The 113,477-nt window shown below is 71.3% G+C and carries 102 protein-coding genes (1 of these 102 cut by a window edge); 45 read left to right on the top strand and 57 right to left on the bottom strand.

From position 1 onward, the window contains the following. The 3 genes from FNV62_RS27215 to FNV62_RS27205 all read left to right on the top strand — a co-directional run. A protein-coding gene (locus tag FNV62_RS27215) for a cupin domain-containing protein (protein WP_260691472.1) crosses the window boundary here: on the top strand, nt 1-13 show its 3' end. The gene continues 449 nt to the left of window position 1, outside the view; only the last 13 of its 462 coding nucleotides appear in the window; the start codon falls outside the window, past its left edge; the stop codon is at nt 11-13. A 199-nt stretch (nt 14-212) separates the two neighbouring features. Next, entirely contained in the window at nt 213-635 is a 423-nt protein-coding gene (locus FNV62_RS27210) for an ATP-binding protein (protein ID WP_225900388.1), read from the top strand. Nucleotides 636-760: 125 nt separating this feature from the next. Next, a complete protein-coding gene (locus FNV62_RS27205) occupies nt 761-1,633 on the top strand; it encodes a hypothetical protein (RefSeq protein WP_144315679.1) in 873 nt (290 codons plus the stop codon). Between the two features lie 72 nt (nt 1,634-1,705). On the opposite strand, the gene FNV62_RS27200 is transcribed toward FNV62_RS27205, so the two are convergent. Next, nucleotides 1,706-1,984, bottom strand: coding sequence for an SCO5918 family protein (locus tag FNV62_RS27200; RefSeq protein WP_060898878.1), 279 nt, complete (start codon nt 1,982-1,984; stop codon nt 1,706-1,708). Between the two features lie 245 nt (nt 1,985-2,229). After that, nucleotides 2,230-2,433: a cold-shock protein gene (locus FNV62_RS27195; protein ID WP_010986199.1), complete on the bottom strand. Its 204-nt coding sequence runs from the start codon at nt 2,431-2,433 to the stop codon at nt 2,230-2,232. A gap of 434 nt (nt 2,434-2,867) precedes the next feature. Here FNV62_RS27195 and FNV62_RS27190 point away from each other — a divergent pair, with 434 nt between their 5' ends. Beyond that, nucleotides 2,868-3,920 carry a hypothetical protein gene (locus tag FNV62_RS27190; RefSeq protein ID WP_313905029.1) on the top strand — a complete coding sequence of 351 codons (1,053 nt, stop codon included), beginning with the start codon at nt 2,868-2,870 and terminating at the stop codon, nt 3,918-3,920. 70 nt (nt 3,921-3,990) lie between these two features. On the opposite strand, the gene FNV62_RS27185 is transcribed toward FNV62_RS27190, so the two are convergent. Together FNV62_RS27185 and FNV62_RS27180 are read right to left on the bottom strand one after the other, a co-directional pair. After that, nucleotides 3,991-4,782: a L,D-transpeptidase gene (locus tag FNV62_RS27185; RefSeq protein ID WP_186003107.1), complete on the bottom strand. Its 792-nt coding sequence runs from the start codon at nt 4,780-4,782 to the stop codon at nt 3,991-3,993. Then, nucleotides 4,772-5,383 (bottom strand): SigE family RNA polymerase sigma factor, encoded by a 612-nt coding sequence (locus FNV62_RS27180; protein ID WP_373559498.1) that lies wholly within the window; start codon nt 5,381-5,383, stop codon nt 4,772-4,774. Before FNV62_RS27180 ends, FNV62_RS27185 begins: the two co-directional genes overlap by 11 nt. Before the next feature lie 134 nt (nt 5,384-5,517). Here FNV62_RS27180 and FNV62_RS27175 point away from each other — a divergent pair, with 134 nt between their 5' ends. The 7 genes from FNV62_RS27175 to FNV62_RS27145 all read left to right on the top strand — a co-directional run bounded on the left by FNV62_RS27175 (nt 5,518) and on the right by FNV62_RS27145 (nt 12,610). Beyond that, entirely contained in the window at nt 5,518-6,456 is a 939-nt protein-coding gene (locus tag FNV62_RS27175; RefSeq protein ID WP_143627367.1) for a L,D-transpeptidase, read from the top strand. A gap of 89 nt (nt 6,457-6,545) precedes the next feature. Beyond that, a complete protein-coding gene (locus tag FNV62_RS27170) occupies nt 6,546-7,205 on the top strand; it encodes a SigE family RNA polymerase sigma factor (RefSeq protein ID WP_143602355.1) in 660 nt (219 codons plus the stop codon). Then, nucleotides 7,202-7,903 (top strand): hypothetical protein, encoded by a 702-nt coding sequence (locus FNV62_RS27165; protein WP_143602354.1) that lies wholly within the window; start codon nt 7,202-7,204, stop codon nt 7,901-7,903. Before FNV62_RS27170 ends, FNV62_RS27165 begins: the two co-directional genes overlap by 4 nt. Next, entirely contained in the window at nt 7,900-9,807 is a 1,908-nt protein-coding gene (locus FNV62_RS27160) for a transglycosylase domain-containing protein (protein ID WP_225900387.1), read from the top strand. The genes FNV62_RS27165 and FNV62_RS27160 overlap by 4 nt, the downstream gene beginning before the upstream one ends. Then, complete coding sequence (locus tag FNV62_RS27155; RefSeq protein WP_054234148.1) at nt 9,804-10,025, top strand: hypothetical protein; 222 nt, start codon at nt 9,804-9,806, stop codon at nt 10,023-10,025. The genes FNV62_RS27160 and FNV62_RS27155 overlap by 4 nt, the downstream gene beginning before the upstream one ends. Before the next feature lie 91 nt (nt 10,026-10,116). Continuing rightward, entirely contained in the window at nt 10,117-11,955 is a 1,839-nt protein-coding gene (locus tag FNV62_RS27150; RefSeq protein ID WP_060897843.1) for an alkyl/aryl-sulfatase, read from the top strand. 70 nt (nt 11,956-12,025) lie between these two features. Next, nucleotides 12,026-12,610 (top strand): GNAT family N-acetyltransferase, encoded by a 585-nt coding sequence (locus FNV62_RS27145; RefSeq protein ID WP_306459575.1) that lies wholly within the window; start codon nt 12,026-12,028, stop codon nt 12,608-12,610. A gap of 183 nt (nt 12,611-12,793) precedes the next feature. On the opposite strand, the gene FNV62_RS27140 is transcribed toward FNV62_RS27145, so the two are convergent. After that, a complete protein-coding gene (locus tag FNV62_RS27140; protein WP_054234150.1) occupies nt 12,794-14,137 on the bottom strand; it encodes a helix-turn-helix domain-containing protein in 1,344 nt (447 codons plus the stop codon). A 152-nt stretch (nt 14,138-14,289) separates the two neighbouring features. Here FNV62_RS27140 and FNV62_RS27135 point away from each other — a divergent pair, with 152 nt between their 5' ends. Next, nucleotides 14,290-14,451 (top strand): hypothetical protein, encoded by a 162-nt coding sequence (locus tag FNV62_RS27135; RefSeq protein WP_164331390.1) that lies wholly within the window; start codon nt 14,290-14,292, stop codon nt 14,449-14,451. A 54-nt stretch (nt 14,452-14,505) separates the two neighbouring features. Beyond that, a complete protein-coding gene (locus tag FNV62_RS27130; protein ID WP_143608754.1) occupies nt 14,506-15,759 on the top strand; it encodes an amidohydrolase in 1,254 nt (417 codons plus the stop codon). On the opposite strand, the gene FNV62_RS27125 is transcribed toward FNV62_RS27130, so the two are convergent. Genes FNV62_RS27125 through FNV62_RS27115 form a run of 3 tightly spaced genes read right to left on the bottom strand, consistent with a single transcriptional unit; the run spans nt 15,737 to nt 20,320 of the window. After that, nucleotides 15,737-17,200 carry an extracellular solute-binding protein gene (locus tag FNV62_RS27125; protein WP_143627365.1) on the bottom strand — a complete coding sequence of 488 codons (1,464 nt, stop codon included), beginning with the start codon at nt 17,198-17,200 and terminating at the stop codon, nt 15,737-15,739. The two genes, FNV62_RS27130 and FNV62_RS27125, sit on opposite strands and share 23 nt — an antisense overlap. Beyond that, the gene (locus tag FNV62_RS27120; RefSeq protein WP_144315678.1) at nt 17,200-19,950 is read right to left on the bottom strand and encodes a caspase family protein; all 2,751 of its coding nucleotides are present in this window, start codon (nt 19,948-19,950) and stop codon (nt 17,200-17,202) included. Before FNV62_RS27120 ends, FNV62_RS27125 begins: the two co-directional genes overlap by 1 nt. Nucleotides 19,951-19,954: 4 nt before the next feature. Beyond that, complete coding sequence (locus tag FNV62_RS27115; protein WP_211179035.1) at nt 19,955-20,320, bottom strand: hypothetical protein; 366 nt, start codon at nt 20,318-20,320, stop codon at nt 19,955-19,957. A 325-nt stretch (nt 20,321-20,645) separates the two neighbouring features. On the opposite strand from FNV62_RS27115, the gene FNV62_RS27110 reads away from it, so the two are divergent. After that, nucleotides 20,646-21,347, top strand: a complete 702-nt coding sequence (locus FNV62_RS27110) for a response regulator transcription factor (protein WP_097285509.1) — start codon at nt 20,646-20,648, stop codon at nt 21,345-21,347. Then, nucleotides 21,335-22,630, top strand: a complete 1,296-nt coding sequence (locus FNV62_RS27105) for a sensor histidine kinase (protein WP_097285508.1) — start codon at nt 21,335-21,337, stop codon at nt 22,628-22,630. Before FNV62_RS27110 ends, FNV62_RS27105 begins: the two co-directional genes overlap by 13 nt. A 9-nt stretch (nt 22,631-22,639) precedes the next feature. On the opposite strand, the gene FNV62_RS27100 is transcribed toward FNV62_RS27105, so the two are convergent. The 3 genes from FNV62_RS27100 to FNV62_RS27090 all read right to left on the bottom strand — a co-directional run bounded on the left by FNV62_RS27100 (nt 22,640) and on the right by FNV62_RS27090 (nt 25,698). Continuing rightward, entirely contained in the window at nt 22,640-23,707 is a 1,068-nt protein-coding gene (locus FNV62_RS27100; protein WP_097285507.1) for a hypothetical protein, read from the bottom strand. Between the two features lie 87 nt (nt 23,708-23,794). Further along, nucleotides 23,795-24,949: a PP2C family protein-serine/threonine phosphatase gene (locus FNV62_RS27095; protein ID WP_143605496.1), complete on the bottom strand. Its 1,155-nt coding sequence runs from the start codon at nt 24,947-24,949 to the stop codon at nt 23,795-23,797. Nucleotides 24,950-25,062: 113 nt separating this feature from the next. Beyond that, nucleotides 25,063-25,698, bottom strand: a complete 636-nt coding sequence (locus tag FNV62_RS27090) for an NAD(P)-dependent oxidoreductase (protein ID WP_060899974.1) — start codon at nt 25,696-25,698, stop codon at nt 25,063-25,065. 103 nt (nt 25,699-25,801) lie between these two features. On the opposite strand from FNV62_RS27090, the gene FNV62_RS27085 reads away from it, so the two are divergent. Then, the gene (locus tag FNV62_RS27085) at nt 25,802-26,311 is read left to right on the top strand and encodes a hypothetical protein (protein WP_399222685.1); all 510 of its coding nucleotides are present in this window, start codon (nt 25,802-25,804) and stop codon (nt 26,309-26,311) included. 241 nt (nt 26,312-26,552) lie between these two features. Next, the gene (locus tag FNV62_RS27080; protein ID WP_054234157.1) at nt 26,553-27,452 is read left to right on the top strand and encodes a hypothetical protein; all 900 of its coding nucleotides are present in this window, start codon (nt 26,553-26,555) and stop codon (nt 27,450-27,452) included. Here FNV62_RS27080 and FNV62_RS27075 read toward each other — a convergent pair. Beyond that, the gene (locus FNV62_RS27075; protein ID WP_143652109.1) at nt 27,367-28,707 is read right to left on the bottom strand and encodes a PLP-dependent aminotransferase family protein; all 1,341 of its coding nucleotides are present in this window, start codon (nt 28,705-28,707) and stop codon (nt 27,367-27,369) included. The two genes, FNV62_RS27080 and FNV62_RS27075, sit on opposite strands and share 86 nt — an antisense overlap. A 131-nt stretch (nt 28,708-28,838) precedes the next feature. On the opposite strand from FNV62_RS27075, the gene FNV62_RS27070 reads away from it, so the two are divergent. The 3 genes from FNV62_RS27070 (at nt 28,839) to FNV62_RS27060 (ending at nt 32,743) form a co-directional block, all read left to right on the top strand. Beyond that, complete coding sequence (locus tag FNV62_RS27070) at nt 28,839-29,642, top strand: alpha/beta fold hydrolase (RefSeq protein WP_143627360.1); 804 nt, start codon at nt 28,839-28,841, stop codon at nt 29,640-29,642. A 71-nt stretch (nt 29,643-29,713) separates the two neighbouring features. Continuing rightward, nucleotides 29,714-30,721 carry an endonuclease/exonuclease/phosphatase family protein gene (locus tag FNV62_RS27065; protein ID WP_143627358.1) on the top strand — a complete coding sequence of 336 codons (1,008 nt, stop codon included), beginning with the start codon at nt 29,714-29,716 and terminating at the stop codon, nt 30,719-30,721. Nucleotides 30,722-30,760: 39 nt separating this feature from the next. Next, nucleotides 30,761-32,743, top strand: a complete 1,983-nt coding sequence (locus tag FNV62_RS27060; protein WP_143602344.1) for an FUSC family protein — start codon at nt 30,761-30,763, stop codon at nt 32,741-32,743. A 277-nt stretch (nt 32,744-33,020) separates the two neighbouring features. On the opposite strand, the gene FNV62_RS27055 is transcribed toward FNV62_RS27060, so the two are convergent. Beyond that, nucleotides 33,021-35,105: a PhoX family protein gene (locus FNV62_RS27055; protein ID WP_143627357.1), complete on the bottom strand. Its 2,085-nt coding sequence runs from the start codon at nt 35,103-35,105 to the stop codon at nt 33,021-33,023. 242 nt (nt 35,106-35,347) lie between these two features. On the opposite strand from FNV62_RS27055, the gene FNV62_RS27050 reads away from it, so the two are divergent. The 3 genes from FNV62_RS27050 to FNV62_RS27040 all read left to right on the top strand — a co-directional run bounded on the left by FNV62_RS27050 (nt 35,348) and on the right by FNV62_RS27040 (nt 39,608). Continuing rightward, nucleotides 35,348-37,084, top strand: a complete 1,737-nt coding sequence (locus tag FNV62_RS27050) for a VWA domain-containing protein (protein ID WP_143627354.1) — start codon at nt 35,348-35,350, stop codon at nt 37,082-37,084. A 180-nt stretch (nt 37,085-37,264) separates the two neighbouring features. Further along, nucleotides 37,265-39,001, top strand: a complete 1,737-nt coding sequence (metG, locus tag FNV62_RS27045) for a methionine--tRNA ligase (protein WP_054234162.1) — start codon at nt 37,265-37,267, stop codon at nt 38,999-39,001. Nucleotides 39,002-39,131: 130 nt separating this feature from the next. Further along, nucleotides 39,132-39,608 (top strand): hypothetical protein, encoded by a 477-nt coding sequence (locus FNV62_RS27040; protein ID WP_143602341.1) that lies wholly within the window; start codon nt 39,132-39,134, stop codon nt 39,606-39,608. Nucleotides 39,609-39,650: 42 nt separating this feature from the next. On the opposite strand, the gene FNV62_RS27035 is transcribed toward FNV62_RS27040, so the two are convergent. Together FNV62_RS27035 and FNV62_RS27030 are read right to left on the bottom strand one after the other, a co-directional pair. Next, nucleotides 39,651-41,042 carry a polysaccharide lyase family 1 protein gene (locus tag FNV62_RS27035; RefSeq protein WP_143627352.1) on the bottom strand — a complete coding sequence of 464 codons (1,392 nt, stop codon included), beginning with the start codon at nt 41,040-41,042 and terminating at the stop codon, nt 39,651-39,653. 62 nt (nt 41,043-41,104) lie between these two features. Further along, nucleotides 41,105-41,731, bottom strand: a complete 627-nt coding sequence (locus FNV62_RS27030) for a hypothetical protein (RefSeq protein WP_143627350.1) — start codon at nt 41,729-41,731, stop codon at nt 41,105-41,107. Here FNV62_RS27030 and FNV62_RS27025 point away from each other — a divergent pair. After that, on the top strand, nt 41,730-42,356 hold the full coding sequence (locus tag FNV62_RS27025) for a DUF7003 family protein (protein WP_143627348.1): 627 nt from the start codon (nt 41,730-41,732) through the stop codon (nt 42,354-42,356). The two genes, FNV62_RS27030 and FNV62_RS27025, sit on opposite strands and share 2 nt — an antisense overlap. Before the next feature lie 22 nt (nt 42,357-42,378). On the opposite strand, the gene FNV62_RS27020 is transcribed toward FNV62_RS27025, so the two are convergent. After that, complete coding sequence (locus FNV62_RS27020) at nt 42,379-43,212, bottom strand: helix-turn-helix domain-containing protein (RefSeq protein ID WP_143627346.1); 834 nt, start codon at nt 43,210-43,212, stop codon at nt 42,379-42,381. A 169-nt stretch (nt 43,213-43,381) separates the two neighbouring features. On the opposite strand from FNV62_RS27020, the gene FNV62_RS27015 reads away from it, so the two are divergent. Continuing rightward, nucleotides 43,382-44,107, top strand: a complete 726-nt coding sequence (locus tag FNV62_RS27015) for an alpha/beta fold hydrolase (RefSeq protein ID WP_054234169.1) — start codon at nt 43,382-43,384, stop codon at nt 44,105-44,107. Between the two features lie 77 nt (nt 44,108-44,184). Here FNV62_RS27015 and FNV62_RS27010 read toward each other — a convergent pair whose 3' ends face one another. Together FNV62_RS27010 and aspS are read right to left on the bottom strand one after the other, a co-directional pair. Then, a complete protein-coding gene (locus FNV62_RS27010) occupies nt 44,185-45,117 on the bottom strand; it encodes an intradiol ring-cleavage dioxygenase (RefSeq protein ID WP_225900384.1) in 933 nt (310 codons plus the stop codon). A gap of 178 nt (nt 45,118-45,295) precedes the next feature. Beyond that, nucleotides 45,296-47,059, bottom strand: coding sequence for an aspartate--tRNA ligase (gene aspS, locus FNV62_RS27005; protein ID WP_054234171.1), 1,764 nt, complete (start codon nt 47,057-47,059; stop codon nt 45,296-45,298). Nucleotides 47,060-47,232: 173 nt separating this feature from the next. Between aspS and FNV62_RS27000 the strand changes: the two genes are divergently transcribed. Continuing rightward, nucleotides 47,233-49,446 carry a SpoIIE family protein phosphatase gene (locus tag FNV62_RS27000; protein ID WP_143627344.1) on the top strand — a complete coding sequence of 738 codons (2,214 nt, stop codon included), beginning with the start codon at nt 47,233-47,235 and terminating at the stop codon, nt 49,444-49,446. Here the strand turns inward: FNV62_RS27000 and FNV62_RS26995 are convergent. The 3 genes from FNV62_RS26995 to FNV62_RS26985 all read right to left on the bottom strand — a co-directional run bounded on the left by FNV62_RS26995 (nt 49,353) and on the right by FNV62_RS26985 (nt 52,216). After that, on the bottom strand, nt 49,353-50,462 hold the full coding sequence (locus tag FNV62_RS26995) for an AI-2E family transporter (RefSeq protein ID WP_054234173.1): 1,110 nt from the start codon (nt 50,460-50,462) through the stop codon (nt 49,353-49,355). The genes FNV62_RS27000 and FNV62_RS26995 overlap by 94 nt on opposite strands. A gap of 169 nt (nt 50,463-50,631) precedes the next feature. Further along, nucleotides 50,632-51,603 carry a pirin family protein gene (locus FNV62_RS26990; protein WP_054234174.1) on the bottom strand — a complete coding sequence of 324 codons (972 nt, stop codon included), beginning with the start codon at nt 51,601-51,603 and terminating at the stop codon, nt 50,632-50,634. A gap of 148 nt (nt 51,604-51,751) precedes the next feature. Continuing rightward, on the bottom strand, nt 51,752-52,216 hold the full coding sequence (locus tag FNV62_RS26985) for an SseB family protein (protein WP_054234175.1): 465 nt from the start codon (nt 52,214-52,216) through the stop codon (nt 51,752-51,754). A 143-nt stretch (nt 52,217-52,359) separates the two neighbouring features. On the opposite strand from FNV62_RS26985, the gene FNV62_RS26980 reads away from it, so the two are divergent. The 3 genes from FNV62_RS26980 (at nt 52,360) to FNV62_RS26970 (ending at nt 56,212) form a co-directional block, all read left to right on the top strand. After that, nucleotides 52,360-54,186, top strand: a complete 1,827-nt coding sequence (locus FNV62_RS26980) for an acyl-CoA dehydrogenase (RefSeq protein ID WP_054234176.1) — start codon at nt 52,360-52,362, stop codon at nt 54,184-54,186. Between the two features lie 349 nt (nt 54,187-54,535). After that, nucleotides 54,536-55,900, top strand: a complete 1,365-nt coding sequence (locus tag FNV62_RS26975; protein ID WP_054234177.1) for a M18 family aminopeptidase — start codon at nt 54,536-54,538, stop codon at nt 55,898-55,900. 78 nt (nt 55,901-55,978) lie between these two features. Beyond that, nucleotides 55,979-56,212 (top strand): hypothetical protein, encoded by a 234-nt coding sequence (locus FNV62_RS26970; RefSeq protein WP_054234178.1) that lies wholly within the window; start codon nt 55,979-55,981, stop codon nt 56,210-56,212. Nucleotides 56,213-56,236: 24 nt separating this feature from the next. Here the strand turns inward: FNV62_RS26970 and FNV62_RS26965 are convergent, their stop codons facing one another. Together FNV62_RS26965 and FNV62_RS26960 are read right to left on the bottom strand one after the other, a co-directional pair. After that, entirely contained in the window at nt 56,237-58,078 is a 1,842-nt protein-coding gene (locus FNV62_RS26965; RefSeq protein ID WP_143627342.1) for a thioredoxin-like domain-containing protein, read from the bottom strand. 30 nt (nt 58,079-58,108) lie between these two features. Next, a complete protein-coding gene (locus tag FNV62_RS26960) occupies nt 58,109-58,540 on the bottom strand; it encodes a cupin domain-containing protein (protein ID WP_143602332.1) in 432 nt (143 codons plus the stop codon). A 52-nt stretch (nt 58,541-58,592) separates the two neighbouring features. On the opposite strand from FNV62_RS26960, the gene FNV62_RS26955 reads away from it, so the two are divergent. Both FNV62_RS26955 and FNV62_RS26950 read left to right on the top strand, forming a co-directional pair. Next, on the top strand, nt 58,593-59,645 hold the full coding sequence (locus FNV62_RS26955) for a GlxA family transcriptional regulator (protein ID WP_225900383.1): 1,053 nt from the start codon (nt 58,593-58,595) through the stop codon (nt 59,643-59,645). Nucleotides 59,646-59,744: 99 nt separating this feature from the next. Next, nucleotides 59,745-60,239 (top strand): LURP-one-related/scramblase family protein, encoded by a 495-nt coding sequence (locus tag FNV62_RS26950; RefSeq protein ID WP_054234221.1) that lies wholly within the window; start codon nt 59,745-59,747, stop codon nt 60,237-60,239. Between the two features lie 67 nt (nt 60,240-60,306). On the opposite strand, the gene FNV62_RS26945 is transcribed toward FNV62_RS26950, so the two are convergent. Next, on the bottom strand, nt 60,307-61,101 hold the full coding sequence (locus FNV62_RS26945) for a carbon-nitrogen family hydrolase (RefSeq protein ID WP_060895327.1): 795 nt from the start codon (nt 61,099-61,101) through the stop codon (nt 60,307-60,309). Between the two features lie 154 nt (nt 61,102-61,255). Between FNV62_RS26945 and FNV62_RS26940 the strand changes: the two genes are divergently transcribed. Further along, nucleotides 61,256-62,080, top strand: a complete 825-nt coding sequence (locus FNV62_RS26940) for a maleylpyruvate isomerase family mycothiol-dependent enzyme (RefSeq protein ID WP_054234183.1) — start codon at nt 61,256-61,258, stop codon at nt 62,078-62,080. Between the two features lie 67 nt (nt 62,081-62,147). Here FNV62_RS26940 and FNV62_RS26935 read toward each other — a convergent pair whose 3' ends face one another. Together FNV62_RS26935 and FNV62_RS26930 are read right to left on the bottom strand one after the other, a co-directional pair. Next, a complete protein-coding gene (locus FNV62_RS26935) occupies nt 62,148-63,452 on the bottom strand; it encodes an MFS transporter (RefSeq protein WP_054234184.1) in 1,305 nt (434 codons plus the stop codon). Then, nucleotides 63,449-64,123: a GntR family transcriptional regulator gene (locus tag FNV62_RS26930; RefSeq protein ID WP_054234185.1), complete on the bottom strand. Its 675-nt coding sequence runs from the start codon at nt 64,121-64,123 to the stop codon at nt 63,449-63,451. The genes FNV62_RS26935 and FNV62_RS26930 overlap by 4 nt, the downstream gene beginning before the upstream one ends. Nucleotides 64,124-64,345: 222 nt before the next feature. Between FNV62_RS26930 and FNV62_RS26925 the strand changes: the two genes are divergently transcribed. Beyond that, on the top strand, nt 64,346-65,242 hold the full coding sequence (locus FNV62_RS26925) for a D-alanyl-D-alanine carboxypeptidase family protein (protein WP_097285491.1): 897 nt from the start codon (nt 64,346-64,348) through the stop codon (nt 65,240-65,242). A 102-nt stretch (nt 65,243-65,344) separates the two neighbouring features. Here the strand turns inward: FNV62_RS26925 and FNV62_RS26920 are convergent, their stop codons facing one another. Genes FNV62_RS26920 through pdhA (FNV62_RS26910) form a run of 3 tightly spaced genes read right to left on the bottom strand, consistent with a single transcriptional unit; the run spans nt 65,345 to nt 69,046 of the window. Beyond that, nucleotides 65,345-66,802, bottom strand: coding sequence for a dihydrolipoamide acetyltransferase family protein (locus FNV62_RS26920; protein WP_143602330.1), 1,458 nt, complete (start codon nt 66,800-66,802; stop codon nt 65,345-65,347). Nucleotides 66,803-66,812: 10 nt separating this feature from the next. Continuing rightward, nucleotides 66,813-67,793 carry an alpha-ketoacid dehydrogenase subunit beta gene (locus FNV62_RS26915; protein ID WP_060895331.1) on the bottom strand — a complete coding sequence of 327 codons (981 nt, stop codon included), beginning with the start codon at nt 67,791-67,793 and terminating at the stop codon, nt 66,813-66,815. 2 nt (nt 67,794-67,795) lie between these two features. Next, the gene (gene pdhA, locus FNV62_RS26910) at nt 67,796-69,046 is read right to left on the bottom strand and encodes a pyruvate dehydrogenase (acetyl-transferring) E1 component subunit alpha (RefSeq protein ID WP_054234189.1); all 1,251 of its coding nucleotides are present in this window, start codon (nt 69,044-69,046) and stop codon (nt 67,796-67,798) included. A 380-nt stretch (nt 69,047-69,426) separates the two neighbouring features. On the opposite strand from pdhA (FNV62_RS26910), the gene FNV62_RS26905 reads away from it, so the two are divergent. The 3 genes from FNV62_RS26905 to FNV62_RS26895 all read left to right on the top strand — a co-directional run bounded on the left by FNV62_RS26905 (nt 69,427) and on the right by FNV62_RS26895 (nt 71,821). Then, nucleotides 69,427-70,092: a response regulator gene (locus FNV62_RS26905; RefSeq protein ID WP_143627341.1), complete on the top strand. Its 666-nt coding sequence runs from the start codon at nt 69,427-69,429 to the stop codon at nt 70,090-70,092. 120 nt (nt 70,093-70,212) lie between these two features. Beyond that, complete coding sequence (locus FNV62_RS26900; protein WP_097285489.1) at nt 70,213-70,635, top strand: pyridoxamine 5'-phosphate oxidase family protein; 423 nt, start codon at nt 70,213-70,215, stop codon at nt 70,633-70,635. A 103-nt stretch (nt 70,636-70,738) separates the two neighbouring features. Beyond that, complete coding sequence (locus FNV62_RS26895) at nt 70,739-71,821, top strand: phosphotransferase (protein ID WP_186003219.1); 1,083 nt, start codon at nt 70,739-70,741, stop codon at nt 71,819-71,821. 133 nt (nt 71,822-71,954) lie between these two features. On the opposite strand, the gene FNV62_RS26890 is transcribed toward FNV62_RS26895, so the two are convergent. Next, nucleotides 71,955-73,523 carry a protein kinase domain-containing protein gene (locus FNV62_RS26890; protein ID WP_097285488.1) on the bottom strand — a complete coding sequence of 523 codons (1,569 nt, stop codon included), beginning with the start codon at nt 73,521-73,523 and terminating at the stop codon, nt 71,955-71,957. Nucleotides 73,524-73,958: 435 nt separating this feature from the next. Here FNV62_RS26890 and FNV62_RS26885 point away from each other — a divergent pair, with 435 nt between their 5' ends. After that, a complete protein-coding gene (locus FNV62_RS26885) occupies nt 73,959-75,599 on the top strand; it encodes a protein kinase domain-containing protein (protein WP_097285487.1) in 1,641 nt (546 codons plus the stop codon). A 118-nt stretch (nt 75,600-75,717) separates the two neighbouring features. Here FNV62_RS26885 and FNV62_RS26880 read toward each other — a convergent pair whose 3' ends face one another. Further along, nucleotides 75,718-76,260: a bacterial proteasome activator family protein gene (locus FNV62_RS26880; RefSeq protein WP_054234194.1), complete on the bottom strand. Its 543-nt coding sequence runs from the start codon at nt 76,258-76,260 to the stop codon at nt 75,718-75,720. A gap of 156 nt (nt 76,261-76,416) precedes the next feature. Here FNV62_RS26880 and FNV62_RS26875 point away from each other — a divergent pair, with 156 nt between their 5' ends. Next, on the top strand, nt 76,417-76,896 hold the full coding sequence (locus tag FNV62_RS26875) for a hypothetical protein (protein ID WP_097285486.1): 480 nt from the start codon (nt 76,417-76,419) through the stop codon (nt 76,894-76,896). A 69-nt stretch (nt 76,897-76,965) separates the two neighbouring features. On the opposite strand, the gene FNV62_RS26870 is transcribed toward FNV62_RS26875, so the two are convergent. The 7 genes from FNV62_RS26870 to pdhA (FNV62_RS26840) all read right to left on the bottom strand — a co-directional run bounded on the left by FNV62_RS26870 (nt 76,966) and on the right by pdhA (FNV62_RS26840) (nt 85,157). Further along, nucleotides 76,966-77,955: an NAD(P)H-quinone oxidoreductase gene (locus tag FNV62_RS26870; protein ID WP_143627338.1), complete on the bottom strand. Its 990-nt coding sequence runs from the start codon at nt 77,953-77,955 to the stop codon at nt 76,966-76,968. 172 nt (nt 77,956-78,127) lie between these two features. Then, nucleotides 78,128-79,234: a potassium channel family protein gene (locus FNV62_RS26865; protein WP_082417477.1), complete on the bottom strand. Its 1,107-nt coding sequence runs from the start codon at nt 79,232-79,234 to the stop codon at nt 78,128-78,130. Between the two features lie 42 nt (nt 79,235-79,276). Beyond that, complete coding sequence (locus FNV62_RS26860; RefSeq protein WP_143627336.1) at nt 79,277-80,671, bottom strand: molybdopterin molybdotransferase MoeA; 1,395 nt, start codon at nt 80,669-80,671, stop codon at nt 79,277-79,279. Next, on the bottom strand, nt 80,668-81,603 hold the full coding sequence (locus FNV62_RS26855; protein ID WP_143627333.1) for an NTP transferase domain-containing protein: 936 nt from the start codon (nt 81,601-81,603) through the stop codon (nt 80,668-80,670). The genes FNV62_RS26860 and FNV62_RS26855 overlap by 4 nt, the downstream gene beginning before the upstream one ends. A gap of 25 nt (nt 81,604-81,628) precedes the next feature. After that, nucleotides 81,629-83,014, bottom strand: coding sequence for a dihydrolipoamide acetyltransferase family protein (locus FNV62_RS26850; protein WP_143627332.1), 1,386 nt, complete (start codon nt 83,012-83,014; stop codon nt 81,629-81,631). Then, nucleotides 83,014-84,018, bottom strand: coding sequence for an alpha-ketoacid dehydrogenase subunit beta (locus tag FNV62_RS26845; RefSeq protein WP_143627330.1), 1,005 nt, complete (start codon nt 84,016-84,018; stop codon nt 83,014-83,016). Before FNV62_RS26845 ends, FNV62_RS26850 begins: the two co-directional genes overlap by 1 nt. Then, nucleotides 84,015-85,157: a pyruvate dehydrogenase (acetyl-transferring) E1 component subunit alpha gene (gene pdhA, locus FNV62_RS26840; protein ID WP_143602322.1), complete on the bottom strand. Its 1,143-nt coding sequence runs from the start codon at nt 85,155-85,157 to the stop codon at nt 84,015-84,017. The genes FNV62_RS26845 and pdhA (FNV62_RS26840) overlap by 4 nt, the downstream gene beginning before the upstream one ends. A 173-nt stretch (nt 85,158-85,330) precedes the next feature. Here pdhA (FNV62_RS26840) and FNV62_RS26835 point away from each other — a divergent pair, with 173 nt between their 5' ends. Next, nucleotides 85,331-85,831, top strand: a complete 501-nt coding sequence (locus FNV62_RS26835) for an Lrp/AsnC family transcriptional regulator (protein WP_373558965.1) — start codon at nt 85,331-85,333, stop codon at nt 85,829-85,831. Nucleotides 85,832-85,993: 162 nt separating this feature from the next. Here FNV62_RS26835 and FNV62_RS26830 read toward each other — a convergent pair whose 3' ends face one another. Then, nucleotides 85,994-86,584, bottom strand: coding sequence for a TetR/AcrR family transcriptional regulator (locus tag FNV62_RS26830; RefSeq protein ID WP_054234203.1), 591 nt, complete (start codon nt 86,582-86,584; stop codon nt 85,994-85,996). Continuing rightward, nucleotides 86,581-88,095 carry a 3-hydroxyacyl-CoA dehydrogenase gene (locus FNV62_RS26825; RefSeq protein WP_143627328.1) on the bottom strand — a complete coding sequence of 505 codons (1,515 nt, stop codon included), beginning with the start codon at nt 88,093-88,095 and terminating at the stop codon, nt 86,581-86,583. The genes FNV62_RS26830 and FNV62_RS26825 overlap by 4 nt, the downstream gene beginning before the upstream one ends. 148 nt (nt 88,096-88,243) lie before the next feature. On the opposite strand from FNV62_RS26825, the gene paaN reads away from it, so the two are divergent. Further along, nucleotides 88,244-89,944, top strand: a complete 1,701-nt coding sequence (paaN, locus tag FNV62_RS26820) for a phenylacetic acid degradation protein PaaN (RefSeq protein WP_143627326.1) — start codon at nt 88,244-88,246, stop codon at nt 89,942-89,944. A 40-nt stretch (nt 89,945-89,984) separates the two neighbouring features. Here the strand turns inward: paaN and FNV62_RS26815 are convergent, their stop codons facing one another. Genes FNV62_RS26815 through FNV62_RS26805 form a run of 3 tightly spaced genes read right to left on the bottom strand, consistent with a single transcriptional unit; the run spans nt 89,985 to nt 92,967 of the window. Continuing rightward, nucleotides 89,985-90,791 (bottom strand): TrmH family RNA methyltransferase, encoded by an 807-nt coding sequence (locus FNV62_RS26815; RefSeq protein ID WP_143627324.1) that lies wholly within the window; start codon nt 90,789-90,791, stop codon nt 89,985-89,987. Then, the gene (locus FNV62_RS26810) at nt 90,788-92,017 is read right to left on the bottom strand and encodes an HTTM domain-containing protein (RefSeq protein WP_143627321.1); all 1,230 of its coding nucleotides are present in this window, start codon (nt 92,015-92,017) and stop codon (nt 90,788-90,790) included. The genes FNV62_RS26815 and FNV62_RS26810 overlap by 4 nt, the downstream gene beginning before the upstream one ends. Continuing rightward, the gene (locus FNV62_RS26805; protein ID WP_143627320.1) at nt 92,014-92,967 is read right to left on the bottom strand and encodes a DUF5819 family protein; all 954 of its coding nucleotides are present in this window, start codon (nt 92,965-92,967) and stop codon (nt 92,014-92,016) included. Before FNV62_RS26805 ends, FNV62_RS26810 begins: the two co-directional genes overlap by 4 nt. A 364-nt stretch (nt 92,968-93,331) precedes the next feature. On the opposite strand from FNV62_RS26805, the gene FNV62_RS26800 reads away from it, so the two are divergent. Next, nucleotides 93,332-94,465 carry an acyl-CoA dehydrogenase family protein gene (locus FNV62_RS26800; protein ID WP_097285476.1) on the top strand — a complete coding sequence of 378 codons (1,134 nt, stop codon included), beginning with the start codon at nt 93,332-93,334 and terminating at the stop codon, nt 94,463-94,465. Between the two features lie 191 nt (nt 94,466-94,656). Here FNV62_RS26800 and FNV62_RS26795 read toward each other — a convergent pair whose 3' ends face one another. From FNV62_RS26795 to FNV62_RS26780, 4 genes are all read right to left on the bottom strand, one after another. Continuing rightward, the gene (locus tag FNV62_RS26795) at nt 94,657-94,986 is read right to left on the bottom strand and encodes a rhodanese-like domain-containing protein (RefSeq protein ID WP_054237233.1); all 330 of its coding nucleotides are present in this window, start codon (nt 94,984-94,986) and stop codon (nt 94,657-94,659) included. Nucleotides 94,987-95,070: 84 nt separating this feature from the next. Continuing rightward, on the bottom strand, nt 95,071-95,970 hold the full coding sequence (locus FNV62_RS26790; protein WP_060900224.1) for a hypothetical protein: 900 nt from the start codon (nt 95,968-95,970) through the stop codon (nt 95,071-95,073). Nucleotides 95,971-96,166: 196 nt separating this feature from the next. Beyond that, entirely contained in the window at nt 96,167-97,696 is a 1,530-nt protein-coding gene (locus tag FNV62_RS26785) for a DUF2252 domain-containing protein (protein WP_143627318.1), read from the bottom strand. 136 nt (nt 97,697-97,832) lie between these two features. Beyond that, the gene (locus FNV62_RS26780; protein ID WP_060900223.1) at nt 97,833-98,204 is read right to left on the bottom strand and encodes a winged helix-turn-helix transcriptional regulator; all 372 of its coding nucleotides are present in this window, start codon (nt 98,202-98,204) and stop codon (nt 97,833-97,835) included. 103 nt (nt 98,205-98,307) lie between these two features. Between FNV62_RS26780 and FNV62_RS26775 the strand changes: the two genes are divergently transcribed. After that, entirely contained in the window at nt 98,308-98,961 is a 654-nt protein-coding gene (locus FNV62_RS26775; RefSeq protein ID WP_054237230.1) for an FMN-dependent NADH-azoreductase, read from the top strand. Nucleotides 98,962-99,257: 296 nt separating this feature from the next. On the opposite strand, the gene FNV62_RS26770 is transcribed toward FNV62_RS26775, so the two are convergent. Next, nucleotides 99,258-100,100 (bottom strand): NAD(P)H-binding protein, encoded by an 843-nt coding sequence (locus tag FNV62_RS26770; RefSeq protein ID WP_143627316.1) that lies wholly within the window; start codon nt 100,098-100,100, stop codon nt 99,258-99,260. A 127-nt stretch (nt 100,101-100,227) separates the two neighbouring features. Next, nucleotides 100,228-101,262: a helix-turn-helix transcriptional regulator gene (locus FNV62_RS26765; protein ID WP_144315677.1), complete on the bottom strand. Its 1,035-nt coding sequence runs from the start codon at nt 101,260-101,262 to the stop codon at nt 100,228-100,230. Nucleotides 101,263-101,383: 121 nt separating this feature from the next. Between FNV62_RS26765 and FNV62_RS26760 the strand changes: the two genes are divergently transcribed. Continuing rightward, nucleotides 101,384-101,998, top strand: a complete 615-nt coding sequence (locus FNV62_RS26760) for a TIGR03086 family metal-binding protein (protein WP_225900381.1) — start codon at nt 101,384-101,386, stop codon at nt 101,996-101,998. Between the two features lie 84 nt (nt 101,999-102,082). Here the strand turns inward: FNV62_RS26760 and FNV62_RS26755 are convergent, their stop codons facing one another. From FNV62_RS26755 to FNV62_RS26735, 5 genes are all read right to left on the bottom strand, one after another. Next, nucleotides 102,083-103,594: an FAD-binding oxidoreductase gene (locus FNV62_RS26755; RefSeq protein WP_143627312.1), complete on the bottom strand. Its 1,512-nt coding sequence runs from the start codon at nt 103,592-103,594 to the stop codon at nt 102,083-102,085. A 238-nt stretch (nt 103,595-103,832) separates the two neighbouring features. After that, nucleotides 103,833-105,533 carry an NAD(P)/FAD-dependent oxidoreductase gene (locus tag FNV62_RS26750; RefSeq protein WP_060900219.1) on the bottom strand — a complete coding sequence of 567 codons (1,701 nt, stop codon included), beginning with the start codon at nt 105,531-105,533 and terminating at the stop codon, nt 103,833-103,835. A 123-nt stretch (nt 105,534-105,656) separates the two neighbouring features. Next, on the bottom strand, nt 105,657-107,132 hold the full coding sequence (locus tag FNV62_RS26745) for an FAD-dependent monooxygenase (RefSeq protein WP_143627308.1): 1,476 nt from the start codon (nt 107,130-107,132) through the stop codon (nt 105,657-105,659). Nucleotides 107,133-107,367: 235 nt separating this feature from the next. Further along, nucleotides 107,368-107,763, bottom strand: a complete 396-nt coding sequence (locus FNV62_RS26740) for a pyridoxamine 5'-phosphate oxidase family protein (protein WP_054237224.1) — start codon at nt 107,761-107,763, stop codon at nt 107,368-107,370. Nucleotides 107,764-107,810: 47 nt separating this feature from the next. Further along, a complete protein-coding gene (locus FNV62_RS26735) occupies nt 107,811-109,304 on the bottom strand; it encodes an MFS transporter (RefSeq protein WP_097285471.1) in 1,494 nt (497 codons plus the stop codon). Between the two features lie 188 nt (nt 109,305-109,492). Here FNV62_RS26735 and FNV62_RS26730 point away from each other — a divergent pair, with 188 nt between their 5' ends. Next, nucleotides 109,493-109,918 carry a winged helix-turn-helix transcriptional regulator gene (locus FNV62_RS26730; protein WP_060900229.1) on the top strand — a complete coding sequence of 142 codons (426 nt, stop codon included), beginning with the start codon at nt 109,493-109,495 and terminating at the stop codon, nt 109,916-109,918. A 14-nt stretch (nt 109,919-109,932) separates the two neighbouring features. Here the strand turns inward: FNV62_RS26730 and FNV62_RS26725 are convergent, their stop codons facing one another. The 3 genes from FNV62_RS26725 to FNV62_RS26715 form a co-directional block, all read right to left on the bottom strand. Then, nucleotides 109,933-110,457 carry a flavin reductase family protein gene (locus tag FNV62_RS26725; RefSeq protein ID WP_225900379.1) on the bottom strand — a complete coding sequence of 175 codons (525 nt, stop codon included), beginning with the start codon at nt 110,455-110,457 and terminating at the stop codon, nt 109,933-109,935. Between the two features lie 78 nt (nt 110,458-110,535). Then, nucleotides 110,536-111,837: a cation:proton antiporter gene (locus tag FNV62_RS26720; protein ID WP_143627306.1), complete on the bottom strand. Its 1,302-nt coding sequence runs from the start codon at nt 111,835-111,837 to the stop codon at nt 110,536-110,538. Continuing rightward, nucleotides 111,834-112,280, bottom strand: coding sequence for a nuclear transport factor 2 family protein (locus FNV62_RS26715; RefSeq protein WP_143602308.1), 447 nt, complete (start codon nt 112,278-112,280; stop codon nt 111,834-111,836). Before FNV62_RS26715 ends, FNV62_RS26720 begins: the two co-directional genes overlap by 4 nt. Before the next feature lie 248 nt (nt 112,281-112,528). On the opposite strand from FNV62_RS26715, the gene FNV62_RS26710 reads away from it, so the two are divergent. Continuing rightward, on the top strand, nt 112,529-113,224 hold the full coding sequence (locus FNV62_RS26710) for an antibiotic biosynthesis monooxygenase family protein (protein ID WP_054237220.1): 696 nt from the start codon (nt 112,529-112,531) through the stop codon (nt 113,222-113,224). Nucleotides 113,225-113,477 lie beyond the last annotated feature (253 nt).

Raw genomic sequence — 113,477 nt, 5'->3', positions numbered from 1 at the left:
CAACGGGCCGTGAACCCCCGGCAACTCTGCCGTGAACCACCAGCAACTCTGTACATCCTTGGCGGCTTTGTGACCTCCGCCCCTGGTTGCCGATCGCCAGGGGCGGGCATCACCCGAGGGCAGGACCGGCCGCGCACCAGGTGCGCGGGTCCCGGCCGGCGGGGGTCCGGTCGCCGGGTACCGGTTGTCCTGGGAGGGGAAGTGAGGTTGTCATGCGTGCGCAGCAGCGCGCCGTCCGACTGACCGCCCGCGTGGAGTACACACTGCCGCGCACGGCCGTTTCGGCAGGCAGGGCCCGCAGGTTGACCTCGGCGTTCCTGACCCGTCCGCGTCCGCGGACGGCGGCGCCGACCGCCGACCAGGTCGACGACGCCACGCTCATCGCTTCGGAGCTCGTCGCCAACGCCGTCCGGCACGGCCGTACGGGCTGCCGCCTGCGGTTGCAGCTGGGACAGGGCGGCGAGGTGACCGTCGAGGTCCATGACGACAGCCCCGGCCGCCCCCGGGTCGGCCTGGTGGACACCGACGCCGAAAGCGGCCGCGGTCTCGCGATGGTCCAGCACCTCGCCCACCGCTTCGAGGTCGTCAACACCGGCGTCGGCGGCAAGACGGTCCGGGCGATCCTGGCGGTGTAGCCCCGCCCGCCTCACCCGGGAGAGTGACCCGGAGCGGCCCGTCCAGCGGAGTCGACCGGTGGAGAGCCCGCCCGCAGGTAGAGACAAGCATGCGCTTCTCTCCTCACGAGCCTCACGAGCTCCCCGTGCCGCAACCGCCGCGCAAGCCAGGCGAGCCACGCGAGCCGGGCAAGCCGCGCGAGCCGCGCAAGAAGATCTGGGTGGCTGCGATCGCGGCCACGACGGCGCTGGCGGGCGCCCTGACCGCCCTCCTGCTGCTCCCCGGCAACGGAGACACGTCCCCGCACCCGGTCTCGGCGGACGAGGCCCAGCGCCTGGCACTGGCCCGCTTCCGCGCGTACGAGGCGAGTCCTGCGGAGGTGACGGTGCGGCTGCCCGCGGCGGAGACGGGGGACGGGACGATCACGGTGCGTGCGGTGGTCGACCACCATGCGCACCGGGCCGTGGGCGCGTACGAGATCGTCGACGACACCCGGACCGTGCAGGGCCTGCTCGCCTGGGACCAGGAGGGCATCGCCGTGGCCCGCCCACCGGCTGCGGCGCCCGGCGCCGAGCCCGGCCGAACGACGACCAGGACTCCCGCTCCGGACATCGTGACGACCGCCGCGCAGGCCGTCCGCAGGGCCGGCACCCTCAAGCGCGAGGAGTGGACCCGCCGCCCCTACTCCACGGCGCCCCTGGACCGAGCGCTGCGCCTGGTGGTGTCCGTGGCCGCGGACCGGCCCGACGACGCGGCGCTCCTCGCCCGTTCGGGTCCGTTGTGGCTGCGCGACGAGCGTCTGGACGGCCACGGTTACGGCGTCTTCTCCGGCCCGCGCCCCACCCCGAGCGTCTCCGCGAGCCCCGCCGACGACTCCACTCTCACCTACTGGATCGACGCCGACGGCAATCTCCGCCGTGTCACGGCCCGGATGTCGCCGGGCCACTACGCGACGGTGGACTTCGTGGCGACGAGGGTGCGGACGGTCGTCCCCGGCGCCCCGTGGACGAAGGGCTGAGGAGACCTTCTTCGGCCGCGCCGGTCCGGCCGGTCCGGAAAAGGGCCCGGGGCCGCTGGGCCGAACGGGGTGTTACGCGGTCTCGGCCCAGCTGGGGACGGCTGAGCGGGCCGGGGTGACGACCGGGTGGCAGACGAAGCCCAGACGGGTGAGGGCGCGGGCGACCTCGAGCTCGGTGAAGTCACGGCGGTCCTGCTTGGTGATGACCTCCCCGACCTGCTTGACGGGGTAGGAGTGCGGGCCGATGACCACGGACGCGCTGGTGACGGGTTCGGGCTCGCGGCCCGCCATCGAGTGCTCGACCTCACTCTTGATGAGGTCGAAGGGGAAACGGGCGATCACACAACGCATGGTGTCTCCGCGGGATGAAGTTTCACGGCGCCGGAAGGTGGGCACGGCGGAGCGGAAAGTGGGCACAGCGGCCAGAAAATTCGCCGGAAATTCAATCCGGAACGACCGGGAACGGCGGGGCTGAACCGGGGCCGACCCGGACGGAAGAAAAAAAGCAGGTGGCCGGGGCCCGCACCTCATGGTGCAGGTCCCGGCCACCTGTAAGCGTCGGCCGACTCAGAAGTCAGGCGTCAGCAGGTCCCGGACTAGGCGGGGACGATGTTCTCCGCCTGCGGGCCCTTCTGGCCCTGCGTGACGTCGAAGGTCACCTTCTGGCCTTCCTGGAGCTCACGGAAGCCCTGGGTGGCGATGTTCGAGTAGTGGGCGAAGACGTCGGCGCCGCCGCCGTCCTGCTCGATGAAGCCGAAGCCCTTTTCCGCGTTGAACCACTTCACGGTGCCAGTAGCCATGTCAAATCTCCTTCGGGGCAAAGCTCGAGGACCCACACTGTGCGGGTCCGCGTCGCCGCAATGATTGCCCCATCCGGAAAAACTTCCGGATAATTCAGAAGCGACGAACCGGTACGGACCGGAAAGTACGCTCCAAGACTTTGGGAACCACAACTGCAACTGATATCGACACTAGCACGTGCGGCTCCCGAGGGGCGGCGCACTATCTCACCCCACCTCGGGGAATAAAAAAACCGCCCGGACGGCGGCCCATTTTCTACCACGGTCATGACAGATATGTGCCCGCAGAGCCTCGCCGGGGCGGTCCCGCGGGCAGTGGCGGGGTGATCGGCCGGGCCGCTCACCCGGACGGCCCGGTGCCACTGGTGGGCCGCCGGGCCCGGTGGTGGCGTGGGAGGGACACTCGCGCGTCCGCCCCCCTGGAGGCCCCCGCCATGAAGGTTCCGACCGGTCCGAGCGGTCCGTACCGTCTCCTCGCCCGCGCCCTGACCGCGGGCGTCCTGGTGTCGGCGTCCGCGTGCTCGTTGCACGGCGTCCTGAGGCCCGCGGACGCGCCGTCCGTCGAGCGGCCCGCCACCTCCGCCACCCCCTCCCTCACCGACGCCCAGGCCTCGGCCGCGCTGATCACCCAGGGCGAGCTGGGCGGTCACTGGTCCGCGACACAGGGCGGGGCGACCTGGCGGGACGGGCTCCTCAAGACCAGGACGGACGCGCCGGACTGTCAGCGGCTGCTCGACGGTCTGTACGCCGAGGATCTGCTGGGCGAGCCGACGGGTGCCCGGGCCGTCGTGGGCCTCGACGAGAGCGGCAACGCGGCGCAACTGCGCTACCAGGTCGCCGCGTACGCCGCTCCTTCGGAGGTGGACGCCAAGCTGGCCTGGTTGCGGACGCTGCCCTCGAAGTGCGCGCAGTTCACGTCCACGGACGTGCGGGGCGGGCGGCTCAACGTGACGGTCGTGCCGTCGGTGTTGCCCGGGGTGGGCGACGCGCGGGAGGGGCTGCGGCTGACGATGAGCGATGCGTCGGCCGCCAACGCCGGTGACGGTTCCGGCGCGGCGCCGATGCTGACGCTGGACTTCGCCGCCGTGCGGGTCGGGGACCGGGCGGTCTCCCTCACCAACGGCGGGCTCGGCGGGGCGGCACAGGACTCCACCCAGCAGGCCGTCCAGATCGGCACGCAACGACTCCAGGACGTCCTGGCGGGCCGACCCCCCACCACCGCGCCGGTCGAACCCACCACCATGCCGGTCGAACCCACCACCAGGCCGGTCAACCCCACCACCGCGCCGGTCAAGCCCACCACCAGGCCGGTCAACCCCACCACCGCGCCGGTCAACCCACTCACCGGCAGGCCCACCGAACCCCTCACCGAAAGCCCCGCCGACACCGACAACACCACGGCCGACACGGCCGATACAGCGGACACCGCCGATACGGCCGACACGGCCGACACCGCCGACACCGCCGACACCGCCCAGGAGGGCTGACCCCGGCGCCCGACACCAGGACGGGGCTCCGCCCCGAACCCCCGTACTCGGTTCGGCGCAACGGCGGCACCTACCCGGCCGGTACCGCCACCACGGACGGTTCTGTGGGCACTGACGGCGTGGGCGTGTCGGCGGTCCGACCGGGATAGGTCGCGGCGCCGCCGGTGCCGCCGGTGCCGCCCGGCAGGACCGTGCCCTCGGTCGCCGACGGCGACAGGTCCGTCGCCGGGGTCGGGGTGGCCGCGCCCCTGATCTCGATCACCGCGCCCGGCTCCAACTGCTTGTACAGCCATACCGCGTCCGCGCGGCGCAGGCCGATCCATCCGGTCGTGACGTCGTAGTTCCCGGGGGCCTTCTCGTCGCTCGTGAGGGTTCCGACGAAGTTCGTCGTCCCGTCGGCGGCACGCAGGCCGATCACCCAGGCCACTTTCTGCAAGTCCTTGCCCGCGAACAAGGACAGCGTCCTGACGCTGTCCTTCGTGACGACCATCATCCGTCCCGTGGCCGTTGGGTAGCGGACGGAACCGGAGGAGATCGGCAGGTCGCGGCCCGCGACCGTCAGCATGCGCCGCGAGAGGTCGACGGTGGCGTCGGGCGCGGCCGGGGAGGGGGTGCTGGGCGGGGCGGTGGGGCTCGCGGCCGGGGAGGGGCGGTCCTCGCGGTCGCCGCCGGTCAGGTCCGCCGCCACGACCAGGGCCAGGCTCGCGGCGGCGCAGGCACCGGCGACGGTCACGGCGGTCCATCGAAAACGCCGGCGCCTGCGGCGTACGGCCCGCAGCCGGATCTCGGCGCCGGACACCGACGGGGGAGTCTCGGCGTCCTGGGCCAACTCTCGCAGGCCGGAGGCGAGTTCATCGGACACGGTCGTCCTCCCTCTTCCCCTCGTCCGTCGGATTCAGCGAGCGCGCGGAGCGCGGCGAGTCCGGGGAGCCCGCGGACGGCTTCGCCCTGTCCGCGCTCTTCCTGCCCCCGTCGACGGTCTCCCACTCGTCCGCCGTCGCCAGCGTCTGCGCCAGCGCCGCCCGGCCGCGGGACAGCCGGGCCTTGACCGTGCCCACGGGGGCACCGGTTTCGGAGGCTACCTGCTCGACACTGAGGTCGCACAGATGGTGCAGGACCAGCGCCATCCGCTGCGCCTCGGGCAGCGTGCGCAACGCGGCGACCAGCGCGGTGCGCTCGGGGTCGGGGCCCGGCGTGTGCTCGGGCGGCGGGGTGCGGCGGACGAGTTCCAGCCAGCGGCGCGCGCGACGCCAGCGGCTCACCGCGAGCCGCATCGCCACGGTCCGTATCCACGCCTCCGGCGCCCCTTCGGCGAGGAACTCCCGCCGCCGGTCCCAGGCGCGGACGAACGCCTCCTGGACGACGTCCTGCGCCTCGCCGTGGTCCCCGGTGAACGCGTACAGCTGACCGGTCAGCCGGGGGAACGCGGCGGCGTAGAACGCGTCGAACTCTTCCTCGGTCATGCCCCCCGTCTCTTCCTCGGTCGTGCCCCCGCCGAAGACTTCGAAATTTCAACCGCCCCGTGCAACCCGGCGGTCCGTGCCGTGCGTACAGGTCCCGTACGCCGCACATCGAAACACACCGCAGGGGGATCAGGATGACCAGGAGAGCCAGGAGCCGTCGTATCGCGGCCGGTTGGACGACGGCCGCCCTGTGCGCGCTCGCACTCGCCGGCTGCTCGAAGGGAGCGGTGACGGGGAGCGCGGGCACCGAGGTGGACACGGCGGCGAAGCCGGACACGACGGCCGGTCGGACGCCGACCACCCGGCCCGTCAAAACGACACCCCTCGCGAAGCTGACCGGCGCGCACATCAACATCGCCGACGGGCAGACCGTGGGCGTCGGCATGCCGATATCCGTGACCTTCGACCATGCGATACCGGCCGGTGAACGCGCCGCGGTGGAGCGGCAGTTGAAGGTCGACGCCGATGTCGAGGGCTCCTGGAGCTGGGTGAAGGACCGCGATCTGCTGGAAGGGCAGCGGGTGGACTTCCGGCCGCGCGCGTACTGGACCCCGGGCACCGCGGTCACCGTCCGGGCGGGCTCGGGCATCACCCGGCGCTTCACCGTGGGCCGTTCGCTCGTCGCCACCGTGGACGTGCGCACGCACATGATGAGAGTCGTCAAGGACGGGCAGACCCGGAACGTGCCCATCACCGCGGGCGCCCCGGGCATGGACACCTGGAACGGCACGATGGTCGTCTCCGACAAGGCGACCAAGGTCTTCATGAACTCGCAGACCGTCGGCTACGGCGACGCCTACGCGGACTATTACTACTACGCCGTCCACCTCACCACCTCCGGGACCTACCTCCACCAGAACCCGAAGGCCAATACGTACGCCGGGCACCAGAACGTCACCCACGGGTGCGTCGGACTCGCGACGGACGGCACCGCCAGAAAGTTCTACGACGAGGTCATCCCCGGCGACGTCATCACCGTCGTCGGCTCCAAGGACACGGTGGCCGTGGGCAACGGCTACGGCGACTGGAACGCGGACTGGGCCCAGTGGCGGGCCGGCAGCGCGCTGAAGTGAGCGTGCGGGCGGGAGAGCCGGGTGTTCAGGTCCCGGCTCCCCCGCCCGCCCACACCCCCCACGTACCCGACTCCGAGGAACCGCAGGCCGTGCCCCACACCTCCTCCCCCGCCTCCTCCGACGCCGCGTCCCACGACGTTCCCCCTGCCGCCTCGCACGCCACCTCGCATGCGGCCACCAAAACCGCCGACGCGCCTGCCGGGAACGGCGAGTTCGCCCCGTACGCCACCGCGGCCTGGCCCCGTCTGGTCCGCACCGCGCACCTGCTCACCGGCGACCGCCACCAGGCCGAGGACCTCGCGCGGACCACGCTGGCCCGGGTCCGCGCCCGCTGGCGGCGCATCCCGCGCAACGACGTCGACTTCTACGTACGTCGCTCCCTGGTCAGAACCCACCTCGGCCGGACGCGGAGGAGACGCGCCGCCCGGCTGCTGACGCCGCTCCTGCCCGAGCGGGCGCGCCGGGCCCTACCGGATCCCGCGGGGGCCGTCGGCCGGCGGGACGCGCTCGGCCGGGCGCTGGCCGCGCTGCCCGCGCGGCGGCGGGCCGTGGTGGTGCTGCGCCACTGGGAGGGACTGGGCGAGGCCGAGATCGCGCAGCTGCTCGGCTGCTCGGCCGGCACGGTCAGGGCACATGCCCGGCGCGGCCTCGCGGCCCTGCGCGCCCATCCCTCCCTGGGCCCTGTCGTCACCCCCTCCGTCGTCCCGTCCCCCGCTCGCCGACACCCCGTCTCCGGAGCCCGCTCATGAAACGTCACCGCAAGTTCCCGCGTCCGTCGGCCGAGTCCGAGCGGCTGCGCGAGGTGTTCGCCGAAGCCGCCTACGACGTCACCCCCTCGGCCGTGCCGCTGGCCGCCATCGAGCGCGCGGGCCGGCAGCGCGGGCGGCGCCGTACGGCCGCGGTGGCGGGGTCCGCGTGCGCGCTGCTCGTGGTCCCGCTGGCCGTGGTCGCCCTGCGCGCGGCCGTGTCCCCGGGGTCGGGCGACGAGCGGGGGACGTCCCCCTCCGGTACGCCCATGGCCACGGTGCGGGTCGTGACCGCCGGCGAACGGGTCGAGGTCGCGCACGGCATCAGGATCTGGCTCACCGAGGACGGCGCGCACTGGTCCACGGCCGCCGGCTCCGGCCCGCTGTTCAGCAGTGTGAAGGACGGCGCCGACAAGCCCGGCGTCACCGTCCAGCAGGAGGGCGCGGGGGACTGGGGGTACTTCCTCTCCGGTGTCTACCGCGGCAAGCGCGAGGCGGCGCGGGTCGTGATCGAGACCACCGCGGGCCAGGTCCCGGGCACGGCGCTCACCCTCGCGGGCGGACCGCACTGGGGAGTCTGGTACGCGATGGTGAGCACACCGAAGTCGGTCGCCCCCGGCAGGCCCGTCGATGTGACCAGGAGAGTCACGGTGTACGACTCGGCGGGCGGGGTGACAGCGAGCACGGGGGCCGGCCGGTGAACGGCGCGGACGTGGACACGGGCGGACGCGCCGGCGGCACCGGCGTCGCTGTGATCGCCGATGACCACGACAGGGGCGGCGGCCCCGGTCATGGGCCCGGTCGCGGACCCGGTCGCGGGCCCGGTGGCGGACGCCACGGCGCCGGTGGGCGCGGCCGGCTCATGGCGGGCCTGCGACGCAGGCTCGTCAAGCGGCGGATCCGTATCCGTCGCACCCGCGGGCGCCGGCTGCGCCGCGCGCTCGTCGTCCTGCTCGCGCTCCTCGCGAACCTCGTCGGCGCGGCCGTGGTGGCGTACCACCTGACGAAGATCCCCGAGCCGCACCCGGAGACGGCCATGCAGAGCACGGTCTTCGTCGACGACCACGGGGACTACCTGGGCCGGCGCGGCCCCGTGGACCGGCAGGAGATCCCGCTCTCGCAGGTCCCCCGCTATGTGCAGGAGGCGGTGATCGCGGCGGAGAACCGCTCCTTCCGCTCGGACACGGGCATCTCACCGAGGGCGATCGCCCGGGCGGCCTGGGCGACGGTGAGCGGGGGCGACCGGCAGGGCGGTTCCACGATCACCCAGCAGTACGTGAAGAACGCCCTGCTCAGCCCGGAACAGACGCTGTCCCGCAAGGCGCGCGAGGCGCTGATCTCGATCAAGCTGGACCGCACGCGTTCGAAGGACGAGATCCTGCAGGGCTACCTCAACACGGTGTACTTCGGCCGGGGCGCGGCCGGCATCCAGTCCGCCGCCAGGAACTACTTCGGCGTCGACGCCAAGGACCTCACGGTGAGCCAGGGCGCGGCGCTCGCGTCCGTCATCAACATTCCCTCGTACTACGAGAAGGCCGGCTCCGATCCGAAGGTGACGGCCAAGCTGGTGGACCGCTGGGAGTGGGTGCTGGACGCGATGGCGCACAGCGGCGCGATCACGTCCGCGCAGCGGGCCGGGGCCCGTTTCCCGGCCTTCCGTTTCTATCCGCCGGGCGACACGGACGGCCAGCGCCAGTACCTCATCGACGCGGCCGCCTCGGAGGCCGCCGACCGGCTCGGCATCACCGAGGACCAGCTCGCCCGCGGTGGTTACACGGTCCGTACGACCTTCGACCTGACGGCGCAGGACGCGACGGCGGAGCTGGCGGCCGACGGCACCGAAAAGAAGACCGGGGAGAAGACGGCCGAGGAGAAGGCGGCCGATGCGAAGGCGGGTGGGAAGAAGCGGGCCGAGGTGAAAACGAGCGGGGACGTGCGGGTCCACACGGCCGTGGTCGCGCTGGTCCCGGGCGACGGCGCGGTCCGCGTGCTGTACGGCGGCGCGGACTACGCCAGTCAGCCCTTCAACGACGCGCGGGACGGAGCGGTGGAGGCGGGCACCGCGCTCCAGCCGTTCTCCGGCATGAAGCTGCTCGCCCCCCTCACGGACCTCACCCGCACCGCGGCCCCGACCCCGCTCCGGCTCGCCTCCGCGTACGCCACGGCGGCGGCGCACGGCGTCTACGCCACGCCGTACACGGTCGCGAAGATCACCCGCGCGGGCCGCACCCTCTACGAGGCCCACCCCCGCACCCGTACGGCCATGACACGCGCCGACGCGGGGATGGTCGCCAAGCTCCTGTACGGCCGGTTGGACGCTGCTCCGGCCACCCGGACCGGCGCCGCGGGCCTGCGCACGCTCTGGCAGACGACCTACGACGAACATCTCACCCTCACCGTCGCCCTCTTCGCGGAACACCCGGCCAAGGGCAAGAAGGCGGCCCTGCCCGCACCCCTCCCGTACACGGCGGGGAGCCGTTCGCTGTCCGTCTCCGAGGGCGTCTGGTCCAAGATCGTCGGCACCGCCGAAGGCCACGATCCGGCTGCGGAACCAAATCCGGGGCTTCCAACCGGCCAAACAAAGCCCATACTGGCTACACGATGACGAAACCCTCCGCGCCCCGGCGCCACCTGCCCACCAGCCCCTTCGCCGCCCCGGTCGTCCCCGTGGCCAAGGAATTCAGCCTCGGAGACCGGGTCACCCACGACCAGTTCGGCCTGGGCACGATCATCGGTGTCGAAGAGGGCATCGCCATGCTCGTCGACTTCGGCTCCCGCCAGGCCCGCATCCTCAGCCCCTACACCCGGATGGACCGGCTCTGACGCACGTCACGAGCCCACACCTCGCGACCGCGCAGCTCACGAACGGCCCACTCCACTAGCCGCTCGCCGTTCGTCGGCAGAGGCTGGACGTATGACCGTCCCGGCGCGTGATGACCTTCCCTTCGACGATCTCACGGACTTCGAGAACGCCGATCGGGGGTTCATCGCGGCGTTGGACCCGCCCGTGATCACCGACGCCGAGGCACAGATCGTCTACGACGGGAACGCGTACGCCTTCCTGGACGAGGAGTGCCCCGACACCGCGCACCCAAGCCTGTGGCGGCAGTCACAGCTGTGCGCGCGCCACGGCCTGTACGAGGTCACCGAGGGCGTGTACCAGGTGCGCGGCCTCGATCTCTCGAACATGACCCTCGTCGAGGGCAAGCACGGTGTGATCGTGATCGACCCGCTGATCTCGGCGGAGTGCGCGGCTGCCGCGCTCGGGCTCTACCACGAGCACCGGGGCGCACGGCCCGTGACAGGCCTCCTCTACACCCATTCCCACGTCGACCACTTCGGCGGCGCCCGCGGAGTGGTGGCGCACGGCAGCGAGAGCGGACTGCCCGTCCTCGCGCCCGGGGGATTCCTTGAGCACGCGGTCAGCGAGAGCGTCTTCGCGGGCAACGCGATGCTGCGACGGTCGGCGTTCATGTACGGCTCCCGGCTGCCGAGGGCCCCGCGCGGCCAGATCGGTACCGGGCTCGGCACCATCACCTCCACCGGCACCGTGACGCTCATCGCCCCGAACGTGGACATCACCCGGACGGGGCAGGAGGAGACCGTCGACGGTGTGCGGTTCGTCTTCCAGCTCACGCCCGGGACCGAGGCGCCCGCCGAGATGAACTTCCTGCTCCCCGAGCAGCGCGCCCTGTGCGTGGCCGAGAACGCCAGCCACACCCTGCACAACGTGCTCACCCTGCGCGGGGCCCCGGTCCGCGACGCGCACGTGTGGGCCCGCTACCTCGACGAGACGATCGACGTGTTCGGTGACACCTACGACGTGGCGTTCGCCTCCCACCACTGGCCGATCTGGGGCCGGGCGAACGTCGTCAGGTTCCTCGGCGAACAACGGGACCTGTACGCCTACCTGCACGACCAGACCCTCCGGATGCTCAACCGGGGCCTGACCGGCACCGAGATCGCCGAGGAACTCCTGCTGCCGCCCGCGCTGGAGAGGGCCTGGCACGCCCGCGGCTACTACGGCTCGGTCAGCCACAACGTCAAGGCCGTCTACCAGCGGTACATGGGCTGGTACGACGGCAACCCCGCCCACCTCTGGGAGCATCCGCCGGTCGAACTCGGGCGGCGGTACGTGGAGTTGGCGGGCGGCCAGACGGAGACCCTGGTCAAGGCGCGGGCGTACATCGACGCCGGTGACCTGCGGTTCGCCGCCACCCTCCTCAACCACCTGGTGTTCTCCGACCCGTCGAACAACGCGGCCAAGGACACCCTCGCGGGCGTCTACGAACGGCTCGGGTACGGCGCGGAGAACGGGACCTGGCGCAACGCCTACCTCACGGCCGCCCTGGAACTGCGCGCGGGCACCGCCGACATCCCCGTCGACACCACGAGTCCCGAACTGACGTCCGCGCTGACCGTGAGCATGCTCCTCGACTCGCTCGCCGTCCGTATCGAGGGCCCCCGCGCCTGGAACGAACACCTCACCCTCGACCTCGTCGTCATCGACGAGCAGCGCCGCCACCGCGTCAACCTCCACAACGGCGCCCTCACCCACCGCGCCATGCCGGTCCATCACACCCCGAAGCCGCACGCGGACCTGACCCTGACCCTCACCCGCCCGGAACTGCTCGGGGTCGTGTCGGGCCGGGGTCTCGCGGGCATCGAGTCGGACGGCGACACCACCGTGCTGGCCCGGCTGCTGTCGTACGTCTCCGAGCCGGACAAGGCGTTCCCGATCGTGACGCCGTGAAGCACCCAGGGAGGGCGTGCCGGGGAAAACCGTTCGACAGGTCCGGCTCCCTCCGATGAGGATCCGCGCTGTGACAGACAACGCTGCAAGAGACAACGTCGAGCGGGTCGCCCGCGTCCTCCCCGCCGGCCCGAAGGCGGTGCGATTCGTCGAGATGACGAGCGCGGCCATGACCGCCCTGCTGGAATCCGACCTCGACCGGGCCGGTGCCGAGGTGGGGGCCGAGCTCACGGAGTACTTCCTCAGCGACAGCGCGCGCTGGCTCTGGCGCTACCGGCTGAACCAGCTGACCGCGCGGCCCGAGTGCGCGGGATGGCTGTCCAAGGTCGTGATCGCCGAACCGGAGGGTACGGTCGTCGGCTTCGCCGGGTTCCACGGGCCGCCGGACGAGACGGGCATGGTGGAGATCGGCTACTCCGTGGATCCCGCCCACCGCCGCCGGGGCTACGCACGGGCGATCCTGGCCGCGTTGATGCGCCGGGCCGCCGCCGACGCCCGGGTTCGGACCCTGCGCCTGACGATCAGTCCCGACAACGCCGCGTCCCTGGCGACGATCGCCGGGTTCGGCTTCACGGAGGTCGGCGAGCAGTGGGACGAGGAGGACGGCCTCGAAACCATCTTCGAGATCCCCGCCTCCGAGATATCCGCCTCCTAGACACCACTCTGGGTGCGCGCTAACGCCGCTCACACCCCCGCTTCGACCTGAACGGCCTCGCCCTCAAGCGCCGGACGGGCCGAAAACGAGGGCGCGCTGGGGCTTTTAGGGGCGCGGGGAACTGCGCGACCGGCCCCCACCGGCCCGCGGCCAAGGGACCGCCCGCAGTCGCGGGACCGGCCGTTACAGCGGGGGCTGGGCCGGGGCCGGCCCCAGGGTGGTGGTGCCGGGGGCCGTACGGTGGCCGAGGCCCGTGCGGTAGGCGTCGAGGGCCGCTTCCACCCGTCCCGTGCGGCGCAACAGGTCCCCGAGGAGCCGGCACAGGTCGGCGAGATCCCCCGCCGCCCCCGCCCGCTCGAGAAGGCTCAGCGCCCGCACGTAGTGCTCCTCGGCGGACTCCGTGTCGCGGGCGTCCTCGGCGATGATGCCGAGCAGGCGGTGCGCGCCGGCCGAGTGCACGGCGCCGCGCTCGGGACTGAGGTCACCGAGCACCTCGTGGAGGAGGATGGCGGCCTCGGCCGACTTCCCACGCCGGTGCAGTACGTCCGCCAGCTCCACGTTGACCTGGCTCGTGTACAGGGCGGCGCGCTTCGCCGAGAGCATCGCCTGCGCCTCCCGCAACTCGCTCTCCGCCCGCTCCAGTTCACCGTTCTGCGCGTACAAGTAGCCGCGCATCCAGTGACAGTTGGCGAGCTCGGTACGGATCTGGAGCTGCCGGTACAGCTCGGAGGCCTTGGCGAGGGAGGCGTCGGCCTCGGCGACCCGGCCCTCGGCGATCATCGTGCGGGCCACGGAGCGGTGCATCCGGGCGACGAGGGCCGGATCACCCACCTGGGGCGCCAGGGCGAGCGCGAACTCCGCCGCCTGCGCGGCCCGCGCATGGGCGCCCATGTCCATGTACGGGGCGATGACGCCCGTGTAGAGGAGCAGCAGCGCGTCCGGGTCGTGCATCCCCGTGCGGTTGAGCTCGTCGAGGGTGGACTCGAACAGATAACAGGCGTAGCGGAGTTCACCGGCGAGGTAGTGGGACACGGCCCGGCCGCGCAGGGCGGGCACCCGGTTCGGCAGGGGCGCGTCGCCGAGGCGCTGTTCCGAGGCCTCGAAACGTTCCCGCGCGGTCTCCAGGTTCCCGGTCTCCAGGGCGCATTCGCCGAGGCCGAGCAGCGCCGCGGCCTGCTCGGCGACGAGCCCGTGCGCGTCCGCCTCCGCGAGGAGCGCGTCGTACTGCTCCGCCGCGACCTCCGCCTCGCCGGTGGCGAGCGTGCGCTGGGCGTCGGTGAGCCGCAGCCGCAGATCGGTGGCGAGGTGGGCGGGGCGCCCGGTCGCGATCTCCTCGTACGCCACCCCGAGCCGCTCGGCGATGTGCCGCAGCGCGGGCTCGGAGGCCCGCACCCGCCCGGCCTCCAGGGTGGAGATGTACGCGGGCGTGTACGCCGGTTCCGCCAACTGCTTCTGCGTCAGTCCGCGTTCCGTACGCAACTGCTGAACCCTGCGCCCGATGACCTCCGGGCCGTCACGCTCCGCCATGGATTAAGCATGCCATTAACCCGAGTTACACTCGGCCAACTTTTGACTATTGTCCAACTCCCCTTGCGCCCCTTGCCCTTTGATGCTTCGAACCCCTACGTTAAGCGGCGGATTAAGCCTGCTTAATACGCCGCTGTTGTTGCGAGGTCGCCATGCTCCGACGTATTTCCGCGCGCTACTTCAGAGGATTCGGCGCGGCCGTCGTCGCCGTCGCCGCCCTGGTCCTGGCAGCGAACGCCGGCCCCGCCCGGGCGGCCGAAGCCACCGTCCCGCACCTCCAGCACCTCACGGGCCACGCGCAGGCCCTTCGATAGACCGGCCGCCGACGGGAACTCCCCCGTCCCGTCGGCGGCCCCTACGCTGGCCCCGTGATCTCGCCCCCCGCACGCATCGCACTGGACCTCACCGCCGACCTCCCGGTTCCCGACCTGGAGGACTTCTACCGCGACCTGCACCGGCACCCGGAGCTGTCGATGCGGGAACACCGGACGGCCGCCGCGCTCGCCGACCGGCTGCGCACGTCCGGGTTCGACACGGTCACCGGAGTCGGCGGCACCGGAGTCGTCGGAGTCCTGCACAACGGGCCCGGGCCGACCGTGCTGCTGCGCGCCGACATGGACGCGCTGCCGGTGCAGGAGGAGACCGGACTGCCGTACGCCTCCCGGACGCCCGGCGTGATGCACGCCTGCGGGCACGATCTGCACGTCACCTGGCTGGCGGGCGCGGCCCGGGCGCTCGCCGCCGGACGCGACGCCTGGTCCGGCACGCTCCTCGTGCTCGGGCAGCCCGCCGAGGAGACCGGCGAGGGCGCGTCGGGAATGGTCGCGGACGGACTGTACGAGAGGTTCCCGCGGCCGGACGTCCTGCTCGCCCAGCACGCGGCCCCCGGTCCCGCCGGGCTCTACGCCCACTCGCCCGGCCTGATCATGTCCGCCTCCACCGACGTGGACATCGTCGTGCACGGGCGGGGCGGGCACGGCTCGCGTCCGGAGTCGACCGTCGATCCGGTCGTCACCGCCGCGTACCTGGTGACCCGGCTGCAGACCGTCGTCAGCCGGGAGCTCGCGGCGCGCGAGTCGGCCGTGCTGAGCGTGGGACGGATCGAGGCGGGCACCCGGCACAACATCATCCCCGCCGAGGCCCGGATCGCCCTCAACATCCGTACGCAGTCGGACGAGGTCCGTGAGCGGATGATCGCGGCGATCCGGCGGATCGCGGCGGGCGAGTGCCTGGCCGCCGGCTGCCCGCGCGAGCCCGACGTCGTCGTCGGCAACAACTTCCCGGTCACCGTCAACGACCCGGAGACCGACCGCCGGGTCGCGGCCGTGCACGGCGAGGTCTTCGGCGCCGGGACGATCCTCGACCCGGGCCCGGCGATGGGCAGCGAGGACTTCCCCCGGCTCGCGGAGGGGAAGATCCCGTACTCCTACTGGTTCGTGACCAGCACCCCGGCCGAGGTGTGGGACGCGGCCCCGGGCGACGACCTCATGGAGAAGTTCGCGGCCGTGCCCAGCAATCACAGCCCGCAGTTCGCGCCCGACCTGGCGACGCTCGCGCCGGGCGTGCGGACGCTGGTCTCGGGGGCACTCGCGTATCTCGTCAGCCCGGAAGAACCTTCCTGAGTTCCTTGTCCAGTTCGGCGGCCAACTCCGCGTCGCCCGGCGGGTCGTCGGTGAACAGCGTGCCCAGCTCGGTGGCGAACGTCTGGGTGAACGCGCCGTACAGGGGGGTGCGGGGGCGCTGGACGGCGCGCCGGAGCGCGGGGAGCAGGATCGTCCGGGCGTACGCGGGGCGCCCGTGGTCGTCGCGCGGCATGCGGTCGGCGCTCTCGCCGGAGGGCGAGGGCGAGGCCGCTCCGGGGGTCCTCGCCACGCCGCAGGTCACGTCGTCGGCCGTGTACGCGGACTCCCGGGTGGCCGCGAACCCCGCGTCGAGCAGACAGCGTTCGCTCTCCCTGCTGGTGAGGAACCGTATCAACTCCCTTGCCTTGTCGGCCTGTTGGGACGATCCGGCGAGCGCCAGGTTCTGGCCGCCGAGCACCGCCCGGCCGGGCAGCGGAGCGACGCCGAGCTGCGCGTCGGTCAGGGACTGGTGCAGGGTGCGGTAGGCGTAGGGCCAGTGACGCAGGAACGCCGTACGCCCGTCCGCGAAGTCGGTGAGCGACTCGCCCTCGTCCGAGCGGACCGCGTCCCCGAGCGTGTACGCGCCCTGGGTGCGGGCGCGCAGCTCCGCGATCCCGTCCGTCAACTGCTGGACGGTGGCGGTGTAACGGCCGTTCTCGTCGGTGAGGCCCGCGCCGTCCGTGGCGGACAGGAACGCCTCGATCCCGTTGACCGTGCGGCCCTCGTACGGGCCGAGCTGGGTGGTCCAGCCCTTCTCGTACCCCTTCGGCCGCGAGCGGCCCGGCGCCTCGACGGCGTCGATGAGGTCCCGCAGCTGCCGCCAGGTGATCCCCTTGCTCAGGTCGGTGTCCTGGACGTGCGCCTGCTTGAGGTGGTCCCGGCGGTAGTAGAGCAGGCCGACGTCGCTGTTGAAGGGGACGGCGTAGAGCTTTCCGCCCCAACGGGCCGTGCTGGCGACCGACTTGATGACGTCCGCGCCGACCAGGGCGTCCGGCAGCGGGCGGATGAGGTGCGCGGCGGCGAACTCCGGCACCCAGGTGACGTCCAGGTTGACGACGTCGTACTGGGCGCTGCCGGACTGGAGCGCGCCGAGCAGTTGGCTGCGCTGCTGGTCGGCGGAGCCCGGCAGTTCGACCAGGCGGGCGTGGACGTCGCTGTGTTCCCTGTCCTGCTGGGCGTTCCACGCGTCGATGAGTTGCTGGCGGATGCCGCCCTTGCCGGTCACGTCCCGCCCGCTGGCCACGACGATGTCCCCGGAGGCGCCGGGGGTGGCCGTGGCACCGGGTCCGGCCTGCCCGCCGCCGCTGCAGGCGGTCAGCAGCAGAGCGAGGGCCAGCCCGTACCCGTAGACCCTCCCGGAGAGCCGTCCTTGGACTCGTCCGTGGACTCGACCTTGGACCCGCCCGTGGCCCCGCCCGGATGTCCGCAGCCGTCGCCGCATCACTCGTCCCCCGTTCCGGTGCGCGCGACCTCGTCCCGCAGGCCCGCCACGAGGTCGCCCTTGGTGTCCAGGCAGCGCCCGCCGCTCGCGTCGGAGATCCGCTGGTCGGGCCTGCCCTTGGCGCAGCCGCCGCTGTCGAGGGCCGCCATGACCACCGGGACGCCCTTGGTCCGAGCCGAGGTGAGCAGTTCGTCCAAGTGGCCCTTCGCCGTGAGGTGGTTGTCGTCCTCGTCGTCGGTGAGGAAGACGATCAGCTCGGGGCGGTCGTCGTCCCTGCCCTTCTGGGCCATGGTGTCCAGCGCCGCCTTCAGCGCGCCGTACGGGTCGGCCTCCGCGTCCTTGACCGCGGCCCCGTCCAGGGCCCGCTCGGCGTCGCCGCGCTTGTGGGGTCCGAAGGGCAGCAGTTCGGCGTACGGGCTGCGGCCGAGGGAGGCCACGGACCAGACGCCGTACTCGTCCTGTGTGCCGAGTCCGCCGAGGGACTGCTTGAGGATGCCGGGGGCGCCGCCCGGCCCCTGCCACAGACCGGCCATCGAGCCGGAGCTGTCCAGCAGGAAGAGCACCCGGCCGGGGCCCTTGGCGTTGCGGTACTGGTTCAGGGCCGTGTCCATCGCCTCGGCGCCCGCGGCCCCGGCGGGCCGGCCGGGGTCGGAGATCAGACCGGTGGCCGAGTCGTGGGCCGCGAGGAAGGCGTGGGAGCCGGAAGGGGCGCGGAAGCCGTCCTGCCCGAAGACCGCGAGACCGTTGTCGACCTCCTTGCCGCTGTTCTTCTCGCCCGTGTCGCCGGTGCCCGTGAGCCAGTCGTGGAAGCGCCGTACCGCGTCGTCCCGGGCCGCCTCGTCCTTGTCGCCGCCCGTCCAGCGGACGCGGACGAAGGTGGGGGTCAGGCCCGGCACGTCGTCGGGGTACTCGGCCATCCGCGGGGTGCGTGTCGTCCGGTCGCAGCCGACCCCGCTCACCATCAGGAACTCCGGTACGAGGGCCGCGGTGCTCCGGTCGGTGTCCGCGTTGTCGGGCAGGGTGCACAGCAGGTCACCGGCGGTGGGCGCGGGCGGTCCCGTCTGGGCCACGCTCCCCTCCGCCCGGCCCACGTCGGCCCTGCCCGGGCCGTAGAGGCCGACCGTGGCCAGCAGCGCGGAGTCGGTGTACTCGGGGTCCGGGCGCCGTACGGAGGCGCTCTTGTCCCGGCGCGCCAGCTTCGCCCGCAGGCCCGCGAGCGAGTCGCCGGTCCGGTCGCGCTGCGAGTCCTCGGCGATGCCCTGCGGCAGCGACAGCACCATCGGGGAGTACGCGAACGGCGCCGCGTCCGGCTCCAGCGTCACGTAGGTCCGCGCCACCCCGGAGGAGCGCGCCCTCACCGCGGTCGCGCGCGTGCCCGGGATCCAGATGTCCGGCTGGGGCCCGATGTCGCGCTGCGGGTCGGTGTCGTCGCTCACCGGCCGTCGCCAGGGGTCCGACTGGTCGCGCAGGCCCGCCACCACGGCCGCCGAGCCCGCGCCGTACACCGTGATCCCACTGCGCCGGCAGCTGCCGCCCGTGGTGTTCGCCGCCGACGTGAGATAGGTGTCGGCCGCCTTGCGGACGGTGGATTCGAGATCGGGGTCCGTGAGCAGCCGCAGTTCCACGGGCGGGCCGCAGGCGGACCGGTCGGAGGCCGCGTTGTCGACGACGAAGTAGCCGACGAGACCGAGGGCGGCGGCGAGGACGAGGAGGACGACGGCGGCACGGCGGGTCGACCGCCCGCCGGGGGCGTGGCCTGGAGGCCGGTGCGGGGCGGCAGCCGAGAGCCGGAGCGCGCCCGGGCCCACGCCCCCGGACCATAACCGGGCCACCGCCCCACGCATCCGGGCCGCCGCCGCACGCACCCGAGCCACGAAGGCGCGGTGCCGACGGCGGCCGGACGTGGGGCGGCTCGCCGCGCCCGTTCCGACGGCCTCCGCCCTGGAGCCGACGGGTCTCCCGGCCCCCGCCCGGATCCCCAGCACCACGTCCACCGGAGGGTTCTCCGTGCGGCTCTGCGGTTCCCAGGCCTCGCCGCGTTCGGTCCGGTGGTGGGTGGACATGTAGGCCCTGAGCGCCTCCGCGAGGGCCAGGAAGTGAACCTCGTCGCCCCGCCCCTCGCCCTCCCGATCCTCGACGCCCGACGTCAGCAGTTCCACCATCCGGGCGGTGAACGGCGTGGGGGTGTCGGCATCTCCCGCGTCGATGCGGTGGTTGGCCTGCACGCTCATCAGCACCGAGACGCGCCGTCGGACGTCGGGGCGCTCCACGGCCTCCCACACCCGGGCGGCGTTGCCCGCGTTGCAGCAGTCGAGGACGACCACGATCCGCTCCGCGTGGCTGTTGGCGAGGATGCGCAGCACGTTGGTGAACCGGGCCGCGCCCTCGAACCCTGCCGTCTCGCCCCGGACGACCTCGGCGTCGCGCATCTGCAGCCACAGTTCGTCGCCCGCGCTGGGCACGGCGCCGTGTCCGGCGAAGTAGAGCAGGAGCAGCCCCTCGGCGGAGTCGGCGGCCGCGCGCAGGGAGTGGCGGAAGTCGGCCAGCCGCGGTGAGCGCGCGACGGTGATCTCCAGGGGCCGGAGGACTCCGCCCCGCTCCAGGGCCCGTACGAGCACGGCGAGGTTGTGGGCGACGGCGGGCAGCTGGCCCGGGACGCCGTCGCGGTGCTTCGGCCGCGTGAACTCGTACTCGGACACACCGACCAGCAGCGCCCGGTTCACCTTTCCCCGCGGGTCGAAGCGGTCCACCCGGCTACCTCTCGTCGGGACCCAGGGGATCGACACGGGCCTCCGGCGGATCGCCGTTCTCCACGGAGCCGCGGTTGTCGCTCCAGGCCCGTACCGCGCTCTTGACCTGTGCGAGCAGTTCCTTGAAGAGCGTCTCGGCGCCCGCGCCGATCAGCACCAGCACGATGTCCATGCCGACGCCCATGGGCGTGCCCTGCTCATCGGTCCCGGCGCGCTCCTCGATCCTGAGATCGCCCCGCTTGACCAGCTGCTCCAGCGGCCTCTCCCGCTCCAGCCACTTCTTCAGGGCGCCGACATCGCTGTCGCTCGCCGTCCCGTCCAGACGCACGCGGATGGCCCGGGCTGCCACACCCTCCCCCTCAGCAGTCATGACTCACCATCATGGCACCGGAGTTGACGCCGGGGGAGGCTCTCGACAGGGGCGGAACGGCATGCCCACACATTCCTGGGACCCCTGCGCCTCCTGTTGTGAGTGGCATGTCTTCACCGGCTGATTCATCGGCCGAGCCGACGCGTCGGCGCCGTGGCCCGGAAGCCCGCCTTCCCCGGGGAAGGCGGGCTTCCGCATGTCTCGGACAGTTGTTCCCGACCTGGCCTCACTACCTGCCGGTACGTGTCACCATACGAGCCGCTCTGTTTGAAATTGACATTTCAATCGACGTCTTCAACAAAATGTGCCAGTAAAGGAACAGGACATGACCACCCCTGTCCCCTTCGACTCCCCCGCCCGGCTCCTCGTCGTCGACGACGAGGAGCATCTGCGCGCCATGCTCACCATGGCCATGGAGTTCCTGGGATTCGAGGTGACCGGCGCGGCCACCGGGCGCGAGGCGCTCCACGCCGTCGCGCGCGGCCGCCCCGACCTCGTGCTGCTCGACATCAACCTGCCCGACCTCGACGGCTTCGACATCTGCCGGACCCTGCGGACGCGGGGGCACACCATGCCGGTGCTGTTCCTCACCGCGCGCAGTGACGTCGACGACCGGGTGCGCGGACTGGACCTGGGCGGCGACGACTTCGTCACCAAGCCCTTCGAACTCAAGGAGATCGCGGCCCGCGTACGGGCCCTGCTGCGACGCACCGCCGAGCGCCCCGCCGAGCGGCACACCCTGCAGGCCGGTGCCGTGCGCCTGGACGTCCACACCCACGAGGTGTGGGCCGCGGGCGAACCCGTCGGCCTCACCACCACCGAGTTCGCCCTGCTGCGCTATCTGATGGAGAACCCGGGCCGGGTACTGTCCCGCGCCCAGATCCAGGAGCGGGTCTGGAACCACCGCGCCGACGGCTCCGGCATCGTCGACACCTACGTCTACTACCTGCGCCGCAAGCTCGGCGACCCCGGAGTGCCGCTCATCCGGACCGTACGCGGGGCGGGTTATCTGCTGTGCTCGGACTGAGGACCGGGGATCCGCGCGACCCGCACCGCGCACCCCCGCGACCACCCGTCGCCGCCGGTTCACGGGCCGTCGCCCTGTGGCTCGCCGCCACGCTGGTGACCCTGGGCACGGTCGCCGCGCTCTCCGCACAGGCACTCGGCCACCACCTCGTGCTGCGCACCGACGAGGAGATCGAGAAGTACCGCGGCGTCCAGCTGAGCGAGGCGGCCGGCGTGCCGGGCTCGAACGGGCGCCCCGCCCTGGACCGGTCGTGCCTGATCCTCGTCCTGGACAGCACCGGCCGGGTGACCGGGCGGTACGCGGGCGCGCCGGGTATGCCGTCCTTCCCCTCGCTCGCCCCGGCCCGGCTGGCCGCCCTCGCCGCGCGGGGGCACCCGGTGGGCATCGGCGGCACCTACCGGGCGCTCGTGGTGCGCCCCCGGGGCCCGGCCCCGGACCGCGACCGCACCTATGTCGTCATCGCCCGCTCGATGGCCGACGCGCACCAGGCCGTCACCCGGCTGCTGCGGGCCGAGGCCGCCGCCTCGCTGGTGCTGCTCGCCGCGGTCGCGTGCGGCGCCCGCTGGCTGGGCGGCCGGGCGGCCCGGCAACGGCTCGACGCGGAACGGCGGTTGCGGGAGTTCCTCGCCGCCGCCGGACACGAACTGCGCAATCCGCTGACCACCATCTCGGGGTACGCCCAGCTGGCCCGCGTCGGGCATCCGTCCTCCGAGCGGATGCGGGAGGAGGCGTTCGGACGGATGTCGACCGAGGTGGAGCGGATGACCTCGCTCATCGACGAACTGGTGCTGCTGTCCGAACTGGACCTCGGCCGGTCCCTGCGGGTGCGGTACGTGGACCTGGCGGAGCTGTGCCGTGCCGCCGTCACCGCCGCCCGCGACTGCCATCCCGAGCATCCCGTACGGCTGCTGGTGGCGCCCGGTGAGCACACCGTCGCCGGGGATCCGCTCCGGCTCCACCAGGTGGTCGCCAACCTGCTGGCCAACGCCCGCACCCACACCCCGCCCGGCACCACGACCACGCTGGGGCTCGGCACGGAGGACGACCACCGGGTCATCGAGGTGACGGACGACGGGCCGGGGGTGCCGGACGCGCTGCGGGCCAGGATCTTCGACCGGTTCGTACGGGGCGAGGGCGCGAGCGCGGGCGGTGGCGGGAGTACGGGCAGCGGGCTCGGGCTCAGCATCGTCGCGGCGATCGCGGCGGCGCACGGCGGCACGGTGACGCTCGAACCCTCCGACCGCGGCGCCTGGTTCAGGGTCAGACTGCCCGCCGGGCCCTGAACCCGACCGTCACACCCGTGCCTGGAGCCTGCTGAGGTGCCGCTGTATGTGGTCGAGGGCGCCCCGTCGGCGTCCGGGCACGCGCAGCCTCAACTCGGCCAGTGCGGAGCCGAGTTCGACGGCCCGCGCGGAGTCGCCGATCCGCCCCCACTGATGGTGGGCCCGGTCCGCGGCCGACTCGACGGCCGGGGCGTCGGCGGGCTGGCCCGCGTCCAGCCGGTGTCCGGCGATCGCCAGCCAGGTGCGGCAGCTGCCGACCGGGTCGCCCGCGAGCATCGCCAGGTCCGCGCGGACCTCCGCCCAGTGCAGGGCCTGTTCGGAGGCGACGCCCCAGGTGCGGGCCGCCTCCTGCTCCCAGCGCGCGGCCAGTGCCGCGGCCTCGTCGTGCCGGCCGGCCTGCGCGGCGGCGGTGATCGCGGCGTGCGGATCCGGGACCACGGGTATCCGCGCGGGAGCCGTCAGCACGATCCCCGACGGCCCGCTCTCGGCCTCGATCCGGGCCAGCGACTGCTGGTGCAGCAGCGGGAGTTCGGGGCGCCGGCCGCTGCGCAGGATCGTCGCGAGCGCCTTCATGTACGCCGGTGACGCCACCGTGCGCCGGGGCGGCGGCGGGGCGACGCGCCCGTACAGGCCGACCCCCGTGCCCGCGGTGAGCGGGCTCGTCGCGAGGTACTCCCAGGTCTCCGCGTCGGCGTGCAGGTCGACCAGGAGCTCGGTGGTGCCCGGAGCGCGCAGCCGGAGCTCCTCGGTGATCCAGTGCCAGGGGAAGGCCGTGTAGCGGACGGTCGAGGGGGTGGTGCGGGCCAGCGCGAGGTGCGGCAGGCGCTGGCGGCGGTCCAGTTGGAGCTGGCCCGTCACGAACATCGTCAGCGGGCCGGGAGCCGTGGCGGCCGCGCGCAGCCTGGTCAGCACGGCCTGCGGCTCCAACGGGTCGGCCAGTTCCACCACGTTCGCGGTGTCCGTGCCCGACAGCACCGCGGGGGACACCGCCGCGAGCACGGGGAGCACGGACGCCGCGTCCACCAGACACCCCTTGCCCACCGGTGAGGCCGCGAGGAGCAGCACGGTTCCGGGCATGGTTCCCTCCCTCCCCATCGATCACGTACGCCAGCACCGTAACCGCTGCGCCTGCGAAGGGGGGACGGCAGCCGGGCAAACGCCCGCCTATGGCTGGGTTGTGCCCCCGCCCGTGCCCTCCGGGACCACGTTCGGCGACACCACCGGCCCGGGGTCCCCCCGTCGTCGTACCGCGAAGATCGTGGTGTCGTCGGCCAGCCGCCCGCCGCTGTGCCGCAGTGTGCCGTCGCGGACGAGTTCGACGAGGCGCTGTGGCTCGACGGTGCGCGGGTCCTCGGTCAGGGCGCGCGTCACCCGGTCGAGGAGCGGGAAGAACGCTCCGTCGGCGTCGCGGGCCTCGGTCACCCCGTCCGTGACGAGGAGCAGGGTCTCGCCGGGGACCAGCACGGCGGTCAGGACGAGCGGCCGGTCGGAGGTCAGCTCGGCGAGACCCAGCGGAAGTCCGTGGCCCGGCGGCAGGGTGCGTACGCCGTCGGGCGCGACCACGAGGGGCGGCTCGTGGCCGAAGTTGACGAACTCGACGGTGTCCCGGGTGTCGTCGGGGAAGCCCACCAGGACGGCGGTGGCGAAGCGGTCGTGGTCGTCGCGGCCGACCGCCTTGCGGTAGCCGACGTGCCGGCTCATCCGCACCTCCAGCCGGTCGGCGACCGTCCGCAGGAGGGGTTCGTGGTAGGCCGCCTCGCGGAACGTGCCGAGCAGCGCGGCCGCCGCCTCCACCGCGCCCAGCCCCTTGCCCTGCACGTCGCCGAGGAGCAGCCGGGTGCCGCGGGGGCCCGGCTGGATGTCGTAGAAGTCCCCGCCGACCCGGGCCTCGCTGTCGGCGGCGAGGTACACGGCCGCGTGGTCGAGGCCGCCCCAGCCCGGCGGCATCGGGCGCAGCACCGTGCGCCGGGTGGTCTCGGCGACGTCCATCATGTGCAGCATGCGCCGCTCGCCGCGGACCCGCACCGCACAGGCCAGGACCGCGAGGACGCCGCCCACGCTGACGAGGATGAAGTCGGGAAGGCCGGTCTGGTACTGGTGCTCCCAGGACGCGTCAATCTCGACGTACGTGACGACCGCCAGGCAGGCGAAGACCGCCGTGGTCCACACCCCGCAGATCGCCGCCGCGACGCCGGGGACGACGACGATCCAGGTGATGATCCGGAACTCGCCGGAGGTGTTCCAGTCGGCCAGCCCGATGGCGATGAGCAGGAGCAGCGGGGGCACCCAGGCGACGCTGTGGCCGCGCAGCCGCAGCATCTTCTGCCGCTGGAGGGAGTCGTCCCGCTGCTCCGGCGGCACCGGGCCGAGCAGCGGCGACAGGTCTCGGATGCGTCGCAGGGCGCCCACGTCGCCGTACCACCCCTTCCTCGTCAGTACGCCACCGACATCCGGGCGCGCGGGTGGGCGGGCGTCTCCAGCTCGTCGACGAGGGCGATGGCGTAGTCCTCGGCGCTGATCCTGCTGTTGCCGTGGTCGTCGGTGAGCAGCTGGTCGCCGCCCAGGCGGAAGGCGCCGGTGCGGGCGCCGGGGGCGATGTCGGCGGCGGGCGAGATGTACGTCCAGTCGAGGTCGTCGACCGTGCGGTAGAAGTCGAGGACGTCGCTGTGGGCGCGCGCCTCCGCCAGAACGGCCTCCGGGAAGCCGGGCTGGTCCACGACCGCCTGTCCGGGCGCGACCTCCAGACTGCCCGCCCCGCCCACGATCACCAGCCGTCGCACCCCGGCCGCCCGGGCGGCCTCCACCAGCGCCGTGTTCAGCGCCAGAAACGGCCCCCGGGGATCCGTCCCGTCTCTCGGCGGTACGCAGGCCGAGACCACCACGTCCGCGCCCGCCACCAGCTCGGTCACCTTCGCCGTGTCCGAGGCGTCCGCGGCGGTCGCCGTGACCCCGGGGACCGGCGACTGCCCGGAGCGGCTCACCGCCAGGACCTGGTGCCCGCGCGCCGATGCCTCCGTTGCGATGCGGCTGCCGATCATTCCGGTGGCGCCGAAGAGTACGACCTTCATGGAGTTCAGCGAAACACGAGGCCAAAACCCCCGCATCCCGACTTGCCAGCCACCGGGCCGGGGTGTGACCTGGAAGGCGGGACGAGGAGAGAGGAGTGCTCCCATGACTCACGCGGCACCAGTCTCGAAGGCGTCAGGGGCACGACACGCAGCGGTGACAGGGCGTACGGCGGGAACGGCGGGAATCGCGGGTTCGACTTGGGCGGCGCGGACGCACCGCGCACCCGATGTCTTCGACGCGCGCACCCACTCCGTCGCGAAGTGGGCGGTGCCCGTCGTCGGCGGGCTGATCTACGGGTACTGGGCGGCGGCCAACGCGCGCGACGCCGGACCGATCACGGGCTGGAACGTCCTGTTCGGGTTCGTGTGCGCGATCGTGTTCGCGGCCGCCTACATCGGCGTGCGCATGCTGGCGCCGGTGCTGCGGCGTGAACTGCACGCGCTGGTGTGGACCGCGTTCGCGGGCATCGCGTTCGGGTTCCTCTACAGCCTGACCGGCGCTTCCGTGCTGCGCTCCACGTTCATGGCGCTGGGGGTCTCGGTGTTCGTGCTCGCGGGGAGCTTCTACCACTACTACACGCACGAGGACGCGGCCGGCCATCCGGTGAACTGACGCGGCGCCGCGCCGACGCGACGCCACGGCATGGTGCACGAGGCCCCGGCAGGCTGCCGGGGCCTCGTGCACCTCCCTCACTCACCTACCCCCTGGGACCAGGTCCCAGGAGTCTGGGGAAGAGCCGCTACAACCAGGTAACACCCGTTCGGGTGAGCTCTCCACCGGAGCGGCTCGTCGTTTGCACCCATATGGAGTCACACCGCTCGCGCTCGCCGCCCACGGGGCCTTGCCTGGTGGGGTGTCCCCTCGTGTGCGCAGCGCCCTGTCGGCCGTCCTGATCGCCCTCGCCTGCCTGTTCGCGCCGCTCGGCGCGCTGTCGACCTGGGCGGCTTACGGGATCGGCGACGACGAGCGCTACGCGGCCGCGATGGAGCCGCTCGCCGCCGACACGGACGTACGGGAGGCGATCGCCGCGGCCGTCACGACCGGGATCCTGCGCGAGGTCCATGTGCGGGCACCGCTCCAGGGACCGGTGAACCACTTCGTGCGGGACGCGGTGCGCTCGTTCACGCTGACACCGGCGTTCCACACGGCGTGGCAGGCGGCGAACCGGGCCGCGCACGAGGCGGTGATGCGGGCGCTGCGCAGTGACCGGGAGGAGGCCGTGACGATCGACCTCGCCCCGGTCGCCGAACAGGTCAGAAGTCAACTCGCCCACGCGCACGTGCCGTTGGCGAACCGTATCCACGTCGAGCACACCGAGATCACGGTGTTGCCCTCGGAGGATCTGGCCGAGCTCCGGAAGGGGTTCCATGTGCTTGAAGTCGCCGGATTCTGGCTGCCCGTCTCGGCGGCCGTCCTCGCCGTGACGGGCATCCTCGTCGCGGTGTGCCGCAGACAGGCGGTGCTGGCCACCGGGCTCGGCACGGCGCTGGGCGCAGCCCTGCTCGGCGTCGCGGTCGCCGTCGGCCGCCGGCTCACCCTCGCCGACCTGCCGCCCGACGTGTCCCCCACGGCGGTGGGCGCGGTCTACGACGCCCTCACCGAGACCCTGCGCCTGGTCTCCTGGGCGCTGCTCGCGCTCGGCCTCACGGTGGCGCTGACCGCCCTGCTCACGGCCGCGTACGCGCGACGTCGGCGAGCGTCCCGAGCGCCCGGGCCAGCTCCGGCGGAGCCACCGACGCGAGTCCGAGCCTGACGGCGTCCGAAGCGCCCGCCGCGGCGGCCGGGGCGGCGGCGAAGGCCGAGCCCGGGGTCACCGCGATCCCGCGCGCCGCTGCCGCCGCCGTGAACGTGTCCGCCCGCCACGGCCCGGGCAGCTCCCACCAGACCTGGTACGCCCGCGGATCGGCCCGCACACGGAACCCGGCGAGATGCTCGGCGACCAGTTTCTGCCGCAGCTCCGCGTCCGCCCGCTTGGCGGTGACCAGCCGGGCGACCGTGCCGTCCGCGAGCCAGCGCACCGCGGCCTCCAGCGCGAACCGTCCCGCGCTCCAGGCACCGGAGCGCAGCGCCGCCGCCACGTCCTCGACCCGGTCCTCGGGCACGACGAGAAAACCGACGGTGAGGCCGGGCGCGACGCGCTTGGAGAGGCCGTCGACGAGGTAGGTGCGCTCGGGGGCGTGGGCGGCGAGGGGGTCCTGGCCGGTGTGGAGGAAGGACCAGATGCGGTCCTCGACGAGCGGGAGGTCCAGGTGGCGTGCGGTGTGGGCCAGTTGCCGGCGGCGCGCGTCCCCCATCGTCACGCCGGTCGGATTGTGCAGGGTGGGCTGGACGTACACGGCGGACAGGGGCGCCGAGCGGTGGGCCGCGGTGACCGCCTCGGGCCGCAGCCCTTCGTCGTCCATGGCCAGCGGGACCAGAGTGACGCCGAGCCGGGTCGCGATCTCCTTGACCAGGGGGTACGTCAGCGCCTCGACGCCGACGCGGCCGCCCGGCCGGACGAGGGAGGCGAACGCGGCGGCGATGGCCTGGCGGGCGTTGCCCGCGAAGGCCAGCCGGGACGGGGCCGGACGCCAGCCCGGGGTGGTGAGGAGGTCGGCGGCGGCCTCACGGGCGGCGGGCGTACCGGTGGCGGGAGCGGTGCGCAGGGACTCGGTGAGGACGTCGGGGCGCAGCAGCGGGGCGAGGGCGGGCGTGAGCAGCTCCGACTGGCCCGGCACGGTGGGGTAGTTGAGCTCCAGGTTCACGAGCGGGGCCGGGGATTGGGGGGACGGCTCGGCGAGGGCGCGTCCCGAGGCGACCGGGGCGGCCCGGACGAAGGTGCCGCGCCCGACCTCGCCGACCACCAGTCCGCGTCGCACCAGTTCGGCGTAGACACGTCCCGCCGTCGATCCGGCGATCCCGCGCCGCCGGGCGAACACCCGCTGCGGGGGCAGTCGTTCGCCGGGTCCGAGCCGCCCGGCGGCGATGTCGTCGGCGAGCCGGTCGGCGATGCGCCGGTAGTCGTCCACCACGTGAGGTCCCCCTGTTCGCGTTCTGGATCGCGGCATCGGATCGCACTGCCTGGATCGCACCGCCGGGATTGCACCGAGGGCAAAGATCCTATTGCACCGAGCAGTTGGCCGGACCTAGGGTCGTGACCATGCCACCCTTCCTCGCATACGAGGACAAAGGGGGCGCCGCCGATGTCACGGCACTCCCTCTCGTCCTGATCCACGGCCACCCCTTCGACCACACGATGTGGACCCCTCAGATCGCCGCGTTCTCCTCGCGACGGCGAGTGATCGCCCCGGATCTGCGCGGCTACGGCGCGTCTCCGGTGATCCCCGGCGTCACGCCCCTCGCCACCTTCGCCGAGGACATCGCAGCACTGCTGGACCACCTCGGGGTGGACCGGTTCATCCTCGCCGGACTCTCCATGGGCGGCCAGATCGCGATGGAGTGCTACCGGCTGTTCCCGGAGCGGATCCGGGGGCTGGTGCTGGCCGACACGTTCCCGTCGGCCGAGACCCCGGAGGGCAGGAAGGCGCGCGCCGCGATGGCGGACCGCCTGCTGCGCGAGGGCATGGCCGGCTACGCCGACGAGGTGCTCTACAAGATGGTCGCGCCCTACGCGGACGCCGAGGTCGCGGCGCACGTGCACCGCATGATGACCGCCACGCCGCCCGAGGGCGCGGCGGCCGCCCTGCGCGGACGGGCCGAGCGCCCCGACTACCGCGACCTGCTGACCCGCGTCACCGTCCCGGCCCTCGTAGTCGTCGGCGCCGACGACGCGTACACCCCGGTCCCGGACGCCGAGGCGATGCACGCGGCGCTGCCGCACTCGACGCTCAGCGTGATCGCCGCGGCGGCCCATCTGCCGAACCTGGAGCGACCGGAGGAGTTCAACGCGGCGCTGGCGGACTTCCTCGACGGACTCGACGGACTCGACGGACTCGACCTCTGAGCAGACGCCCCGCCCGTCGGTGAGGGAGGATTCGGGCACCCCACGCGAACGAGCGGAAGGCAGGCCCGGACGTGGACACTGCGGTGACTGCCCCGGCGGAGTCCGAGGACCGGCCGACGCGGTCCGGGGGCCGACGGGCCGCGGCCTGGGCGTGCGGACTGCTGCTGGCCGGGGTGAGCGTGGTGGTCGGATGCCGGGCCGCCGACAGCGACGGCATCACCCCCGTGCCCCAGCTGCTCGCCTTCCTGCCATGGCTCCTCGCGCCCACCGGCCTCGGACTCCTGCTCGCCCTGTTCGCCCGCCGGCCGCTCGGCATGGTGTGGGGTGTGCTGGTGCTGGGCGCGCTCGCCTGGTACATCGAGCCCTACGGCAGGACCGGTGAGCCGACCGGGAGTCCGGTCGCCCAACTGCGCGTGATGACGTCGAACGTGCAGTTCGGACGGGGCGCCCGCGCGCTCGTCGCCGCCGTCGAACGGCACCGGCCCGACATCGTGTTCGTGGAGGAGTGCGAGTACACGTGCTCCGCCGCGCTCAAGAAGGCCTTCCAGGGCCCGGGGGGCGGCTATCCCTACCGCGTGTCCGTCGAGGGCGCCGGGTCCGACGGATCCGTGATCATCAGCCGGTTCCCGCTCGCGGTGGCGGACGGCGTACGCGGGACGATGGGAATGCCGGGGGCCGTGGCCGACGTACAGGGGCACGCCGTACGGCTCCAGCTCGCGCACCCCATGCCGCCGCTGCCGGGGCAGGTCGGACTGTGGCGGCACGAGCTCGGCGAACTGCGCGCCTACGCCGCCGGGGGCAAGGACAGCTCCACCATCCTCGCCGGGGACTTCAACGCCTCCCAGGACCACGCCGCGTTCCGCCGCATCCTCGACACCGGACTGCGCGACAGCGCCCGCCTGGCCGGCTCCCCGCGCACCCCCAGCTGGCCCGCCCGCACCGCCCCCACCCTCGGCGCCCAGATCGACCACGTCCTCGTCTCCCGGGACTTCTCCGCGAACGCCGCCACCTTCCTCGGCATCGCCGGCAGCGACCATCGCGCGCTCGTCGTCGATATCACCCTTCACCAGCACAAATGAGCCCCGGGAGCGGTGGCGCGATGCGGTCATAATGGGTCCATGCCCCGCCAGTTGCCCAGTGTTCTCACCCCTCCCGACTGGCTGGTCAGGAACCTCCGACCGCAGCAGGCCCCCGTGCCCTGGGCCGCCGCCGCACGCGCCGCGATCGCGCTGGCCCTGCCGCTGGCGATCGGCCTCGCGGCGGGCGAACCCGCGTACGGCGCCCTCGCCTCCATGGGCGCCCTGTCCGGCGTCATCGGCGACACCGCGGACGCCTACCGCATGCGCATCTTCAACATCGCGGTCCCCCAGCTCTTCGGCGCGATCGGCGTCACCATCGGCTCGCTCGTCTACGGCCACGGCTGGGTCGCCGTCGGCGCGGTCACCTGCGTCGCGCTCGTCTCCGGGATGATCTCGACGATCGGCGCCGTGGCCTCCGTGTCCAGCCTGCTGCTCCTCCTCAACTGCTCCATCGGCGCCGGACTTCCCCTGCCGGGATCCTGGTGGCTCGCACCCGTGCTGATGTCCGGCGGCGGCCTCCTCGTACTGGCCCTGGCCCTGCTCGCCTGGCCGCTGCGCTCGGGCATCCCCGAGCGGGCCGCCGTCGCCCACACCTACCGGACCGTCGCCGACCTGCTCGCCGCGACCGGCACCGAGCGGTACGTCGACATCCGCCTCGCCGTCACCCAGTCCCTCAACCAGTCCTACGACCTCGCCCTCGCCCGGCGCGCCTTCCAGCACGGCCGCAACCCCGAACTCGCCCGGCTGCTCGCCCAGCTCAACGCCATCACGCCCGTCGTCGAAGCCGCCCCGGCGGCCCACCAGTTCGACGAGCCGCTGGCCCCCGAGGTCGCGGACGCCGTACGCCACCTCGCCGACGCCGTCGAGACCGGCTACACCGGCCCCATAGGGCTCAGCCTCCCGGTCCCCACCAACGAGACCGCCCGCGCCGTCGACCACGCCCTGCGGCACGCCGCCGACGTCGTCAGCGACCGGTCCGCAGGCAAGGCGTCCCCCCGCAACGTCGACGACCGCCTCGGCAGGCCCTCCCCCAAGCTCTCGGCTTCGCTCGACCAGGGGGGACCCCCATCCCTGCGCGTCCGCGCCACCCGCGCCTCCCGCAACGTCCTGCTGTCCGCCGCCTCCTGGCGCTACGGCCTGCGCCTCGCCCTGTGCATCGGCCTCGCCCAGGCCCTGGTCTCCCTCGTCCCGGTGCCACGCTCGTACTGGGTCGCCCTCACCATCACCTTCGTCATGAAGCCCGACTTCGGATCGGTCTTCTCCCGGGCACTGCTGCGCGCGCTCGGCACGGTGGCCGGACTCGTCGTCGCGGCCGTCGTCCTCGCCCTGGTGCCGCTCGGCTGGTGGGACGTGCCGGTCATGTTCGTCCTCGGCCCGCTCATCCCGGTCCTCGGCCGACGCGGCTACGGCTACCAGACCGCCGCCGTCACCCCGGTGATCCTCCTCCTCTCCGACGTCCTCAACCATCTGGGCACCGGCCTGCTCGTGCCACGCCTGGCCGACTCCCTCATCGGCTGCGCGATCGCCCTCGTCGCCGGCTATCTGCTGTGGCCGGAGAGCTGGCACACCCGGGTCGGCGACCGCCTCGCGGACGCGGTCGCGGACACCGCCCGCTATGTGGAGTACGCCTTCGGGGCGGACGTCGACCCCGCCGCCCGCGCCCGGATGCGCCGCCGCCTCTACCGCGACCTGTCCGCCATCCGCACGGAGTTCCAGCGCGCCCTGAGCGAACCGCCGCCCAACGGCCGGCGCGCCGCCGCCTGGCTGCCGCTCGTCGTCGCGGTCGAGCGCATCGTGGACGCGACCACGGCCGCCGGAGTACGGATCCGGCACGGCGCCCAGCGCCCCTCCCCGGCCGAGATCTCCCACGTCGCGCTGCAACTGAGGGAGTTGTCGGACGGGCTTCGCGAGACCGACACCCTCGTCGCGGTCCGTACGGATCTCACGGGGCCGGCCGGCAGTGTGCTGGAGCCACTGCGCCAGGAGGTCGCGGCGGCCCGCGCCATCGCGTCACCGCACTGACCGCACTGACCGCCCGGCCGGGTCCTGCTCGGCCGGGCTCAACCCCCGCGTCCTGCGCGGCGATTACCACACGCCGGCGTCCCTGGTGGCGACCGGTGAGATCGTCACCGTCCGCCGGCCGACCCGCCGGTCCGGCCCCGAGACGGTGGTCCGCGGACTGTACGGCGACCCTCTCGGGGAGTGGCTGGAACGCAGCGGCGTGGACAACCCCGTCCCAGCCCTCCCCCAAGACCCGTACGCGGGTTTCGCGACGACTCCCGCGACGACTCCCGCGGCCTCAGACCCCGATGTCGCAGCCGTCCGTGCGCCACACCGAGACGACCGCCGGGCGCACGATCTTCCCGGGTCCGTCGGGCCAGTGGCTCGCCGGCTTCTCCACCGACGCGCCGTCGATCTCGCCCGGGTGCTGGACCGCGACGAGTACCCGCCGGTCCTGGATGATCGGCCCGCAGGTCTCCGCGCCGGTCGGCACCGTCAGGAACTGCTTCAGCTCACCGCGCCGCTCGCCCTTCGTCGCCACGCCCAGCAGGCCGTCGTGCGAGCCGAGCTGGTTGCCGTCCGTGGAGATCCACAGGTTGCCGTGCGGGTCGAAGGCCACGTTGTCCGGGCAGGAGATCGGGCTGACCCTGTCCTTCGGGAAGCCCGCGAAATAGGTCGCGGGGTCGGCCGGGTCGCCCGCGACGAGGAACAGCGACCAGCCGAAGGTGGTCGCCTCGGCGCGGCCTCGGCGCTCGGTGAGCTCCAGGATGTGCCCGTGCTTGTTGGCGTTGCGCGGATTGGCCTCGTCGGCGCCCGCGGACCCGGCCTTGCCGCGGTTGGTGTTGTTGGTCAGAACGACATAGACCTTGCCGGTGTGCGGGGAGGGCTGGATGTCCTCGGGCCGGTCCATCTTGGTGGCGCCGACCTTGTCACCGGCGAGCCGCGTGAAGACGAGGACCTCCTCGGCCGTCATCCCGTCCACGTGCGAGACGGCCCCGTGGGCGGTCGCGGTGGCCAGCGGAATCCACTCACCGCTGCCGTCGAACTCCCCGTCCGCCGGAAGCTTCCCGCTCCCGTCGATCTCGGCGGCGGGGGAGTCGCCGGTCAGCCGGGCCACGTAGAGCGTCCCCTCGTCGAGGAGGGAGAGGTTGTGCTCCCGGACGGAGCGCGAGGAACCGTGCCGCATCCGCTTGCTGCCGACGAACTTGTAGAAGTAGTCGAAACGCTCGTCGTCGCCGGTGTAGACGACGGGCCGCCCGTCGTCCGTCAGCCGCACGGTCGCGGCCTCGTGCTTGAAGCGGCCCAGCGCCGTGCGCTTGCGGGGCGTGGAGGAAGGGTCGTACGGGTCGAACTCGACGACGTATCCGAAGCGGTGCGACTCGTTGGGCTCCTGCGCCACGTCGAACCGCTTGTCGAACCGCTCCCACTTGCGCTCGGTCGCGCCCGTACCGAGCCCGTACCGCTTGTCGGTGTCACGGCTCGCGTTGGCGAAGTACTGGTTGAAGTTCTCCTCGCCGTGCAGCGTGGTGCCCCAGGGGGTGGTGCCGCCGGAGCAGTTGTTGAGCGTGCCGAACACCTTGCGGCCGGTCGGGTCCGCGGAGGTCTTGAGCAGGTCGGACCCGGCGGCGGGGCCGGTGAGCCGGAACTCGGTGGTGGCGGTGACACGACGGTTGAGGGCGTGCCGGGTGACGGCGGTGAGTCTGCCGGTCCTGCGGTCCTCCTCGACCACGACGGCGGACAGACCGTGGGCGGCCCACGCCACCTCGACCTGCTCACGGGTGGGGTTCGCGGGGTCGTACCCGCGGAACATCAGCACCTCGTCGGTGTACTCGTGGTTCGCCACGAGCAGCTGCCGACCGCGCTCACCGGGCAGCGGGAGGAGCGCGAGGAAGTCGTTGTTGTAACCGAACTGGCCGGCCTGGGCCTTGGCGGTCTGGTGCTCCGGGTCGAAGGCGGGAGCACCGCGCAGGATGGGCTCACCCCAACGGATGACGACATTCTGGCCATATCCACCGGGGACGGTGACGGCGTCGGCGGTGTTCGGCGCGACGGGGCTGAACCGGAGCCCGCGCGCGGCCTTGTCGACCGGGTGTCCGGTACGGGCCGCGGCACCCCCGTCCACCGCCTGAGCGGCCTGCGCGTCCTGGGCGCCGGTGCCGACGACCGCCGCACCCGTGGCCGTGGCGACCGTGACGACGGCCGCGGCCCGCATCATCGAACGGCGGCCGATCGCACCGGCGATGACATCACCGACGTACGCGTTGTCGCTGGTGTTGGGCACCTCGTGGAAGCATGCGTCACCACAGCGGAACCGACAGGTCAGGGCGGATCGCCCACCGGGATGTGAACCGGGCGTTCCGATCAACGGCAGCAGTCTGCGCACTTTACTCTCCCCATACGAACCCTTGGTGTGAGCGTGACGCTAGGGGGGTGCGGGTGCAAGCACCCTGCGGCCGGGTGAACAGAGTGTGAACCTCCCGCTCTCACAGGGGTCTTGATAACGCTCTTGACACCGCTACCTGTCGGTACCCGACCCTGCCCAAGATCGCCGAAGACGGCCGCTAACCTTACGTGTCCGTCCTGGCCAGGGATTGACGGCTTCAACTCATGCGAAGGGTTGCGCACATGGGCATTCTCACTCTCCTGCGGAACGCGTTCGGCCGCTCACGCCAGGGGCGTGACGCCGACGCGGAGACCTCGCCGACGGAGGCTACGGCCCCCACGGTCCCGGCCCCGGCCACCGAGCCGGAGCCCACGCCGGCTCCCGCTCAGGAGGCCGAGCCAAAGATCCCCGCACCTTCGTCGGAGCCGTCCGTGGTGGACGAGCTGGTGTCGGCGGCCTTCGACAACGTCACGGTCCCCAAGCCGGCGGAGCCGGTACTGGAGGAGAAGACGACCGAGGAAACGAAGGAGCCGAAGGAGACAAAGGAGACGGAGGAGACGGAGGAGAAGGCCGAGACGGAGCCGACTCCGGCTGCCGCTTCCGCTTCTCCTTCCGCTTCGATTCCGTCTCCGGCTCCGGATCCCGAGCCGGTGACCACGGCCGAGGCCGAGGTCGAGGTTCCGGCCGAGCCTGAGGTCGAGGCAGAGGCCGAGGTCGAGGCCGTGGTGGAGGCGCCCGCGCCGGAGCCCGAGCCCGTGGTCGAATCGGAGCCGGTCGCCGAAACCCCCGAGGCGTCCGCCCCGGAACCCGAGCCCGTGGCCGAGGAGGTTCCCGAGCCCGTGGCGGAGGAGGTCTCCGAGCCCGAGCCGGAACCCGTCACCGAAGAAGCCCCCGCGCCCGCCGCCGAGGAGACCCCGGAACCGGTCGCCGCGGAGGCCTCCGAGCCCGTGGCCGAAGAGGCTCCCGAGCCCGCCGCGGCAGAGCCCTCGGAGCCGGTCGCCGAGGAAACCCCCGCCCCGGTCACCACCGAGATCACCCCCGCCGAACCGGTCGCGGAACCGGTCACCGAACCGGTCGCGGAAGCGGTCACCGAACCGGTCAGCGAACCGGTCGCAGCCTCGGCCGACGAGCCGACGGCCGACTCCGTGGACGTGTCGACGGACGAGCCGGTGCTCGACTCGGTGGACGAGCCCGTCGCCGCCGACGGCGATCAGCCCCCGGCGGGGCCACCCACAGCCGACGACGAGAGCGTCACGGGTGCTGCGGGCGGGGAAGAAGACGCGGCCGAAGGCGAAGCCGAGGCCGGAACGACCGCCACCCCCGCCACCCGCCTCACCCAGGTCAAGACCCACGCCCCCGACCTCGCCACCGCCTACGAACAAGCAGGAACGGCCCTCGCGAAGAGGGACCTCACCGGCACCCGGGCCAAGGTCTACCTCGTCCTCGACCGCTCCGCGTCCATGCGCGCGTACTACAAGGACGGCTCCGCCCAGGCACTCGGCGAGCAGGCCCTCGCCCTCGCCGCCCACCTCGACCCCGAGGCCAAGGTCCAGGTCGTCTTCTTCTCCACCGAACTGGACGGCACCGGCGAGCTCACCCTCCCCGAGCACGAGAACAAGATCGACGACCTCCACGCCGGCCTCGGCCGCATGGGCCGTACGAGCTACCACATCGCGGTGGAAGAAGTCGTCACGCACCACCAGAAGTCCGGCACCACCGACCCGGCCCTGGTGATCTTCCAGACGGACGGCGCCCCGGACGCCAAGACCCCCGCCACCCAGTCCCTCACGGACGCGGCGAAGGACCACCCGACCGTGTTCTTCTCGTTCGTCGCGTTCGGTGAGCACGACAACAAGGCCTTCGACTACCTCCGCAAGCTGAAGACCGACAACACGGCCTTCTTCCACGCGGGCCCGACCCCGCGCGAACTGACCGACGCGGAGGTCTACGAGGGCGTACTGGAGAACTGGCGCCCGTAGCAGCCCGTAGGTCCGACAAGAACAATCCGAGGCCGCCCGTTTCCCACCCCTTGAAAAGGGAAACGGGCGGCCCACCCATGTCGGCTACGATTTCAAGGTTCGCAAGACGACCGACGGTACGACCAGCACCGACGATCGTCACCCCACGTAACGACACGTAACGACTTGGGAGCAGCCGCGATGGCTCGACACCTCATCACCAGCGCCCTTCCGTACATCAACGGGATCAAGCACCTGGGCAACATGGTGGGGTCCATGCTCCCGGCGGACGTGTACTCCCGGTACCTCCGCCAGCGCGGCCACGACGTCCTCTACATCTGCGCGACGGACGAGCACGGCACCCCGGCCGAGCTGGCGGCCAAGGAGCAGGGTCTGCCGGTCGACGAGTTCTGCGCACAGGCGCACGACGCGCAGAAGGCGGTGTACGACGGCTTCGAGCTGGCCTTCGACTACTTCGGCCGCAGCTCCAGCCCGCAGAACCGCGAGATCACCCAGCACTTCGCGCGCCGCCTGAACGAGAACGGCTTCATCGAGGAGCGCGCGATCCGCCAGGTGTACTCCCCGGCGGACGGCCGCTTCCTCCCGGACCGCTATGTGGAGGGCACCTGCCCCCACTGCGGCTACGACAAGGCCCGCGGCGACCAGTGCGAGAACTGCACCCGCGTGCTGGACCCGACCGACCTGATCAACCCGCGCAGCGCGATCTCCGGCTCGACGGACCTGGAGGTCCGCGAGACCAAGCACCTCTTCCTCCTCCAGTCGAAGCTCCAGAGCGAGGTCTCGGAGTGGGTGGCGCGCCACGAGCACGAGTGGCCGCAGCTCGCCTCCTCCATCGCCCGCAAGTGGCTGACGGAGGGCCTGCACGACCGGGCGATCACCCGTGACCTGGACTGGGGCGTCCCGGTCCCGGCCGACACCTGGCCGGAGCTGGCGGCGGAGGGCAAGGTCTTCTACGTCTGGTTCGACGCGCCGATCGAGTACATCGGGGCGACGAAGGAGTGGGCGGACGCCGCGCGAGACACAGACGCGGAGAACCGCGACTGGAAGTCCTGGTGGTACGAGGCGGACTCCGGCGAGAACCCGGTCCGCTACACGGAGTTCATGGCGAAGGACAACGTCCCCTTCCACACCGTCATGTTCCCGGCCACCGAGCTGGGCGTGCGCGAGCCGTGGAAGAAGGTCGACTACGTCAAGGCCTTCAACTGGCTGACGTACTACGGCGGGAAGTTCTCCACGTCCCAGAAGCGCGGTGTCTTCACCGACCACGCGCTGGACATCCTGCCCGCGGACTACTGGCGCTACTTCCTGATCGCCAACGCCCCCGAGTCGGACGACTCGTCCTTCACCTGGGAGCACTTCACCGCCACGGTGAACAAGGACCTGGCCGACACCCTCGGCAACTTCGTCAACCGCGTCCTGTCCTTCTCCAAGAAGCGCTTCGGCGAGGAGGTCCCGGCGGGTTCCGCGGCGGGCGAGGCGGAGGCGAAGCTCGGCGAGGAGATCGCGGGCCTGCTGGCCGAGTACGAGACCCAGATGGAGGCCCTCCAGTTCCGCAAGGCCGCGGCGGCGCTGCGCGCCCTGTGGTCGGCGGGCAACTCCTACCTGGAGGAGAAGGCCCCCTGGCTGGAGATCAAGACCGACCCGGACGGCGCGGCCCTGACCCTGCGCACGGCGATGAACCTGATCCACCTCTACTCGGTGGTCTCGGAGCCCTTCATCCCCGCGTCCTCCCGCGCGATGCGCTCGGCGTTCGCACTGCCGGACGACACGGCGGCGTGGGTTTCGGCGGACGAGGCGAGGTCCCTGTCCTCCGTCCCCGCGGGCACCCCCTTCACGGTTCCCCCGGTCCTGTTCGCCAAGATCACGGACGAGGACCTGGAGTCGTACAAGGAGCGCTTCGGCGGCGCACCGGAGTAGTGACGGCGTAGCGAGGGGCCCGGCACCGAAGCGGTGCCGGGCCCCTCTCTTTTCCCGTCCTCCGTCTCACTCCTCGGCCGGAAACCGACCCCGCTGGTGACATGCTCTTGACCACCCGTATGGTTTCGCCATGGCAGTCCCTCCGGTCATCCCGATCGCCTACGAGCCGAAGTCCCGCACCGAGAGCATCGGTCGCTACGCGGACGGGCAGTTCCTGGCGTCGATCACCTATGCCTTCCCCGAGGGCTACCGTCCCGACGATGGCTGGGAACAGCACAAACGCCTCTACACGGTGCTGCACACCTTCGACGCCGAGGGCCGCTACCGCGACTCGGAGATCTGGTGCGCGGGCACCTGGGCCGAACAGCAACTGGCGCCGGACGGACCGGACTCGGTGCTCTCCCGGGCCAGGGCCCATCTGGCGAAACTCCTGCGGAGCCTGCCCCGCCGCTCCTACACGAACATCGCGATCCGCCCCTTCCAACGCACCGTCGAAGGCGTCCTGTTCGGCCTGGTGATCAGGGAGGACGAGGAGGAGGCCTGGGCCGAGCTCTACCCGGACCGTCTCGCGTTCGCCGAGCCGTGGAACGGCCAGTACGACACCTGAGCCGCGCGGCGGCCCCCTTCCCCGCCCTTTCCGTGTCCTGACCTAGTTGGCCAGAACCGCACCGGTGGTGGTGGCCAGCTCGGTCGGCAGGTTCTTCGCGGAGGACTGGATCCCGGCGTTCAGGGTCGGCGTCCAGTTCACCGTCGTCTTCAGCTTCTTCGAGTTCGCGGCGTTGTACGCGGCGACGAGGTCGGTCGAGGTGCCGTTGACGAGGTTGCCGCCGCCGGCGATCGAGCCGGTGCCGTCGCCGCTGAGCAGCTTGGAGATCTTCCCGCCCGTCGGGACCTTCCAGTAGTTGTCCTCGGCGACGGCCTGGGCCTTGGCACGGGAGTTGATGCTGTAGAGGGGCGCGTACCCGTTGACGGTCGTGGTGTCGAAGTAGTTGTTGTAGATGTGCACCTGCCCGATCCGGGTCAGGGGAGCCCTCTGAACGATCCCCTTCCACACGTTGTGGTGGATGGAGACGCGCAGCTTGCCGACGCTGTCGGTGTCGCTGCTGCCGATCAGCATGGTCTTGTCGTGGTTGGTGAACTGGTTGCGTTCGACGGTCACCAGGTCCGAGCCCTTGGTGATGTCGAGGTCACCGTCGTGGATCTGGTACTCGCGGCCGTAGTGCTTCGGGTTGGCGCTGTCGAAGTGCGACGCGTCGGTGAAGGTGTTGTGGTCGGCCCACACGTGCGTCGCGCCGCGCAGGGTGACGGCGTCGTACTGGGAGTTCCAGTTACCGCTGTCGCCGTCGGTCGGGTCCCACTGCGGGAAGCAGTCCTCGGTGGCGGAGAAGGTCAGATTGCGGATGATGACGTTGTCGACGCTCTGCACCTGCAGACTGCCACCGGTGATCCCGGCCTTGGTGCCCGGCACGCCCACGATGGTGGTGTTCGCGGGCACCTTGAAGACGATGTTCTTCGCCTGCTTCTGCTGCGCGGCGTCGCGGGCCTTCTCCTGCGTGCCGGAGGGCAGCTTGGAGGTGCCGTACGTGGCCGGGTCGTAGGCCTTCAGATAGGCGGCCGCCGCATACCCCGTGCCGGCGGAGTAGTCGGCGCAGCTCAGCTTCCTGCCCGAGTCGTCGGTGTTGGCGTCGATGACACCCTTGACCTGAATGATCTTCGGCGTGGAGTTGTCCGCCTTGCCCAGTGCCTTCACCAGCTGGGCACGGGTGCTGACGGTGTAGACGTGCGAGGAGTCGGCCTGCGAGCCGCCGGTCGTCCCGGACCCGGATGCCGCCCAGCCGTCCTTGGCGGGCAGCACCTGGTGCGCGAGGTCGACCGTACCCGCGTTCGCGTTCATCACGAACGCGACGGCGCCGAGACCCGCGGCCGTGACGGCGGCGGCGGAAACAATGACGACACGACGCTTGCGGAGGGACCTGCGGTGCGAGGGGGATGCCACGGATGAGTCCTTACGTGGTTGTGGAGCACGGTGTTTCTGACTCATCAGTGACCGCGGAGACCGGAAAGGTTGCCGGTCTTTTGTTTCAGAGACCTGAAGCCCGAGCTTCAGAACATCGGGCCGCCCCCGTGCGGGCGGCGGAGGCCGTCGAGGAGGGCGTCGGCCAGGATCACTCCGCCGGCTCCGGCCGCGCCGGCGACGAGGGCCGTCTTCCACCAGGGGGCGCTGTACCAACCGCCCGGCATCTGTCGGCCGCCCACGACCCCGCCGGGGTAGTAGTAGGGCGTCGCGTCACCGGGGCGGGGCGAGGCCGCGTAGGTCCGGCCGTCGATCGTGACGCGGCCGTCCCGGGCGGTGATCGCGCCGGGGCCCAGGTCGGGGAGGGTGGGGCCGGGGTCGAGGCCCAGCGAGGTGCGGGCGGCGCGGATGTAGTGCAGGCCCTCCAGGGCCGTCTGCGAGGCCATCGCGTACTGCGCGCCGGAGCGAGCCGTGACCAACTGCCCCTGCGCGGCCCGGTGGCGCTCGGCGGCGTCGGTCAGCGCCTGCGCCGCCGCCGCGTTGCCCCGGGCGTCGAGCGTGGACAGGCTCCCGCCGAGCCGCTCCACCCACCGGTGGGCCCCCGCCTCCGCGTCCAGGTCGGACACCGCGCCGTACGGCTGCGACAGCCGTCGCTGGTAGGCGACCGCGGCCACCGCTCCGACGATCAGCAACACTGCGACCAGCACGACTCCCATGGCTTCCTCCGGCGCTTGCGGTGTTCCGGTACGGCGCGCGGTGACCTCACCCGCCTCTCCCCATCCCACGCCCGGCCACTGTGCACCCCCGCCGAACCGCCTGTGCGTCGACGGTGAACCTCCCCGCACCGGGGTACTGGGCTACAACCCGCGCGGCGGCAACCTCATCGACGTCATGCACCGCTTCGGCAACTGCCTGACGCGCGGCGGGCCCGGGTTCGGCGACTTCCTGGAGCGGGTGGACAACATGGAGGAGATCGATCCCGATGGCGCGGAGGTCTACGTCGGAGGGGTTCCCGTGGTCGTCCGCGGAACGGCACTCCGCGTGGACGCCGCCGCGAGCACCCCGCTGGAGGACGTGTTCCGCCTGCTCGCCGAGGGGAACAAGGAGCTTCTCCTGGCCGACGGGACGGAACTGCGGGCCGACCTCCCCGCCGACCTGCCCGTACTGCTACGGCTCGACGCATGGCACCAGCCGCAAGACCTCTGGGACACCGTGCCCAGTACGCACGAGACCTTCCGGCTGATAGCGGAGGTGCTGAACTCCTCGGATCCGGCCCGGTACCGCCCGACCCTCCCGCCCAACACCCACTGGTCCCACTGGCCCGACGCCGGAACCCTGTAGGCCCTGTCCAGCGGGACGTCGTTCAGGAGACAGCCGGTGTCTGTGCGGCGGAGGCGAGCAGGAGGAGTTTTTCGGCGCTGTCGGTGCCGGGGTCCGGGTGGTAGATGACAAGCGTCTGGCCTGCCGTTCCGTCGATGCCCAGCCGCTCCCGGTTCAACCACAGGCCACCGACCTGGGGGTGGTCGATGTGCTTGGGTGCGCCTTCGCACGCCTCCACGTCGTGGCGGGCCCAGAGCCGGCTGAAGCGGGGGCTGGCGAGGCAGAGTTCGCCGACGAGCTCGATGAATCGGGGATCGTCGATGTCCGTGCCGACGGACTCGCGGAAGCCGGCGACCATGCCCCCGGCCGCGCTCTCCCAGTCCGGGTGGAGGGCCTGTTCGGCAGGGTCGAGGAACAGGGCCCGCAGCCGGTTGGCTCCCGCCACGAGGCGCGGTGACAGAGCGGTCGCCAGGGCGTTGGCGGCGAGGACGTCGAAGTAGCGGCCCTCGACCAGTGCGGGCAGCGGGAGCGTGGCGACGAGCTTGGCGATGCCCGGAGGAACGGTCTCCCTCCGGCGTCGGCGTCGGTGCCGTCGGGGTTTGTCGGCGCCGAGGCGCAGCAGGTACGCCGTCGCGGCGTCGTCCAGCCGCAGCACGCGGGCGAGGGACTCGAGGACCTGCACGGAGGGGTTGCGGTCCCGGCCCTGCTCCAGGCGCAGGTAGTAGTCGGCACTGATGCCGGCGAGCATCGCGACCTCTTCCCTGCGCAGACCCGGCACCCGCCGTACCCCCGAGACGGGGATGCCGACCTGTTCGGGAGTGACGAGCTCACGGCGGGCGCGCACGTAATCGCCCAACAGATTGGGGGCGTCGGTCATCTCCCCACTGTAATTCGGGCCGTCGCGCGCGTGCCTGGTCCTGTCACCCCCAGGATCGCGGGGGCCCTGGCTCGGCCACATCCCCGGCGGCAGCCTTCAACACGACCGAGCCCGACCACACCGCCGTCGACCTCACCACCGGTATCGACGGCGCGCAAGGAGCGAAACCATGTCAACGTATCTGCTGGTACACGGTGCCTGGCACAGCGGAGAGTGCTGGGAGCGGGTGGTCCCGTTGCTGGCGTCGGCCGGACACCGGGTGTTCGCGCCGTCCCTGACCGGCTACGGCGACACGTCGCATCTGCTCGGCCCCGAGGTGGGGCTCGACACACACGTCGACGACGTCGTCGATCTGATCGTCGAGGAAGACCTCACCGAGGTGGTCCTCGTGGGACACAGCTACGCCGGGCTGGTCATCTCGTCCGCGGCCAACCAGGTCCCGGACCGGATCGCGCGGTTGGTCTACCTCGACGCGATGGTCCCCGAGGACGGCGAGAGCGCGGCCGACGTCCTCCCGCTGACCCAGGATCTGATCGACCTCGCCGTGCGGTCCGACAGCGGCTGGCGGGTTCCGCCGCTGCCCGAGATGCCGCCGCCCTCGGGTCTGTTCGGGGTCACCGACCCGGCGGATGTCGCCTGGCTGCGCACGATGCTGTCCGATCAGCCGGTGCGCTGCCTCCAGCAACCGGTCCGACTGGACAACCCGGCCGTGAACACGATCCCGCGGACGCACATCCACTGCGCGGTGGGCAAGCCGGAGGGCTTCGCCCGGCGGCCCGTCCCCGCGACACAGCCCAACGGCACCCCGGCGCAGGTGTGGGAACTGGCGACCGGCCACGACTGCATGGTCACCATGCCGGTCGAGCTCACCGAACTGCTGCTCAAGCTCGGCTGACCCGCTCCTCCCGCGCCGACGGCCCGAAGGGCCCGGAACCAGTGGAGTTCCGGGCCCGGGTCGAGCGAGCTGACGGGTCAGCTCGCCGAGGGCGACGCCGACGTGCTCGGCTGCGTGTCCGTGCTGTCGTGCGTCTCGTCCGGGGCCACGCCCATCGTCAGGTGCGCGCGAACTCCCTTCGCGATGTTCTTCTTGTCGTACTTGAGGTAGAGGAGGCCGCCCGTGTGGCCGTTCTGGGGGTAGATCGTGTCCTCGGTGAGCGTGGTGCGCGTGGCGGTGTTGGTGGAGTACGGGGAGACCTCCGCCGACGCCAGCACCGACTTCTCGTCGAAGAAGAACTGGCCCGTGTGGCAGGTGTGCCCGCCCTCGTAGCCCGCGTCGGTCCAGGTGCCGTCCACATGCACCTTCGTGTGGATGTGCACGGCGCGGCCCTGGTACCAGCCCGGGAAGATCGTCTTGAAGGTGACATAACCGCGCTTGTCCGTCTTCCAGGTGCCCCGGAGGTAGCGCTCGTCGTCGGTCGGCTCCGAGTGGCCGCCACCCGTGCCGCCGGAGGGCCCGCCGGACGGGGGCTCACCCGTGGGCGTGCCGGAGGGGGCGTCGGTCGGGGCGCCGGAGGGCGGGGTCCCGCCGCCACCGCCGCCGCCACCGCCGCTGCCCATCGCCTCGTAGCCGGAGTAGATGCCCAGCGCGGTGCAGTGCCAGATGTCGACCGCGGCGTTCTTCACGGGCTTACAGGTGTCAGCGTCGATCACTTTGAGTTCGAGGGTCATCGGAATGCCCTCCTTGCCCTCGGTGATGTTCTGACGGATCTTGTCCGCGTCGATGTAGTAAGGGCCCTCGGTGGTCTCCGAGGTGAGGGTGTAGCACGTCTCCGACGCCGTGGCGGAAGAGGAGGCAGAGGCGTCCGTCGTGGTTTCGCCCGCGAACGCGTTCACGGCGAGTCCGCCGCCCGCGCCCACGGCCGCGACAGCCACGCCACCTGCGACGACGACTTTGCGTCGTGTCATGTTCCGCTTGTGCGCCGGTTCTTGTTTCTCAGTCATGTGCACGGACGCTAGGGACGCCGCCTGTCAGCAACATGGGTGCGGACTGTGGTTTTGCGTGGACACGCAAAAGTGGCTCGGAACCGGCGGCGGTTCCGAGCCACTGAGGCAGGGACGGGTACCTGGAATTACCCTGCGAGGACTACTTCGGCTGCGGCTTGCGCACCGAGAGGTGCAGCTCGCGCAGCCGCGTCTCGTCCAGCTCCGTCGGCGCGCCCATCATCAGGTCCTGCGCGTTGCCGTTGAGCGGGAACGCGATCGTCTCGCGGATGTTCGGCTCGTCCGCGAGGAGCATGACGATGCGGTCGACGCCCGGGGCGATACCGCCGTGCGGCGGGGCGCCGAAGCGGAAGGCACGCAGCATGCCGGCGAACTGCTCCTCGACGGTGTCACGGTCGTAGCCCGCGATCTCGAAGGCCTTGAGCATGATCTCGGGCTCGTGGTTGCGGATCGCGCCGGAGGACAGCTCGACGCCGTTGCAGACGATGTCGTACTGCCAGCCCAGGATGTCCAGCGGGTCCTGGGACTCCAGGGCCTCCAGGCCGCCCTGCGGCATCGAGAACGGGTTGTGCGAGAAGTCGATCTTCCCGGTGTCCTCGTCCTTCTCGTACATCGGGAAGTCGACGATCCAGCAGAACCGGAAGACGTTCTCCTCGAAGTTGCCCGAGCGCTTCGCGGCCTCGACCCGCACCGCGCCCATGATCTTCGAGACCTCGTCGAACTCGCCCGCGCCGAAGAACACCGCGTGGCCGGGGGCCAGGGAGAGGCGCTTGGTCAGCTCGGCGACGTTGTCCTCGGTGAGGAACTTGGCGATCGGGCCCGTCAGCGAGCCGTCCTCACCCACCCGGACCCAGGCCAGGCCCTTCGCACCCTGCTCGACCGCGTAGTCGCCGAGGCCGTCGAAGAACTTGCGGGTCTGACCGGCGACGTCCGGCACCGGCAGGGCGCGTACGTGCTTGCCGGCGAAGGCCTTGAACTCCGAGCCCTCGAAGATGTCGGTGATGTCGACCAGCTCCAGCTGGGCGCGCAGGTCCGGCTTGTCGGAGCCGTACTTCAGCATCGCCTCGCGGAACGGGATGCGCGGGAAGGGGGAGGTGACGTGACGGCCACCGCCGAACTCCTCGAACAGCTCCGTCATCAGCTTCTCGATGGGCTGGAAGACGTCCTCCTGCTCGACGAAGGACATCTCCACGTCGAGCTGGTAGAACTCGCCCGGCGAGCGGTCCGCGCGCGCGTCCTCGTCGCGGAAACAGGGCGCGATCTGGAAGTAGCGGTCGAAGCCGGAGATCATCAGCAGCTGCTTGAACTGCTGCGGCGCCTGCGGCAGGGCGTAGAACTTGCCCGGGTTCAGACGGGAGGGGACCACGAAGTCGCGCGCGCCCTCGGGGGAGGTGGCGCTGAGGATCGGGGTCGCCATCTCGTTGAAGCCCAGCGCCGTCATCTTGTGACGGATCGCGGAGATCACGGCCGTACGCAGCAGGATGTTGCGGTGCATGCGCTCGCGGCGCAGGTCGAGGAAGCGGTACTCCAGGCGCCGCTCCTCGTTGACGCCGTCCTCGGCGTTGATCGTGAACGGCAGCGGGGCGGCGGCGCCGAGCAGCTCGACCTCGCTCACCTCGACCTCGATCTCGCCGGTGGGCAGGTCCGGGTTGACGTTCTCCGCGCCACGCGAGACGACCTTGCCGTCGACGCGGACCGTCGACTCCTTGGAGACCTTGTCGAGGGCCTCGTAGGCGGGCGTGCCGGGGCGGGCGACGAGCTGCGTGATGCCGTAGTGGTCGCGCAGATCGATGAAGAGGATGCCACCCAGGTCTCGGCGATTGTGCAGCCAGCCGCTCAGCCGGACGTCGCTGCCGACGTCAGAGGCGCGGAGCTCGCCGCAGGTGTGGGACCTGTACCGATGCATCGTCGTTCATCCAGTCTTCGCGGATCGGGGTCTGATTCACATGAGCTTGGGTCTGTTTCACGTGAAACTTCCGGGCCGACGCCCGGATCCCCCAAGGGTACCGGCCGCCCAAAGATCACCGCCCCGAATACTCTCGGTGGCACCTTCCGATCACCTCTTCATACAGTGGGTCAATGCGCACTGGTGAGCCCCTGCCCGCCGTAGGGGACGTACTGGCCGCCCTTGCGACCGGCGTGTGGCGCTGGGACAACGCACACGGGCAGGTCACCATCGACGCCGAGGCCGCCCGGCTCCTCGGGTTGCCCGCGGAAAGGGCGACGGTCACCGAGGTGGCCATGCGGTCCCGGTTCCACCCGGCCGACTGGAACGAGGTCGTCAGCGTCGTACAGCTCGCCATCGCCGAGGACACGCTCGCCGAGGTCCGGCTGCGGATCATGGACGAGCACGGGCGGGTGATCCGTACCGTGCGCAGCCGCTCCAAGCCGACTGTCGACCCCGAGACCAGGGAGTTCGTGCTGTTCGGCACCCTCCAGGAGGTCACCGAGACCTCGGGAGCCACCGCCGCGCGCACCCCGCTCACCGGCGACTGGCGCCGCTCGCGCGAGGCGTTCCTGCTGGACGCGGGGCGGGCGCTGGCCGAGGCGCGGTCCACGGCGGAGGTACTACGGGTCGCGGCGGGCCTGTCGATGCCGGGGTTCACACCGGACGGGCTGGCCGTCTTCGGCGTGGACGGGGACCGGCTCACCGTCGTCGGCCACCACGGGCAGAAGCCGGGGGACGAGGGACCCTTCACCCATATGTCCCTGGCCACCGACTACCCGGCCGCGGAGGTCGTCCGCACGGGCCGCGCCGTCTATCTCTCCTCGCCGAAGGACTACAAGGAGCGCTATCCGGTCTCCTGGCCGCTCGCCGAACACTTCGGGCGGGAGTCCTGGGCCTTTCTGCCGCTGACCGTCGCCGGGCGCACGATGGGCGCGTGGATGGCGGCCTTCACCTACCCCGTCAGCTTCACGCCCGACGAGCGTTCCGTGCTGACGACCGTGGCCCGGATGCTCGCGCAGGCCCTCTCCCGGGCCGTGGCCGCCGAGACGGAGCGGGAGCTCACCGACGGCCTGCAGCGCTCGATGATGCCCACCCTCGGCCCGCAGATGCCGGGCATGGGGGTCGCCGCACGCTATGTCCCCACCGGCGGCGGCCTCCAGGTCGGCGGCGACTGGTACGACGTGATCCCGCTGCCGAGCGGCCGCTTCGCCCTGGTCATCGGGGACGTCCAGGGCCACGACGTGCGCGCCGCCGGGCTGATGGGCCAGCTCCGTATCGCCCTGCGCGCGTACGCCTCCGAGGGCCACCGGCCCGACGCGGTCCTCTCCCGGGCCTCACGGTTTCTGTGCGGGATCACGGACTCCGTGACGTACGGCTCCACCGGCGAGACCGGCGGCAACACCTCGGACCCGCGCTTCGCGACCTGCCTGTACGTCGAGGTGGACCCGGCGACCGGCATCCTGGACTTCGCCCGTGCGGGCCACCCGGACCCCGCGATACGCATGGCGGACGGCACGGTGCTGATACGGCCCACGGCGGGCGGACTGCCGCTCGGCATCGACCCGGACGCCGACTACCCCACGACCCGGCTCGCCCTGGAACCCGGCGAGACCATGCTGATCTGCACCGACGGGCTGATCGAGACCGGCGGCCACGACCTCGACACCGGATGGCGCCGTATCCGCCACATCCTGGAGTCCCACGACGGCGACATGGAGGAGCTCGCCGACGCGCTGGTCCAGGGCGTGCACGGGCCCTCCTCGCACCACACCCCGGGGCCGCTGGCCGACCGGCGCGAGGACGACATAGCCGTGCTGCTGCTGAGCCGGCAGGGCAAGGGGGGCGGCGACACGGTCGAGGCCCCGCTCCCGCCCTCGGTGCGGCGCACCGCGCTGACCGTGGCGCAGGCCGAGCCCGAGCGGATCTCCGGGGCCCGCCAGCAGCTGCGCGAGATGCTGCACGACTGGGCCTGCGACGACCAGCGCGACTCGGCGGTCCTGCTCGTCTCCGAGATGCTGACCAACGTCCTCGTCCACACCGACGCCGACGCGCTGCTCGTCGCCGAGGTGACCGGCGGTGCGGACGACCGCCGGATGCGGGTGGAGGTCACCGACGCCAGCGATGACCTGCCGCACCGCCGCCACCCGGGCGAACTGGCGTCCTCCGGACGCGGGCTGATGCTCGTGGAATTCCTCGCCGACGCCTGGGGCGTCGACCCACGGGGCGAGGGCAAGAGCATCTGGTTCGAGTTCTACGAGGCGTCCGGTGGGGACGGGGACGCCGGTGGGGACGGGGAGACCGGTGGAGACGGGGACGCCGGTGGAGACGGGGACGCCGACTCGTAGTGGGTCCGTAGCTCCGCGAGGACCCCGAACCCGGCGGCCGTCAGCGGCACGGCGAGCAGCATGCCCAGGATGCCCGCGACGGACGCGCCCGCCGTGATCGCGAGCATCACCACCGCCGGATGCATCTGCACGGTCCGGCTCTGGATCATCGGCTGCAGCACATGCCCTTCGAGGACCTGCACGGCGAGCACGACCCCGAGCGCCCACAGCGCGATCACGAACCCCCGGTCGGCGAGCGCGACCAGCACGGCCACCGCGCCGGAGAGGAAGGCGCCGAGGTAGGGGATGAACGCCCCCACGAAGACCAGCGCACCGAGCCCGACCGCGCCCGGGACGCGCAGGATCAGCAGGCCGATCGTGATGCACAGGGCGTCGATCAGGGCGATCACCGTGGTCCCGCGCATGAAGCCCTGGACGGCGTCGAAGGCGCGGCGGGCCATGGCCTCCACCGTGTCCGCGGTGCCGCGCGGCGCCAGCGAACGCAGCAGCCCGGCGGTGCGATGGGAGTCGCGGAGGAAGAAGAAGACGAGCAGCAGGGCCAGTACGGCCATGGCGATCGACTCACCCACCACGCTCACGCCACTGATCACGTTGGACGCGGCCGTCCCGCCGAACTTGGTCAGCAGGTCCTTGGCGTTGGCGGCGAGGTCGTCGAGGGAGGTGCCCGCCGCACCGAAGTGCTGGGCGACGGACCGCGCGGCCAGCCTGAGGGAGGCGATGATCTGGTCCCCGGTGTCGATGAGCGCGGCGACCACGATGTAGACGGCGCCGCCGACGACCACGACCACCGCGACACAGGTGAGCCCCGCTGCCAGCGACCGGTTGACCCCGACGTTCACCAGCCGCCGGTACATCGGCCCGAGCAGCGCGGTGCCGAGGAGCGCGAGCAGCACGGGCACGATCGCCGTACGGAACTCCCCGCACAGCCGGATCCCGACCCACGCCACACCGGCGACGAGCAGGATCACGGCGCACCAGGCGGCCAGCCGCCGGGCGCCCTCGGGGAGTAGCTGCACGCTTCCACCCGACCACGCGAGGGCCGGGCCGTCCCGCCGGGACGGCCCGGCCGGGTGACACGACATCAGCGCGAAAGGCCCCGCCCGACGGGCGAAAGGCCCCGTCCGGGGTACGGACGGGGCCTTTCGTGGTCGTGCGGAAGAGGGCCGGAAGGGGCCCGGGCAGGGATTACATCCCGCCCTCGGACATTCCGTGCACCGCCGGAACGGTGCCCAGACGGCCCTTCTGGAAGTCCTCGAAGGCCTGCTGCAGCTCCTCGCGGGTGTTCATCACGAAGGGGCCGTAGTGGGCCATGGGCTCGCGGATCGGCTGTCCGCCGAGCAGGACGACCTCGAGGTCCGGCGTGTTCGCGTCCTGCTTCTCGTCCGCGCGGACGGTCAGCGAGCCGCCCGCGCCGAAGACGGCGGTCTGGCCGGTGTGGACCGGTCGACGGCCCGTACCGACGCTGCCGCGTCCGGCGAGGACGTACGCGAGACCGTTGAAGTCCTCGCGCCACGGGAGGGTCATCTCGGCGCCGGGCGCCAGGGTCGCGTGGACCATGGTGATCGGCGTGTGCGTGATGCCGGGACCCTGGTGGCCGTCGAGCTCACCGGCGATGACGCGCAGCAGCGCGCCGCCGTCGGGGGTGCTCAGCAGCTGGACCGAGCCGCCGCGGATGTCCTGGTACCGGGGGGCCATCATCTTGTCCTTGGCCGGGAGGTTCACCCACAGCTGGAGGCCGTGGAAGAGACCGCCGGACATGACGAGCGACTCCGGCGGGGCCTCGATGTGCAGGAGGCCGGCGCCCGCGGTCATCCACTGGGTGTCGCCGTTGGTGATGGTGCCGCCACCACCGTTGGAGTCCTGGTGGTCGAAGACGCCGTCGATGATGTACGTCACGGTCTCGAAGCCGCGGTGGGGGTGCCAGGGGGTGCCCTTGGGCTCGCCCGGCGCGTACTCCACCTCGCCCATCTGGTCCATCATGATGAACGGGTCGAGGTGGCGGTAGTTGATCCCGGCGAACGCACGGCGGACCGGGAATCCCTCGCCCTCGAAGCCGCTGGGCGCGGTCGTCACGGTGAGCACGGGACGGTCCACGGCGTCGGCCGGCGCGACCACACGGGGAAGGGTCAGCGGGTTCTCGACGGTCACTGCAGGCATGTCGGTACCTCCTTGTGCTTCGAGTTTAGTTGATTGTTGAACTTTCTGCCACCCACAACGACGGACGCCCGGAGGGCATTCCCTCCGGGCGTCCGGACTGTCGTAGGGGGGTGGTCGCCACCGTGGTGGGCGCTCCCCGCGGCGGGCGCTACCCGTACATACGGCGCATGGCGAAGTCCACCATCTGCTCCACGGCCTTCGCGTCGAAGACCATGCGGTGCTCCCCCTCCATGTCGAGGACGAAGCCGTAGCCGGTGGGGAGCAGGTCGATCACCTCGGCGCCGGTGATCACGAAGTACTTGGACTCCTTGCCGGCGTACCGGCGCAGCTCCTTGAGCGAGGTGAACATCGGGATGACCGGCTGCTGGGTGTTGTGCAGCGCCAGGAATCCGGGGTTGTCGCCGCGCGGGCAGTAGACCTTCGACGTCGCGAAGACCTGCTGGAAGTCCTCCGCGGACATCGATCCCGTGGTGAACGCCCGGACCGCGTCCGCCAGCGAGGGCGGGGACGGCTCGGGGTAGAGCGGCGGCTGCTGGCCGTAGCCGCCGGGCATCTGCTGCTGCGGCGGGGCGTACTGCTGCTGGGCGCCCGCATTCTGGTCGTAGCCGTACATGGGTCAAAGAGTAGTCGGCCACATATGGGCCATCAGGGGTTGATTCTTATTACCGACGGGTAGCATCATCGTAGCTACTTGCCAGTACGTGTAACGAGGCTGCGAGTACCTCCACCTCCCCGATCCCTTACGGAGCCGTCGCCATGGGGCACTACAAGTCGAATCTCCGCGACATCGAGTTCAACCTCTTCGAGGTGCTCGGGCGCGACAAGCTGTACGGCACCGGACCGTTCGCGGAGATGGACGTCGACACCGCCAAGAGCGTCCTCGACGAGCTGGCCCGTCTCTCGGAGAACGAGCTGGCGGACTCCTTCGCGGACGCCGACCGCAACCCGCCGGTCTTCGACCCGGAGACCAACACGGCTCCCGTACCGGCATCCTTCAAGAAGTCGTACAAGGCCTTCATGGACTCCGAGTACTGGCGTCTGGGCCTGCCCGAGGAGCTCGGCGGCACCACCTCGCCCCGCTCCCTGATCTGGGCGTACGCGGAGCTGGTGCTCGGCGCCAACCCGGCGGTCTGGATGTACTCCTCCGGCCCCGCCTTCGCGGGCATCCTCTTCGAGGAGGGCACCGAGGTCCAGAAGCACATCGCGAAGATCGCCGTCGACAAGCAGTGGGGCTCCACCATGGTGCTCACCGAGCCGGACGCCGGCTCGGACGTCGGCGCCGGCCGCACGAAGGCCGTCCAGCAGGAGGACGGCTCCTGGCACATCGAGGGCGTGAAGCGCTTCATCACGTCCGGTGAGCACGACATGTCGGAGAACATCCTCCACTACGTGCTCGCCCGTCCCGAGGGCGCCGGCCCCGGCACCAAGGGCCTGTCCCTCTTCCTCGTCCCGAAGTACGAGTTCGACTTCGAGACCGGCGAGCTGGGCGCGCGCAACGGCGCGTACGCGACGAACGTCGAGCACAAGATGGGCCTCAAGGCGTCCAACACCTGCGAGATGACCTTCGGCGACCGCCACCCCGCCAAGGGCTGGCTGATCGGCGACAAGCACGACGGCATCCGCCAGATGTTCCGGATCATCGAGTTCGCCCGCATGATGGTCGGCACGAAGGCGATCTCCACGCTCTCGACCGGCTACCTGAACGCGCTGGAGTACGCCAAGGAGCGCGTCCAGGGCCCGGACCTCGCGAACTTCATGGACAAGACCGCGCCCAAGGTCACCATCACGCACCACCCGGACGTGCGCCGCTCGCTGATGACGCAGAAGGCCTACGCCGAGGGCATGCGCGCCCTGGTGCTGCACACCGCGGCGATCCAGGACGACATCCAGGTCAAGGAGGCCGCCGGCGAGGACACCGCCGCCCTGGAGGCCCTCAACGACCTGCTCCTGCCGATCGTGAAGGGCTACGGCTCCGAGAAGGGCTACGAGCAGCTCGCCCAGTCGCTGCAGACCTTCGGCGGCTCCGGCTTCCTGCAGGAGTACCCGATCGAGCAGTACATCCGCGACGCCAAGATCGACACCCTGTACGAGGGCACGACCGCGATCCAGGGCCAGGACTTCTTCTTCCGGAAGATCGTCCGCAACCAGGGCGCGGCGCTGAACTCCCTCGCCGAGGACATCAAGAAGTTCCTGGCGCTCGGCACGGGCGGCGAGGACCTGTCCGCGGCCCGCGAGCAGCTCGCCAAGGCGGCCGTCGAGCTGGAGGCCATCGTCGGCCTCATGCTCACGGACCTGGCGGCCACCGAGCAGGACGTCAAGAACATCTACAAGGTCGGCCTCAACACCACCCGCCTGCTGCTGGCCTCCGGCGACGTGGTCGTCGGCTACCTGCTGCTGCGCGGTGCCGCAGTGGCCACCGAGAAGCTGGAGACGGCGACGGCGAAGGACAAGCCCTTCTACACCGGCAAGATCGCCGCGGCGAAGTTCTTCGCCGCCAACGTCCTGCCGGGCGTCACCGGCGCCCGCAAGCTCGCCGAGGGCGTGGACCTGGACCTGATGGAGCTGGACGAGGCGGCGTTCTGATCCTCGTGGTCTGGTTCTGATCCTCGTGGTCTGACGGCATCGCCGTCGGCGGCCCGTTCCCGGAGCGATTCTCCGGGGGCGGGCCGCCGTCGTATGCCGCCACAGGGGGCTCGCGGCAGCCCGCTCCTCGCATGGATTTCCCCCATGGGCCCGCACGAATTTCCCGCATGGCCCCGCACGATTTCCCGCATGGATTCGCACGGATTTCCCGCATGGATTCGAAGACCACGGGCGCGGGGAGCGAACCGGAACCTGCCCCTCCAGTCGGATGTCCGTCCTTCACATCCCCCTTACGAGGGGCCGTCCCCATCGCCGGGAGCGGGCCCTCGGGCGTCGTTAAGGTGAACCCATGAGCACAAGCGCCCGCTTCGACCGCGGCCACACCGACGACCTCATGACCTTTCTGGCGGCAAGCCCGACGCCGTACCACGCCGTGGCGAACGCCGCCGAGCGCCTGGAGAAGGCCGGATTCCGTCAGGTCGCCGAGACCGATGCCTGGGAGGGGACGAGCGGCGGCAAGTACGTGCTGCGCGGCGGCGCGATCGTCGCCTGGTACGTGCCCGAGGGCGCCGAGCCGCACACCCCGTTCCGGATCGTGGGCGCGCACACCGACTCCCCCAATCTGCGGGTGAAGCCGCAGCCGGACAGCGGGGCGCACGGCTGGCGCCAGGTCGCCGTGGAGATCTACGGCGGCCCGCTGCTGAACTCCTGGCTGGACCGGGACCTGGGGCTGGCGGGACGGCTGACGCTCAAGGACGGCTCCTCGCGTCTGGTGAACATCGACCGGCCCCTGCTGCGCGTGCCCCAGCTCGCCGTGCACCTCGACCGTTCCGTCTCCACCGACGGCCTCAAGCTCGACAAGCAGCGTCATCTGCAGCCCGTCTGGGGTCTGGGCGACCCCGGCGAGGGCGATCTGATCGCCTTCCTGGAGGAGGAGTCGGGGCTGGCGGCGGGTGAGGTCACCGGCTGGGACCTGATGACCCACTCCGTCGAGCGGCCCGCGTACCTGGGCCGCGACAAGGAGCTGATGGCCGGACCGCGCATGGACAACCTGCTGTCCCTGCACGCCGGTACGGCGGCGCTGATCGCGGCGGCGACGGGCGAGGGCTCCCCTTCCGGTTCCGGTTCGGGCTCGCCCTCCGGTTCGGATTCCGGTTCCGGCTCGGGTTCCGGTTCGGGGCTTTCGTACATCCCCGTCCTCGCGGCCTTCGACCACGAGGAGAACGGCTCGCAGAGCGACACCGGCGCCGACGGTCCGCTGCTGGGCGGCGTGCTCGAACGCTCGGTGTTCGCGCGGGGCGGCTCGTACGAGGACCGGGCGCGCGCCTTCGCGGGCACGATCTGTCTCTCCTCCGACACCGGCCACGCCGTCCACCCCAACTACGCGGAGCGGCACGACCCGACGCACCACCCGCGGGCCAACGGCGGCCCCATCCTCAAGGTGAACGTCAACAACCGCTACGCCACGGACGGTTCGGGCCGTGCGGTCTTCGCCGCCGCCTGCGCGAAGGCCGGCGTCCCCTTCCAGTCCTTCGTCTCCAACAACTCGATGCCCTGCGGCACCACCATCGGCCCGATCACCGCGGCCCGCCACGGCATCAGGACCGTCGACATCGGCGTGGCCATCCTCTCGATGCACAGCGCCCGCGAACTCTGCGGCGCTGACGACCCGTTCCTGCTGGCCAACGCGCTGGTGGCGTTCCTGGAGGGTTAGTTCCGCATACCCGGCACGCCGCCGGGTACCCGGACCGGGCCGGAGAGAAGCCGAGTTGGTTACAAGGAGGCGACACCCATGAGTCTGGGCGGATGCATCATCCTGATCGCAGCGGGGGCGGTCCTCACATTCGCGACCGACTGGCACATAAAGGGGGTCAACCTCGACCTGGTCGGCATCATCTTCATGATCGTCGGGCTGATCGGCGTGGTGACGTTCAGCAGCATCGCCAGGAGGCGCCGGGTGGTCATGCCGCCCAGCACCCCGGTGATCGAGGAGGAGCGGCACCACCGGGGCGGCTACGGCGTGTAGCCGACGCTACGGAAGTGGGAACGGTCAGTCGGCCATGCCCGCCAGCACCAGCGGCAGCCGGTCCGTACCACCCTCGGTGAGGCGGACCGGCACACCCCAGTCCTGCTGGTGGACATGGCAGGCCGGGTACTCGTTCGCCGGATCGTCGTCGCAGGACGCCGCCATCGCGGAGACATGCAGAACGCCCTCCGTGACCGCCGGGTTCAGCTCCAGGGCGCGGAAGAGATCGGTTCCCGCGCCCTCACCCGTGAGCAGCAGCTCGGGCGGGGTCGAGGACACGAGCAGCCGGGTGGACGGCCCGTAGCGCGTGTCCAGCTTCTGGCCCGTCGGGGCCTGGAAGACGACGTCCAGCCGGAGCCCTCCCGAAGCGACCTCGGTCGCCGCGCGCTGGGTGCGGTGGGCCACCGACTCCACCCGCACGGCCTCCTCGGGAAGCCGCAGCCGGGTCAGCCGGTGTCGCGCCGACTCCACGACCACGATGTCGTCCCCGACGAGAACCGCGTCGCTGGGCTCCCTCAAGTCGGTCGCCAGCGTGGTCACTTCGCCCGTCGCGGGGTCGTAGCGGCGCAGTGCGTGGTTGTAGGTGTCGCTGACCGCGACCGAGCCGTCGGGGAGGGCCGTGACACCCAACGGGTGCTGGAACAGGGCCTGTTCGGCGGCCCCGTCCCGGTGTCCGAAGTCGAAAAGACCGGTGCCGACGGCGGTGTGCACGGTCCCGTCGAGGTCCACCCAGCGCAGGGCGCTCGTCTCGGAGTCGGCGAGCCAGAGCCGGTCGGCGGTGGCGGCGAGCCCGGACGGCTGCGCGAACCAGGCCTCGGCCCCCGGCCCGTCCACGAGCCCCTCGTTCGTCGTCCCGGCGGCGACCCCGACGGTGACGCCCTCCGGGTCGTACGCCCACAGCTGGTGCACCCCGGCCATGGCGATCCAGACCTTCCCACCGAACAGCGCCACGTCCCACGGCGAGGACAGGTCCACCTCGCGCGCCGGGCCGGACGTCGGCGAGCCCTGCCACCACTGGCGTCCGGTCCCCGCGAGGGTGCTGACCTCGCCGGTCACGAGGTCCAGGCGGCGCAGCGCGTGGTTCACGGTGTCCGCGACGACGACCGAACCGTCGTCGAGCAGCGCCAGCCCCTGCGGCTCGCTGAACCCGGCCTCCTCGGCCGACCCGTCCACGAACCCCCGCACCCCGGAGCCTATCCGCCGTACAACGCTCTCCCCGTCGCCCTCCAGCTCGACGAGCTGGTGCCGGGTCGTGTCGCTGACCAGGAGGTTCCCGCTCGGCAGGGCGAGGGCCTTGCCGGGGAAGCGGAGCGCCGTGGGCTCGGGCTCGGGTGCCACGTACGGTCCGTCGCCGCGGCGCAACGTCCCCTTGGCCGCGTGCTCGGCCTGCAGCTCCTCCACCAGGCGGGCGATCGCGTGCGCGTGCCCCTCACCGGCGTGCTGCGCGACCACGTACCCCTCGGGGTCGATCACGACGAGCGTCGGCCAGGCACGCACGGCGTACTGCTTCCAGGTCGCGAGCTCGGGATCGTCGAGCACCGGGTGCTCGACCCCGTACCGCTCCACCGCGTCCACGACCGCCTGGTGCTCGGCCTCGTGCACGAACTTCGGCGAGTGCACCCCGATGATCACCACCGTGTCCCGGTGCTTCTCCTCCAGCTCCCGCAACTCGTCCAGGACGTGCAGACAGTTGATGCAGCAGAAGGTCCAAAAATCGAGGATGACGATGCGCCCTCGCAGGTCGGCAAGGGTGTACTGCCGCTCTCCCGTGTTCAGCCAGCCGCCCTTGCCGATCAGCTCGGGGGCACGGACACGGGCGCGACGGGGGGTGGGTGCCGAGGCTGCGGTCGGGGCGGAGTCGTTCATGGAAACAAGGGTGCCATCCGCCACCGACAGTCAGTTCAGGGCATGCCCCGTGGTGGCGTCCACGTGGTCCGGGATCTCGTCGTGGCGGTCGCCGACGGTGACGGTTCCGGTGGGCTCGAAGAGCAGGATCGCGGCGCCGGTCGGGGCGGCCGGCCTGTGTTCGGTGCCGCGGGGGACGGTGAAGACGGAGCCCTTGGGCAGGACGACGGTCCGCTCGCCCGCCGTCTCCCGGAGCGCGATGGTCAGCTCGCCCTCCAGGACCAGGAAGAACTCGTCCGTGTGGTCGTGCACGTGCCACACGTGCTCGCCCTCGACCTTGGCGATGCGCACGTCGTAGTCGTTGACGGCGGTGACGATACGGGGGCTCCAGAGGTCGGAGAAGGAGGCGAGGGCGGTGGACAGGGCGACGGGCTCACCGCTGCTGTTCGAAGAGGTCGTGTGGGTGCTGCTCGAAGAGGCCATGTGGGCATCCTCGGCGGTGGTGCGGCAAGGACACGAGTGCTAGAAATCGCATATGGCGCAAGAATCCTCTCACCGTGTCGTGCTGATCGTCGACGAGAACTCGAACCCGTTCGAGATGAGCTGTGCCATCGAGATCTTCGGGCTGCCCCGGCCCGAACTGGGGCGGGAGTTGTATGACTTCCGGCTCTGCGCCGCCGGGCCGCGTACGCGGATGCGGGACGGCTTCTTCACGCTGACCGGAGTCGCCGGGCTGGAGGCGGCCGAGGAGGCGGACACGCTCATCGTGCCGAACCGTCCGGACACCGAGGCCCCGCGCTCACCCCGCGTGCTGGACGTCGTACGCCGGGCGCACGCGCGCGGCGCACGGCTCCTCGGCTTCTGCTCCGGCGCGTTCACCATCGCGGAGGCCGGACTGCTGGACGGGCGGCGGGCGGCCTGTCACTGGATGTGGGCGGACTCCTTCCGGGCGCGTTTCCCGGCGGTGCGTCTGGAGCCGGACGTCCTCTTCGTGGACGACGGCGACATCCTCACGGCGTCCGGCAGCGCCTCGGCGCTCGACCTGGGGCTGCACGTCGTACGGCGGGACCACGGCGCCGAGATCGCCAACGTGGTCAGCCGACGGCTCGTGTTCGCCGCGCACCGGGACGGAGGTCAGCGGCAGTTCGTGGAGCGGCCGGTGCCCGACGTGCCGGACGAGTCGCTCGGTCCGCTGCTCGCGTGGGCGCAGGAACGGCTGGGCGAGCCGTTGACGGTGGCGGACCTCGCGGCCCACGCGGCCGTCTCCCCCGCCACCCTCCACCGCCGTTTCCGAACCCAGCTGGGCACCACGCCACTGGCCTGGCTCACCGGGGAACGCGTCGCCGTCGCCTGCCGGTTGATCGAGCGGGGAGAGGAACGGCTGGACGTCGTGGCCGAGCGGAGCGGCCTGGGCACGGCGGCCAATCTACGGGCACGGCTGCGGCGGGAGACCGGGCTGAGCCCGTCGGCGTACCGGAGACGGTTCGGGCCGGCCCCTGGGGAGGCGATGACACCCGGCCCCTTCGTGAGGAAGGAGCCGGGGGCGGGTTTTCCGGCCTCAGGAGGACGGAGGGGGATCGGGCCGTGAAATGGCCCGGGATCCGACCCGCTTGCCCGAGTCCTCCGACACCGCCTTCGGAGGAGTGAACTCGTGATGATCTCGCGGTTCCCGGGAACCGGTAACGGTATGAGATTCCTCGTACGCGACCGGCTCCTCGGCTTCGGTGACGACTACTGGATCGAGGACGACCACGGCAACAAGGTGTTCCTCGTCGACGGCAAGGCGATGCGACTGCGGGACACCTTCGAGCTGAAGGACACCCGCGGGCGTGTCCTCATCGACATCCACCAGAAGATGTTCGCCCTGCGGGACACGATGGTGATCGGGCGGGACGGGGAACCGCTGGCGACGATCAGACGCAAGCGGCTGTCCCTGCTCCGCAACCACTACCGGGTGTCCCTGGCGGACGGTACGGAACTCGACGTCAGCGGCAAGATCCTCGACCGCGAGTTCGCCGTCGAGTACGAGGGCGAGCTGCTGGCGGTGATCTCACGCCGCCGGCTGCACGTACGGGAGACGTACGGCGTCGACGTCGTCCGCGAGGACGCGGACCCCGCGCTGCTGATCGCGGTGGCGGTGTGCGTGATCCACCTGGCGGAGAAGGAGCGGGGCGAGGACTGACTCGACGGACCGGGGGCGAGGAGGGGCCAGCGGAGTGGAGCGGCCGGAAGACCGGAAAAGGACCGACTCAGCGTCGCGGTGCCGTCAGTCCCAGCATCCGGTCCTTCAGCGCCGGGAACTGCTCCCGCGTGGTCGCGACCTTCCCGGGGTCGAAGTCCACCGTGAGCACCTGCTCCCCGGCCCCGGCCTCCGCCAGGACCTCCCCCCACGGATCGACCACGATCGAGTGACCGGCCTGGGGAACGCCCGCGTGCGTGCCGGCCGTTCCACAGGCGAGCACGAACGCCTGGTTCTCGACCGCGCGGGCCTGGGCGAGCAGCGTCCAGTGGGAGCGGCGCCGCTCGGGCCAGCCGGCCGAGAGGACGAGGGTCTCGGCGCCGGCGTCGACGAGCCCGCGGAAGAGCTCGGGGAAGCGGAGGTCGTAGCAGGTGGCGATGCCGAGGGTGGTCTCCGGCAGCCGGACCGTCACCAGTTCGGCGCCCGCGCCCATCAGTACGGCCTCGCCCTTGTCGAAGCCGAAGCGGTGGATCTTGCGGTAGGCGGCGGCCAGGTCGCCGGAGGGGGTGAAGACGAGGGAGGTGTTGTAGAGCGTGCCGTCGGCGTCCCGCTCGGGGATCGACCCGGCGTGCAGCCAGGTGCCCGCGTCGCTCGCCGCCTTCGCCATGACCTCGAACGTCGGCCCTTCGAGGGACTCCGCCTCCGTACCGAACGCCTCGTAGGCGAACGCGCCGGTGGTCCACAGCTCCGGCAGCACGACGAGATCGACTCCGGCTTGTTCTCGTACCAGAGCCGCCACACGCCGCCGACGCGAATCGACCGTTTCGCCGTCGTTTACGTCGATCTGGAGGAGAGAGGCGCGCACACTACCACCGTCCTGGCATTCGAGCCGTCCATACAGGCCTACGATCGTCACACGAAAGCACTGCCGGGGTGCCTCACAGCAGCGTAACTTAGCGTCCCAAGACACCCGCTGCCTGTGCACTGCCCGCGTCCAACCGCCCGAGGGGTCCCGTTCCGTGAGTCTGCATCCCAGCCTTCAGTCCTACGCCGACGCCTGGACCCACTCCGTCGATGCGATATCCGAGTTGGTGTCGCCGCTGGTGGAAGGTGAGTGGAACCGGCGCACGCCCTGCCCCGGCTGGTCGGTGCGGGATCTCGTCTCGCATGTCATCGGGCTCGACTGCGAGATGCTGGGCGATCCGCGGCCGATCCACACCCTCCCCCGCGACCTGTACCACGTGACGAACGAGCACCAGCGGTACATGGAGATGCAGGTCGACGTGCGCCGCCACCACACGGCGCCGGAGATGACCTCCGAGCTGGAGTACACGATCATCCGCCGCAACCGTCAGCTGCGGAACGAGTCGCGGCAGCCGGACGCCAAGGTGCGCGGGCCGCTCGGGACCGAGATCACCCTCGAACAGGCGATGCGCAGGCGTGCCTTCGACGTGTGGGTGCACGAACAGGACCTCCGGACCGCGCTCGGCGTCCCCGGCAACCTCGACTCTCCCGGCGCGCACATCGTCCGCGACAAGCTCCTCGGGGCCCTGCCGAAGGTCGTCGCCAAGGACGCGGGGGCGCCCGCGAACTCGGCGGTCGTCTTCGACATCCACGGGCCGCTGGAGTTCCTGCGGACGGTGCGGGTCGATGCGGACGGGCGCGGCTCGATAGACGGCGCCCCCTCTCTCGGCCCGGCCGCCACCCTCACCCTCGACTGGGAGACGTACTTCCGTCTCGCCTGCGGCCGCGTCACGGCCGACGCCGTCTCCGACCGCATCAAGACGGAGGGCGACCCGGAACTGACCACGGCCATCCTGAGGAACTTCACGGTCACGCCGTAGCGCGGAGTTCTTGGACCGCGGGTGGGCGGGGGCTGGTCAGGCAGTTCCCCGCGCTCCTGAAGGGGCGCTACGCGGGGACGTGCACCGTCTCCACGCGGCTGGCCACCAGCCGCTCACGCTCCCTGCGCGCCGCCTGCTTCCGCAAGCGGAAGATCTGGCTCAGCCCCAGCGCCTGAAGAACGAACACGGCGGAGAAGGCGACGTGATAGTCGTCCCCGGTCGCGTCCAGCAGTACGCCGATCGCGAACAACGTCGTCATGGAGGCGACGAAACCACCCATGTTGGTGATCCCGGACGCGGTGCCCTGCCGCTCCGGCGGATTCGCGGGCCGCGCGAAGTCGAACCCGATCATGGAAGCCGGCCCACACGCCCCCAGCACCGCGCACAGCACGACCAGCAGCCACATGGGATCCCGGTCACCGGGATACGCGAGCGCGCTCGCCCAGACCACGGCCGTCGCCGTCACCGTCCCGAGCGCCAGCGGAAGCCGCGCGGCGTGATGCCGGGCGACGATCTGCCCGTAGACAAGACCCACGAACATGTTGGACAGCACCACGAGGGTGAGTAGTTCACCGGCTGTCGCCCGCGACAGCCCCTGCGCCTGGACCAGGAACGGCATGCCCCACAGGAGCAGGAAGACCATCGCCGGGAACTGTGTCGTGAAGTGCACCCACATCCCCAGTCGCGTACCGGGCTCCCGCCACGACGCCGCGATCTGCCGCCGCACATACGCGGCCCCCTGGTGCGGGAACGGTTCGGGCTCGTGTCCCTCGGGGTGGTCCTTCAGGAAGAGAAGGAGGAGTACGAGGACGACGACTCCGGCGAACGCGCTGCCCGCGAACGCCGTCGTCCACCCCACCCCGTGCAGCAGCCGCGCGATGACGAGGGTGGAGACCAGGTTGCCGGCCATGCCCACGAGACCGGCGAGCTGCGCGACCAACGGCCCCCGCCGCGCCGGGAACCACCGCGTGCCCAGCCGCAGCACGCTGATGAACGTCATGGCGTCCCCGCAGCCCAGCAGCGCGCGCGAGGCCAGGGCCATCCCGTACGTGGAGGAGAACGCGAAACCCAACTGGCCCGCGGTGAAGAGCAGTACGCCGATGGTCAGCACCTTCTTGGTGCCGAGTCCGTCGACCAGCAGTCCCACGGGTATCTGCATGCCCGCGTAGACGAGGAGTTGCAGGATCGAGAAGGTGGAGAGGGCGGAGGCGTTCACATGGAAGCGGTCCGCGGCGTCGAGCCCGGCCACTCCCAGCGACGTACGGAAGATGACGGCGACGAAGTAGACGGAGACGCCGATGCCCCAGACACCGATCGCGCGGCGGCCGCCGGGCGGGTCCCCGGGGAGCGAGACGGCCGAGTGGGAGCTCATCGGACCTCTCCCCGCGCCAGGTTCGAGAACCAGCTGACGTGGCCGTGGACGATGTCGACCGCCGCCTCCGCGTCGCCGGACCGCAGTGCTTCGAGGATCGCCTCGTGCTCGGTGAGCGTCTTGGTGATCCGGTCGGGGTGCGCGTGCATGACGGCGACGCCCATCCGCAACTGCCGGTCGCGCAACTGGTCGTAGAGCCGGGAGAGGATCTCGTTGCCGCCGCTGCGGACGATCTCGGCGTGGAAGCAGCGGTCGGTGACGGCGGCGCCGGCCAGGTCTCCCGCGGCGGCCTGCTCCTTCTGCTGCGCGAGGAGTTCCTCCAGGCGCGCGATGAGACGCGGCGACGCGGGTACGGCCTTGCGGACCGAGTGTTCCTCCACGAGTTGCCGTGTCTCGACCACGTCCGCGATCTCCTGAGCGGAGACGGGCAGGACGAGCGCGCCCTTCTTCGGGTAGAGCCTGATCAGGCCCTCGACCTCGAGCCGGAGCAACGCCTCGCGCACCGGCGTGCGCGAGACCCCCACGGCCTCGGCGAGCTCGCCCTCGGTGAGCAGCGTCCCACCCTCGTAACGACGTTCCAGGACGCCCCGCTTGATGTGGGCGTAGACACGGTCGGCGGCGGGGGGTTGCTTCGTGGCGGGCGGAGCGGACACGGACGGCGCGGCAGGCATGCGCACATCATAGATACAACACGTACGCATGGTCGTGCGTCGTCCAGGATGCGGACCGGTAGCCTTTCACGCGGTCAACACCCGCCCCTCGGCGTAATCCACGTCACACAATTCCACCTCATCTTCCGTGCATCCCTTTGGGTCCCTCACGAGTCCGTACGTAAGACGGCACTGCCATGTGCCGTTCTCCCAGGGGCATTTCGCGCATTCGGAGCGTTCATTTTGATTACCGGCATTAAGGGCACGCGTTTCCGCCGAGCCGCCGCTGTCACCGTTACCACCGGCGCCGTACTGGCGGCCGGAGCCTTCGGGGCCGCTCCCGCAGGGGCCGTCACGACGCCCACCATCGCCGCCGCCGGCGGCTACGTGATGAACAACGGCACGGCCAAGACCTTGTACACCAAGGCTGCGGACACCCAGCGTTCCACCGGTTCCACCACCAAGATCATGACCGCCAAGGTCGTGCTCGCGCAGCCGAACCTCAACCTCGACGCCAAGGTCACGATCCAGAAGGCGTACAGCGACTACATCGTCGCCAACACCGCCTCCTCCGCCCACCTGATCGTCGGTGACAAGGTCACCGTCCGTCAGCTCCTCTACGGTCTGATGCTGCCGTCCGGCTGTGACGCCGCCTACGCGCTCGCCGACAAGTTCGGCTCGGGCTCCACCCGCGCCGCCCGTGTGAAGTCGTTCATCGGCAAGATGAACACCACGGCGAAGAGCCTCGGCATGACGAGGACGAAGTTCGACTCGTTCGACGGCATCGGCAACGGCAGCAACTACTCGACGCCGCGCGACCTGACGAAGCTCGCCAGCAGCGCGATGAAGAGCACCACGTTCCGCACGGTCGTGAAGACCAAGTCGTACACGGCGAAGACCGTGACGAAGACCGGCAGCATCCGCACCATGGCGGCGTGGACCAACACGAACACGCTGCTCAGCAGCTACAGCGGCACCATCGGCGTGAAGACCGGCTCCGGCCCCGAGGCCAAGTACTGCCTCGTCTTCGCCGCCACCCGCAACGGCAAGACGATCATCGGCACGGTCCTCGCGTCGACCTCGATCACTCAGCGCGCCACGGACGCCACCAAGCTCCTGAACTACGGCTTCGCCCAGTAGTTCCCGGACAGAGTGGTTCCCGGACACCACAGCCGAAGGGGGCCCGTCGCCGAACGCGACGGGCCCCCTTCGTCTTGCCGCGCGCCGACTGCGCGCCGGCGCTCACGCCCAGGTGATCAGGCGCTTCGGCTGTTCCAGGATCGCCGCCACGTCGGCCAGGACCTTGGAGCCCAGTTCGCCGTCGACCAGGCGGTGGTCGAAGCTCAGCGCGAGCGTCGTCACCTGACGGGGCTTGACCTTGCCCTTGTGGACCCAGGGCTGGAGCTTGATCGCGCCGATCGCGAGGATCGCCGACTCGCCGGGGTTGAGGATCGGCGTGCCGGTGTCGACGCCGAAGACGCCGACGTTCGTGATCGTGACCGTGCCGCCCTGCATCGCGGCGGGTGAGGTCTTGCCCTCGCGGGCCGTGGCCACCAGCTCGCCCAGGGCCCCGGCGAGTTGGGGGAGCGTCTTGGTGTGGGCGTCCTTGATGTTCGGGACGATCAGACCACGCGGGGTCGCGGCGGCGATGCCCAGGTTCACGTAGTGCTTGAGCACGATCTCCTGGGCCGCCTCGTCCCAGGACGCGTTGACGTCCGGGTTGCGCTTGATGGCGACCAGCAGGGCCTTGGCGATGAGCAGGAGCGGGTTGACCCGCAGGCCCTGCATCTCCTTGTCCTGCTTGAGCTCCTCGACGAGCTTCATCGTGCGCGTCACGTCGACCGTCACGAACTCGGTGACGTGCGGCGCGGTGAACGCCGAGCCGATCATCGCGGCGGCCGTGGCCTTGCGGACCCCCTTGATCGGGATACGGGTCTCACGCGCCGTGTCGTACGTGACGACCGGAGCGGGAGCCTGGGCCTGGGCGGGAACCGGGGACGCCGTCACCGCCGGCACCACCGGCCGCTCGGGGGCCGGAGCCGGTGCGACCGCCGCGTGCACGTCCTCGCGCGTGATGATGCCGTCCGGGCCCGAAGGCGTGATCGTGGCCAGGTCGACGCCGAGGTCCTTGGCGAGCTTGCGGACCGGGGGCTTGGCCAGAGGGCGCTGCCCGACCGCCACGGACCCGTGGCCGTTGAGCTCGCCCTGGATCGCGGCCACCGCCGGGAACGTCTCGGGCTGCTGGGCCGGGACCTCGGCGCCCTTGCGGGGGCGGCGCTTCGTGGAGGCCTCGGACACCCCGTACCCGACGAGGACCGGCGTGCGGCCCTCGGGCTTGGGTTCCTCGGCGACCGGTGCCTGGGGGGTGGAGGCGGGCGCCTCGGCCACAGGGGTTTCCACGGCGGCGGGGGTCTCCTCGGTGGGTGCCGATCCGCCGGCCACGTCCACCGCGATGATCACCTGGCCCACGTCCACCGTCGTCCCCTCGGGGAAGTGGAGTTCGCGCACCACGCCGTCGTACGGGATGGGCAGTTCCACGGCGGCCTTGGCGGTCTCGACCTCGCAGACGACCTGGCCGTCGGTGACCGTGTCACCGGGCTGGACGTACCACTTGAGGATCTCCGCCTCGGTGAGCCCCTCGCCCACGTCGGGCATCTTGAACTCGCGGAGCCCCGACGCGTTCTCAGTCATCGTCGTCACGACCCTCTCCTCAGTACGCCAGTGAGCGGTCGACGGCGTCGAGCACCCGGTCCAGGCCCGGAAGGTACTCCTCCTCCAGGCGCGCCGGCGGGTAGGGGGCGTGATAGCCGCCCACTCGCAGGACGGGTGCCTCCAGGTGGTAGAAGCACCGCTCCGTGATGCGGGCGGCGATCTCCGCGCCCGTACCGAGGAAGACCGGGGCCTCGTGCACCACGACCAGGCGGCGGGTCTTCTCCACCGAGGCCTGGACGGAGTCGAAGTCGATCGGGGACATCGAGCGCAGGTCCAGGACCTCGATCGACTTGCCCTCCTCCTGGGCGGCCGCGGCCGCCTCCAGGCAGACCTTCACCATCGGGCCGTAGGCGGCGAGCGTCAGATCGCTGCCCGCGCGCGCCACGACCGCCTTGTGCAGCGGTCCGGGAATCGCGTCGGTGGTGACCTCGCCCTTGTCCCAGTAGCGCCGCTTCGGCTCGAAGAAGATCACCGGGTCGTCGCTCTGGATGGCCTGCTGCATCATCCAGTAGGCGTCCGACGCGTTCGACGGAGAGACCACCTTCAGGCCCGCCACGTGCGCGAACAGCGCCTCGGGGGACTCGGAGTGGTGCTCGACCGCGCCGATGCCACCGCCGTACGGAATCCGGATCACGACGGGAAGCTTGATCTTGCCCAGCGCCCGCGCGTGCATCTTCGCGAGCTGCGTGACGATCTGGTCGTACGCCGGGAAGACGAAACCGTCGAACTGGATCTCCACCACCGGCCGGTAGCCGCGCAGCGCGAGACCGATCGCCGTGCCGACGATGCCCGACTCGGCGAGCGGGGTGTCGATGACCCGGTCCTCGCCGAAGTCCTTCTGGAGCCCGTCGGTGACCCGGAAGACACCGCCGAGCTTGCCGACGTCCTCACCCATGATCAGGACCTTGGGGTCGGTGTCGAGGGCCGTGCGCAGCGACTCGTTGATCGCCTTGGCCAACGCCATCTTTTCCGCAGCCATCGCTACTTGCCCTCCCCTTCATCCGCGAACGACGCCTGGTAGGCGGCGAACTGGGCCCGCTCCTCGTCGACGAGCGCGTGCCCGTCGGCGTACACGTTCTCGAAGATGGCGAAGTGGTCCGGGTCCGGCATGGCGCGGACGACTTCGCGTACTCGTTTGCCCAACGCCTCGCTCTCGGCCTCAAGTTCCGCGAAGAATCCCTCGTCCGCGTGGTTTGAAGCCTCCAGGTACGCGCGCAGGCGCAGGATCGGGTCCTTCGCCTCCCACGACTCGCGCTCCTCGTCGGCCCGGTACTTGGTCGGGTCGTCGGAGGTGGTGTGCGCGCCCATGCGGTAGGTGTACGCCTCCACGAGGGTGGGGCCCTCGCCGCGGCGGGCCCGCTCCAGCGCCCACTTGGTGACCGCCAGGCAGGCGATGACGTCGTTGCCGTCGACCCGGACGCCCGGGAAGCCGTAGCCCTGCGCGCGCTGGTAGAGCGGGACGCGGGTCTGCTTCTCGGTCGGCTCGGAGATCGCCCACTGGTTGTTCTGGCAGAAGAACACGACCGGGGCGTTGTAGACCGCGGAGAAGGTGAACGATTCAGCGACGTCGCCCTGGCTGGAGGCGCCGTCCCCGAAGTACGCGATCACGGCCGAGTCCGCGCCGTCCTTGGCGACGCCCATGGCGTAGCCGGTGGCGTGCAGCGTCTGCGAGCCGATGACGATCGTGTACAGGTGGAAGTTGTTGCTGTTCGGGTCCCAGCCGCCGTTGTTCACACCCCGGAACATGCCGAGCAGGTTGGTCGGGTCGACCCCGCGGCACCAGGCGACGCCGTGCTCCCGGTAGGTCGGGAAGACGTAGTCGTCCTCGCGGGTGGCCCGCCCGGAGCCGATCTGGGCGGCCTCCTGGCCGAGCAGCGAGGCCCACAGGCCCAGCTCGCCCTGGCGCTGCAGGGAGGTGGCCTCGGCGTCGAAACGGCGGGTCAGCACCATGTCCCGGTACAGACCACGCAGCTCTTCGGGGGTGATGTCGGCGACGTACGGGTCGTACGTGGCGTCCTTGACCCGCTCGCCCTCCGGCGTCAGCAGCTGGACGAGCTCGGGACCGGGGCCCGATGCGCCAGGTGCGCCGGGTACGCCCGGTGACTTCTTGCCGGCCGCGCTGGTGCGCTTGCTCGCGGCGCTCTTCGTACCGGTCGTACTGGCGCCGCTTTTCGCAGCGGTCGTACCGGCGCTGCGTCGCGGCTTGCGCGCGGCAGTGCTCTCCACGGTCACGTGTGCTCCTCCGTCGGTCCGGCCCCCGGGGTTGCCGGGTGGCCAGTGCGGCTCGCCTGTTCCAAGTACCCGTGCACGGGGTGGGTGCACTCGGCCGGGAACAGGCGTGACAGGTGCCCCGGCGAGCGCCCTGCAACGGCCACGTTACCCAGTGCTCCACAATTCTGTGAAACCCCTCCTGACCTGCGTTTTTGCTTGGACTTCCCACTATTTATTAGTCGGATTTCCAAGTAATGCACGCAGGTCGGGAACAGTCGCTGGTCACAGCACTGGTCACAGCCTCGCAGGGGGCCGGAACACGGGCACGTTATCCCGGTCACCCCAGGCACGGGAAGAGTTCACCCCCGGCAGGGCCAAGGGTGGTGTGTGACACTGACTTTGTGCCCGAAAGCGGAAAAATTACCGTATTTCTCCTCGACGATCACGAAGTGGTACGCCGCGGTGTCCGTGAGTTGCTTTCGGGCGAGGACGACATCGAGGTCGTCGGCGAGGCCGGCACGGCGGCCGACGCGCTGGCTCGGATCCCGGCCGCGGCCCCGGACGTCGCGGTCCTGGACGTACGGCTCCCGGACGGCAGCGGAGTGGAGGTCTGCCGCGAGATCCGGTCGCGGAACGAGGACATCAAGTGCCTGATGCTGACCTCCTTCGCCGACGACGAGGCACTTTTCGACGCGATCATGGCGGGCGCGTCGGGCTATGTGCTGAAAGCGATCCGCGGCGCCGAACTGCTCTCGGCCGTACGCGATGTCGCGGCCGGCAAGTCGCTGCTCGACCCCGTGGCCACCGCCCAGGTCCTGAAGCGGCTGCGGCACGGCGGCAGTGCCAGGAACGACGACAAGCTCGGGCACCTCACCGAGCAGGAGCGCAAGGTCCTCGACCTGATCGGCGAGGGGCTCACCAACCGCGTGATCGGCGAGCGGCTGCATCTCGCCGAAAAGACGATCAAGAATTACGTGTCGAGCCTGCTGTCCAAACTGGGCATGGAACGGCGTTCCCAGGCCGCCGCCTACGTGGCGCGCATCCAGGCGGAGAAGCAGCACCACTGAGTGCGGCCCCGCCGATACCGCCCTCCTTGCATTTCGGGATGCATTTCGGGACCTTTGGCCCCCTCTTCAAGGGGCGGGTGCCTCTTTTTCGGGGCCTTCAAGGTGTCGGAAATTGGGGGCATGCCCAACGACGAAGAGCTCGCCGTGGAACTCCTCGGCCGTACCGACCACGGCCGGTTGGCCGCCAGCCTGCGCGCCATGCCCTTCCTCGCCCTCGCCCGCCACGTCGTGGTGGACGGCCGCGTCCTGTTGCGCCTGCACCGGGGCTGCGGCTACCACCGGGCCTGCCTGGGGAGCGTCGTCGCCTACGGCACCGACAACCTGACTTCGGCAGGGCCCGGCGAGAGCGTCTGGTCGGTACAGATCGTGGGCCGGTGCGAGGCCGTGGAGCCGACCGCGTCCCACCGCGCGCTGTTCGGACCCGCGCCACGGTTCATGGACGGCGAGCCCTTCGACCCGGTCCATCTGAGCATCGAGCCCCAGTTCTCCACCGTCCATTCCGCGGACGATGCCATGGAACGCCAGTTCCGGCGCACCCTGTGACTGCCTCGTGATCGAAGATGACTGTCTGTGACAAACGCGAGGTCAGGGGCCCGGCTCGTGCCCTAGCATCTGGCGCGTGCCGCGCTTATCCGCACCACCCCCGGTGTCTCACGCGCCCCCTCTGGGCGCCCTCCTCCGCCAGTACGCCGCCGGGTCCGCGCTGACCTGCGACCCCGTCGAACAGGGGCTGCTCAACCGCGGCTACCGGCTGCGCACCACCCGCGGCCGCTACTTCCTCAAGCACCATTTCGACCCCGAGACCGCCGACCCGGCCGCGATCGCCCGCCAGCACCGGGCGACCCAGCGTCTCGCGGACCTCGGCGTCCCCGTCGCCCCGCCGCTGACCGGCACCGACGGGCGCACCGTCGCCGTCATCGGGGGCCACGCGTACGCGCTGCACCCCTGGATCGACGGCCGGCACCGGCACGGCGGCCAGCTCACCACGCGGCAGTGCGCACGGCTGGGGGCGCTCCTGGGCGTCGTCCACGCGAGCCTGGAGCGGGTGATGCCGACGCAGGGCCGCACCCCTGCGCGACCGACCGACGCCACCGGGGCGACGGAAGGCTCGGCGAGGGCCGGCGCGGGAGGCTCAGCGGCGGCGGAAGGGGTGGATCCGGCCCGGGGAGCCGACCCCGCCGACACCTTCGCACTCATCGACCGCCTGCTCGCCCGGGTACGCCGCCACCGCCCGCACGACGCCTTCGACGAGCTGGCCCGGCACCGGCTCCTGGAGCGGCGCGCCCTCCTGGAGCGGCATGCCGACCGACGGCCCCCGCAGGGCGGCTCGGTGGGCTGGGTGCACGGCGACTTCCACCCCTTCAACCTGCTCTACCGCGACGGCGAACCGGCCGCGATCGTCGACTGGGACCGGCTGGGCGTCCATCCCCGCGCCGAGGAGGCCGTACGCGCCGCGGTGATCTTCTTCGTACGTCCCGTCGGCGCGCTGGACCTGGCCAAGGTGCGGGCCTACGCGCGCGCGTACCGGCGTACCGCGGGCGCCGGCCCCGCCGAGCTGGCCGCCGCCGTGCACCGGGTGTGGTGGGAGCGTCTCAACGACTTCTGGATGCTGCGCTGGCACTACGAGCGCGGCGACACCCGCGCCGATCCCCAGTTCCCGGCGGCCTCGGCGCTGGCGGTGTGGTGGACGAGGGAGTACGACACGGTGTGCGAGGCGTTCGCGGGCTGATCGCCGACATCGGTCGGGGCAGACGCAGCGGCCGGGGCGCGAACACCGCGACCGGGGGGCGGGAAACACCACGCGCGCGTGGCGCCCGTTTCGGGCTTCACGCGCGCGTGGATGACGTTTCCGTCGGTGTCGTTCAAGGGCCCGTCGAGCCGCCCAGGCTGCCGCCGATGTCGGCGCCGGCCGTCGGATCGGCCGGCGTCGTCGGGTCCTGGCTCTGGGTCGCCGGGTCCGAAGGCGTCGTGTCCGTCGGCGTCGTGTCCGTGGCCGTGTTCGACGGCTGGTCCGAGGGCCGGCTGCTGTAGCTCGGGGACGGCGTGTACGAAGGCGTGTAGTTCGAACCGCCGCCCGAGCTGGTGCTGTTGTCCGTGGAGTTGTCCGTCGCGGTGTCCGTGGGGCTGTCGCTGGGACTCGCGCTGGGCTGGTTGTCCTTGGCGGACGACGTGGCGGTCGGCGAGTGGGTCGTACCGCTCCCGCCGCTCCCACCGCCACCGGTCTTGTGGAGCGCGAGCGCGACGCCCGCCGCGATCGCGATCACCGCGAGGACCGCGAGGATCCACAGCTTGCCGCGGCCGCTGCCGCGGTTGCCGTGCCCCTCGAAGCCGCCGTCGTCCCCGCCGTTGCCGTACGGCGGGATGATCGGCGCCGGGATCTGCGTGGTGCCGGACTCACCGGGGTGCGGCAGCGCGGTCGTACCCGCGAAGCCGGACGCCGGCGTGTGGAACCCCTCGTGCATGGCGACCGGACCGGTGTTCCAGGTGCCGGTGTGCCCGCCCTGGTCGTACAGCATCTGCAGCCCGTACTGGACGAGGCCGCGCATCTCCTCGGCGGTCTGGAACCGGTCGTCCGGCTCCTTCGCGAGGGAGCGCATGACGAGCCCGTCGAGCTCCGGCGGCGCGCCCTGCGCGACCTCGGAGGGGGGCACCGGGATGTCCTGGACGTGCTGGTAGACCACCGACAGCGGCGTCTCGCCGGTGAACGGGGGCCGCAGCGCGAGCAGTTCGTACAGCAGACAGCCGGTCGCGTACAGGTCGGAGCGGTGGTCGACGGCCTTGCCGAGGGCCTGCTCCGGGGAGAGGTACTGCGGTGTGCCCATGACCATGCCGGTCTGGGTCATCGTCGACTGCGCGCCGTGCAGGGCGCGCGCGATGCCGAAGTCCATCACCTTCACCGCACCGGTGTTCGTGATGATCACGTTCGCCGGCTTGATGTCGCGGTGCACGATGCCGTGCTGGTGCGAGTAGGCGAGCGCCTCCAGGACACCCGACACGATGATCAGCGCCTGCTCGGGCCCGGGGGCCTCGGCGTTGATCAGCAGGTCGCGGATCGTGCGGCCCTCGACGAGCTCCATCACGATGTACGGCACGATCGCGTGGCCGACGACGTCCTCGCCCGAGTCGTACACGGCGACGACGGCGTGGTGGTTGAGTCCGGCCACCGACTGCGCCTCACGCGTGAAGCGGGCCTTGGACACCGGGTCCTCGGCCAGGTCGGAGCGGAGCAGTTTGACCGCGACGGTGCGCCCGAGGCGCACGTCCTCGGCCGCAAACACCTCGGCCATGCCGCCCCGGCCTAGTCTGTGAGTCAGCCGGTATCGGCCGTCCCCCACAAGTCCGCCGTTACCCCACATCTCCGGCGCATCTGACATACCGCCGCCAGTCGCCTCGGGGTCGGACGGGCCCTGAGCGCGCTGCTGCTGTGCCATCAGTCCTCGCCGTCGTTTCTGCCCGCGGTCTGCGCGGTGGTTGTTACGGTCTCCGTCGGGCCACGCTACAGGCTTCGCGCAAGGCTCCGGCCCGAGATGGAAGTGAGATGGACCGGCCATGAAACCCGTCCAGGGTGTCGGCGTGCAAATTCTGTGTACCGCCCGTACGGCACCTGTAACGCTTCCGCGACGCTTCTTTCGCAGACGGTCACGGAACGGGCACCGCGCTTGACGTGTCAGTGCCCTACGGCAGACTTGGCCGGGAATCAGCCAATCGATCACTGAGACACAGATCGATCACAGCACGGACTCGAACGGACTCGGTACGGATCACAGCGCAGTTCGCCGCGCGGATCACCGCACGACCGCGCGGAGCGCGTGCAGGACAGCTCGCAGCACAGGCAGAACAATCCGCGCCAATGGGGGACGCAGAACATGAGCCAGGACGGCGCACAGGGCCGGTACGCGGGGCGCGCGGTCGCCGGCGGCCGCTACCAGCTGCGTGATCTGCTCGGCGAAGGCGGTATGGCCTCGGTGCACCTCGCCTACGACTCGGTGCTCGACCGCCAGGTCGCGATCAAGACGCTGCACACCGAGCTCGGCCGCGAGCAGGCCTTCCGCGAGCGCTTCCGCCGCGAGGCCCAGGCGGTGGCGAAACTCACGCACACGAACATCGTCTCGGTCTTCGACACCGGCGAGGACGAACTGGGCGGCATGACGACGCCGTACATCGTCATGGAGTACGTCGAGGGCCGCCCGCTCGGCTCCGTGCTCGACCAGGACATCGCGCAGTACGGCGCCATGCCCGCCGACAAGGCCCTGAAGATCACCGCGGACGTGCTGGCGGCCCTGGAGATCAGCCACGAGATGGGCCTGGTCCACCGGGACATCAAGCCGGGCAACGTGATGATGACGAAGCGCAACGTCGTCAAGGTGATGGACTTCGGCATCGCCCGCGCCATGCAGTCCGGCGTCACCTCGATGACGCAGACCGGCATGGTCGTCGGCACCCCTCAGTACCTCTCGCCGGAGCAGGCGCTCGGCCGGGGCGTGGACGCCCGGTCCGACCTCTACTCCGTCGGCATCATGCTGTTCCAGCTGGTCACCGGGCGGCTGCCGTTCGAGGCCGACTCGCCGCTGGCCATCGCGTACGCGCATGTCCAGGAGGAGCCGGTCACGCCCTCCTCGATCAACCGCTCGCTGCCCCCGGCGGTGGACGCGCTGATCGCCCGCGCGCTGAAGAAGAACCCGAACGAGCGTTTCCCGAGCGCCGAGACCATGCGCGACGAGTGTCTGCGGGTGTCCCAGTCGCTGCAGGCCGCCGCGCCGAGCATCGTCCCGGGGGCCAGGACGTCGAGCGGCGCGGGCGTCGGCTCGGCCGTCTTCCCGCCCGTCGACCAGGCGATGCCCGCCCCGGGTCCCGTACAGACGCCGTACCAGCCCAATCCCTACGGGGCACCGACCCCGCCGCCCGCGCCGTCCCAGGCGTACGGGTATCCGCAGCAGGGGGGCTACTCGACGCCGGGGGCCCCGATGTACGCGCCCCAGCAGGGCATGTCGACCCCGCCGCCGTACCACCTCGCGCCCCAGCCCCAGACCTCCGTTCCGGGCGGCTCGGGCGGTTCCGGTGGCCGCAAGGGCAACAAGGCGGTCGTCGTCGGCTCGATCGTGGTCGCGCTCGTCGCGATCGGCGGTCTGATCACCGCCCTCGCGCTGAACAACAACGGCGGCGGCGCCAACCAGGGAGGAGGCGGCGGCAGCCCCTCGCCGTCCGTGGTGGCGGGGCACAAGGGTCCGGACACGTCGAAGACGATCGACAAGGAGAAGTGCACGTCTCCGCAGGAGTCGTACAACGACCCGAACAAGATCAAGATCCCGGACTTCCAGTACAAGAACCTGACGTCCGTGAAGTCCTGCTTCCAGGCCGCGGGCTGGCAGATGAAGATCAAGCGCGTCGACGAGAACACCTACGGCCAGGACACGATCATGGACCAGTTCCCGTCCGCGGACGAGGACGTCGATCCCAAGAACATGCCGGTGATCGAGCTGAGCGTCTCTTCGGGCAACCCGTCCTGAACCGCCACTCATAGGCGCCCGTACCACTTACGCGTGCCTATGGCACGCGTAAGCGCCCATAGGACAGGCCCGGCACTTCACGTGCCGGGCCCGTTTCGTGAGAAGGGGTCGCCCGGGGCTACAGGTACGGTCCGCCGGAGCGGCCACCCGCGCGCGGGTCCTCGTCGCCGTCCAGGCCGCCGACGCCCGGCGGGAGCGCGCGGCGCATCTGCTCCAGCTGGGCCCTGGCCGCCATCTGCTGGGCGAACAGGGTCGTCTGGATCCCGTGGAAGAGGCCCTCGAGCCAGCCCACCAGCTGGGCCTGCGCGATGCGCAGCTCGGCGTCGCTGGGGGTCGCGTCGTGCGTGAAGGGCAGCGAGAGCCGCTCCAGCTCCTCGACCAGCTCGGGCGCCAGGCCGTCCTCGAGCTCCTTGACGGAACTGGCGTGGATCTCCTTGAGCCTGACCCGGCTCGCCTCATCCAGAGGTGCGGCGCGCACTTCTTCGAGAAGTTGCTTGATCATGCTCCCGATACGCATGACCTTGGCGGGCTGTTCGACCATCTCTGTCACCGGGACCTCGCGGGAGTCCTCGTCACCGGTGCCGCCGAGAGCCATCCCGTCCTGGCCCACGACCAGGATCTGGGGGTTCTCCGGCGACCTTTCGTTCCTCGGCATCTCCATGCCGCCATTCTCTCGCACACCTCCACCCCATCACGGTGGTGCCCCCCATACAGCGTGATCCACCGTCCAGGTGACCGTCGAGATGCCGGGAAGAAGGGGTCATGTGAGGCTTGCCCCATTGATCATGGGACTCCTCACCGGGAGGGGGTCACCCACGTGACTCCACGGCTCACCGCGCTCCGTGTGACCGGACTGCTGCTCGCCTTGACGACCGGCGCGGTATCCCCCGCGTACGCCGTCTCGCGCGCCGTCCCGTACGCGGTGTCGTACGCCGCCGATCCCGCTCCGAGCGCCCACGCCTCCCGGGCGGGGAGCGCCGCGGGCGAGGGCCGTACCCGTCCTGGGCGCGAGGAGCCCACGGCGGGGGACGAGGACGGGAGCGGGAGCCGCGAGGACACCGTGCCGACGTACACGGACCGCGACCCCGCCGGGGAGGGCGCCGCGTCGGACCGTCCGGAGGCGACCGGCGCCCCCGAGCCGTCGCAGCCCGCGGCCGTGCCCGTCCAGCACCACGAGGTCGGCCCGGCGACCGCCCCCCAACCGGTCCTCAAGATCCTGCCCCTCGGCGGCGGCCTGATCCTCATCGGCCTCGGCCTGGGCCTCGCCTTCCTCGCCCTGCGCCTGCGACGCGGCTGAGCGGGTCGTCGGCGCGGCTGAGCGGATCGCCCGAGGACGGTCCTTTCCTGGTCCTCTGCCGGCCCTTTCCTAGTCCTTGCCGGGGACCACGAGGAGGACCTTGCCGATGTGTCTGCTCCCCTCCAGGACCTGGTGGGCCGTCGCCGCCTCGCTCATCGCCAGCTCGCGGTCGACGACCGGCCGCACGTGGCCGGAGGCGATCAGCGGCCACACGTGCTCGCGCACGGCCGAGACGATCGCCGCCTTCTCGCCGAGCGGGCGGGCGCGCAGCGAGGTGGCGCTGATCGCGGCACGCTTCGTGAGGAGTGCGCCGATGTTCAGCTCACCCTTGGCACCGCCCTGCAGACCGATGATCGCGAGCCGTCCGTTGACCGCGAGGGCCCGCACGTTCCGGTCGAGGTACTTGGCGCCCATGTTGTCGAGGATGACGTCGGCGCCCGTGCCGTCCGTGGCCCGCTCGATCTCCTCGACGAAGTCCTGCTCGCGGTAGTTGATGAGGATGTCCGCGCCGAGCTCGGCGCAGAAGTCGAGCTTCTCCTTGGTACCGGCCGTGACGGCGACCTTCGCACCGACGGCCTTCGCCAGCTGGATCGCCATGGTGCCGATGCCGCTGGAGCCGCCGTGCACGAGCAGGGTCTCGCCCGGACGCAGGTGGGAGATCATGAAGACGTTGGACCAGACGGTGCAGGTCACCTCGGGCAGCGCGGCCGCCCGCGTGAGGTCCAGGCCCTCGGGAACGGGCAGCAGCTGTCCGGCCGGGACGGCGACCTTCTCGCCGTATCCGCCGCCCGCGAGCAGCGCGCAGACCTCGTCACCGACGGCCCATCCGGAGACTCCGGGGCCGATCTCGACGATCCGGCCCGAGCATTCGAGTCCGGGGTACGGGGAGGCGCCGGGCGGCGGGTTGTAGAAGCCCTGCCGTTGCATCAGATCGGCGCGGTTGACGGCGCTGGCCACTACTTCGACGAGAACCTCCCCGTCACCGGGAACGGGATCCGGCACATCCGTCCAGGTGAGCACTTCGGGGCCGCCGGGCTGGGTGATCGTCACTGCCTTCATGAAGCTGACGCTACCCCTGTCCCAAGGTGAGAAGCCCGCGGGCACCGTCCGCGGCGCGCTGCTGGCGCTCGGCCCGGCGGACGACGACGAAAGGGGGCGCGTGGTCCCCGCACGCTGGGTGGGTGTCTGCGGGAGTCCGGGGATCGGAGTCCGGGGATTCAGTCCCGGGGATTCAGTCCTGGGGCAGTGGTCGGCTGTGCGGGGTCACCCGGGTGCCGGGCGTGACCCGCACGATGGTGATGAGCCGGTCGGTCAACTGGAGCTTCCCGATGGCCGGATCGTCGTAGCCGAGCACGCGATGCCCCCGTACGACGCTGACCACCAGGTCGTCCGTCTCGCGTACGCCCTTGCCCACCTCGGCCTTCACGACCGGCCGTTCCACGATGTCGAGCCCGCTGCCCTGCTGGATGAGGTCTTCCATGACCATACCGGCGCTGGGGCTGAGCACGGAGAGGCCGAGGAGCCGCCCGGCCGCGCTGGCACTGGTGATGACGGCGTCGGCACCTGACTGCTTGAGCAGCGGCGCGTTCTCCTCCTCACGCACCGCGGCGACGATCTTCGCCTGCCGGTTGAGCTGACGTGCGGTCAGCGTGACCAGCACGGCCGTGTCGTCGCGCTGGGTCGCGATGATGATCTGCCGCGCCTTGTGGACCTCGGCCCGCATCAGCACATCGCTGCGGGTCGCGTCCCCTATGACCCCGGCGTACCCCTCGGCCGTCGCCGCGTCGACCGCCTTGGCACTGGGGTCGACGACCACGACCTGCTCCTTCTTCAGCCCGGTCGCACAGACGGTCTGCACCGCCGACCGCCCCTTGGTCCCGAACCCGACAACGACGGTGTGGTCGCGCAAAGCCGCCCTCCAGCGGTTCAATCGCCACTCCTCGCGGGTGCGTTCCGTGAGGACCTCGAGCGTGGTGCCGACCAGGATGATCAGGAACAGCACGCGCAGCGGCGTGATGACGAAGATGTTGGTGAGCCGGGCGGCGTCGCTGACCGGGGTGATGTCGCCGTATCCGGTGGTCGAGAGGGTGACGGTCGCGTAGTAGAGGGAGTCGAGGAAGTCGACGCCGTCACCCGCGTTGTCGTTGTAGCCGTCGCGGTCGACCCAGACGATGAAGGCGGTCGCGGCGAGCACGAACAAGGCCATCGCCAGGCGTTTGACGACCTGGCGGATGGGGCGTTCCACCACTTTTCTCGGGAGTTTCACCCGGTGGGTCACGAGATGCTCGTCCGCTTGGCGGGCGATCGCATCATGGCCCGGCAGTTTCACGTGAAACACTCCCCGATCCGGCTCACCGTCCGGTTCATGCCCCCACTCATCTCAGGCATTCCCCATACCGGCCAACGCCCAGGGCAGATCGAGGAGTTCCAGCTCCTGGCCCGGACGGGCGCCGCCGGGCGGTACGACCGCGAGGGCGTCGGACGCCGCGATGCCCCGCAGCATGGCCGGACCGTTGTAGTGCAGGGGCACGGCCCGGTCGGCACGCACCACGACGGGGATGAGCCGGGTGTCGTACGGGTGCCCGTGGACCGCGTCCCCGAGGGGCAGCGTGTACGGCTCCGGGGCCGACCGACCTGCCAGGACCCGCAGGAGGGGCTCGGCGAGCGTGAGCAGGCCGGAGACGGCCGCCAGGGGGTTGCCGGGCAGGCCGACGAGGTGCTGGTTCTCCTTGGTGCGGGCCAGGACCATGGGGTGACCCGGGCGGACCTCGACGCCGTCCACGAGGAGTTGGGCGCCGATGCGGCTCAGGGTGGGGTGGACGTGGTCGACGGGGCCCGAGGCGGTACCCCCGGTCGTGACGATCAGGTCGGCGTCGGAGCGGGTGATCGCCTTGTGCAGGGCCTTGGCGTCGTCGCCCAGCCTGCGAACCGCGAGGACCTCGGCACCGAGCGAGCGCAGCCAGGGCGGCAGCATCGGCCCGAGCGCGTCCCGGATCAGGCCCTCCTGGGGGAGCCCCTCGGTGAGCAATTCGTCACCGAGGACGAGGACTTCGGCGCGGGGGCGGGGAATCACGGTGAGGGTGTCGTATCCGGCGGCCGCGGCGAGGCCCAGCACGGCGGGAGTGACCAGGGCACCGGCCGGCAGGAGCTGGTCGCCGCTGCGGCACTCCTGGCCACGGGGCCGGATGTCCTGCCCGTGCGCGGTCTCCCGGACGGCGTACAGCCGCCCCTTGTCGTCGAGGCGCCCGTGCTCGCTGCGCAGCACGGCGGTGGCGTCCTGCGGGATGCGCGCGCCGGTGGCGATCCGCATCGCCTCGCCGTCGACGAGCGGCTCCGGCTTCGCGTGGCCCGCGAGTACCGGCTCCTCGCGGAGGTCCCAGGGGCCGGGTCCGGCCACCGCGTAGCCGTCCATCGCGGAGGTGTCGAAGGAGGGGAGGTCGGTGAGCGCGGCGAGCGGGGCGGCGAGGACCAGACCGAGGGCCGCGTCCAGGGAGACGGAGACGGGAGCGCGCCGCGGCACGGAACGGGCGGCCCGCTCGGCGGTCGTACGGGCCTGGGGCCAGGGGGTGGCCGTGTGTCCGTCGCCCTCGCCCTTGGCGCCGTCGGGGGCGTGGGTGCGGCTCTCGCCCGCCGTTGTGGGCGGGGGGACCGCGGGGGTGCCGTGGCCGTGCCGGGGGCCGGACGCGCCTCGGGGGTCCTTGACCAAGGCCAGGGCCTCCTCCACGTCGAGGTCGTCGGCGTCCTGACCGAGAGGCCGGGCGCGGGGCGCGTTCATCCGGCGTCGGGGGTCGGCTTGGCGTCCGAGGTCGGCTTGGCGTCGGGGGTGTCCTCGGCCGCCCAGCGGAGCGCGAGCGCCGCGGCCTTGCGGGATGCCTCCGCGACGGCCTCGGGGCCACCCCCGGCCTGTGCGGCGGCGTACCCCACGAGGAACGTGGTCAGCGGCGCCGCGGGCCGGGCCACACTGTGCGCGGCGTCGCGGGCCACGTCGAGCAGGGCGCCGGTGTCGACGTCCAGGTCGATGCCCAGCTCGTCCTTGACTGCGGAAATCCATTCATCCAACACGTTCCCATGCTCCCTGATGCGGGCCCGGGCGGCGGCGATGTCGTCCCAGGTGTCGCAGTCGAAGGACGCGACGGGGTCGGAGATGCGGGTGAGGTCGAGCGCGGCGGTGAGCCGCCGCAGCGGCAGCCCGGTGACTCCGCCGTGGGCGACGGCGAGCGCGGCCAGCTCCCGGCGCAGGGCGTCCGCGCGGTAGGCGGCCACGAGCGGCTGGTCGCGGCCGTCGGGGTCGGTGAGCAGCACGCCGTCGGCTCGCGCCGGACCCTGGGGGGCGTCGCCCGTCCGCAGGGCGCCCAGCAGGCGCCGTACCGTCGCCTCGTCCAGGAACGGCAGGTCGGCGGAGAGCACCACGACGTGTTCCGCCGAAACGTGCCGCAGGCCGGCGTCGAGCGCGGCGAGCGGCCCCCCGCCGGGCGGCTCCTCGCGCGCCCACTCCACGGGGCGCGCGGTCCGTCTGGGCTCGGCGACGACCACCGTGGTGGTGGCGGTGGCGCAGGCGGCGAGCACCCGGTCGAGCAGCGGGCGCCCGCCCACGCGCACACCGGGCTTGTCCGCTCCGCCGAGCCGGCGGGCGGCGCCGCCCGCGAGGACGACGGCGTCGTACGGGGCGGCGGGGCCGGAGGTGCCCGGTGGCTCGTACGCGGTCATCCCCCGAGTATGCGTGCCGCCGCGATCACAGGGAACGCAGGAGCACCGCCGGCTGTTCGACGCAGTCCGCCACATGGCGCAGGAAGCCGCCCGCCGTGCCGCCGTCGCACACCCGGTGGTCGAAGGTGAGCGAGAGCTGGACGACCTGGCGCACGGCCAGCTCGCCCTCGTACACCCAGGGCTTGGGGACGATCCGGCCGACGCCGAGCATGGCGGCCTCGGGGTGGTTGATGATCGGTGTGGAGCCGTCGACGCCGAACACTCCGTAGTTGTTCAACGTGAAGGTGCCGCCCGTGAGTTGCGCGGGTGTCAGCGTGCCGGTGCGTGCGGCCTCGGTCAGCCGGGCGAACTCCGCGCTCAGCGATTCCGCGTCGCGCGTGTGCGCGTCCCGGACGACGGGGACGACGAGACCGCGCTCGGTCTGTGCCGCGAAGCCCAGGTGGATGTGGTCGAGGCGGACGATCTCGCGGGCTTCCGTGTCGACCGTGGAGTTGAGCTCCGGGTAGCGGGCCAGTGCGGCGGTGCAGATGCGGGCGAGCAGCGCCAGCAGGGAGATCTTGGGACCGCCGGTGGCGTTCATCGCCCTGCGCGCGTGCAGGAGTTCCGTCGCGTCGGCGTCCACCCAGCAGGTCGCGTCGGGGATCTCGCGACGGCTGCGGGAGAGCTTGTCGGCGACCGTGCCGCGGATGCCGCGGAGGGGGATGCGGGTGCCGGCCGTGGTAAGTGCGGGGGCCACGGGGGTGGGTTCGGGGGTGTGCGGGGCGAGCGGGGTTTCCGGCTGCCGGACCGGGGTGCCGGCCGAGCGCAACGCGTGCTCCACGTCCGACCGCAGGATCAGTCCGTCGGGGCCGGATCCCACCAGGGTCCGCAGGTCCAGGCCGTTCTCCCGGGCGAGCCTGCGGACGAGCGGGGAGATCACCGGGACGGGGCCGTCGGCGCGTACCGCCGCCGCGATGTGCTCGCGGGCAGGCCCGGGCTCGCGCGCCGGGGCGCCCGGGTGGCCGTCGGCGGCGGGGTGGTGCGCGGGCGGGGTCTGCGTGTGCGCCCCGGGCGGTGTGGTTGACCCGGCGGGCGGCCGTACCCTTCTGCGTCGCGCCGGCGGCGCCCCGGTGCCGTACCCCACCAGCACGTTGCCGGAGCCTTCGGTCTCTTCGCCGGAGGACGGCGCGCCGACCGCGACGGTCAACAGGGGGGAGCCCACGGGCAGTTCCGTGCCCTCCTCGCCGAAGCGTGCGGTGACCACGCCTCCGTAGGGGCAGGGCACCTCGACCATCGCCTTGGCCGTTTCGACCTCGACGACGGGCTGGTCGACGGCGACGACGTCGCCGACCTCCACCAGCCAGCGGACGATCTCCGCCTCGGTGAGTCCCTCACCGAGGTCGGGGAGCTTGAACTCGAGCACCTGGGCCATCAGCTGTCCGCCTCCCATTGCAGGCGCCCCACGGCGTCCAGGATCCGGTCGACGCCGGGCAGGTGGTGCCGCTCCAGCATCGGCGGCGGGTACGGGATGTCGAATCCGGCGACGCGCAGCACCGGCGCCTCCAGGTGGTGGAAGCAGCGCTCGGTGACGCGGGCCGCGATCTCGCCGCCCGGGCCGCCGTAACCACCGGCCTCGTGCACGACGACGGCGCGTCCGGTCCGCCGCACCGATGCCGCCACGGTCTCGTCGTCGAAGGGCACGAGCGAGCGCAGGTCGACGACTTCGAGGTCCCAGCCCTCGGCCCGCGCCGCCTCGGCCGCCTCCAGGCAGACGGGCACGGACGGCCCGTACGTGATGAGCGTGGCGCTGCGGCCCGCGCGCCGCACCACCGCGCGGCCGATCGGGTCGACGGCCGTCGGCTCGTCGGGGCTCCAGGAGTCCTTCGACCAGTACAGGCGCTTGGGCTCCAGGAAGACGACCGGGTCGTCGGAGGCGATGGCGGCGCGCAGCAGCCCGTAGGCGTCGGCGACGGTCGCGGGCGTGACGACATGGAGTCCCGGAGTCGCCATGTAGTACGCCTCGGAGGAGTCGCTGTGGTGCTCGACGCCGCCGATGCCACCGCCGTACGGGACCCGGATGGTGATCGGGAGCGGCATGGCGCCGCGGGTGCGGTTGCGCATCCGTGCCACGTGCGAGATCAACTGCTCGAACGCCGGGTAGGCGAACGCGTCGAACTGCATCTCCACGACCGGCCTGAGTCCGTACATGGCCATGCCGACGGCCGTCCCCAGGATGCCCGCCTCGGCGAGCGGGGTGTCCGTGCAGCGGTCCTCGCCGAACTCCTTGGCGAGCCCGTCGGTGACGCGGAAGACGCCGCCCAGGGTGCCGACGTCCTCGCCCATGACGTGGACGGTCGGGTCGGCGGCCATCGCGTCGCGGAGCGCGCGGGTCAGGGCCTGCGCCATGGTGGCGGGTTTGAGCGCGACGGTGGTCATCGGGCCGCACCCTCCGACTCGGCCTCGGCCGCGAGCTCGGCGCGCAACAGCGCCTCCTGCTCGCGCAGTTGTGGTGTGGGCTCGGCGTACACGTGGGCGAAGAGGTCCATGGGGTCGAGCACCGGGTCCTGGTTCATGCGGGCGCGCAGGTCGGCGGCCATGATCTCGGCGGCCTCGCGGGCCTCCCGTATGCCGTCGTCGTCGAGCAGGCCGCGCTCGGTCAACTCGTGCTCCAGGAGGGCGATCGGGTCGTGTGCCCGCCAGGTCTCGACCTCGGAGTCGCCGCGGTAGCGGGTGGCGTCGTCGGCGTTCGTGTGGGCTTCCATGCGGTACGTCACGGCCTCGACCAGCGTCGGACCGCCCCCGGCGCGCGCGTGGCGCACGGCGTCGCTCAGGACCTCGTGCACGGCCGCCGCGTCGTTGCCGTCGACCAGTCGGCCGGGCATTCCGTAGCCCACGGCCTTGTGGGCCAGGGAGGGGGCGGCGGTCTGCTTGGCGAGCGGGACGGAGATGGCGAAGCCGTTGTTCTGGACGAGGAAGACGACCGGGGCCTGCCAGACCGCCGCGAAGTTCAGCGCCTCGTGGAAGTCGCCCTCGCTGGTGCCGCCGTCGCCGACCAGGGCGAGCGCGACCACGTCGTCGCCCTTGAGGCGGGCGGCGTGCGCGAGGCCCACGGCGTGCGGGAGCTGGGTGGCGAGGGGGGTGCACAGGGGGGCGATGCGGTGCTCGTGGGGGTCGTAGCCGGTGTGCCAGTCGCCGCGCAGGAGGGTGAGGGCCTGGACGGGGTCGAGGCCGCGGGCGACGGCGGCGAGGGTGTCGCGGTAGCTCGGGAAGAGCCAGTCGCGCTCCTCGAGGACGAGTGCGGCGGCGACCTCGCAGGCCTCCTGGCCGGTGCTGGACGGGTAGACGGCGAGGCGGCCCTGCTTGGTGAGGGCGGTGGCCTGCGCGTTGTAGCGACGACCGCGCACCAGCTCCGCGTACAGACGGCGCAGCAGGCCCGGGTCGACCTGCGCGGCGGCTTCGGTGCCGAGGACGCGGTGGGGCAGCGCGTCGGGCAGCAGCGGCGCGGGGTCGGTGCGGGGCTGCCAGGCGGGCGGCGGCGTGGGCCGGTAAGCGCCTCGCTGCTCCATGACCGTCATGACGGCACCTCCTCGTGGGAGCGGCTTGGGCGCTGCACGGGTGTGAGGCGCCTCACCTACCGATTGTTCGGTCGTCGGCACATTTTGGCTACAGGCACCGCCAGGCTGTGGACAAACGGTTCTGCACAGCCTGAGATGGACGCAGTACGTCCATGGTAGGGAGGCGGGGGGACATGGCACCTGAACAAATGGCCGAGCCGCCGGAGGCCGGCCCCGTCCCGCCGCCCGCCCGTCCGCTCGACGCCATCGATCAGGACATCCTGCAGATGCTCCAGGCGGACGGCCGCGCCTCGATACGCTCCGTGGCCGAACGGGTCCATGTGTCCCGCGCCAACGCCTACGCGCGGATCAACCGGCTCATCGAGGACGGTGTGATCCGCGGCTTCGGAGCGCGCGTCGACCACGAACGCGCCGGGCAGGGCACGTCCGCGTACATCACCCTCAAGATCGTGCAGAACTCCTGGCGCACGGTCCGTGAGCAGCTCAGGGTGCTGCCCGGCGCCTCCCACATCGCCCTGGTGGGCGGCGACTTCGATGTCCTGCTCCTGGTGCACACCCCCGACAACAGAGCCCTCCGCGAACTGGTCCTCACCCGCCTCCAGGCCATCCCCGAGGTCCTCAGCACCCGCACACTCCTGGTCTTCGAGGAGGAGGACCTGGAGCCGGAGGGGTGACGGGGCCGCGGGAGACGTGGGACCGGCGCCGGGGCGGTCCTGGACCTGCGGCTTGAGGCCGGAAGCATCGGCCCTGCGGCTGGATGCCGGAAGCCTCGGGGTGCGGGTGGGAGTGGGGCTTGGCCTGGGGCCGGGACTCGGGTGGGTGATCGGGGCGGAGGGTCAGCGTTCCTCTCTGAGGCCGCTGAAGACCAGTTGCGCCACCGCGTCGGCGACCTCGCGTTCGCCCATGCCTCGGCTGTCGGGGCGGTACCACTCGACGAGTGAGTTGATCATTCCGAAGACCAGGCGGGTCGCGAGGCGGACCTCGATGTCGCCGCGCACGTCGCCGTCGGCGGCCGCGGCCTTCAGGAGTTCGGCCACCTGGTGGTCGAACTCGCGGCGCCGCTCCAGGGCCCAGCGCTCGGTGTCCGTGTTGCCGCGCACGCGCAGCAACAGAGTCACGTACGGGAGTTCCGCGGTGAGCACCTCGACCATGCGCCGGACGACGTACTCCAGGCGCTCCACCGCACGCCCCACGCGCGCGTGCTCCTCGTCGAGGATGCCGAAGAGGCCGTCCAGGGCCCGGCACACGGCGCGGCGCAGCAGCTCCTCCTTGCCCGTGACGTGGTGGTATATCGACGACTTGGAGATGCCCGCCGCCTTGGAGAGGTGCTCCATGGAGGTGCCGTCGTAGCCGCGCTCGTTGAAGACCTGGACGGCGACGGAGAGCAGGCTCTCGGGGGTGTACGTGTCGCGCTTGGCGGTGGTCATGAGGTTCCCTCGCGCTTCTCGGTGGCGTACGCGTGGCGGTAGAGCGCGAGAGAGGGCGCGTAACGCCCGGAGGGATCGCGCTGGTGCAGGTCGTCCAGAAGGGAGCAGGCCCAGCTCCGGCCGAGCCTGCGGCTCCATTCGAAGGGGCCCAGGGGGTAGTTGACCCCGAGCCGCATCGCGGTGTCGATGTCCTCCTCGGTGGCGACGCCCTTGGCGACGGCGTCGTGCGCCAGGTCGACGATCCTCGCCACGGTCCGGGCGACGATCATGCCGGGTGCGTCCCCGATGACGCTGACGTTCTTGCCCAGCGCCTGGAACAGGCCGACGGCCTCGGAGAGGGTCTGCGGGGCGGTGTCCTGGGAGGCGGAGAGGGCGATCCTGGTCGCCCTGCGGTAGTCGAGCGCCAGGTCGAAGTAGACGACGTCGCGGAACTCGACCGACGTCTGCCCGTCGGCGAGGACCAGCTGGCCGCCGCTGGGCAGCACCAGGCGGGTCCCGTGGTCCTCCTCGTCCTCGCGGACCTGGATGCCCGCCTCGCGGATCAGCGTGAGCAGTTCGGAGGCCGGACCCAGATCACCCTCGGCGACGACATACGCGGGTGCCTGCGCCTTCTCCGCGGTGTGCGGCTCCGGACGCTCGGCGTCGGCCCCGTGGTCGAACCAGCCGTGCCCCGTCTTGCGGCCGAGCCGGCCGGACTCGACGAGCCGCCGCTGGGCGAGCGAGGGCGTGAAGCGCACGTCCTGGAAGAAGGACTGCCACACGGAGTGCGTCACGGACTCGTTGACGTCCTGGCCGATCAGGTCGGTCAGCTCGAAGGCCCCCATCCGGAAGCCGCCGGACTCGCGCAGGACGGCGTCGATCGTCGCGGGGTCGGCGGCCTGCGCCTCGTACACCGCGAAGGCCTCCGCGTAGAAGGGCCTGGCGATGCGGTTGACGATGAAGCCGGGGGTGTCGGCGCAGGCGACCGGCGTCTTGCCCCAGGCGCGTGCCGTCTCGTACGCGCGCGTGGCCGACGAGAAGTCGCTCGCGTACCCGGAGACGACCTCCACCAGCGGCAGCAGCGGCGCCGGGTTGAAGAAGTGCAGTCCGACCAGCCGGCCGGGGTTGCGCAGGGCGCCGCCGATGGCCGTGACGGACAGCGAGGAGGTGTTGGTGGCGAGCAGACAGTCGTGCTCGACGATGTCCTCGAGCTCGCGGAACAGCTGCTGTTTCGCCTCGAGTTGTTCGAGCACCGCCTCGACGACGAGCGCGCAGTCCGCCAGCTCGGCGAGGCTGTGCGCGGGGTGCAGCCGGGCGCGTGCCGCGTCCCGGTCGGCGGCGGCGAGCCGGTCCTTCTCGACGAGCCGGTCGAGGCGCGCGCCGATCGCTTCGGCCGCCGCGTCGGCACGCCCGGGAACCGTGTCGTAGAGCCGCACGGGGTGGCCCGCGACGAGCGCGACCTGGGCGATGCCCTGGCCCATGGTGCCGGTGCCGACGACGGCCACGGGGCTGCTGAGGTCGAGTGCTGTCATGTGCGCGATCCTCCCGCACGGGGTTTTCCACAGATGCGGCGGACCCCCTTGTCCCGACCGATCGTTCGGTTACTCTAACTCTGTCCGGCTATTTCTGCCCAGGTCATGAGCTCAGCGAAGAGTTCTTGAGACGAGGAGATGGTCCCGCATGGCCGCCGAACTGACCGCGCACGAGCTGACCGCCCAGCACCGGCCCACCCTCGACCAGGCGCTGGAAGCGATCCGCACGCGCGCGTACTGGTCCCCGCACCCCGAGCACCCGAAGGCCTACGGGGAGAACGGCAGCCTGAGCATGGCCGAGGGCAAGGCCGCCTTCGACGCCCTCCTCGGTAGCCGCCTCGACCTCGGCCAGCCCGGCACCGACGACTGGGTGGGCGGCGAGACCTCCCCGTACGGCATCGAGCTGGGCGTCACCTACCCGCACGCGGACGTCGACGTGCTGCTGCCCGCCATGCGGGCCGGACAGCGGGCCTGGCGCGACGCGGGCGCGGAGATGCGCGCGATGGTCTGTCTGGAGATCCTCAAGCGGATCGCCGACCGCACGCACGAGTTCGCGCACGCGGTCATGCACACCAGCGGCCAGGCCTTCATGATGGCGTTCCAGGCGGGCGGCCCGCACGCGCAGGACCGCGGCCTGGAAGCGGTGGCGTACGCGTATGTGGAGCAGGTCCGCACCCCCGACACCGCGGAGTGGACCAAGCCCCAGGGCAAGCGCGACCCGCTCGCGATGACCAAGCAGTTCACGCCGGTGCCGCGCGGCATCGCGCTGATGATCGGCTGCAACACCTTCCCGACGTGGAACGGCTATCCGGGCCTGTTCGCCTCCCTGGCCACCGGTAACGCCGTGCTCGTCAAGCCGCACCCGCGCGCGGTGCTGCCGCTCGCGCTCACCGTGCAGGTCGCGCGCGAGGTGCTCGCCGCGGCGGGCTTCGACCCGAACCTGGTGGCGCTGGCCGCCGAGCGGCCCGGGGAGGGCATCGCCAAGGCCCTGGCCGTGCGCCCCGAGATCCGGATCATCGACTACACCGGGTCGACGGTGTTCGGCGACTGGCTGGAGACCCACGCCCGCCAGGCGCAGGTCTACACGGAGAAGGCCGGCGTCAACACGGTGATCGTGGAGTCGACCGACGACTACAAGGGGATGCTGTCCAACCTGGCCTTCTCCTTGTCCCTGTACAGCGGCCAGATGTGCACGACCCCGCAGAACCTCCTCATCCCCCGCGACGGCATCCGCACCGAGGAGGGCACCAAGTCGTACGACGAGGTGGTCGCCGACCTCGCCCGGTCGGTCGACGGACTCCTCGGGGACGACGCGCGTGCCAACGGGCTGCTGGGCGCGATCGTGAACCCGGACGTCAAGGCGCGTCTGGAGGCCGCGGCAGGGCTCGGCGAGGTCGCCCTCGCGTCGCGTGAGGTCGGCAACCCGGAGTTCCCGGACGCGGTCGTCCGCACTCCGGTGATCGTCAAGCTCGACGGTGCCCGGAAGTACTGGGAGGGTGCCGACGACGAGGCCGCCTACATGAACGAGTGCTTCGGACCGGTGTCCTTCGCGGTCGCGGTCGACTCGGCAGGGGACGCGGTGGAGCTGCTGCGGCGGACCGTCCGGGAGAAGGGGGCGATGACCGTCGGGGCGTACACCACCGACGAGGGCGTCGAGGAGGCCGTGCGGGAGGCCTGTCTGGAGGAGTGTGCCCAGCTGTCCCTGAATCTGACGGGCGGCGTGTACGTCAACCAGACGGCCGCGTTCTCGGACTTCCACGGGTCGGGCGGCAACCCGGCGGCGAACGCCGCGCTGTGCGACGGGGGCTTCGTGGCCAACCGCTTCCGGGTGGTGGAGGTCCGGCGCTAGGACCTGATCCGCCGGACACCCCCTAGCCCCCTTACGGGGCCTAGCCCCCTTGCGGGGCGCTCCAGTGGAACAGGGTCATGGCCACGCTCGTCGCCAGGTTGTAGCTGGAGACCTGGGGGCGCATCGGGAGCGACACCAAGTGGTCGGCACGCGCGCGCAGGTCGGCGGAGAGGCCGCTGCGCTCGGAGCCGAAGGCGAGCACGGCGTCGTCCGGGAGTTTCAGTCCCCGGATGTCCTCGCCGTCCGGGTCGAGGGCGAACACCGGCCCGGACGGCAGCTCGGCCACCGTCAGCCGCTCCACGGCGGTCGCGAAGTGCAGGCCCGCCCCGCCCCGCACCACCGTGGGGTGCCAGGGGTCGAGCGTGCCCGTGGTGACGACGCCGGTCGCGCCGAACCCGGCCGCGAGTCGGATCACGGCGCCGGCGTTCCCGAGGTTGCGCGGATGGTCGAGGACGACCACGGGGGCGGTGCGCGGTGTGCGGGCCAGCACCCGCAGATTGGCCTCGCGGGAGGGACGTACCGCCAACGCGGCCACCGCGGTCGGGTGCGGACGCGGGACGAGGGAGCGGTACGTGGCCTCCGGGACCTCCACCAGGAGGGCGTCCAGGGTGTCGCGTACGTCCGGGGCCAGCTCGTCGGTGAGGGCGAGCGCCGCCTGCCGGTCGCTGGTGACCGCCACCAGGACCTCGGCCCGGAAGCGCACGGCGTGCTTGAGGGCGTGGAAGCCGTCGAGCAGGACGGAGGTGTCGGCGAGGCGGTGCCAGACGCTCACGGGGTCGTGGTCCTGCCGGCGGCCGCCCACCGGGTCCTGCGCACGGTCCGTGGGGTCGCTTGCGGGGTCCTTCATGCGGTGAAGCCTACGTGCGGGTCCTCGGCCGGCTCCGGGGTGCGCGGCCCCCGAGCGCGCTGGCCCGGCAGCTTGCGGGCGCCGGGCGGAAACAGTCGTCCACGCGCGCGTGCCGCCCCTCCGCCGAGGCGCCGCAGGAACGACGTCGGCAGGAACACCGCGTCGGCGGCGATCATCGCGAGCGAGAAGAAGGGCAGCCCGAGGACCACGGCGATCACGGCGTGCTCGGTCATCATGGCGGCCAGCAGGACGTTCTTGACGCGCCGGTTGATCAAGGTGAACGGGAAGGCGACCTGCACGGCGACCGTCCCGTAGGTCACCAGCATCACCATCGTGCCGTGTGAGGCCAGCAGGTCGGACAGGGCGGGCCAGGGGGAGAAGTAGTCCAGGTGGAGCGGGTAGTAGACGGCCGTGCCGTCCTGCCAGCGCGAGCCCTGGATCTTGTACCAGCCGGCGGTCGCGTAGATCAGACACGCCTCGGCCATGATCACGAGCAGGGCCGCGTTGTGCACGGCGTTGGCGATGATGTCGAGCAGGATCCGAGGCTCCGCGGTGCGCGCCAGGCGGCCGACGGCCCACCACAGCGCCTGGACCGCCCACAGCCCCCAGAAGATCGCCAGCCAGCCGGGGCTGAGCCGCCCCGCGCCCGTCGCCGCGGCCAGCAGCAGGCCGAGCGCCGCCCACAGGACGAGACCGACCCGGTCCTGGGTCCCGGCCTGTGGGAGGTCCCCCCGCGCGCGTGCCTCCCGCGCGAGCCGGGCCCGCCGGGCGTCCAGCGACCACACCTGTCCACAGCGCGTGAACACCAGATAGATCGCCATGAGGTGGATGACGTTGTCGCCGCCGTCCCCCATGAAGATGCTGCGGTTCTGCAGCGAGAGCACGCCGACCATGAAGAGCACGGACATCGTGCGGGTCCGCCAGCCCGCCAGCAGCAGGAGAGCGGAGAGGACGGCCAAGGTGTAGACGGTCTCGAACCACACCTGGCTGTCGGACCACATCAGGATCGTGAAGGCGTGGTTGTCCGCGACGAGCCGCTGGGCGAGGTCCCACTTCCACGGTCCGTCGGGGCCGTACATCTCCTGGCGGTGCGGGAGCTCGCGCAGCAGGAACAGCAGCCAGGTGGCGGCGAAGCCGATGCGGATCACGGCCGTCTGGTACGGGCCCAGGGCGGCGTCGGCGACCCGGGCGATACCGCGCGAGATCGACACTGCGATGCGGTTCATCCGGCGCTCGCCTCCGTCCGCGCGTCCGTGACGTCCTCCTCGGGAACGGTCCACCAGGGCAGCTCGCGCAGGACGGGCGTGTCGGACACCTGCTCCTCGCTCCATTTCGGGGGTGGCACGTTGGTGGTACGGGAACGGACCTGGACGCTTTCGACGACGGCGCCCTTGCCGCCGGCCCCCTCACGGTCGAGACGCAGCAGGACGATCCGGCGCAGATAGCGCTGGGAGAGGTCGCCGCGCAGGCCCACCGGGTGGTTGTCGTTGTCGTGGGTGCCGAGGTAGAAGTCCCAGGCCCGGCGCAGTTCGTTCTGCTGGGTGTGGCTCGGGAGCAGATTGCCGTCGATCGCCGCGCCGTCCAGCGCGGACAGGTCGTACCAGCCGGTCTCGGTGATGCCACCGTCCGCGCCGCGGACCTGCGCACGGACCTGGACGTCGATGTTCTGCTGCAGCGGGTTGGGGGCGAAGAGCTTCCAGTTCTGCTCGAACTCCGGGTAGATCCAGTCGTCGATCGCCCGGCCGTGCTGCTTGGTGACCGTGTTCGAGGGCGCGACGTGCAGGAACACCATGCCGAGGTGCACACAGGCGACAACCGCGACGACCGCGAGGGCGAGCGCGGCGACAATCTGGGACCTGAGGGGGAGGGAGGCTATGCCGGTGGGGGCGGGGATGGGGACGGGGGGATCGGCGGCGGGGGCCTCGGGGCCAGATACCTGGGGGCCAGGGGCCTGAGCAGTGGGCGCCTGGGAATCGTGGTGCTGCGGAACGGATTCCTGGTCGGTGGATTCCTGGCCGACGGATTCCTGGCCGGTGGATTCCTGGTCGGTGGATTCCTGGTCCGCGCAGGGGGTGCTGTCGGGGGTGGAACCGGCGGAGGCGGGGCCCTCGGGCAGGGAGCTGTCAGGGCCGTCCGGCAGATGCCGGGCCTTCGAGCCCTCGTCGTACGCGTCCATTCTGCCCCGATTCCCGATCCCGGTCCGATTCCCGCCGCCGGACCGCGCGGCACCGTGGCGCCCGCGCGCACCACACCGCGGCGTGCGCACGGGAACGGTACTCAGCCCGGACCGCCCGGCACAGCCCCATTCGGCACAGCGGGCACAACAGCGACACAACAGCGACCCTGAGGTTATCCACAGCGGTGGACACCCTACGGCCGCCCGACTCACGACGTGGAGAAAAACCGAACGTTCGGTCTGCCGAGCGGACGGGCCTTCCGCGGTCGGACCGTTCCCTTCTTGTAGAACCTGTTCTATCTTGACGCTCCGTCAGATCCGGTGTCCGCCGGGTCGGTGGATCGGTGCGTGGGAGGACAGGGACGTGGACTTCACCTTCACCGAGGAGCAGCAGGCGGCGGTCGAGGCGGCGAGGGCGGTGTTCGGCGGGGTCGCGCCCGACGGAGTGCCCAGCCCCGCGATCACCGCGGGCGCCGTCGCCGACGACTTCGACCGGGCCCTGTGGACGAAGCTCGCCGATGCGGATCTGTTGAGTCTGTTGCTCGCCGCGGAGTACGGCGGGGCGGGCCTGGACGCGATCGCGCTGTGCCTGGTGCTGCGCGAGGCGGCGAAGGTGCTGGCGCGGGTGCCGTTGCTGGAGAGCAGTGCGGCGGCGGTGGCCGTACAGGCGTACGGCGGCGAGGAGTTGAAGGCGGAGCTGCTCGCGCGGGCGGGCCGGGGCGAGGTCGTGCTGACCGTCGCGGCGAACGGGCGGACCGGGCACGACCCGGCCGAACTCGCCGTGACCGCACGGCGGGACGGTGACGCGTGGGTGCTGGACGGGGTGCAGACGGCGGTTCCGTGGGCGGAGAACGCCGACTTCACCGTCGTACCCGCGCACACGGGCGACGGCCGGACCGTCCTCGCGCTGGTACCCCGGGTTCATGAGGGGGTCGTCCTCGGTGAGCAGATCTCCACGACCGGGGAACGGCTCGGCGAGCTGCGTCTGGAGTCCGCGCGGATCACCGCCCGGGATGTCATCGACGCCGACGGGGCGTGGGAGTGGCTGCGGGAGCTGTTGGCCACCGGGACGTGCGCGCTGGCGCTCGGGCTCGGTGAGCGGGTGCTCTCGATGACGAGCGCGTACACGGGCAAGCGGGAGCAGTTCGGGTTCCCGGTCGCCACGTTCCAGGCCGTCGCCGTGCAGGCCGCGGACCGCTATATCGACCTGCGGGCGATGGAGGCGACGCTGTGGCAGGCCGCGTGGCGGATCAGTACGGGGGCGGGGGGTGCGCTTCCGGCGTCCGGGGACGTGGCCGTCGCCAAGATCTGGGCGTCGGAAGGGGTACGACGGGTCGTGCAGACCGCGCAGCATCTGCACGGGGGGTTCGGCGCCGACGTCGACTACCCGCTGCACCGGTACCACGCCTGGGCCAAGCAGCTTGAGCTGTCGCTCGGACCGGCGGCGGCGCACGAGGAGGCACTGGGGGATCTGCTCGCGGCCCATCCCCTGGGCTGAACGCCCACGCCCACGCCCGCGCGACGCCCTCGCCTCTCCAGACGCATCCTCGCCTCTCCAGGCCTGGGCAAGCCCCGGGCGGCGGTGGTCAGCGCCGCTCGGCGGATGCGGGCGCGAACCCCTGCCGGTGCCTGCAGCGGGCGTGAACCCTCGGTCGCTACCGTACGAAGCCGGGGGTGCCCCGCCGGTGGCTACAGCACGAAGCCGGGGGTGCCCTTGTCGTCCACGACCGGGCGGCCGGCGGCGGCCCAGACCTGCATGCCACCGTCGACGTTCACGGCGTCGATGCCCTGCTGGACCAGGTACATCGTGACCTGCGCCGAACGGCCTCCGGAGCGGCAGATCACATGGACCCTGCCGTCCTGCGGCGCCGCCTCGGTCAGCTCGCCGTAGCGAGCGACGAACTCACTGATGGGGATGTGCAGCGCCCCCGCGGCATGGCCCGCCTGCCACTCGTCGTCCTCCCGGACGTCCAGCAGGAAGTCTCCGTCCGCGAGATCCCCGACCTCGACCGTGGGCACACCAGATCCAAAACTCATGCCCCCGACGCTACCCGACCGGGCAGGCGACCCGAAGCCCCCGCCGGACAGGCCCTAGGACAGGCCCTAGTCGACCAGCCCGGCCAGCTCCTTCTCGCGCTCGTCGACCTGGGCCAGCAGCTGCTCGGCGATCTCGTCCAGGAGCCGGTCCGGGTCCTCCGGGGCCATTTTGAGCATGGCGCCGATGGCGCTCTCCTCCAGCTCGCGGGCGACCAGGGTCAGCAGTTCCTTGCGCTGGGCGAGCCACTCGAGGCGGGCGTAGAGCTCCTCGCTGCGGCTCGGCTTCCACTCCTCGGGCACCGGGCCCGCCGCCCACTCCTCGGACAGCTCCCGCAGCAGGGCCTCGTCGCCACGGCTGTACGCGGCGTTGACCCGGGCGATGAACTCGTCGCGCCGCCTGCGCTCGTCGTCGTCCTGTGCCAGGTCGGGGTGGGCCTTGCGGACCAGCTCACGGTAGAGCTGACGGGCCTCGTCGCTGGGGCGTACGCGCTGCGGGGGGCGTACGGACTGGTCCGTCAGCATCGCCACCGCCTCGGGGAACAGTCCCTCGGAGTCCATCCAGCCGTGGAAGAGCTCCTCGACCCCGGGCATCGGCATGACCCGCGCCCGTGCCTCGTCCGCCTTGCGTATGTCCTCCACGTCTCCGGTGCGCGCGGCGACCGCCTCGGCGATCTGCGCGTCCAGCTCGTCGAGCCGCGAGTACATCGGGCCGAGCTTCTGGTGGTGCAGGCGCGAGAAGTTCTCGACCTCGACGCGGAAGGTCTCCACGGCGATCTCGAACTCGATCAACGCCTGCTCGGCCGCCCGCACGGCCCGCTCCAGCCGCTCCTCGGGCCGCGCCTGCGCCTCGGGCGCCGCCTCCGGGGCGGACTCGTCGTGGGCATCCGCATCCCCGGCGCCCTGGGGCCGGGCATCCTCGGCCTGGGTACGGTCGGACTCGCTGTGCTCGGCTTCCGGGGTCGTCACCCGACCAGACTAGGCCACGGCCCCGTACGACTCGCGGCCTTCCCCCGGCCGGGGCGGTGCGCCACGCCCCGGCCCCGCCGCTCTCGGCCCGACCTCGCTCCTCTCAGCCCGGCCCTCTCCTCTCGATTCGGCGGCGCGACGGTGTCCCTCTTGCGGCCCACCGTTGCGGCTCAGAGTTGCGGCTCACCGTGGTGGCTCACACCCCGAGCTCCGCCGCCAACCGCCCCTCCCTGACCGCCGCCACCAGCTCCGCGTGGTCCGCCTCCGTACGGTCGGCGTAGGCCACGGCGAACGAGGCGATGGACTCGTCCAACTCCTCGCTCTTCCCGCAGTACCCGGCGATGAGGCGGGGGTCGGCGGTGTGGGTGTGGGCGCGCGCGAGAAGGGCGCCGGTCATACGGGCGTAGTCGTCGACCTGGTCGGCGGCGAGGGCGGCGGGGTCGACGCTGCCCTTGCGGTTGCGGAACTGGCGTACCTGGAAGGGGCGGCCCTCGACGGTGGTCCAGCCGAGCAGGATGTCGCTGACGACCTGCATGCGCTTCTGGCCGAGGACGACCCGGCGGCCCTCGTGCGGCACCTCCGGTATGGCGTGGCCTGCCGTCGCCAGGTGCGGGAGCAGCGCCGAGGCGCGGGCCTCCTTCACCTGGAGGACCAGGGGTTCGCCGCGGTGATCGAGGAGCAGCACGACATAGGAGCGGGTGCCGACGCTGCCGGTGCCGACGACGCGGAAGGCGACGTCGTGCACCGCGTACCGGGCGAGGAGGGGGAGGCGGTCCTCGGAGACGGTGGTCAGGTAGTGCTCCAGCGAGGCCGCGACCGCCGCGGCCTCCGCGTCGGGTACCCGGCGCAGCACCGGAGGCGCGTCCACGAAGCGGTGGCTGCCGTCCTCCGTCGGCTGGGTCGACTTGGCCGCGAACCGTCCGCTGGTGTTGGCCCGCGCCTTCTCCATGACCCGCTCCAGGGTGCCGAGCAGGTCGTGGGCGTCGGCGTGCGAGACGAGTTCCTCGTCCGCGATGGCGTTCCACGCGTCCAGCACCGGGAGCTTCGCGAGCAGCCGCTGCGTGCGTCGGTAGGCACCGACCGCGTCGTGGGCGGCCTTGCGACAGGTGTCCTCGTCCGCGCCCGCTTCCCTGCCCGCGAGCACGAGCGAGGTGGCGAGGCGCTTGAGGTCCCACTCCCAGGGGCCGTGTGCCGTCTCGTCGAAGTCGTTCAGATCGATGACCAGGCCGCCGCGCGCGTCTCCGTACAGGCCGAAGTTGGCCGCGTGGGCGTCGCCGCAGATCTGGGCGGCGATGCCGGTCGCGGGGGTGCGCGCGAGGTCGTAGGCCATGAGGCCCGCCGAGCCGCGCAGGAAGGCGAAGGGGGTGGCGGCCATCCTGCCGACCCGTATCGGAGTGAGCTCCGGGATCCGGCCGAGGTTGGACTCCTCGACGGCGGTCACCGCGTCCGGCCGGCCGGCGTCGAAGGTCAGCTCCGCGTGGGCGCCGCGCGGCACCCGTCGGCGCAGCGCCTTGCCCTCTTCCTTGGGTGCGGCCTGCACGGGCCGGCCCGCGAATCCCCGCACGCCGAAGACTCCGGAGACCCTGGACGCCTGCCGACCCGGCTCGCTCAGGCGGCTTTCTTCGCTCCGCCGACCCCGTTCGCCCCGTTCGCCCTGATGGTCCTGCCCGTCCGGTCGGCTCCGCTGGTCCTGCTGCGCCCGATCCGCTGCACCAAGATCCGTCATACCGACTGCCTCCCCCGTCACGCACGAACATCAACTCGTGATGACCGTACCGCCGGTGGCCGAAACGCGTCAGACCCTGTGGACAACTCCCAGCCTGTGGAAAACCCGGCCCCGGCGAATCAGCCCCGGTCCAGGGTCACTTGCGGAGTTCACCCGGGCACGGCGGGCTCCCCGGCAGGTGCTTCTCCGCCCAGGTGCCGAGTTCCACGAGCGCGGGCTGCAGTGCGGCGCCCGCCTCCGTCAGGCCGTACACGACCCGCAGCGGAGGGCCCTCGTCGACCTCGCGGACGACCAGCCCCGCCGCGCCGAGTTCCGTGAGGCGGTCGGAGAGCATCCGTTCGCTGATGCCGGGGATCGCTCTGCGCAGGTCGGCGAAGTGCGCGGGGTGCGGCAGCAACACGGCCACGACCAGGCCGGTCCAGCGCTTCCCGAGCAGTTGGAAGACGCGGGCCATGCCGTCGTCGACCCTCTGGCACGGCCCTGCGTCGTGAGTCCCCGGCTCTGGCATGGGTCCAGGGTACTGTGTTCCCGTGGGGGGATGAAAAAAAGTAAGTAGCTGTGTTATCTCTAGTCCAGTACGAAAAGTTCGCACCCTTCCCCTGGAGATCCCCATGGCCACCCTCCTGCACGTCGACTCGTCCGTTTTCCCGGGCGCAGCCTCCGCCTCCCGCACGGTCACGGACGCGTTCCGCAAGGCCTGGGAGGAGCAGCACCCGCAGGGCACCGTGATTTACCGCGACCTCGCCGTGAACCCGGTCCCGCACATCACGGCCGACGCCCACACCGCCGGTTTCGCCCCCGCGGACGCGCACACCCCCGAGCAGGCCGCGGCCTTCGCCGAGCGCCTGACGTTCATAGAGGAGCTGGAGCGGGCGGACGCGATCCTGATCGGCGCGCCCATGTACAACTTCACGATCCCCTCGACCCTCAAGGCGTGGCTGGACCAGGTGATCCTCATCGGCCGTACCGCCATGAGCGAGGACTCGAAGATCAAGGGCACCCCGGTCACGGTCGTCGCCAGCCGCGGCGGCTCCTACGCGCCGGGCACCCCGCGCGAGGGTTACGAGTACGTCCAGAACTACCTGGAGGCGATCCTGCGCGACACCCTCGCCCTGGACGTCCACGTCATCGTCCCGGAGCTCACGATGGCGCCGCACAACCCGGCGATGGCCGACCTGATCCCGATGTACGAGGCCTCCCGCGCCAAGGCCGTCGACGAGGCGGTCACGAAGGCCAAGGAGTTCGCCGAGCGCTTCGCCGCGTAGCCCCTCCGGGGGAGGGCCGAATGAACCCCTGCCCCGGTACGCCCCCCTCACGACGCGACGGCCCCGCAGGTTCGTGACCTGCGGGGCCGTCGCGTCGTACGGGCCGTCGCGTCGTACGGGCCGTCGCGTCGTACGGGCCGTCGCGTCGTACGGGCCGTCGCGTCGTACGGGCCGACGGCCCATACGAACTGTCGTGCTGTATGGGCCGCCGAATGCCCACTGCCGCGGGGGATGGATCACAGCGGGCATCCGGCGGCGGTACCGGGGGGACGAGCGGGCCGAGTGGGCCGAGCCGACTACTTGAACGCCGGGAGGCTGCGGCTCACCCAGCCGGAGAAGGGGGTGGCCGGGCGGCCCAGGACCTTCTCCACATCGGGGCTGACCCGCTGTTCGGCGGGGAGCGGGGCGCCGAGGATGTCCAGGGTGCCGGGGATGACGTCCTCCGGCATGAACTGGGCCATGTGGGTGTGGGCGGCCTCGCGGGTCAGTTCCACGAAGGTCACTTCCTCACCGATGGCCTCGGCGATCACGCCGGCCTGCGCGCGCGGGCTGACCGCTTCGGGGCCGGTCACCTCGTACGTACGACCGGCATGACCGTCCTCACGCAGGACGACCGCGGCGACCGCGGCGATGTCCGCGGGGTCGACGACCGGCAGGGTCACGTCACCGAACGGGGCGAAGACCGTGCGGTCGGCGCGGACCGACTCGGCCCAGGCGAAGGCGTTGGAGGCGAATCCGCCCGCGCGCAGGATGGTGAAGTCGAGGCCCGAGCCGCGTACGGCCTCCTCGAACTCGCGCAGCCTGCCGTGCGAGGCGGAGTCGGGGCGGGTGGCGTTGATCTGCGAGGAGAGCAGGACGACCCGCTTGACGCCGGCGTCCCTGGCGGCGGCCAGCAGGTCGGTCGCGGCCTCTCCGTAACCGAGCAGTTCGCCGGCGAGCAGGATGAAGAAGGCGTCGGCGCCTTCGAGGACCGGCCGCATGCTCTCGGCGCTGCCGAGGTCGGCCTGGGCGTGACGGACACCGTCCGTCGGGGAGGGCAGCGGGCGGCGCGAGACCGCCACGACCTGCTCCCCCGCCTCGGCGAGCGCCTCGATCAGCGGACGTCCGACATTTCCGGTGGCTCCAGTGACGACAATCATCAGAAAAAACTCCCTAGTGCGTTAATCCGAACCAGTAATCAGCAGTCATCGGTTGCATCGGTGTGGGGATTGGAGTGGAGAGGGGGGTGGGGGTCGGTGTGGGGATCGGTGTGGGGAAATCCGCCGGTCACCCGTGGTGAGCGGCCATGACAGGGACGCTAACATCCTCCGTATAGTAGGTACCTAGAGGAAAGTGGCTATCCAGGCGGGTCTCTTCCTCGCGCCCGCCGTACACCGCGGTGAGCGAACGGCCCAGCCGCACGAGCGACTCCCGCGCCTCCGGAGGGTCGAGCACCTCGACGCGGCTGCCGAGACCGGCCAGTTGCGCGGCGAGCACCTCCACCGAAGGACCGTCGGCCGTGAACTCGACCCGGCCGTCGAGCTGGGCCTCGCCCGTCCGCAGCCGACCGCCCAGCAGTTGCCGCAGCACCGGCAGGGCGTCACGGTCGGCCCGCGCCCGTACGGTCGCCGCGGTCAGCCGCTGCTCCACCTCGGCGGCCAACTCCCGCCAGGCGACGGCGAGGTCGAAGCCCTCCGGGCGCCGCACCGGCTCACCGGTCCTGGTCGCGGAGGTGACCCGGCTGAGCCGGAAGGTGCGCAGCCCCTCCTCGGTACCGGCGACGAGGTACCAGCGGCCGGCCTTCGACACCAGGCCGAGCGGGTGCACCGTGCGCTCGCCGGGTGCCCGGTCGGGATGGGCGTAGCCGAGCCGGACCTGTTCGCCGTCGAGGACCGCCCGCTCCAGAGTGTGCTGGTGGGGGCCGCCGCCACCCGCCGTGCGCGACCAGTCGACACCGTCGATGAGGATGGCCTTGGCGGCCGCCTCGGCGTGCGGCCGCATGGGCGCGGGCACCGCCCGCATCAACTTCCTTAACGCGGCACGTAGTTCGGGCGAGGCCGACAAGGGGCCCGCGGCCAGGAACAGTGCCCCGATCTCCCGCGAGGTGAAACCGGTCAGATCGGTGCGGGCGCCGCCGACCAGGCTCCAGCCGCCGCCCCGGCCGCGCTGCGAGTAGACGGGGACACCGGCGGTGGTGAGGGCCTCCAGGTCGCGGCGCGCGGTGCGTTCCGACACCTCCAGCTCCTGGGCCACCTCGCGCACGGTCACCCGCCCGCGCGCCTGGAGCAGCAGCAGGGTCGCCACCAGACGGTCAGCCTTCACAACAACCGCTCCCCTCAGCGATTTTGAGATGCTTTGAGCCAATACATCTATTTTCAGCAAGATCTGATGAGGCTTCAGAAATAGGCCACAAGATGACCTGTTTGACCTCGACGATGAAGACATGACTCAAGACATGGCCGACAGCACCAATTCCCCCGCCAACCCGCCCACCGACCCCCGTGGCGGCCTGTTCAAGGCCGTCGAGCTCACCGGACGTACGCTCGCCGCGCTGCGCCCCGAGCAGTACGACACCGTCACCCCGTGTCCCGACTACTCGGTCCGTGACATGGCCAACCACGTGGTGTCCGTGCTGCGCCGGGTCGCCGTCATGGGCGCGGGCGGCTCCTTCATGAGCGTTCCGCACTTCGCCCAGGACGTTCCCGACGGCGACTGGGCCAAGGCCTGGGCGGAGGCCACGAAGGAGTTCGACGCGGTGTGGTCGGACCCGGCCGTACTGGGCCGCCAGATCGGTCTGCCCTGGGGCCCGGTTCCCGGGGTGGTCGCCTCGGTGATCTACACCAACGAGTTCGTGCTGCACGCCTGGGACCTGGCGAAGGCGACCGGTCAGAGCCCCGAGTGGGACCCGGAGATGCTCGCCGCGCCGCTGGCCAACATGCACCGGGCCGTGCCCGCGGAACCCCGCGGCGGCCAGGTGCCGTTCGGTCCGGTGGTGGAGGTGCACGAGGACGCTCCCGACATCGACAAGCTGGTGGGCTGGTACGGACGTCGTCCCTGACGGGGCGACGCGGCAGACGATCGAGCGGGCGGGCCGCCGGAGATCGATCCGGCGGCCCTCCCCCATGTCCGGGATCACGAAGCGTCAGGCTCCGATGCCCTGGGCGAACTTGAAGTAGCGGTACGGGTCGTACTTCGCCTTCACGACCTTCAGCCGCGCGTAGTTCTCGGCGTAGTACGACTGCCGCCAGTTCGGCAGCTCCGCGTCCATCCAGTTCTGGTACGTCTCGCCGTTGGACAGCGGGTCGATGGTGTCGAACCCGTGGTCCACCCAGCTCGTGGCGACGGCCGTGGCCTCGGCGGTGACCTGGGCCGGGTCGTTGATCAGGACCCGGTAGTTGACGGAGAAGAGCGAGTCACGGTGCACGTACGCCGTGTCGGTGCGGGCCGGGTCGTTGGCCGCGCCCCCGAAGAAGTGGAAGTCGAGGTACCGGGCCTGCCCGGCCTTGCGGTCGGCGTCGAAGGCCGTCACCACGTTCGCCCAGTCGCTCTGCCCGTAGGGCGCGCGGCCCAGCCGGGTCCGCTCCAGACCGAAGGCCGGCCGGGTGAGCACCCCGCTAGGCGACTTCCCGGCGCGCTGGCACTGGTCCTGGGTCAGGGTGCTGCAACCGAAGATCATCATCATGACCTGCTGGTACGTCATGACCGCGTCCTGGCGCGCCGTCACCGCGCCGGTCAGCGACAGCAGCCGCGCCGCCTCCGAGGCCAGTTCGGCCGGGGTGCCGCGGGAGGCGAGGAAGACGTTGAGCGCCGGTACGCTGCCGGGCGCCGCGTCGGCCTGGACGAGGTAGGCGCCGCCGCCGATGGTGCGGGGGGCGTCCACCAGCCACTGGCCCACGCCGTGCAGCACGTCGGCCGCGCGGTCGTACGGGAAGATCAGGTTGCTGATGGCCATCTGGTCGCCCTCGTGCGGGGTGACCGTGAAGCGGGTGACGACACCGAAGTTGCCGCCACCGCCGCCGCGGATCGCCCAGAAGAGGTCGGGGTGGCTGGTCGGCGAGGCGGTCACCACGCAGCCGTCCGCCAGGACCACCTCGGCCGAGGTGATCGCGTCGCAGGCCATACCGGTCGGGCGGGTCAGGAAGCCGAAACCGCCGCCCTGCAGGAAGCCGCCGGCCGACACGGTGGGGCAGCCGCCCTCGCTGACCACCAGGGCGTGCGGGGCGAGCGCGTTGAGTATCTCGACGTTCTTGGCGCCGGGGCCGATGTCGACGGTCCCGTTGCCGACGGTGATCGCGTTGAGCCGTGACACGTCGATGATCAGGCCGGGTGTGGTCGAGTAGCCGGCGAAGCTGTGGCCGCCGCTGCGGACCGCGGACGGGAGTCCGTTGTCCTGGGCGAAGCGCAGCGCGACGGAGACGTCGGAGGAGCTGACGCAGTAGGCGACGGCCCGCGGGTTGACCGAGTCGAACTGGCCGAGTTCCAGCTGCTTGGCCACGCCGTAGCCGGAGTCGGTGGGCAGCACCAGCTGTCCCTGGAGCTTGCCGGCGAGGGTGCTCCAGGGGGCGGAGGAGCCCGCGGAGACGGGGCTGTTGGGCAGGACGGCCAGGCCGACGGCGGCGGTTCCCGCACCGATCAGTGCTCTACGAGTGATCACGGATGTCCCAAGGTTCTAGGAAGCGGTGGATGTAGGTGGAAGTCAGTGGGGGGAGACGTGGAGGAAGGAGCAAGGGGGCCGGCGCCGGGCCCACGGGGGGAAGGTGGGCCCGGCGCCGGAACCGGGGGGAAGTGGCTCTGTGAAGGCGGGCCCGGGAGACGAGCCCGGGACGCCGGGCCTTCGAGTCGGGGCCTTCGAGTCGGGGCCTTCGCGATGGAGCCTTCGAGAGGGGCCGAGGTCAGGACACCTTGCGGCCGCGCACCCCCTGCTTGACGACGCCGGCCAGCATCGAGCGGCCGAGGTCGCGCATCTCCTTGGGGCCGGAGGTGCTGGCCCACCACATGAACTTCATCATCGTGGGGGTGGTGGCCCGGAAGAACCGGAGGTCCTCGGGGCCCTTCCAGCCGAAGGGCGTGTTGACGGACTCGCAGTCGCGGATCGCCTCGAAGACGATGTCCGCGGCCTTGTCACCGTCGATCTCGCCCGCCTCGTACCGCTCGCAGGTCTCTGCGGTGGTGTCGAAAAGGACCTTGAAGGCGTGGCTGTCCGGCCACCACAGACCGGTGTAGGGCGCCTTCTCCATCTCCTTGAAGTGCCGGTCGTCACCGTCGAGCTGGAAGTTCTGGCGCGCCATGATCTGGCGCATGGTGGCCGGCGTGGTGAAGCACGCCCACACCCGGAACACCGCGTTCCACAGCCGGAAGTGGCTGAAGGCGATGTACGAGCTGTTGACGATCTTGTCGTTGTACTCCAGAAGCCCCTGCTCCAGGCGCTCCACGTACTCGAAGCGCTCCTCGGTGAAGTCGTTCTCGCGCAGGGCGTCCAGGATCCGGTAGGCGAGGGCGTCGACGACCTCGAAGGTGTTGGACAGACCGCGCGAGTACAGCGGGTCGATGAAACCGGCCGCGTGCGACATCAGGCACCAGCGGGCGCCGATGGTGCGCTTGGAGGAGTACTGGAGACGGTCGGTGGAGACCCACTCGCGGATCCGCTTGGCGCCCTCGAACTGCCGCTTCACCGCCGGGTACATGTCGAGGTAGTGGTTGAACTCCTGGTCCGGCGTCATGTCCTTCGGCTTGGGGTACAGCCGCTCGTCGAAGGTCAGGCCGACACTGCAGGCCGGGTTCTTGGAGTCCTTGTAGTTGTCGAACGGGATGATCCAGAACCAGCCCCGCTCGATGAGGTGGTGCAGGGTGCCGCCGTGGAAGGGCGACTCGGCGGGCGGGCGCAGCGCCTCCGGGTAGTTGCACACGTCGTCGTACGGCTTGATGCCGACGTAGTGCGTGAACAGCGAGCGCGCGTGGTGCTTGTGCCGGGGCGGGTTCTCGCGCAGGTCGAACTTCTGCGCGAGCGGGGAGCGGAAACCGCTCGCGTCGATCAGGTACTTGGCCCGGAAGACCTCGCCGTTCCTGCCGGTGATGGTGACCCCGTCGTCGTCGACGTCGAGGTCGGTGGCGAACCAGTTCTGGCGGAGCGTGCAGCCGTACTTGGCGGCGACGTTCAGGTAGTGGGAGTCCGTGTCCTGGCGGAAGAGGTGCACCGCCTCGGTGAGCATCTTCGGGATGACGAACATCGTCGCCTCGTGCGGGTCCGGCTCGCGGTTCGGCCGGTGCGTGACGAAGCCGAAGCTCTGCTTGCGGCCGTGCGTCGGGCCGATGTGCTCGGTGACCGCCTTCACGTCCAGCATGTGCTTGATCTCGGGCACGTCGTAGCGCACGGCCAGAATGTGCAGCCACTCGACGAGCTGCGGGTTCTGGGACTCGCCGACGGCGAACCTGGGGTGCTGACCGGCGTCGATGAGCACCACGTTCGCGCCCTGACGGGCCAGGATCGCTCCCATGATCGAGCCCGCGAGGCCCGACCCCAGGATGGCTACGTCGCATTCGGTCCACTCGGCGGCCTTGTCGGCCTTCTTCGCTTCCTCAGCCTTGGTGGGCAAGACCGCACTCCTCTTTCTCGTTTCACGGACGGGTCGGATGGGTGGCGCGCGTCCTACTGGAGGGATTCGGATCAACGGGTCGGATCAACAGGTCGGGTCAACGGGTCGGGTCGACCGGGGGATTCAGACGGCGGTGCCGGGCTCGCCGAACCACTGGGCGAGCGCGTCGGTCAGGCCGTCCGTGGAACCGTCGGCGCCGACCCAGGCGATGTAGCCGTCGGGGCGTACTAGGAGGTCGGCGGCCGGGGCGGCGGCGTCGGGCCGGGCGGCGGTGACGACGTCGACGCGGTCGGCCCAGGCGGCCGCGGCCTCGCGCAGCGCCGCGTTGTCGTGCAGGTCGAGGAGGACCGGACGGCCCTGGTGCAGCAGCTCGTACGTGGTGGTCTTCTCGTCGCCGACCAGCAGTTCCTGGTCGGGCAGCCGGCGGCCGAGCAGCGGGTGACCGCCCTCGACGGCGCCGTAGGTGATGTCCAGGCCGGTGACCAGGCCGACGAGGTGACGTCGTACGTCCTCGATCCGGACCAGTTCGGCGAACAGGTCGCGCAGCGGCTGGGCCTCGGGACCGCCGAGGTAGAGGGTGCGCTGGACCAGGGTGTTGTAGACGATGCGGGCGCCGACCGGGTGACGCTCGGAGTGGTAGGTGTCGAGCAGGCCCTCCGGGGCGTGCCCCTTGACCGCGGCGGCGAGCTTCCAGCCGAGGTTGACCACGTCGCCGACGCCCGCGCTGATGCCCTGGGCGCCGATCGGCAGGTGGATGTGGGCGGCGTCGCCCGCGAGGAAGACCCGGCCCTTGCGGTACTCGGCGGCGTGCCGGCTGGCGTCGGTGAAGTAGCTGGTCCACAGCTGCTTGGCACCGCTGATGTCCTCGCCGGTCACCCGCTGGAAGGCGGCGGCCACCTCCTCGAAGGTGGGCGGCTCCTGGGTGGGGCGGACACCGGCGCCGCGCTCGAAGACCACCACGCGGGTGGCGCCCGGGCCGAGCGGCAGGACCACGACCATGCCGGCCTCGCCGACCTCACCGGTGGGGCGCAGCCGCAGCTGGACTCCGGCGACGTCCGCCATCTTCATCTCGATGGTGGCGCTGACGCCGGGGAAGTCGATCCCGGCCAGGTGGCGGACGGTGGAGCGGGCGCCGTCACAGCCGACGACGTACGCGGCGCGCAGCGTCTCGACGCCCTCCGGGCCCGCGACCTCGACCTGGACCCCGTTCTCGTCCTGCGTCAGGCCGATGACCTCGTGGCCCCGGCGGACGTCGGCGCCCAGACCCACGGCCCACTTGTTGATGATGGCCTCGGTGCGCGACTGCGGAACACCGCGGACACCGAAATTTCCGCCCTCGACAATGCGGTAGTCGATGGGGAGTCCACCGAAATGGCCGCCGGGTATGGTCTCCAGCGGACCGAAATCCTCGAGAAGGCCGCGCTGGCCGAATTCCTCGATCGTACGGGCCGAGAATCCCAGCGCACGGGACTGCTGCATCGGCTGTTCCAGCCGGTCGAGCACGATGACCGAGAGACCCGAGAGGCGCAGTTCTCCCGCGAGCATGAGACCCGAGGGCCCCGCTCCGGCAACGATCACATCGGCATTGAAGGCGTCCATATTCCCTCTCCCGCTGGCGTTTTCTCCAGTATTCCGAGGGCTCCCGGGAAGCTGAATGGCCGCCGATACAGAACTCTGACAAGTTCTGACAAGTTCGTCAGAGGCCTTGCAGCTACTGGGCGGTACGGGTTGGCGAGTACCGGGCAGGTACAGGCGGAGCATGCGAGAGGGTGCCGGAAGCGTCTTCCGGCACCCTCTCGCCCCGTATGTGCTCCGGGAGTTCGGTACAGGCCGTTCAGTACAGGCCCATCACGCGGTCGACCGCGATCTCGATGACCGCGAGGCCCGGGGGCTGCGGCGGCTGGGACCAGTACCGCTTGGCGTAGCGGCGCATCCCCTCCACCACCCGGGGCGGGTCGGTGGAGACGGTGGCCGGGCCCTCCAGGGTGATCCAGCGGGGGCCGACCAGCTGGCACACGGCGGCCCGGCCACCGGCCCTGGCTAACAGGTTGCGGGACTTGCGGCGGTGCACCGTGGTCATCACCCGGGCCAGGCCCGCCTCACCGTCCCAGGTGAACCGTACGGGCGCGACGTGCGGCGTGCCGTCCGGGCGAAGGGTGGTGAGGGTGCACAGGGCGTTCTCGGCGAGGAACTCCTCCGCCGCGGCGGACAGGGGCAGGGGCTTGGACATGGCCGGGTCCGTTCTTCCGTCGTCCGAATTCGGTCTCTGGTCCGCCGTCAGGCGTGCGCGGGGACGGCCGCGGACTGCTCGGAGGACTTGGTGAACGGCAGCAGCACCAGGGTCACCACGAAGGCGGCCGCGGCGAAGCAGGCGCCCACGAGGAACGCGTCGTGGAAGACGGTCGTACGGGCCTCCTGGACCAGGGCGGGAACACCGTGGGCCTTGGCCGTCAGCTCGTCGACCCGGCGGAAGGCGTAGGTCGCCGCGACCGCGAGGCCGAGCGCGCCGCCGACTTCCTGGGCGGTGTTGATGAGACCGGCGGCCAGACCCGACTCGCGCTCCTCGATCCCCGCGAACGCGGAGACCTGCAGCGGGACGAAGGACATTCCGAGGCCGAGGCCCATCAGGACGAAGGCGGGCAGCACGTCCGTCAGGTAGGAGGCGTCGGACGGGGCACGCCACAGCAGCATCATGCCGGTCGCGGCGAGCGCGAGGCCGACCAGCAGGACGGGCTTGGCGGCGACCTTGGTGACGACCTGGGAGGCGACGCCGGCGCCGACGGCGGTGAGCACCGCGAGCGGCACGTACGCGAAGCCGGTCTTGACGGCGGAGTAGTCCAGGACCTGCTGCATGAAGAGGCTGGCGAAGAAGAACAGGGTGACGCAGGTGCCGAGCAGCAGGATGGCGATGCCGTTGGCGGCGCGCAGCGAGGGGCGGCGGAAGATGCCGAGCGGCATCAGCGGCTCCTTGGCGCGGCGCTCGATGACGATGAAGGAGACGAGCAGGATCGCGGAGAGGATGAACCCGCCGATGACCCGGCCGGTCGGGACGTTGGAGTCGGAGACGGTCTGACCGAGGGTGAAGATCAGCAGGACCAGGCCGGCGGTGAGGGTGACCGCACCGGCGACGTCGAAGGACTTGCTGCGCTGGGCGGAGCGGCTCTCGCCGACGACCATCGGGGCGACCAGGGCGCCGATGACGCCGATCGGGACGTTGATGAAGAAGATCCAGCGCCAGCCGGGCCCGTCGGTGAGCAGACCGCCGAGGGTGACACCGGCGACGGCGGCGAGACCGCTGAGCGCGCCCCAGGCACCGAGCGCCTTGTTGCGGGCCGGGCCCTCTTCGAAGTTGTTGGTCAGCAGGCTCAGCGCGGCGGTGGCGATGAACGCGGCCCCCAGGCCCTGGGCACCGCGGGCGCCGATCAGCATCGCGGCGTTCTGCGAGACCCCGGCGAGCAGCGAGGAACCGGCGAACAGAAGCAGACCGGTCTGCAGCATCCGGCGGCGGCCGAGGGTGTCGGCGAGCCGGCCGGTCAGCAGCAGGAAGCCGCCGAGGAGCATGCCGTAGGTGGTGACCACGTACTGGAGAGCGGTGGTGGAGATGTTGAGCTCGTCCTCGATGGTCGGCAGGGCGACGTTCACGATCGACACGTCGAGGAAGGTCATGAAGCCGGCCAGGCAGAGGAAGGCCAGGATGAGGCCGGGGCGGCGGGCCGGCCCGGACTCGCCCGCCGCCTTGGCGGGGCTGTGGGTGGACTCTTGGATGGACATGTCACTCCCTAGGAGCATGAGGATTCTCGGACGGGGACGTACAGGGAGGTACTGGCTTTGCTGGCTTCTTGGAAGCTAGCATCCTGGGTATAGTAGGTACCTAGAGGAAAGTGACTTCCCGAAAGGTGATGATCGGAATGAAGAGCACAGCCACGCAGGGCCCCACGGCCGCGAGCGGCGCCGCCGACATGACCGGCACGCCGGTCACGACCAGCCCCGAAGCCGCGCACGCGGCCGCCGCCGGCACCCCGCAGAGGTGCCCGATCGCCCCGGTCCTCGACATCGTGTTCAGCCGCTGGACCACGCCGATCCTGTGGACGCTGAACGCCTTCGGCACCCAGCGCTTCGTGGAACTGCACCGCAACATCGGCACCATCACGCCGAAGGTGCTGACGCAGCGGCTGCGTCAGCTGGAGCGGGACGGGCTGGTGATCCGCACGTACTACCCGGAGGTGCCGCCCCGCGTGGAGTACGAGATCAGCGATCTGGGACGGACCCTGGCCCCCCTGTTCGCCTCGCTCTTCGACTGGTCGACCGGCCACCTGCCGCTGGTGGAGCAGGCGCGGCAGGCGTTCGACGAGGCGGAGGAGCAGGCCGCGGCCCGCAACCACTGAGCCGGGTAGGTCCCTCAGCTCCATGCCGGTGTCCGCATGGAGCCCTGGAAGAAGATCAGCGGGTCCTCCTGTTCGGCTTCGGAGGGCGCGCGCAGACCGACGACCTCGCCCAGCAGGATGGTGTGGTCGCCACCGTCGTACTCGGTGACCAGCCGGCACTCCAGATGCGCGAGCGCCTCGCTGAGCACCGGCAGGTCGAGGACGGACCTGTGGTGCGGCACCTCCTCGATCCGGGCGGTCCGCCGACCGGCGAACGCCCAGGCCACGGGCTCCTGTCGCTGCGTCAGGAAGTTCACGACGAAGCCGCCGGACTCCTGGACCACGGGCAGCAGCCGGGAGTTGTCGTGCAGGCAGATGAGCACCAGCGCCGGGTCCAGGGAGACCGAGGTGAAGGAGTTCACCGTGGCGCCCGTGGCGTTGTCGCCGCTGCCCGAGGTGATGACCGTGACACCGGTGGCGAAGTGTCCGCACACGGTGCGCAGCGCGCGGCCGTCGACCGGACCGAGCTGCTCGGGGATGGCTTGCGAAACGGGGATCACGACAGCCCTCTCGTTCTCGGATACGGGGTTACGGAGTGACGCGGTTACGGAGTGACGGGAGTTCCGGGGCGTTCCTGATCAGGCGGCGCGTGAGGCCGGGGCCTCGGACGGCTCGGGCACGACGGCCGGCACCGGACGACGCCTGGACAGCAGCGGACCCGCCATCGCCGTCGTGACCAGCGCCATGATCACGAGCATCGTGAACATGCGGGTGTCGAGCACGCCCAGGCTGACGGCCGCGTTGAGGATGATGAGTTCGGTCAGACCCCGGGTGTTCATCAGCAGCCCCAGGTCCTTCGACTCACGCCAGGAGAACCCGGCCAGCCGCGCCGGAAGGATGGCGCCGACCAGCTTGCCGGCGCAGGCCACGACGATGATCGCGACGAGCGCGACGAAGTCACCGGCGGTGAGCGCTCCGAGGTCCACGCCGAGCCCGGTGACGATGAAGAAGACCGGAAGCAGCACGACGCTGACGTGGTCCATCGGCTTGCGCAGATGCTCCGCGAGGACCATGGCGGGCTCACGGGGCATCACGAACCCGAACAGGAAGGCCCCGAAGATGGCGTGGATGCCGATCCAGGTGGTCAGCCAGGCCGAGGTCAGGGCGCCCGCGCACAGCACCGCGAGCAGCGCCGACCAGCGCTCGGTGGCCGCCCAGCGCCACACCAGCCGGGCCACCAGCGGACGTACGACCAGCAGCATCCCGGCCACATAGAGCACGCTGTAGAGACCGATGCGGGCGAGGTCGGAGTAGTTCCCGTTCGCCGTGACCAGGGCCGAGACATAGGCCAGCAGGCACCAGGCGAGCAGGTCGTCGATGGCGGCGCTGGCCAGCGAGAGCGAACCGGCCCTGGTGTCCAGGAGCTTGTTCTCGGTGAGGATCCGCGCGAGCACGGGGAAGGCGGTCACCGACATCGCGGTGCCGATGAAGGTGGCGAACGCGACGAAGGAGATGTGGTGTCCGGCCACCGTGGAGTGCTCGTCGTACAGGAACGGGGCCAGCGCCACGCCCAGGCCGAAGGCCATCGCGATCGACGAGAGCGAGACACCCGCGGCAAGCCGGGCATGCGGCCTGATCAGGCGCTTCTCGAACTCCCAGCCGACCACGAACATGAACAGGATCAGACCGACCTGGGAGACCGCGGACAGCAACGGCCGCACGTCGGCGGGGAAGAGGCGCTCGGTGAGGTTCCCCGGCAGCAGGCCGAGGACGCTCGGGCCGAGCAGGATGCCCGCGGTGATCTCGCCGACCACCATCGGCTGACGCAGCTTCTGCGCGAGCCGGCCGAGTGCGGCGCCGGCCACGAGCACCACGCCGATATCGGCAAGCATGATCGCGAGTTTCATGTCCTGGGGGCTGGCCGCCGCCAGAGTCGTCATTGGGGCTCCCGGGGTCGGGGCGGGGTGCCGCGGGTCCACAGCACGCGGAAGGTCAGGGAGGAGAGCCGCCAGCCCTCCGCGGCGCGGCGGGCTTCGCCGGTCGCGAGGGTGCCGACCTGGAACAGGGGCTCGTCCGCCGCGTCGGGGTGGTGCACATGCGTCGAGACGAGGTTGGCGCGCAGCACGGCCCGCTCACCGGCGTCGTCGAGGTCGACGACCGCGGGCGAACCGAGGTGCTGGGTGGCGGCGAAGGCCGCCAACGCGTCACGGTGGTAGCCGGCGAGTCCGTCGAGGCCCTCGTGCCGGCTCATGGGGAACTCGACCAGGGCGTCCTTCGTGAAGAGCCCCCGCGCCCACGCGTCGTCGAGTGCGTCGTCGTCGAGACCGATGAGGTACCGGTCAAGGAGAGTGGATATCTCTAATGCTTCCGGGCCTGACTGCATTACCCGAGCATGGCGCCCACGCCAATCGGCAACCAAGGCCGCTTTTCACAGCCCTGACGAAGTTGAGAAAGATCTGACACCACCCTCGAACAATTGACAAAAGCGCCGCCAATCCTGAAGTGCCGACCCTTTCACATGGGCAGATCTTCTTGCCATGCTGCATTCGTAGCTGCATTCGTGGCTCCACCCGCACCTTCATTCGCACCTCCATTCGCACTCCCATTTCCTCGAACGGAAGAGACGAGAGAATGCCGAAGATCGCAGCCGATGGTCAGCACCTGACCGTTCTCAACCTGTTCTCGACCGACGCCGCCGAGAAGCAGGTCAAGCTGCTCGCCGCGATGCGCCAGATCGTCGACACGGCGGCCTACGAGGGCTGGATATCCAGCACGGTCCACGCCGGGCAGGACAAGCCGGGAACGGCCAACTTCATCCAGTGGCGCAGCACCGAGGACCTGGAGAGCCGTTACGCCGGTGAGGAGTTCAAGCACCGCACCCTCCCGCTCTTCGGTGAGATCACCACCTCGATCCGTCTGCTCCAGAACGAGATCGCCTTCACGCAGCAGAAGCCGGAGCTGGGCGGCGTCACCGAGATCTCCCCGTCCCGCGACGACTACACGGCCATCGAGCTGTTCGGCGTGCTGCCGGAGAACCAGGAGGACCTGATCGACGCCCTGGGCGAGTCCCAGACGTGGCTGGTCGACGTCCCCGGCTACCGCACCCACACGGTGCTCCGCGGCCTGCGTGCCCGCGGCATCGAGGGCAAGTTCGTCGTCGTCTACTCCCAGTGGGACAGCAAGGAGGCGTACGACGCCTTCCGCTCCGTGCCGCAGGGTGAGCGCTCCCCGGAGCGCCAGAAGGTCGACGCCCGCGTCGCCGCGCTCCAGACCTGGCAGGACGAGAACACCTACCAGGTCGTCCACACCCGCTCCGCGGGCGAGTGAGCCACCCGGTGGCGGGCCGACCGGTCGGGCGGCGGCCGGCCCGCCACCGGGTCTGCACGTTGTTTCACGTGAAACACCCGCACGGCGGCTCTGAAGACATGGCAGCCCCGCCCGCACGGCAGACCCACGCACAACAGAAGCACGTATGACAGATCGCGCACGGACGCGGACGCACGGGCGCGTTCCCATCCCCACTGGCTGGCCGCTGCCGGGAATCCCCCACCCGGCAGCGGCTTTTCTGTCCGTCACGTTC

It is taken from the genome of Streptomyces sp. RLB3-17 (assembly GCF_007113425.2).
GTDB classification, from domain to species: Bacteria; Actinomycetota; Actinomycetes; order Streptomycetales; family Streptomycetaceae; genus Streptomyces; species Streptomyces mirabilis_D.
Note: the sequence above shows the minus strand (reverse complement) of the source record. Positions and strands in the feature narration are given on the sequence as shown.

Coding starts and splice junctions, on each gene's coding strand:
- FNV62_RS27210 (WP_225900388.1), top strand. CDS start 213: ATGCGTGCGCAGCAGCGCGCCGTCCGACTGACCGCCCGCGTGGAGTAC.
- FNV62_RS27200 (WP_060898878.1), bottom strand. CDS start 1,984: ATGCGTTGTGTGATCGCCCGTTTCCCCTTCGACCTCATCAAGAGTGAG.
- FNV62_RS27195 (WP_010986199.1), bottom strand. CDS start 2,433: ATGGCTACTGGCACCGTGAAGTGGTTCAACGCGGAAAAGGGCTTCGGC.
- FNV62_RS27190 (WP_313905029.1), top strand. CDS start 2,868: ATGAAGGTTCCGACCGGTCCGAGCGGTCCGTACCGTCTCCTCGCCCGC.
- FNV62_RS27180 (WP_373559498.1), bottom strand. CDS start 5,383: ATGACCGAGGAAGAGTTCGACGCGTTCTACGCCGCCGCGTTCCCCCGG.
- FNV62_RS27175 (WP_143627367.1), top strand. CDS start 5,518: ATGACCAGGAGAGCCAGGAGCCGTCGTATCGCGGCCGGTTGGACGACG.
- FNV62_RS27165 (WP_143602354.1), top strand. CDS start 7,202: ATGAAACGTCACCGCAAGTTCCCGCGTCCGTCGGCCGAGTCCGAGCGG.
- FNV62_RS27155 (WP_054234148.1), top strand. CDS start 9,804: ATGACGAAACCCTCCGCGCCCCGGCGCCACCTGCCCACCAGCCCCTTC.
- FNV62_RS27150 (WP_060897843.1), top strand. CDS start 10,117: ATGACCGTCCCGGCGCGTGATGACCTTCCCTTCGACGATCTCACGGAC.
- FNV62_RS27140 (WP_054234150.1), bottom strand. CDS start 14,137: ATGGCGGAGCGTGACGGCCCGGAGGTCATCGGGCGCAGGGTTCAGCAG.
- FNV62_RS27135 (WP_164331390.1), top strand. CDS start 14,290: ATGCTCCGACGTATTTCCGCGCGCTACTTCAGAGGATTCGGCGCGGCC.
- FNV62_RS27125 (WP_143627365.1), bottom strand. CDS start 17,200: ATGCGGCGACGGCTGCGGACATCCGGGCGGGGCCACGGGCGGGTCCAA.
- FNV62_RS27115 (WP_211179035.1), bottom strand. CDS start 20,320: ATGACTGCTGAGGGGGAGGGTGTGGCAGCCCGGGCCATCCGCGTGCGT.
- FNV62_RS27110 (WP_097285509.1), top strand. CDS start 20,646: ATGACCACCCCTGTCCCCTTCGACTCCCCCGCCCGGCTCCTCGTCGTC.
- FNV62_RS27100 (WP_097285507.1), bottom strand. CDS start 23,707: ATGCCCGGAACCGTGCTGCTCCTCGCGGCCTCACCGGTGGGCAAGGGG.
- FNV62_RS27095 (WP_143605496.1), bottom strand. CDS start 24,949: ATGCTGCGGCTGCGCGGCCACAGCGTCGCCTGGGTGCCCCCGCTGCTC.
- FNV62_RS27090 (WP_060899974.1), bottom strand. CDS start 25,698: ATGAAGGTCGTACTCTTCGGCGCCACCGGAATGATCGGCAGCCGCATC.
- FNV62_RS27085 (WP_399222685.1), top strand. CDS start 25,802: ATGACTCACGCGGCACCAGTCTCGAAGGCGTCAGGGGCACGACACGCA.
- FNV62_RS27070 (WP_143627360.1), top strand. CDS start 28,839: ATGCCACCCTTCCTCGCATACGAGGACAAAGGGGGCGCCGCCGATGTC.
- FNV62_RS27060 (WP_143602344.1), top strand. CDS start 30,761: ATGCCCCGCCAGTTGCCCAGTGTTCTCACCCCTCCCGACTGGCTGGTC.
- FNV62_RS27050 (WP_143627354.1), top strand. CDS start 35,348: ATGGGCATTCTCACTCTCCTGCGGAACGCGTTCGGCCGCTCACGCCAG.
- metG (WP_054234162.1), top strand. CDS start 37,265: ATGGCTCGACACCTCATCACCAGCGCCCTTCCGTACATCAACGGGATC.
- FNV62_RS27040 (WP_143602341.1), top strand. CDS start 39,132: ATGGCAGTCCCTCCGGTCATCCCGATCGCCTACGAGCCGAAGTCCCGC.
- FNV62_RS27035 (WP_143627352.1), bottom strand. CDS start 41,042: ATGAGTCAGAAACACCGTGCTCCACAACCACGTAAGGACTCATCCGTG.
- FNV62_RS27025 (WP_143627348.1), top strand. CDS start 41,730: ATGGCTTCCTCCGGCGCTTGCGGTGTTCCGGTACGGCGCGCGGTGACC.
- FNV62_RS27030 (WP_143627350.1), bottom strand. CDS start 41,731: ATGGGAGTCGTGCTGGTCGCAGTGTTGCTGATCGTCGGAGCGGTGGCC.
- FNV62_RS27020 (WP_143627346.1), bottom strand. CDS start 43,212: ATGACCGACGCCCCCAATCTGTTGGGCGATTACGTGCGCGCCCGCCGT.
- FNV62_RS27015 (WP_054234169.1), top strand. CDS start 43,382: ATGTCAACGTATCTGCTGGTACACGGTGCCTGGCACAGCGGAGAGTGC.
- FNV62_RS27010 (WP_225900384.1), bottom strand. CDS start 45,117: ATGACACGACGCAAAGTCGTCGTCGCAGGTGGCGTGGCTGTCGCGGCC.
- aspS (WP_054234171.1), bottom strand. CDS start 47,059: ATGCATCGGTACAGGTCCCACACCTGCGGCGAGCTCCGCGCCTCTGAC.
- FNV62_RS27000 (WP_143627344.1), top strand. CDS start 47,233: ATGCGCACTGGTGAGCCCCTGCCCGCCGTAGGGGACGTACTGGCCGCC.
- FNV62_RS26990 (WP_054234174.1), bottom strand. CDS start 51,603: ATGCCTGCAGTGACCGTCGAGAACCCGCTGACCCTTCCCCGTGTGGTC.
- FNV62_RS26985 (WP_054234175.1), bottom strand. CDS start 52,216: ATGTACGGCTACGACCAGAATGCGGGCGCCCAGCAGCAGTACGCCCCG.
- FNV62_RS26980 (WP_054234176.1), top strand. CDS start 52,360: ATGGGGCACTACAAGTCGAATCTCCGCGACATCGAGTTCAACCTCTTC.
- FNV62_RS26975 (WP_054234177.1), top strand. CDS start 54,536: ATGAGCACAAGCGCCCGCTTCGACCGCGGCCACACCGACGACCTCATG.
- FNV62_RS26970 (WP_054234178.1), top strand. CDS start 55,979: ATGAGTCTGGGCGGATGCATCATCCTGATCGCAGCGGGGGCGGTCCTC.
- FNV62_RS26965 (WP_143627342.1), bottom strand. CDS start 58,078: ATGAACGACTCCGCCCCGACCGCAGCCTCGGCACCCACCCCCCGTCGC.
- FNV62_RS26960 (WP_143602332.1), bottom strand. CDS start 58,540: ATGGCCTCTTCGAGCAGCACCCACACGACCTCTTCGAACAGCAGCGGT.
- FNV62_RS26955 (WP_225900383.1), top strand. CDS start 58,593: ATGGCGCAAGAATCCTCTCACCGTGTCGTGCTGATCGTCGACGAGAAC.
- FNV62_RS26950 (WP_054234221.1), top strand. CDS start 59,745: ATGAGATTCCTCGTACGCGACCGGCTCCTCGGCTTCGGTGACGACTAC.
- FNV62_RS26935 (WP_054234184.1), bottom strand. CDS start 63,452: ATGAGCTCCCACTCGGCCGTCTCGCTCCCCGGGGACCCGCCCGGCGGC.
- FNV62_RS26930 (WP_054234185.1), bottom strand. CDS start 64,123: ATGCCTGCCGCGCCGTCCGTGTCCGCTCCGCCCGCCACGAAGCAACCC.
- FNV62_RS26915 (WP_060895331.1), bottom strand. CDS start 67,793: ATGGCTGCGGAAAAGATGGCGTTGGCCAAGGCGATCAACGAGTCGCTG.
- FNV62_RS26900 (WP_097285489.1), top strand. CDS start 70,213: ATGCCCAACGACGAAGAGCTCGCCGTGGAACTCCTCGGCCGTACCGAC.
- FNV62_RS26890 (WP_097285488.1), bottom strand. CDS start 73,523: ATGGCACAGCAGCAGCGCGCTCAGGGCCCGTCCGACCCCGAGGCGACT.
- FNV62_RS26885 (WP_097285487.1), top strand. CDS start 73,959: ATGAGCCAGGACGGCGCACAGGGCCGGTACGCGGGGCGCGCGGTCGCC.
- FNV62_RS26880 (WP_054234194.1), bottom strand. CDS start 76,260: ATGGAGATGCCGAGGAACGAAAGGTCGCCGGAGAACCCCCAGATCCTG.
- FNV62_RS26870 (WP_143627338.1), bottom strand. CDS start 77,955: ATGAAGGCAGTGACGATCACCCAGCCCGGCGGCCCCGAAGTGCTCACC.
- FNV62_RS26860 (WP_143627336.1), bottom strand. CDS start 80,671: ATGAACGCGCCCCGCGCCCGGCCTCTCGGTCAGGACGCCGACGACCTC.
- FNV62_RS26855 (WP_143627333.1), bottom strand. CDS start 81,603: ATGACCGCGTACGAGCCACCGGGCACCTCCGGCCCCGCCGCCCCGTAC.
- FNV62_RS26850 (WP_143627332.1), bottom strand. CDS start 83,014: ATGGCCCAGGTGCTCGAGTTCAAGCTCCCCGACCTCGGTGAGGGACTC.
- FNV62_RS26845 (WP_143627330.1), bottom strand. CDS start 84,018: ATGACCACCGTCGCGCTCAAACCCGCCACCATGGCGCAGGCCCTGACC.
- pdhA (WP_143602322.1), bottom strand. CDS start 85,157: ATGACGGTCATGGAGCAGCGAGGCGCTTACCGGCCCACGCCGCCGCCC.
- FNV62_RS26835 (WP_373558965.1), top strand. CDS start 85,331: ATGGCACCTGAACAAATGGCCGAGCCGCCGGAGGCCGGCCCCGTCCCG.
- FNV62_RS26830 (WP_054234203.1), bottom strand. CDS start 86,584: ATGACCACCGCCAAGCGCGACACGTACACCCCCGAGAGCCTGCTCTCC.
- FNV62_RS26825 (WP_143627328.1), bottom strand. CDS start 88,095: ATGACAGCACTCGACCTCAGCAGCCCCGTGGCCGTCGTCGGCACCGGC.
- paaN (WP_143627326.1), top strand. CDS start 88,244: ATGGCCGCCGAACTGACCGCGCACGAGCTGACCGCCCAGCACCGGCCC.
- FNV62_RS26815 (WP_143627324.1), bottom strand. CDS start 90,791: ATGAAGGACCCCGCAAGCGACCCCACGGACCGTGCGCAGGACCCGGTG.
- FNV62_RS26810 (WP_143627321.1), bottom strand. CDS start 92,017: ATGAACCGCATCGCAGTGTCGATCTCGCGCGGTATCGCCCGGGTCGCC.
- FNV62_RS26805 (WP_143627320.1), bottom strand. CDS start 92,967: ATGGACGCGTACGACGAGGGCTCGAAGGCCCGGCATCTGCCGGACGGC.
- FNV62_RS26785 (WP_143627318.1), bottom strand. CDS start 97,696: ATGACGGATCTTGGTGCAGCGGATCGGGCGCAGCAGGACCAGCGGAGC.
- FNV62_RS26780 (WP_060900223.1), bottom strand. CDS start 98,204: ATGCCAGAGCCGGGGACTCACGACGCAGGGCCGTGCCAGAGGGTCGAC.
- FNV62_RS26775 (WP_054237230.1), top strand. CDS start 98,308: ATGGCCACCCTCCTGCACGTCGACTCGTCCGTTTTCCCGGGCGCAGCC.
- FNV62_RS26770 (WP_143627316.1), bottom strand. CDS start 100,100: ATGATTGTCGTCACTGGAGCCACCGGAAATGTCGGACGTCCGCTGATC.
- FNV62_RS26760 (WP_225900381.1), top strand. CDS start 101,384: ATGACTCAAGACATGGCCGACAGCACCAATTCCCCCGCCAACCCGCCC.
- FNV62_RS26745 (WP_143627308.1), bottom strand. CDS start 107,132: ATGGACGCCTTCAATGCCGATGTGATCGTTGCCGGAGCGGGGCCCTCG.
- FNV62_RS26740 (WP_054237224.1), bottom strand. CDS start 107,763: ATGTCCAAGCCCCTGCCCCTGTCCGCCGCGGCGGAGGAGTTCCTCGCC.
- FNV62_RS26735 (WP_097285471.1), bottom strand. CDS start 109,304: ATGTCCATCCAAGAGTCCACCCACAGCCCCGCCAAGGCGGCGGGCGAG.
- FNV62_RS26730 (WP_060900229.1), top strand. CDS start 109,493: ATGACCGGCACGCCGGTCACGACCAGCCCCGAAGCCGCGCACGCGGCC.
- FNV62_RS26720 (WP_143627306.1), bottom strand. CDS start 111,837: ATGACGACTCTGGCGGCGGCCAGCCCCCAGGACATGAAACTCGCGATC.
- FNV62_RS26715 (WP_143602308.1), bottom strand. CDS start 112,280: ATGCAGTCAGGCCCGGAAGCATTAGAGATATCCACTCTCCTTGACCGG.
- FNV62_RS26710 (WP_054237220.1), top strand. CDS start 112,529: ATGCCGAAGATCGCAGCCGATGGTCAGCACCTGACCGTTCTCAACCTG.